We start from the raw sequence: 102,514 nt of genomic DNA, 5'->3' as shown, positions 1-102,514 counted from the left end.
ACAAAACTCAATTTCGACGAGTCGCTGCCTTGGTATTTCTTGCCGAAATACTCCAGCCAGCGCCCACACGAATTACTTGGTCAACTTGTTAAAGAGCGTTTGAGCTGTTGCTCAATCGAGGTGGCGTATTCTACATCGATTCGCCGCCTTGTCAACCGTTTATTTTAAAAGATTTAATAGAGACTTAAACCTGAAAACCTAAACGACTGCCTGTGATCAGAGCTTCTATTATAGAGCTTCAAATCACTTCGTCAACCAAAACTTCAAATTAAATTCTTAAAGCTTTCAACTGGTTGCGACCGGTTGCTGCTGATGCCCTGGGGCACCCCCTCAACCGAGATGCGCATTCTACAGCCTTTCCTGACTGTGTCAACTGCGTCACAAAATTAATTTCAATTTGTTCAGGAAGGACTAACTAACCTGACCTCAATTGAGCTGGCTGCAGCCACAGCTTTCTCTTTAGCATCCTCCACGGTCTCACCTCTGGCCAGAGCTACGCCCATCCTGCGGCGCCCCGAAAGCTCGGGCTTACCAAACAAGCGCAACTGAACATCCGGCAAGGCAAGCGCCTGATCCAGGCCACTAAAGGTAACATCTGAAGATTCACCTTCCGGTAGTATAACCGCAGAAGCTGAGGGCCCCTGTTGGCGAATTGCCGGTATTGGCAAACCCAGTATTGCGCGCGCATGCAAAGCAAACTCAGACATGTCCTGGGAGATCAGCGTCACAAGTCCGGTATCATGGGGCCTGGGCGACACCTCTGAAAAATAGACATTGTCACCATCGATAAACAGCTCAACACCATAGACACCGTAACCACCCAGGTTTTCCGTGATTTTCATGGCAACCTCTTTCGATCGCTCAAGCGCTCTGGCACCCATACTTTGTGGCTGCCAGGACTCCCGATAATCACCATCCTCCTGACGATGGCCGATGGGGGCACAAAAACTAACGCCACCCTTGTGCCTTACCGTGAGCAATGTAATTTCGTAATCGAATGGCACAAATCCTTCCACGATCACCCGCCCCTCGCCGGCCCGCCCGCCGGTCTGGGCATAGGCCCAGGCAGCCTCGATCTGACTTTCATCAGTAATGGTGCTCTGCCCTTTACCCGACGAGCTCATGACCGGTTTGACAACAACCGGTAGCCCAATCGCTGTTATAGCCTCGACAAACCGCTCTTTTGTGTCAACAAAACGGTAAGGTGAGGTGCTCAGCCCGAGCTCTTCCGCCGCCAGACGCCGGATCCCCTCCCGGTTCATTGTAAGGTGTACAGCCCTGGCAGAAGGTATAACCGTATACCCTTCTTCTTCTTCCAGCGCCACCAACTCTGCTGTAGCAATCGCCTCTATTTCGGGAACAACAAGATCCGGCTTTTCAAACTCCACAATACTCCTGAGTGCGCTTGCATCCAGCATGTCTATTACATGACTACGATGCGCCACCTGCATTGCCGGTGCATTCGCGTAACGATCAATTGCAATCACCTCAACACCGTAGCGCTGCAACTCAATCGCAACCTCTTTACCAAGCTCACCCGACCCACACAGCAGCACCTTATAGGCACTTTCCTTCAGGGGCGTTCCCAGCGTAACTTCACCAGCGCTAGTCAAATCCGATCCTCCAGCATTTCTGGCCACCATGCCAGACACCTCGGTGTTCCATTAAAGTGCAACTGCCTGCTCACGCTCAGCAACCTTTTCAAGCACCGCCTTGCGCTCACAGTTGCTCATTGAAGCCCAGCGTGTGATTTCATCACCCGTGCGCTGGCAACCAATACACACATCATCCTCATCCAGAGCACAAATACTGACACAAGGCGAGTGAACCCTATCCTCCGTAACCACGCTACAAACACCTCATGCTTTTATGGCTTTAAAGCTTTTCATATAACGACTGGCGTTGTGCACGTAATGTGCCGCACTGAGCTCTAACATTTTCTTTTGATCCTCCCCCAGCTCACGCTTCACCTTGCCGGGAGCACCAATAACCAAAGACCCATCAGGAACGACCATCCCTTCGGGTATAAGAGTGTTAGCCCCGATAAGGCAGTGGCTCCCGATTTTGGCGCCATTGAGCACCACCGCATTGATTCCAATCAGTGAATAATCCCCTACCTCACAACCATGAACCATGGCTTTATGACCCACCGTAACTCCCCTGCCCAGGGTCAGCGGCAGGCCGGGATCTGTATGAAGAACCGAACCATCCTGTATATTGGTTTCCGGACCAATTGTAATAAGCTCATTATCGCCACGGATCACAACGTTAAACCAGATGCTGCATTTCTCGTGCAGTGCAACATTGCCTATAACCGTTGCGTTGAAGGCAACAAACTGACCATCTCCGTGCAGCTCGGGCGCACGATCTTCCAGTTCATACAACATGAAGTTTTCCTTAATTAAGTACCGGGTTGACGCATATCTATACCGGCATCGTACACAGCGTTAAGAAAGTCGACCAGAACCACCGCGGACAATCCCCAGATCTGATAGCGTTCCCAGCGATAGCAAGGCACATGAATAGTATGATCCATAAAATGTAATACGTCGGTGCGCTCGCGGCGGTCCTCCAGAAAGAAAGAAAGTGGTACGCGGAATATGCTTTCAATCTCGTCCGGATTAGGGTCCAGTGGGTGATCTTCTGGCACCACCCCTACGTAGGGCGACACCAGAATTCCATAGCGTGACATGACCTGACCGAGTGGGCCTATGAGCTCCACCTGTTCTGGCGGCAGACCTATCTCTTCATGGGTCTCACGTAAAGCAGTGGCGGCCAGAGATGAATCTTCAGGGTCGCGCTTACCTCCAGGGTAGGCAACCTGGCCGCGATGGGTGCTCAGGTTTGCCGAGCGCAATGTGAATATCATTTCAGGATTACCCGGATCATCAGTAACCGGCACCAGAATGCCCGCTTCAGGATAATCCAGGTCGAGCGTCCGGGGTGCATAACCAGTCAAACGCTGTACAAGTAAGTCACGCACATCCGTGCTCCTGGGCAAATCCGGCTTTGAATGAGACAGTAGCTGCCAAGATCATTAAACTGTGCACTCCACTAATTCAAGCATACGGGGAAAAACATGAAGTACTGCAGCACCTGCGGCCACCTGGTTAAACAGCGCATCCCCGAAGGCGACAACCGCCACCGTTATGTGTGCGTTAACTGCAGCACGATACATTACCAGAACCCTCGCATTATTGCGGGTACAGTACCGGTTTGGGAAGGAAAAATCCTGCTCTGCCGGCGTGCAATCGAGCCGCGATACGGTTACTGGACCCTTCCGGCAGGCTATATGGAAAACTCGGAAACCACCGTTGAGGCTGCCGAGCGTGAAACGCTTGAAGAAGCTCTGGCCAGGGTCAATATTGAAGGGCTTTACTCCATTATTGATGTCCCACACATAAACCAGGTACACATGTTTTACCGGGCCACCCTGAAAGATGGCCTGTTTGGGGCCGGAGAGGAATCCCTCGAAAGCTGCCTGTTCGCCGTGGACGAGATCCCCTGGGACGACATATCCTTTCCCACAGTCCGAAAAACACTCGAGCTGTTTCTCGAAGACCTGAAAAGCAACTCCTTTGACGTTCATGTACGCAGTATCCGCCATCCTATGACCAAGCCACGTATTAAAGACGACCTATAACTCCTCCATCCGATAAACTTCGTAAGCAGGCTCCTCATATGGGTGAGCCTGCTTCAGCGCAGCAACTGCTTTGTGGATTAGCTCATCTCGGCATACAAGTTCCACTCTGAACTCATCCACGACCTCCAACGCATCATGAACACCCAAGTGCGGGTTGCTGCCCTCAAGGGGGCGAAACTGCCCCTGACCACGGCATTGCCATGCACAGGAATCATAATCTCCAATGCGCCCGGCCCCGGCCTCAAAGAGCGCGTGTTTGGTTTTCTCCAGATGTGTCTCTGGTACGAAATAACATAATTTATACATATTTCCTCCTGAAGACGCTTGTTTTCGGGGCCGCTCAACCCCTTAGAAACTTACTCACAGATTCTGTGGATAACTCTGGGGAAAGTTTCGGGGAACCTCTCGCTAAAGCCCGTATTTACTGCTCTCACCTTAAATTGGCGACAAATTCACCTGATAAATATAGTTCTTATGTTTCAAGGCATTACAGTGCCTGGCCAAGATCCACGCACTCATAAGCGACACTGTTCACAGAACACACAGCCCACCCGCTTCAATGTGCATAAATAAACTGAGTCAAGGGGTATTTTGCTAATAATGTGACATTTTTAGCTTGAAAAAACCTAAAACGCCAACCAGCGGACACAAAAAAGCCGACCCCGGCAAAGGACTTTTCTGAAGTCCCCGCCAAAGCCGGCTTTATATTACAACTGCTCTTAACCGAACCAACGCCTGGCATTACGGAACATACGCATCCAGGAGCCATCTTCCTGCCAACCGTCAGGTCGCCATGAGTGCTGAACGGCCCGGAATACTCGCTCTGGATGAGGCATCATGATTGTAATGCGACCATCCTGAGTGGTAGCGCCAGCGATGCCAGCCTGCGATCCGTTCGGGTTGTATGGGTAGCGCACAGTGGGCTGCCCCCTGTTATCCACGAACCGCAACGCTATTCGTTCACTCTCTGCCAACCTGTCAGCAGAGCCTGCCCCGGAGAACTCAACTTTACCTTCACCGTGGGCCACAGCAATTGGCATACGCGACCCCGCCATTCCATCAAGGAAGGCTGAAGGTGATGGCGTTACCTCAACCATTGCCAGCCTTGCTTCGAACTGTTCAGACTGATTGCGAACAAAGCGAGGCCACCCCTCGCTACCCGGGATTAACTCATGCAGATTGGACAGCATCTGACAGCCATTACACACACCCAGTGCGAGAGTATCCTGGCGATTGAAAAATGCTGCGAACTGATCCCGCACACGGTCATTGAACAGTATCGACTTGGCCCAGCCTTCACCTGCGCCCAGCACGTCACCGTATGAGAACCCGCCACAGGCCACAAGGCTGTTAAACGTATCCAGACTGACCCGCCCGGAAAGCAGATCACTCATGTGAACATCAACAGACTCAAAACCAGCACGATCAAACGCTGCTGCCATTTCAACCTGCCCGTTAACGCCCTGCTCACGCATAACCGCAACTCTGGGTCGTGCTCCTGTATTGATATACGGCGCAGCAACGTCTTCGTTCACATCGTATGTGAGGCTTACATGCAGCCCCGGATCCTCTGCATCCAGCAGATTATCAAACTCTTCAAGGGCACAGTCTGCATTGTCCCTGAGGGACTGGATGCGGTAGCTGGTTTCTGACCACAGACGCTGAAGCTCTGTCCGGGTGTTGTCTATAACTGCGGCACCCTCAAAAATCAGACGCAAGCGATCATTATCATTCAATGTGCCTATCACATTGACATGGTCATCCAGCCCGGCTGCCGAGAACTGCTGCAGAACAAAGTCTGTATCTTCCCTGCGCACCTGTATAACGGCGCCCAGCTCTTCATTAAACAGCTCCTGCGCAATCTGGCCGTGCTCATCTGCAAGGCCATCCAGGCGGATATCTGCGCCAGTACGCCCCGCAAAGCACATCTCTGCAACGGTTACAAACAGACCGCCGTCGGAACGATCGTGGTACGCCAGGAGCTTGTTATCGCTGTTCAGGCCCTGAATAACCGCAAAGAAAGCCTTGATGTCCTCCGGGTCATCAAGATCAGGTGCTACCGCACCGATCTGCCTGTACACCTGTGCCAATGCAGAACCACCCAGACGATTCTGACCTGCTGCCAGATCAATCATGATCAAGTCGGTTTCGCCGGCATCAGTGACAAGTTGCGGTGTCAGAGTACGTGACACATCCGTAACAGGTGCAAACCCACTGACGATCAGAGACAGAGGTGCCGTTACACTCTTCTCATCACCGTCTTCACCCTCCCATGCAGTTTTCATGGACATGGAGTCCTTACCCACAGGAATGGTAATACCCAGTTCAGGACACAGCTCCATGCCAACGGCGCGTACGGTTTCGTAGAGGTTTTCATCCTCACCCGGGTGACCAGCGGCCGCCATCCAGTTTGCTGACAGGCGGATATCAGACAGCTGATCAATCGCCGCTGCCGCAAGGTTGGTAATGACTTCCCCGACTGCCATCCGGCCAGATGCCGGAGAATCAATCGTAGCAACCGGTGTACGCTCCCCCATTGCCATGGCCTCACCGGCCAGGACATCAAAAGAGCTTGCGGTTACAGCCACATCACTGACCGGCACCTGCCAGGGGCCAACCATCTGATCCCGGGCAACAAGCCCGGTAATTGTGCGGTCACCAATAGTGATCAGAAAATTCTTGGAACCGACCGCTGGCAGCCGCAGTACCCGGCTCACGGCTTCATTCAGATCAATCCTGGCAGCATCAAATACCGGCTTGGTAAACGTAGTGCGACTGATGCTGCGATGCATGCGAGGCGGCTTGCCAAACAGCACATCCATCGGCAGGTCCACCGGCTTATTATTGAAATAAGAATCGCTCAGCTCAAGGTGGTGAGCCTCTGTTGCCTCACCAATGACTGCATAGGGGCAGCGTTCCCGGCGGCACAGAGCATCAAACTTATCCAGGTTCTCAGGAGCAACTGCCATAACATAGCGCTCCTGAGACTCATTGCACCAGATCTCCAGCGGCGACATCCCCGGCTCATCGCTGGGAATATCCCTGAGCTCGAACTTTCCGCCACGACCACCGTCCTTGACCAGTTCCGGCATAGCATTCGAAAGCCCACCGGCGCCCACATCATGGATGAAGCACAAGGGGTTGTCCTCGCCCATCTGCCAGCAGCGATCAATGACTTCCTGGCAACGACGCTCCATTTCCGGGTTGTCGCGTTGTACCGAGGCAAAATCAAGGTTCTCGTTACTGGTCCCAGAATCCATGGAAGACGCTGCGCCTCCTCCAAGACCGATAAGCATGGAGGGCCCACCCAGAACAATGAGCTTTGCGCCTGCGGGTATATTTCCTTTCTCCACATGCTCTTCGCGAATGTTCCCCAGGCCACCCGCAATCATGATGGGTTTGTGGTAACCGCGCACCTCATCACCAGCAGGTCCGGCCACTTTTTCTTCGAAGGTACGGAAATAACCAGTGAGATTGGGGCGACCAAACTCATTATTGAAGGCCGCACCGCCCACCGGCCCTTCAATCATGATATCCAGCGCAGAGGCGATTCTGTCCGGCTTGCCGTAGTTGATTTCCCAGGGCTGCGGGTCATCCGGCAGGTTGAGGTTGGAAACCGTGTAACCCGAGAGCCCGGCCTTGGGTTTGGAGCCCCGGCCAGTTGCGCCTTCATCACGGATCTCGCCACCGGACCCGGTCGCCGCACCTGCTGCTGGTGCAATCGCAGTCGGATGGTTGTGGGTTTCCACCTTCATGAGAATGTGGATGTCTTCCTGGTTGTATCCGTATACCCCGGTCACCGGGTCCGGGAAGAACCGGCCACCCCGACTGCCACGAATAACCGACGCATTATCCTTATACGCCGACAGCACGCCTTCGCTGTTCATCTCGAAGGTGTTACGGATCATGGCAAACAGTGATTTCTCCTGCCCTTCGCCATCAATATCCCAGGACGCATTAAATATTTTATGGCGGCAATGCTCCGAGTTCGCCTGCGCAAACATCATCAACTCGACGTCGGTCGGGTCTCGCTGCAGCCCGAGGAATGACTTCACCAGATAGTCAATTTCGTCATCTGCCAGTGCAAGCCCCAGCGTCTGGTTTGCTTCGACCAGCGCTTTGCGACCTTCAGCAAGAACCGGAACCCGCTCAAGAGGACGCGGTTCTTCGTCACTGAAGAGAAGCTGAGCGCCGCCCATCTCATGGAAAACCTTCTGAGTCATGCGATCGTGCAACAGTGCAGCGACCTTTTCGCGCTGGTCCAGTCCCAGTTTTTTCCGTGATTTGATATAAAATGCAGTGCCGCGCTCAATGCGATGGATCTGGCGTAAGCCACAGTTGCGGGCAATATCGGTTGCTTTACTTGACCAGGGAGACAGTGTTCCCGGGCGGGGCACGACAAGAAACAGCACGCCATCCGGCTCTTCAACCGGCACACTGGGGCCGTATGTCAACAACCGGTCCAGAACGGCCTGCTCAGAAACTGAAAGAGAACCTTCCAGATCCACAAAGTGCATAAACTCTGCATATACGTGTTCAATCTCGGGAACAATCGCCTGAATTCTGGCGTACAGTTTACGAGAGCGGAAGGGCGAAAGCGCGGGTGCGCCGCGAAGTTCAAGCATGTTATCAACCTGTAATCGCGCGAAGAAAAGGGGAAAGTCCGGATGCATTCTGAAAAGGCGCATATCATACTTGAAAGCCGTGCCGGGATACAGCGACCCGAGTGCTTATTCACAGAGAATACAATTAACAATGTCTTGGGTAACCATTAATCAACTTTATTGACCCGTCTTCAACCAGCAGGGATCATACGTGTGTGGGCATGGAGCCCGCACGCAAAAGCTACAGGGTGCAACCCGTCTTTACTCACCCTGACGACTCAGCGCTAACGGAGAACAGGGACTTGCTCAGAATCCTGCCTGCATACAACGCAGCAATGGCTTATACATTACCGCTCGCCTGTCTTCTGGCTGTGCTCACCCTTGCCGGATGCAGCCAGCCAAGTACGTTGCAGGAAATTCGCAATGAAGGGGTGCTGCACGTTATCACCCGGGTCGCGCCTTCTATCTACTACGAAGGACACGAAGGCCCTACCGGTTATGACTATGAGCTGGCGAAACTCTTTGCTGAAGAGCTTGGCGTTGAGCTTCGGTTGCGAATTGCAGATGACAACACCGAAGTACTCTCCGTTCTTTCCCGGAATTTTGCGCACATCGGACTTGCCGGACTGTCAGACCAGCCCCTGTTTGAAAACCAGTATAAAGCCCTGCCAACCGGCATTACGGCACAATCAATTTTAGTCTATAACCGGGACGCAGAGCGGCCTGAGTCTCTCTCCGACCTTACCGATAAGACTCTGCACCTGGTATCCGACAGTAACCATGAATACCGGTTACCTACCCTTACCGACCAGGTGCCGGGCATTTCCTGGCAAATGCACCCTGGTCTGGACGCTGCCGGCATTCTCGCCCGGGTTGAAAGCGGCGAGTTCTCCTATGCGGTTATCTCCTCTAATGAACTGGAACTCAGCCATGTATTTTATCCCCAGGTAAAAGAGGCTTTTGCACTGGGTGCGTCGAAAGAGCTCGCATGGTTATTGCCGGCAGCCCAGGACGACTCGTTGCTGAGCGCCGCCAGCGCGTTCATAAAAAAGATGCACAAAAATGGCACCATTGCACAGCTTGCAGAGCGTTTTTATGGCCACCTGGACCATCTGAACTATGTAGGTGCGCGCACCTTCATGCATCACGTGGACAACCGACTGCCCGATTACAAGACTCTGTTTCAGGAGTACGCATCCACTTTCAACATGGACTGGCGTCTGCTTGCCGCTATCGGTTACCAGGAATCCCACTGGCGGCCGAATGCAGTTTCTCCGACCGGTGTTCGCGGGCTAATGATGCTGACCCGCAATACGGCGGACTACATTGGAATCAATAACCGCCTGGATGCAGAAGAAAGCATTCAGGGGGGCGCGAAATACTTCCAGATGGTTCACCAGAAGATACCTGAACGCATTGATGAGCCCGACCGCACATGGTTTGCGCTGGCGTCTTATAATGTGGGATACGGGCACCTGGAAGACGCCCGCAGACTTACTGAAGGGGCCGGCAAAGACCCGGACCGCTGGATGGACGTTAAAGAGTTTCTGCCGTTGCTGGCGCAAAAAGAATGGTACAAGAAAACACGTTTTGGATATGCCCGCGGCCATGAGCCAGTTCTTTACGTTCAGAACATTCGCCGCTACTACGATGTTCTGGCGCGAGTGCTGGACCCGGTCGAAGATATCACGGCAGAAGGATCTCTGGCCGACAAGGCAAATCCCGGTCCTGACGAAGACTCTGCCGAGGGGGCTTCCGAAAAAGGAGCAGATATGAGAGCCAGCCTGCCCCCGGAGCTGGGCATCATACCGCCTACACTTTAGAATTCAGAATCCGGCGCAAACGGCTCACACACCTCAAGTGCCCGCTCTACCTGGCTGGCCGTAAACCCTCTGCGGTTGAAAAAGCGTGCCTGCCGGACCTTCTCATCCCAGTCGTTACTCACGTCCGCCAGACCAAAACGCTTCTCCCGCAACAGAACCGCGTTTCGGACCCAGTCTGCATCCGCAAGCTCTGTAACACAGGGAGGTGCAGTGTGAATTCCACGCTGCTGTAGCTCGGCCTGGATTTTTAGGGGGCCATAGCCCTGATCTATTCGCTGGCGTGAGTACACATCCGCAAAGCGTGCGTCATTCAGCCAGCCTTCAAGTTCATACTCATCCAGAACCGACGAAATAACCCGATCCTCCAGCTTGCGCTTCCGAAGCTTCATCACTAGTTCAAAACGACTGTGTTCTCGACGTGCCAGCAGCCTCAGGGCCACTGAGCGCGCTTTGTGTTCCTGATTATTGCTGTTTTCCTGTTTTATCATTTACCCCTTCCCGCAAATGCTTACAAAGCGCTAGACTGTGTCCGGTCACCAAGGCACGTAAGGCCTTACTGGCCTTGGCAATAACAGTATCCGGCTCTTTTCATATTGAAAAATGCCGATGTCCGGTGCTGGCATAACCTGCCTGACACCGCAGACTGGTTTCATTCCTGAGGATATCTACATGGCTGCATTCTTCCAGAAACTGTTCAAATCCCGCAAACCCGCCGCTCCGGATCGGAAAGCACACATACCCGAACAGCCGAAAGCGGACCCCGAAACAGACAAGCGGGCAGAGTTACGTGAAGAGCAGTTGCAGAAACTTGAAGCAAACCCCGACCAGAATGTTGCTGCCAGCCTCGCCGTCGAAGGCCTAACGGCAGACATTCGAATCAGAGCGGTCAATATTCTGCAGGACGAAAGCGTTCTGCAACGTGTACATAAACAGGCAAAAGGCCGTGACAAAGGTGTGTATCAGGTAGCTCGACAGAAGCTACAGGACATCCGGGAGGAGCAGGCACGTCAGCAGTCGATCGCAGACACGATTACGATGCTGACCCGTCACGCGAGGGAACAGGCAAAAAGCGATGACACAAAACTTTACGGTGCGCGCCTGGAGGCTCTACTCAAGCAATGGGCCGAGGTTGAGCCCCACGCGACACCTGACCAGTTGAGCGCTTTTCTTGAGTCGATCCACCATTGTCGGGAAAGACTCTCCGGGATGGAGGCAGCTCAGGCAGCCGAGGCACAGCTGCAAGAGCAAAAGCGCCAGCGGGAAGAAACCCTGGACGTTATCAGCAGGACACTGGAAGATCTCAGGCGCCAGCCTGTAGACAGTGTGGCGTCACTGGACGCCCTGCAGAAAACCCAGGAAAACCGCTGGCTGGAGGCCACCCGGGACACCCAGGTTGAGAAGACACACCAAAAAGCCTACGAAACATCGATGATGGCACTGCGTAATTACATTAACGCCGTGCGCCAACTCAACCAGTTACAGGAATCTCTTCAGTCTGTCAGTGCGGTGACGTATCAGGATGCAACGCCTGACGACCGTGCGCGCGCAGAGGCGTTAGTGAAAGAAATCAACTGGCCGGAAGGGTTTCCGGCGCCCGAGAGCCTGCAGTCTGTTCGCAAACTGGCCGGAAAGCCCAAAACTCCCCCTCGCAACAGTGAAGACCAGAAACAACAGCAGGCCACAGCAGACAACCTGAAGACCATACTGAGCCAGCTGGAAGAGGCGCTTGAAGCTAATCAGCTTCGGCAATCCCGCCAGTTACTGAAAACGGCGCAGCAACACTTCAGGGCACTTGACCAGCGCCACGGCAAAGCCTTTCAGTCGCGGATCCAGCTTCTTACAGGCCAGCTGAGGGAGCTGACAGACTGGCAGGGGTTTGCAACGGAACCCAAACAAATCGCTCTGTGCGAGCAAATGGAGTACCTGGCAGAGCAGCCCATGGAGCCGGAAGCCAAGTCTGAACGCATAAAAGAGCTGCAGAAAGAATGGCGTGATCTGGGCGGGTCTTCCAACCGGGCCCTGTGGACCCGGTTCAAACAGGCGTCCGATAAAGCCTACGAGCCGTGCAAAGCCTACTTTAAAGCCAAGTCCGGTCTGAAACAGGCCAACCTGGAAAAGCGGAAAGCGATTTGTGCGGAACTGGAGCATTTCCTGAACGCAGCTGACTGGACTGCAATCGAGTGGAAAGCGGTAGAGCGTATTTTGCAAACCGCCCGTCAGGAATGGAAAGAAGCCTGGCCAATCGAGTTCCGTGAGAACCGCCAGGTACAGAAACAATTTGACTCTCTCCTCAGACAACTGGAAGCACCTATTGATCAGGAGCGCCAGAGAAACGAGGCACTGAAACAGGAAATTGTTGAGCAGGCAGAAGCCCTGATTGAACACGAGCCACTGCAAGAGGCCATGGATAAGGCAAAAGCCCTGCAGGCAGACTGGGAATCAGTTGGCATCACCCGGCACAGGGAAGACCGTAAACTCTGGCAGGCTTTCCGCAAAGCGTGTGATGCTATTTTCGCCCGCCGGGATGCCCGACGGTCCGAGCAGCAACAAGCCACAAAAGAAGCCGACTCCGAGGCGACGGCCTTGCTTCAGGACGCGACAGCGGTCAGTTACGACCAGGACGAGCAGTCACTGACACAGGCCATTGCTTCGCTGAACAGTGTTAATACCTCGTTGCTATCAGCACCGATGAAAGAAAAAGTTCAGCAAGAAAAACAGCGGCTTGAACAGGCAGCGGCTGAGCAGCAACTGAAAGCCGGCATCCGGAAGTGGCAATCGCTTGTGCTCGCCCGCACAGAAGGCGACATTCAGCCAGATGCCCTGCCCGATAAATGGACACAGCTCTCGGCAGAGACCAGTGAGCTTGATGACCAGGAAATCGTGATCCGTGCTGAAATTCTTGCCGGAATAGCATCCCCGGATGCCGACAAGGAAAAGCGCATGGAGATACAGGTCCGCCGCCTGACTGAAGGAATGGGAACTGCGGATAAAGAAGAGGATGCCCTGCAAAGCGTTGAAGGCCTGGTCGCCGGCTGGTGCGTCAAGGCTGATGAGAGCGGTGCGGACCCTATGCTGGCAAGCCGCCTGAATACTGCCCTGGACAACCTGACTGCGGGCTGACCGCCTGGCTCAATATACGAATAACCCCCGGCTGCGACAAGCAGTAACCGGGGGTTTTCTTTTTGTGCTCTGAGCAGTTTTGCTAATCCGATTGGCAGGCAGCGTCATTACACACTCTGTAGCCAACAGGCTATGGTGTGATTTTCAGGCTCACACTCAGGCAATAACAACCAGAGGAATAACAATGACCACCGAGGCGTATATCTTCGATGCGGTCCGCACACCCAGAGGGCGTGGCAAAAAGGATGGCTTACTGTACAGCGTTAAACCCATTTCGCTGCTGACCACTGTACTGAACGCCCTGCAGCAGAGGAACAACCTGGACACGTCGCACGTCGATGACATTGTGCTGGGCTGTGTTACCGCCATAGGTGATCAGGGAGCCGACATTGCTAAAACAGCGGCACTTGCAGCGGACTGGGACGAAAAAGTATCAGGCGTTACCCTCAACCGTTTCTGCGCTTCCGGGCTGGAGGCCGTCAACCTCGCAGCCATGAAAATCCGCTCAGGCTGGGAAGACCTGGTTGTTGCCGGCGGCGTTGAGTCCATGTCCCGGGTACCCATGGGATCCGACGGTGGCGCCTGGGCCATGGACCCGCATACCAATATGCACACCGGCTTTATGCCTCAGGGTATTGGTGCCGACCTTATTGCAACACTGGAAGACTTCAGCCGTACAGACGTTGACGGCTTCGCAGTCAAGTCCCAGCAAAAAGCCGCAAATGCATGGCAGAACGGTCACTTTGCCAAATCGATCATACCTGTCACCGATCAGAACGGTGTCGTCATTCTGGATCGTGACGAGCACGTCCGAGGCGACACCACAATTGAGTCGCTTTCGGGCCTTAAGCCTTCTTTCCAGATGATGGGAGAAATGGGTTTTAACAGTGTGGCCCGTGAAAAATACCACTACGTGGAAAAGATCAACCATGTACACCACGCCGGCAACTCATCCGGAATGGTAGACGGTGCAACCGGTATCCTGATTGGCAGCGAGGCAAAAGGTAAGGAAATGGGGCTCAAACCCCGTGCTCGTATTGTTGCCACGGCGGTCACCAGTACCGACCCGACTATCATGCTCACCGGCCCTGCTCCGGCGTCTCTCAAGGCTCTGGAAAAAGCCGGCATGACCGTTGATCAGATTGACCTGTTTGAAGTAAACGAAGCCTTTGCCTCAGTGGTAATGCGCTTCCAGAAGGAGCTATCGGTTCCTGATGAAAAAGTGAACGTGAACGGCGGTGCAATCGCCATGGGGCACCCGCTCGGCGCCACTGGCGCAATGATCCTGGGTACCCTGCTGGACGAACTTGAACGCCGTGAATTGCGCTTTGGGCTGGCAACCCTCTGTGTCGGTGGCGGCATGGGCATTGCCACCATCATCGAACGGGTCTGACCCCACACTTTTTCTGTAAGGAGAACCGATTATGAGTGCTATCCGCTACGAATTGGGGTCTGATCAGATCCTGACCCTCACCATCGACATGCCAGGCCAGTCTGCGAACACCATGAATGCAGCCTTCCGCGAGGCCTTCGACGAAGCCGTTTCCAGGGTTGAGGACAACCTGGACAACATTCGCGGCATCATTGTTACTTCAGCCAAGAAAACCTTTTTCGCGGGTGGCGACCTGACTGAACTCCACAAAGTCACCCAAGACGATGCCCAGGCGTTTGAAGACCGGGTTAACAACCTGAAAGCCCGGATGCGCGCATTGGAAACTCTCGGCAAGCCCGTGGTCGCTGCAGTCAACGGCACAGCGCTTGGGGGTGGCCTCGAAATTGCCCTCGCCTGCCATCACCGCATCGTAATGAATGACAACCGCATTCAGCTGGGGCTTCCGGAAGTGACTCTGGGCCTGCTTCCGGGAGGCGGCGGCACCCAACGCCTGCCCCGCATGATTGGCCTGGAAGCCGCTTTCCCATTGTTGATGGAAGGCAAAAAACTCCGCCCCGATGCCGCTCTCAAGGCTGGCATTATAGACGAACTGGCTGACACTCGGGACGAGCTGATGGCCAAGGCCCGGGCCTTTATTGATGCCAATCCCAAGAGCCAGCAGCCCTGGGACAAAAAAGACTACAAAATGCCCGGCGGCGTCCCCCACCACCCGGCCATGGCACAAAAGCTGGCGATTGCACCGGCCATGCTCAGGCAGAAAACCAAGGGCTGTTATCCCGCCCCCGAACGCATCATGGCCGCAGCGGTGGAAGGCGCTCAGGTCGATTTTGACAACGGCAGCCTGATCGAAACCCGGTATTTTGCCGAGCTGGCCATTGGCCAGGTTGCCAAGAACATGACAGGCACCTTCTGGTTCCAGTTGAATGACATTAACGCCGGTGGCAGCCGCCCCAAGGGCACAGATACAGAAACCTTCAAAAAAGTCGGCGTACTGGGTGCCGGGATGATGGGGGCAGGCATTGCCTACTCAACCGCCAGCCGCGGCATTGAAGTGGTCCTTAAAGATGTTTCCAAGGAAAACGCTGAGAAAGGTAAGCGTTACTCTGAAGACCTGTTGGCGAAAAAAGTCAGCCGCGGGCGTATGACTGAAGAGAAAAAAGCGGACGTTCTCAATCGAATCACAGCCACAGACTCTGCCGCCGACCTGGACGGTTGCGATCTGGTCATCGAAGCTGTGTTTGAGGACAGTGACCTGAAGGCGAAAGTGACCGCCGAAGCCGAGCCCAGACTGGTTAGAAACGGGTTTTTCGCGTCAAACACTTCCACCATCCCCATTACTCAACTGGCTGAAGCCTCCGCCCGGCCGGAAAGCTTTATTGGACTGCACTTTTTCTCTCCGGTCGACAAAATGATGCTTGTAGAGATCATTGTAGGCGAGAAAACCTCGGACGAAACTCTGGCAAAAGCCTTTGATTACGTGCAGCAGATCGGCAAGATTCCGGTGGTTGTGAATGACAGCCGTGGTTTTTTCACATCCCGGGTTTTCGGCACTTTTGTAAACGAGGGGATCAGCATGCTTGGTGAAGGGATTCACCCGGCCAGCATTGAGAATGCCGGTTTGCTGGCAGGCATGCCGGTTGGCCCCCTGGCCATCTCTGATGAAGTCAGCATGACACTGATGCAGCATATCCGCGCCCAGAGCCGCAAAGACGTGGAAGCCGCTGGCGGTCAGTGGGACGCGCACCCGGCCGAGGCCATCATCGACCAGATGGTTGACGACCATGGGCGTAAGGGCAAAGCTGCCGGAGCCGGCTTTTATGAGTATCCGGAAAAAGGCAAGAAGTACCTGTGGCCCGAACTTGAGTCACTCTACGTGGACGTCACCAAAGCTCGCCAGACGAAACTGCAGGAGCTGCAAGACCGCATTCTGTTCATTCAGGCCATCGAAACCGTCCGGTGTCTGGAAGAAGGCGTTTTGCGAACCGTGGAAGATGCCAATATCGGCAGTATCTTTGGCATTGGCTACGCCCCCTGGACTGGCGGCGCCATACAGTTCATCAACCAGTACGGCGTGAGGGCCTTCACCAAGCGGGCCAGTGAGCTGGCAAACGCCTACGGCGAGCGCTTCACCCCACCCCAGCTGCTGCTCGACCACGCTGAACAGAATAAGCCCCTTACCTGAAACACGGCCGGTGGAGACGTATAATCGCTCCGCCGGCTTTTACTCGCCCCGTTGCTTTATACTCTCTGTTTTGCTGAATCTCTCTCCAAAGCTGTTGATTTTTTAGCACTTTCACGCTGATTGCCTGTAAGATTCATGGACAGATTGTCACGAACCAATACGTGATACCTATAGCAACGGATGTAGCCCTTGCCTACAATAAATCCATAAGCCCACGGGTTTCCCGGTTCCAGGCCTGCCTGGCCGGCGCCCAGCATTGTCAGGTATGTCTCTATGACCATCGCCGAAAAAACCTCCGCCCGCCGCGCCCCGATCGCTGCCGGCAGGATGGGTGTCTGTAAAGCGCTCGCTGTCGCCCTGCTTCTGTCAGCACCATTCGGGGTTCAGGCAAAGGCGGTCGAGCCCGAAACGTATTCGCCGGTCGCGCCAACGATTGACCAGGCCCGGGCCAATATCCTGATTGCCAGACAACTACAGTTCACTCACTTCCGCGACATGGGGATCAGTGACGAGCTTTCCGGGGATGTGTTTGATGCCTACCTGAGTTACCTGGATGGTCAGCGGATTTACCTGACGCAAAATGACATCCAGGCGCTGGACAAGGCCCGGAACCGGCTCGGCCCCGCTCTTAAAACCGGTCAGCTACAACCAGGCTTTGATATCTACAACCTGGTGCAGAAACGCATCATAGAACGCCTTGAGTTCGCTCTCGACACCCTTGATGCCGGCATCGGGGAACTGGATTTCTCATCGGACGAAACCATTCTGGTTGATCGCTCCGAAGCAGAATGGGCGCCGGATACGCAAGCGCTCGATACGTTATGGACAAAGCGTATCAAGAACGCCGTTCTGGCTCAGCGCCTCAGCGGGGCTGATGACGACGCGATTGCGGAAACGCTCCGTCGGCGTTATGAGGGGCAGCTTAAACGTGCCACCCAGGCTCGCAGCGAAGATGCATTTCAGGCTTACATGAACGCCTTCACTGGCATGTGGGATCCACACACATCCTACTTTTCGCCGCGAACATCCGAAAACTTCAACATCAACATGAGCTTGTCCCTTGAAGGGATTGGCGCGGTTTTGCAGGCAGACAACGAATACACCAAGGTCGTCCGGCTGGTACCGGGAGGCCCGGCTGCCAAACAGGGCCAGCTTAAACCCGCCGACCGGATTGTCTCGGTTGCCCAGGAAGGCGAAAAGCCGGTGAACGTGATTGGCTGGCGCCTGGACGAAGTGGTTGACCTGATTCGCGGCCCTCGCAATTCAGTGGTTACGCTGGAAGTTGTTCCAGCCAGCGCCGCTGATGAAACCCTTACCAGGTCGATTTCCATCAGCCGCGATGAAGTTAAGCTTGAAGAGCAAAGTGCCAGTAAAGACATCATCGAATTAGACCGCAATGGCGAAACCTATTCGGTCGGGGTCATCACCATCCCTACATTTTATGCGGATTTTCGTGCTATGCAGGCGGGCGACCCCAACTACAAAAGCACCACCCGTGATGTCCGAAAGCTGATTTCAGAGCTGAAACAGAGCGGTGTAGATGGCCTGGTCATGGACTTACGCAATAACGGTGGCGGTGCCCTGCACGAAGCCAACGATCTTGTTGGCCTGTTCATTGATACCGGTCCCACCGTACAGATCCGTAACTCCAACAACGAGGTTCAGGTTCTCAAAGATGAAGATGCCTCTGTTGCTTATGATGGCCCGCTGGTTGTTCTGACCAACCGCATGAGCGCCTCGGCTTCGGAGATATTTGCAGGTGCCATACAGGACTATGGCCGCGGGCTGGTCGTTGGCTCGCAAACCTTCGGCAAAGGCACCGTGCAGGCTGTACGCCCACTCAACCACGGGCAACTCAAAATCACACAGTCAAAATTCTACCGGGTATCCGGAGGCTCCACGCAGCACAAAGGTGTTATTCCTGACATCGAGATTCCTTCGCGCATCGATAAAACACGGATTGGGGAGGACGCCCTGGACAGAGCCCTTCCCTGGGACCAGATAGACGCTGTACCCCATACCCGCTACTTTGACTTCAGTGGCATTATCGACGAACTCCGCAGCCGTCATGAAGACCGCTTTGCAACAAGCCCGGAGTTCAGGCTCCTGCAACAGGAAATTGACTTCCTCAAGGAGCAGCGACAGAGAAAGACTGTCAGCCTTAACCTGGACAAACGCACCACCCGGCAGGAACAAATTGAAACCACTCGGCTGACCATTGCCAACGCGCGCCGGGAATTGCGGGGTGAAGAGCCTTTCGAGTCTCTGGAGGAGCTGGACGACTGGCAGGATCAACAGGCTGCGGACCTGGACTCAACGGATGACGAACTGGACTTTGTGATCCGGGAAGGCGGCGACATTATGGCGGATATGCTGGAGCTGGATAAACGTATGGCGTCTATACTCACCCCGCAACAGATTGCAGCACAAGCGGATACCCCCTGATGGACCCGGACAACGAGAAGCGGCCGGCCAGCGACCCGGAGCTGGGCAATAAAGCCCGGGCGCTACAGGACATGCTGCTCGATGCTCTTCATGCCATGCGTTCCCAGGAAGCGCTGGATGACCTGCGCGAGCCATCCGAGCCGGAAAAAGTGACTGAAAATATCTTTGACCGGCTCGCCAGCCTCACCGGATCAGCCCTGCGCTTCGGGGTCCGCGCTACAGACAGGTCTTTGCAGGTAGGCCGGGCGCTGGTCAACTCTCAGGATCAGCTCCGGGCCATGCTTTTAGCCGGCAACTCCATCCGGGATATCCGCGAGGTGGCGGGCCTGACCCTGGCGGAAATGAGCGAAGCCCTGAATTTACGCGACAAATCCGTTCTTGAAGCCATTGAAAATGGCACAAAGACTCTCTCCTTCGAACTGATTCTCCGTCTGGCGGCACTGATTGCCCGCAATGACCCCATCCCCTTTATCATGCGAACCACACGGAACTATAATCCCGAGGTCTGGCAGATTCTGAACGACTGGGGTGTCGCCAAAGTATCACTTCAGTTTGAAAGAGAACGGGAGTTCATCAACATTTTTCGTCGTCATGACTCAGCCCGCACCCTCTCCGATGAAGGGTTTCACAAGGTACTGGAATTCACCCGGCAGAGCTTTGAAATGTCACTGCACTTTGCGGAGGATCAGGAGAAGCAGGTGGCGGAGCTCCGCGACAGCCTCACCCGGGAGAACCAGGGAGGCATGTAAAGAACGTCGCACAGAGGTTATACTCACTGGCCTTGTTACATTGTCCGATGGCCCCTCGCTCACCCGCAGGCAAGCCATCACCAGCACCACAAGGCAGGGCTAATGACGGCAGATACCATTACCGCAGCTGATATCCGCATCAATGCGCGTTGGCTGATTCCCATTGAACCATCCGGAGCTGTACTGGAGCATCAGGCCGTTATTATCCAGGGCACCCGCATTGCCGCTATTTTGCCGATACCGGATGCAGACCGTGAAGTCCACGCCCGCGAAGTGATAGATCTTCCGGATCATGTTGTGATGCCCGGGCTGATCAACATGCATGGCCACGCAGCCATGTCCCTGTTCCGGGGCCTGGCGGACGACCTGCCCCTGATGTCATGGCTGAACGACCACATCTGGCCCGCAGAAGGTCGCTTTGTCAGTGAACAGTTTATTGCTGACGGCACTCAACTGGCGATGGCAGAAATGCTGCGAACCGGCACCACCACTTTCTCGGACATGTACTTTTTCCCGGAAATTGTGGCCCAGATAGCCCATGACAGTGGTATGCGCGCGCAGGTGTGCTTTCCACTTCTGGATTTTCCAACAGTATGGGGAGCCGGTCCGGAGGAGTACCTGAGTAAAGGCGAGGCGCTGATCAATACATGGAAAGACAGCAGCTACATTATGCCTGCCATCGGACCTCATGCGCCCTACACGGTCTCGGACGCTCCCCTGGTGGAGGCCAGGGAACTCTCCGAAAAAACCGGCGCCCGGTTACAGATTCACCTTCATGAAACGGCTTTTGAGGTTGCCGACGCCATAGAAACCCGGGGGCAGCGTCCTGCGGAGCGTCTTGCAGCGCTTGGCGTTCTGGGCACAAACACCCAGTGCGTCCATATGACTCAGGTCAGCGACCAGGATATCTCGCTGCTTGCAGACTCTGGTGCCCATGTCATTCACTGCCCCGAATCCAACCTCAAGCTTGCCAGTGGTCTTTGCCCTGCCCACCGTTTATGGCAGGAAGGCGTGAATCTTGCGCTGGGCACAGATGGCGCTGCCAGTAATAATGACCTGGACCTGTTTGGCGAAGCCCGCACCGCGGCAATGGTTGCAAAAGCCGTTGCTAACGATGCCTCTGCGCTCACAGCGCATCAGGCCTTACAGATGGCTACCCTGAACGGTGCCAAAGCACTGGGGCGGGACCACGAACTGGGCTCACTGGTTGCGGGCAAACTTGCTGACATTATTGCCATAGACCTGAGCGATCCGTTTATACAACCGGTTTATGACCCTGCGTCGCATCTTGTGTACAGCAACCATGGCCGGGCTGTAAGCCATAGCTGGATCAACGGGGTACCTCAGGTGCAGGATGGCAGGTTAACCCGGATCGATGTACCCGATCTTATGCTTCGAGTTGAGGACTGGGGTGGTAAAATCCGTGCACAACAGGCCAGCTAACCGAATTCCGACAGATTGACCAGGCAGAACATACCATGACAAACCAGAACGTCGACCGTAACGAAATCGCCAAGTTTGAAGCGCTGGCCAGCCGCTGGTGGGACCCCAGCAGTGAATTCAAACCACTGCATGATATCAACCCGTTGCGACTGAACTATATTGACGAACGCGCAGCACTCGCCGGCAAGCGAGTGGCCGATATCGGCTGTGGCGGCGGACTGCTCTCCGAAGGCATGGCACTGCGTGGCGCGCACGTCACGGGAATTGATATGGGCGAAGCGCCTTTGGCTGTTGCCCGCTTACACGGCCTGGAAAGCGGTATTGAAGTAGATTACCGGCAGACCACTGTTGAAGAACTGGCCCGGGATCCAGAGCATGCCGGCCAATATGACGTTGTCACCTGCCTGGAAATGCTGGAGCACGTACCCGACCCGGGATCAATTATCAAAGCCTGTGCAGCCTTGCTTAAACCAGGGGGGCACTTGTTTGTATCCACCATCAACCGGAACCCGAAGTCCTTTCTGTTTGCCATTGTTGGTGCGGAATACATGCTTAACATGCTCCCTAAAGGCACCCACGAATGGAAAAAATTTATCCGCCCGTCAGAAATGTCGGACTACCTTCGCCACGCGGGTCTGGATGTCCGTGAGCTCACCGGCATGACTTATAACCCCATTACCCGGTCTTACAAGCTTGGCCGGGATGTGGATGTAAACTACCTGATGCATGCCCGGGATGTCCGTGATCACTGAACAACCGTCAGCCGTACTGTTTGACCTGGATGGCACCCTCATAGACACAGCACCGGACTTCATCCGCTGCCTGAACCTGCTGCGCCAGCAACACGGACTGTCTGCGCTGCCGGCAGAGCAGATAAGACGCTCTGTATCCGATGGTGCCCGGGCGATGATACGGGTTGGCTTTGGCCTGGAACCGGAGCATCCGGACTTCTCAGGCAAGCACACCGCGTTTCTGGACTTGTACGAAGCGGGCGTTGCGGTTGAAACCCGGCTTTTTGAAGGTATGAACCCTCTGCTTCTGTCGCTGGAGCAAAGGGGTATCCCATGGGGCATTGTAACCAACAAACCCGAGCGTTTTGCCGCCCCGCTGATTCAGGCGCTCGGCCTGGCAGACCGCTGTGCTTCGCTGGTGTGCCCCGACCATGTGACAGACCGTAAGCCACATCCGGAATCGCTTTTTCTCGCCTGCACCCAAATCGGAGCTGCGCCGGAACAGACGGTGTATGTGGGGGATCATCAGAGAGACATCGAAGCCGGTCGCAATGCCCGTATGAAAACCATTGCAGTACGTTATGGTTATATTGAGGAGCCTGAGACCGTTGACCTATGGCAAGCAGACATTGTTGCCGACACCGTCAGTGATCTTGCAAAACTGTTACACTAACGGGCTTCTGAAACTGATCTATTCTGACCTTATTAAGTCTGACACGGAGACAGGTTATGCAAGACTATCAGGCACCCGCTGATCTTCTGAAGGACCGCATTATACTGGTAACAGGCGCGGGCAGCGGAATTGGCCGCACGGCTGCGAAAACCTACGCAGCACACGGTGCCACTGTCATTCTTGTAGGGCGCACAGTTAGCAAGCTGGAATCGGTCTACGATGAAATCGAAGCTGCAGGCCACCCAAAGCCGGCCATTGTGCCCATGAACTTTGAAGGTGCCGCGGTAAAAGACTATGAAGAACTGGCCATGACTCTGGAAGACAATTTCGGGAAGCTCGATGGCCTGCTGCACAACGCGGGCATCCTGGGCGATCGTAGTCCAGTGGAAACGTACGATCCGGAGCTCTGGACCAAGGTCATGCACGTAAACGCTACGGCGCCGTTTCTGCTAAGCCGGGCAATGATCCCGCTGCTGCGCAAATCAGACGCCGCATCGGTCATCTTTACCTCGTCTGGCGTTGGTCGCACAGCCAAAGCTTACTGGGGTGCTTATGCTGTTTCCAAGTTTGCGGTAGAAGGCCTGAGCCAGCTTCTGGCCGATGAGCTGGAAGACGATCAGCATAATGTACGGGTGAACAGCCTGAACCCGGGCGCCACCCGAACCAATATGCGGGCCCATGCCTATCCGGCAGAAAACCCGCAACACAATCCGGCTCCGGACGAGCTCATGCCGGTTTACCTGTACCTGATGGGTAATGACAGTGCGGATGTAAATGGCCAGCAAATCGACGCCCAGCCAAAGTAATGGAACTGATCTTCTACACCACGTCGCAATGCCACCTGTGTGAACTTGCCGAAGCCCTGCTGGTGAATACTCCCATGCCTGCGCCGATTCCGGTTGATGTGGTGGACATTGCGCAATCAGAAGAACTCACCGAACGGTACGGCACCCGGATTCCGGTACTCCGCCGGAACGATACCGGACACGAACTCGACTGGCCGTTCACCCGGGACCAGTTACTCACGTTTCTGCAATGAGGAACTATCTGCCATGTTAATGGTTATCTCTCCCGCTAAAACGCTCGACTATGAGAGCCCCTTAGCAACCGAAACCTTTACACAGCCAGATTTTCTCGACGACGCCTGCGAGTTGGTAGACCAGCTGAAAGAACTGGAGCCGCATCACATCAGCAACCTGATGAGCGTGAGCGACAAGCTGGGCCAGCTCAACGCAGAGCGCTTCCGGAACTGGCACACCCCTTTCACGCCCGAGAACGCGCGCCAGGCCATTCTGGCCTTCAAGGGAGATGTTTACACAGGCCTGGATGCTGAAAGCTTCAGTGAGCAGGACTTCAGCTTCGCGCAAAAACACCTGCGCATGCTGTCCGGACTTTACGGACTCCTTAAGCCACTGGATCTGATGCAGCCCTACCGGCTGGAAATGGGGACAAAGTTTGAGAACAAACGTGGCAAAGATCTGTATGCATTCTGGGGCGACCGCCTTACCCAGGAGACCAATCGTCTGCTGGCTCAGGATGACGGAGTGTTGATCAACCTCGCATCTAACGAATACTTCAGGAGTCTGAAGAAAAAGGAGCTTGAAGGACGGCTGATCACCCCCCAGTTTAAAGACTGGAAGAATGGCCAGTACAAAATCATCAGCTTCTACGCGAAAAAGGCCCGCGGCCTGATGTGCCGTTACGCCATCCAGAACCGTATAACGGATGCGAACAACCTCAAGGACTTCGACCTGGATGGCTATTACTTCAGCGAGGAACAGTCCGACGAAAACAACTGGGTGTTTCTCCGGGATGAACAGTAATCCAGGTTAATAACCGGAGCGAATCATGAGCGAAGCAGTTTTTTCACAGTTAGCCATGTTGGTACTTCTGACAGGGCTTATTGGCTGGATGGGATTCATTGTCTGGGATCTGGCCAAAAAATCAAAAGCCGGCAAGTTCGGCACCCTCGCCCTGTTCACTGTGCTGGGTGCCGGAGTGGTCGGCTTCATTGTAAAAACCGTACTCGTAGAGATCATGCAAATATGAAAGACAAGGACCGAACCTGATGTGGTTTCGTAACGCCCGCGTTTTCCGTTTTACCAAACCGTTCAACATCTCTGCAGAAGAGCTGGAAGAGAAGCTCAGCGGCGATGCATTCAAGCCCTGTGGCCCTCAGGAAATCACGCGTCAGGGGTGGGTGCCCCCTCTTGGCAAGCACGGCGAACAGCTGGTGCACAGTGCTAATGGTTATCACCTGATTGCCTTGCGCAAAGAAGAAAAAATTCTGCCCGGACCAGTGATCAAAGAAGCGGTTGAAGAAAAAGCCGAGATGATTGAGGTTGAGCAGGGCCGCAAGGTACGCCGCAAAGAAAAAGACGAAATCAAGGAGCAGGTCACGCTGGAAATGCTGCCCCAGGCATTTTCGCGCAACCGCCGGAGTTTTGCGTACCTGGCTCCCGAGGATGGTGTACTGGTTGTCGACGCCGGTTCCGCCAAGCAAGCGGAAGATCTGGCCTCAACCCTGCGCAAGAGCCTGGGTTCACTTCCCGTTCGTCCGCCTGCTGTGGAGCAGGCTCCCGCTTTTACCTTCACCGGATGGCTTAATGAGACCATCGACCTGCCAGGCATGATCGCGCTGGGTGATGAGTGTGAGCTGAAAGATCCATCTGAAGATGGTGGCGTGGTTCGCTGTAAAGGACTGGATCTGAAGGCAGACGAAATCCGTAATCACCTGGACGCGGGCATGCAGGTTACCAGACTGGCAGTAACCTGGGATGACAACGTGTCCTTTGTTCTGGATGAAGAACTGGGTATCCGCCGCCTGAAGTTCGGAGAAACACTCCAGGACCAGCTGGATGATGTAGATACAGATGACGCCGTCGCAAAGTTTGACGCCGCCTTCACTCTCATGACACTTGAGCTGTCGAAGCTGATCCCGGGGCTCCTGGAAGCCCTGGGGGGCGAAGATCGTTCCGCCATTGTTGAAGAGTAATTACAAGCGCCGCTGACGCCTTTAACAACAAAGGTTTCAGCGGCCGCCCTTGCCTCCCAGGCGCTCTTTCTGCCAGTCATTTGCAGGCTCATTCAGTACCAGCCGCAAATCCATCACTTCTTCCTCTATATTGTATTTGATCTCAAAACCAAGCTGCTCAGCCAACTGCAACATCGGACGGTTGTCGGGCAGGACATCGCCCACCATTTCGACCGTTCCGCGGGCGCGGCAGTAGTCGATCATTTTCTGCATCAGGGCAACACCCAGGCCTTCACCTTTCATTTTGTCGTGCACCATAACCGCAAACTCGCAACGCAGGTTGTCGGCGTCTGTCCAGGTTCTCACAGTTCCAAGCGTTTCTTCGCCATCACCGTCCTCTTTGGGCGCATTAGCAATGAATACCATCTCACGGTCGTAATCTATCTGCACCATCTGGGCAACGTCTTCCCGGGAGAAGTGCTTGCGGAACTGAAAGAACCGATACCGGATGGATTCCGGTGACTGAAGCTCATGAAATGCCCGGTGCGATGGCTCATCCTGCGCAAGCGCCGGGCGGATAATGACCCGGCGGCCTGATTTAGGTAATACCAGCCACTCTTCCAGCTCTCTGGGGTAAGGCTGAATGATGGGTTTTCCGGGAATATCAGAAAGATTGATTGCCACATTAACTGCCACGGCGCCCTGCTCGTTGAACAGCAGCGGCGAGATTTCCAGGCCGCGAATCTCCGGGATATCGATCACAATCTGGGACAGGGTTACAAGCGTTTCTGAAACCGCCCTGATATCCGTTTCCGGCTTCAGGCTGTGTTCTCTTAGCAGCTTATACATGTATGTGCGCCGCAACAGTTCGCGGGCGAGCACCATGTTCAGAGGTGGCAGAGCTATCTGGCGATCCGTGATCACGTTTATATGGGCACCGGAAGCGCCACAGACCACTAGAGGGCCGAACTGGGCGTCTCTGGTGATCCCGACACTGAACTCGATACCACCCACATGCTGATACGACCATTGCATCGCAAAACCCAGAAAGACGCTGTCGGGAAAGTGCTTCTGGAACTCAGCGTACAAATTGTTACAGGCTTCGATGATTGCCGCTTCTGTGTTCAGCTTTTGCGCTGTTCCCTTATAACGTCGCTGTGCCACAGTCAGATCGACAAAGGGATGACAGGCTTCCTCATGAATAAGGGTTACATCCACCGGGCGACGCTCTACAGAGAAGGCCTCAAGCACTTCATCAATGTCATCACAGTACACAGTTTCAATAGCATTAATGCCATAATCACGGATTACATCCCTGGCTTCGCGACTCGACAGATGTTTCCGTCCGGACTGGAGCGCTTCCAGAACCACGCGCCGGGTTTGCACACGATCTGAAAAATGGTCAGTAAAGGATTCAGGAGTTTCGGTCAGCAGCCGCTGAACCCGCTGGTGGCGCACATGCTGCATGAACGCCATCACAGCCTTTTCCGGGTTAAAGAACGACGGTAACCCGGCCCGATAAAACTCGTCACGCGCCTCCATCACGGTACTTTGCCCCAGCCAGCAGGTGAATATGTTCAGCCGGGTTCCTTTGGCAGCCTGCACAACCGCATCGGCAATCTGCAAGCTGTCTTCGGTCAGACTGGGTGCATATAGCACAAGCACGTTGGCTACTTCCGGATCTTTCGCCAGAATTTTTATGGCCTTGGCGTAGAGCTCAGGCGACGCATCATAGTTAAGATCGATAGGATTTTTGCGGGTCCAGTACGGAGGTAACAATTCTGCCAGAGCATTCATACTGGAATCCGACAAGCGGGCAAGCTCCCCGCCCAAGTCTGCCAGCCGATCCACGGCCAGCACGCCGGGGCCTACACCGTTAGCCATTATAGCCAGGGTCTCACGGCGCAGCGGACGCATACGGGTGAGCGTTTCAAGCGCATCAAACATCTGCCCAAGCCCGTCCACCCGCAACACACCGGCGCGTTGCAGCATTGCATCATATATGGGGTCTGTACGCCGGACACCCTCCGGTAACTCATGGGGCAGCCATTCAGACTCAGGCACCCTGCCGGACTTTACAGCAATGACCGGCTTTGTTTTTGATGCCACCCGTACAGCTGACATAAACCGCCCCGCATTTGGAATATGTTCAATATGCAGGAGAATAGCCCGGGTCTGCGTATCCTGAGCAAGGTAGTCAATCAGATCATCCTGATCAATGTCCATGCTATCGCCAAGTGTAAGAAAGTAAGAAAACCCAACCCCTCGGGCAAAGGCCCAGTCAATCACGGTACTTGCGATGGTTCCGGACTGGCCAACAAACGCCACACGGCCGGGAAGCACGCCCATGTGTGCGTATGTGGCGTTCAGGCTTCTGCCCGGTACCATCAGCCCGATGGTATTCGGACCCAACACTCTGATTCCGGTTTCCTTTGCGGCATCCCTCACGGAATACATCAGTGGTCGGCCGGTTTTACTGTGAGTCCGGGACATCCCGCCGGTCATTACAATCGCTGTGCGCACACCTGCTTCACCCAGTCGCCGGATAGTTCTGGTTACGGTTTCCGGTGGTGTACAGACAATGGCCAGGTTGGGTACAAAATCCATTTTGGATACCTTGCTGACACAGGGCACCCCGTGGACGTTGTCATAGTCATTCTGGTTAACCACCAGAAGCCGGCCCGGGTAACCACCGCTCATAAGGTTCCGCAAAACCATGCCGCCAAGGTTGTTTGCCCGCTCCGACGCCCCTATCACTGCGATGGAGGCTGGGTTGAACAAACTTTCCAGATATCGGGTGCTCAAGCTAACTCTCCTCGGATTGTTGTTTACCTTATCTTATGCATTGAGGAACAGATGTGAAATGCTTTCTGCTCTCATACGACCAAAGAAACTCGGCGATAGCGGATGATCCCTGATAAGATTACTGAAAATACAAGTATAGCCGGGGGCGTTCGGAGATTTATGACCACCGCATTTTTTTCCCACGATGATTACATGAAACATGATATGGGCCCCGAGCACCCTGAAAGCCCGGCGCGCCTGGCTGCGATTATCAGCTATATAGCCGACACCGGAATAGCGCAAAAGCTTGACTGGGTGCGCCCTGACGAGATCACTCACGACCAGCTGTTAAGCGTGCATCCGGAACGCTACCTGCAACAACTCAACATGATGCAGCCGACACGAGGGCGGGTATTCACTGACCCTGACACGGCAATGATGCCACATACCTTACACGCAGCAAGGCTGGCAGCAGGTGCCAATATTCAGGCGGTGGATATGGTCATGAGCAGTCAGGTAACCAACGCATTTGTGTGTGCCCGCCCTCCCGGCCATCACGCTGAGCGCAGCAAGTCCATGGGGTTCTGCTTTTATAACAATATTGCCCTGGCGGCGATGCGCGCACTCAATTTTCATCACCTTGAGCGGGTCGCCATTGTTGATTTTGACGTTCATCAGGGCAATGGTACGGTCGATATAGTCAGCGGAGACGAGCGCATACTGATGTGCTCCAGCTTCCAGCACCCGCTATTCCCCCATTCCCACGTACACCGGCAGGCCGATAATATCGTCAACATTCCATTGGAAGAGAACTGCTCCTCTGCAGACTATCGCAGGCAGGTAGAAGCCGGCTGGGTTAAGCGCCTGAACGCCTTCAAACCCCAGGTTATTCTGGTATCCGCAGGGTTTGATGGCCACCGCTGCGACCCAATGGCAGAGCTGAACCTGGAAACGGAAGATTACCGGTGGCTCACGGAAATGCTGGCAGAGATTGCAAGCGAGCACAGTAACGACAGAATTATCTCCACGCTGGAGGGTGGTTATCACCTGAAATCCCTGGCAGAAAGCGTAAATGCCCACCTGGAAGTGCTCACTTCCGTTTATTAAAACGACGGCATCTGAGGAAAGCTATCAACCTGCTGGCGCACCGCCATAGCTGCTGGCCTGCTGTAGCTGTGGGAGGTCCCCCTCGCGCTGTATACGGATTGTTGTTCGCCGGTTCTCAGCGGGTCGGCCAGACACGGGATACTGATCGCCATGCGCCCTCACAGTAATCAGGTCCGGATCAACGCCCCTGTTTTTCAGGTGCTGTGCAACCACATTAGCACGCTCTTCCGCGAGTGCGCGGTTATCAATACGGCTTCCGATACGGTCTGTGTGCCCGTCAACAAACACTCGCTCTACAGTTGGGTCAGCCATCAAGTAGGCAACAATATTATCCAGTTGAGCCCTGTCCGCATCAGACAGTCTCTTGCTGGCAGTGGCAAACCGTATTTGCGAGCGTTGGATCTGGTCAATATTGACGGGTAATAAGTTTGATGCACAGGACCGATAGCGTTGAAATTTCCCATCGAAATTAATACTGGACACCTGCACCCGAACCGGACTGTCATCATACCAGGCAGCCCGTGTGAGGGTTGGCCGCATACCCTTCAAAAGCCCCTGCGCAAGAATAACGGCTTGTCGGGTTTCAAGCGTTACCTGCCGACGGCCTTCGGTAACCGTTACCTTGCCCACCGGCTTGGGAGCAACACCCGGCCGCCATGCGGGTGCCTCTACAACCAAAGATCCGCGCCCGGGGCGCATTAAATAAGATTCGGATTCCAGGAAGAATGAAAGCTTTTCGCCCGCCCTGTGCCGGAAAACCGCCCGGCCGTATCCTGGAACCTCGTGTACCAGTGAACACTCAAACACAGACTCTGCAAGATACCACTGGCTGTTGGAGATTCCTGCCCCAAAACTTTCCGCCAAACCCGTGGCTGGTTGCAACAGAGACAACGCCAGTGTCCCCGACAATACCTGTAGCTTTTTAATTAAAGGAAGCGCCATAGCAGCCAGACCGTTATGTTACGGATATTTGGTGGTTTCTCCGGGTAACGGCAAATATCCGGCGTTCTTTAGGCAACACCTGCAAAAACAATCACCAGCGCCTTCTGCTATACTCTTCCGGATTTTTCAGGGTCCACAGGTCTTCCACCGTGAACGCGACTGCAGTGGCTCCATTTCAGTTCTTTGAAGACAGCGTGAAAATCAGCCCATGACTGAACAACTTACTATTGTGCGCCCCGATGACTGGCACCTGCACGTTCGTGATGGCGACGTGCTCAAGGACGTTGTACCTGCAACTGCAGCCTGCTTCGGACGAGCCATCATAATGCCGAACCTTGTCCCCCCGGTGACCACTTTGGCGAAGGCTGAAGACTACCGTGAACGCATCCAGGCCGCAGGTAACGGCACTGGTTTCCAGCCTTTGATGACTCTTTATCTGACCGAGACCACAACCCGCGAAGATATCCTTGAAGCACGTGCCGGGGGCATTGTTGCTGCCAAGCTGTATCCGGCAGGCGCCACCACTAACTCTGCCTCGGGCGTTCAGGACATCCGCAACATCTATCCGGTACTGGAAGCCATGGCTGAGTGCGGCATGCTGCTGCTTGTTCATGGCGAGGTTACGGATCCCGACATTGATATTTTTGACCGGGAGAAACGGTTTCTGGAGCGCGTACTGGCCCCTACCCTGGAGGCCTTTCCCAACCTGAAGGTTGTGCTTGAACACATCACCACTGCAGACTCTGCAGAGTTTGTCCGCGGCTACTCTGGCAATAACCTGGGAGCAACTCTCACCCCGCAGCATCTGATGTATAACCGTAATCACATGCTGGTGGGCGGAATGCGCCCTCACCTGTACTGCCTCCCTATTCTGAAGCGTAGCCGACACCAGCAGGCTCTGCGGGACGCCCTTGTCAGCGGCGACACGCGTTTTTTCCTGGGAACAGACTCTGCCCCCCATTCCAAAGATAAAAAAGAAGCTGCTTGCGGCTGTGCAGGCTGTTACTCAGCCTATGGCGCAATCGGACTCTATGCAGATATCTTTGAAGAGCTTGGCATTCTGGATAAACTGGAAGCCTTTGCCAGCCTGAACGGGGCAGATTTTTACGGACTGCCACGTAACACAGACACAATTACCCTGGTGAGAAACCCCTGGACAATGCCGGATGAATTACCGTTGGCAGGTGGTACCATTGTGCCCCTGAAAGCCGGGGAAACCATTAACTGGCGCCTGGCATAAAGCAACCTTCCATTACCTTACAATCGGCCAAGACCGGAGCTTTAGTGACTGAAGAAAACACTCAACCGCACCCTATGTCCCGCAGATTCCGCGGTTTTTTACCCGTTGTGGTCGATGTAGAAACAGGCGGATTCAATCCGGAGCGTGATGCTCTGCTGGAAATTGCAGCCGTAATGCTGACCATGGATGACGATGGCCGCCTGCGGCGTACTGAAACCCATGTGCAACAGATTGACCCGTTTGATGGTGCCAATCTGGAACAGTCCGCACTGGATTTTACCGGTATTGACCCCTGGGACCCCCAGCGTGAAGCTGTTCCGGAACGTGAAGGCCTGAGTGAAATCTTCAGGCCGATCCGTAAGTCCGTAAAGGCCCATAACTGCAAACGGGCAGTGCTGGTTGGCCACAATGCAACCTTTGACCATAACTTCGTGTTTTCCGCGGCCATGCGGGCAGAGATCGGCCGGAATCCTTTCCACCCGTTTTCTACGTTCGACACCGCAACACTGGCAGGTGTTGCCTATGGTCACACGGTTTTAGCGCAAGCCTGCAAACTGGCGGGCATTCCCTTCGATAGCAAGGAAGCCCATTCCGCTGCTTACGATGCGGAGAAAACAGCGGATCTGTTCTGCGGCATTGTTAACCGCTGGCAGGAGCTGGGCGGTTTTCCGCCTCCTGTTATACAGGAAACAGACAAGTAACCTGCCCTCCCCCCCCCAAACCGGCTACTGGCAGGCTTGGGGGAGCAGTCTTTTCAGCACCTCTCCACTTACCAGTGAATACCTCGCATAACGGCCGCAAAGGCCACCTGCTCACTGGATACCGCAGGCTTTTCCACGACAGTGCCACCAACCGCGGGGGACGTATCCGGGAACATGCGATACCCGGTGTTCATGACAATTTCACCCACCTTGGGTGCCAAAGCATGCAGAACCTGAGCGAATACCCCCAGACGCGTCGCAATGCGTTTCGGCCGGTCAATAATCGCGTTGGTTACCATCTCCGCTGCCTCTTCCGGCGTCAGTGTCGGTACAGAGTCGTAAATTTTTGTGGGGGCTATCATCGGCGTTTTCACCAGCGGCATGTTAATGGTGGTGAACGTGACATTGCGGTCTGACCACTCAGAGGCTGCACAGCGGCTGAAAGAATCGAGTGCAGATTTTGACGCCACATACGCGGAAAAACGCGGTGCGTTAGTGAGCACGCCAATAGACGAGAGGTTAACCACGTGCCCGCGTCTGCGCTCCAGCATCGACGGGGCAAACCCCATAATCAGCCGCACAGCGCCAAAATAGTTCAGCTGCATCGTACGCTCAAAATCGTGAAAACGATCAAATGATAACGACAGTGAACGACGGATGGAGCGTCCGGCATTGTTCACCAGCACATCCACATGATTGTGGTTATCCAGCACCGTTTGCACAAACCGGTCGCAATCCTCCATGTCGGAAAAATCGCACTGGTAAGCATGTACGCTGCCACCTCTGGCCTCCAGGGACGCTGCCACCTCAGCCAGCCTCTCCTTTTTACGGGCGCCAATCACCAGGACAGCCCCGGCTTCAGCGAGTTTTTCAGCCGTTGCCAGGCCAATACCGGACGTTGCTCCAGTGACCACACATACCTTGCCTTCTACTGTGCCTTTCAATGTCCGGTCCCTGAACAAATCCGGGTCCATATTGCGCTCCCAGTAGTCCCAGATAACCGGTGCGTAATCCACAAGGCGGGGAACCTCTATATCCGTTCCCTGCAGCGCTCTCTCTGCTTCACGGGCATCAAACCGGGTCGGGTAGTTGATAAAAGAGAGTACAGAAGGTGGAATCCCCATATCATCCAGAACTGCGGTGGTTAAGCGCTTAACCGGCGGCAGGTTTTTCAGGCTCTGGCGGATGAAGGGCGGAACAAAACCGAACATGCGGGAATCTATACGCATCGCCATTTTAGGGGCATGGCCTGCTTCGCAGAATATATTGAGAATCTCACCGACTTTATACGGGTCCGGGTCCACCAGGTGGAAGCATTTGCCATCCTCGCCTTCCAGGTGCGCAATATGGTCCATAGCACTGACCACAAAATCCACTGGCACAATATTAAGACGGCCACCCTCCACTCCGATTGTCGGCACCCACTGGGGCAGCGTGCGACGAATCTTCTGGATCATCTTGAAGAAATAATATGGCCCGTCAACCTTGTCCATTTCGCCTGTTTCGGAGTGGCCAATCACCATGCCCGGGCGGTAGATACGAAACGGCACTTTGCATTCTTCACGGACAACCTTTTCAGATTCATGCTTGGTCGCCAGATACGGATGATCAAGCTTTCCGGCCTCTTCAAACATGTCCTCGCGAAACGTACCCTTAAACAGTCCCGCAGCCGCAATGGATGAAACATGATGGAAGTGTCCGGCCTTCATCGCCCCGGCAGCATTGACGGCTGCCCGGGTGCCTTCAATATTTGTGCTCTGCTGGGCTTCTTCACTGGCACTCATATCGTAGACGGCCGCTAAATGGAAAAAGTGGTCGACTTTCCCACTCAGAGCCCCCAGGGTTCTTGCTTCAATCCCCAGGTTTTCACTGGTCAGATCACCAATCACTGCCTTTACCCGCGACTCATCGACTCCCCAGCGCTCGCGCAGCGCCTCAAGCTTATCCAGGGACTGTTCCCGTACAAGGATATGCACAGTGCCGCCGCGAGCCAGTAGCTTCTCTACCAGAAAGCGACCTATAAACCCGGTACCACCCGTCAGAAAGTAATTCATTGATAATCCATCCTGTCTGGTCTTCTATTTTTATTTGTCCTTGAAAATGATTGTAGTTCATTCTCTTTTTTAAGGCTGCCCTAACCCTCATTGTACTTAAGTGCAATACTCATGTATCGCCTCTTTAATGAAACAGTACGCCAGCAATGCGATAATCCGGAACTAACAGCCGTTTACGGCGTCTACTCCTTTCACAAACCGTTCAACATCCGGAAGCTGAACATGCAAAATGAAAACCCTAATGCAGAACGCTATATCGCCATTGCCCGCGCCTGTCTGAAAGCTATCAACGACACTGCCAGAGACAGCGGCGACAGAGAGCAAAAAATCCAGGCGGTGTATGAAGCCATCGACAACGCATTCCAGGCCGAATTTGCGGATTACCGTCAGTCAGTCGCCATTATGGCAACCGTGCTCGAGCGTATTGCCTCCGGCGAACTCGATGGCCAGAAAGCTGCAGAACTGGCTCGCAAAACTATTGACCAGCAACCACAAGCCAGCCGCAATTCTGCGGTGCACTGACGTACCGCAAGCCACTCAAAATCGGGTCACCGACAGCAACACGGTACCATTTCCAAACGGATAGCAGAGGCCCTATGCACACCAGTTCTCCTATGAATACTCCTGTACAGATGCTGGCAGCAACCACGCTTGCACTGTTTTTCCTTTTATTCAGTTCGCTCTCTACAGCCTCTCAAACACCAGACAAGAGCCCGAACGATAACAACGAATACCGTTTCATCGAGCTGGATAATGGTTTGCGTGCCATGCTGGTATCCGATAAACAGGCAGAAAAAGCGGCAGCGTCGATGAACGTTGCCGTTGGCAGCGGTGATGATCCGCAGGAGCGGGAAGGCCTTGCCCACTTTCTGGAGCACATGTTGTTTCTTGGCACTGAAAAGTACCCGGAATCCGGGGAGTATCAGCAGTTCATTAAAAGCCACGGAGGCAGCCACAACGCGTTTACCGCCTTTCGCAACACCAATTACTTCTTTGATATTCAGGCGGGTTACCTGGAGCCCGCTCTGGATCGTTTTGCCCAACAGTTTGCCGCCCCGTTATTTACCGCCGAACTGGTGGACCGCGAGCGTAACGCCGTTCACTCCGAGTTCAGTGCCAAGCAGAAAGAAGACGGGCGCCGCTTTTATTCCGTTAAAAAAGCCGCCAGCAATCCAGAGCACGCCTTTCATCAATTCGCTGTGGGCAACCTGACGACACTGGAAAACACGGACAGCAACCCTCTCCGGCCAGACCTGATCAAATTCTGGGAAAACCGCTACTCCGCCAACCTGATGACTCTGGCGGTGTATGGTCCGCAGTCGCTGGACACACTTGAATCCATGGTGCGATCACGTTTTGACGCCATCGACAACCGTAACCTGGAACCTCGGGAACACTCCGCCCCTTTGCTAAACACCAGTGACCTTCCAGCCAAAGTGACGGCAGAAGCACTCAAGGATGTGCGCCGGCTGACTCTGTCGTTCCCGATACCATCGCAGCATGCGAACTACCGCACCAAACCCGCCAGCTACGTTGCAAACCTGCTCGGCCATGAAGGGCCAGGCAGCCTGTTTAATGTACTCAAGAAAAATGGCCTGGCGGATAGCCTGTCCGCAGGCATTGGTATGGATACGGGTGAAAACGCGACACTGGATATCACCATCGCCCTCACCCCCGAAGGACTGGCCAGACACGAAGAAATTCTGCCGCTGATTTTCAACTACATCGACATTATTTCTGAACAGGGCATCAGCCGGGACCGTTTTGAAGAAATGCAGCAGCTGGCCCGGATTGATTTTCGCTTCCGGGAGCAGAGCGAGCCCATGCACGAGGTTATGCGCCTTTCCAGTCAGCTTCAGGATTACCCCGCAGATGACATCCTCAGCGCCCCCTGGCTGATGGAGCGTTACGCGCCGGAGCAGTACCGGGACATTCTTTCACGCTTAACCCCCGATAACATGATGGCCTATTTACTGGCCCCCCAGCCAGAGCTGGAAAACCCAGCACTGACCCAGTGGTACGAGACGCCCTGGCAAATTGAGCCGCTGAACGTAGAAAACCTCCGGACCAGTGCTCCGGAGCCGCTGGTCAGCTCACTCCGCCTGCCTGCACCCAACCCGTTTGTGCCCGAAAAGCTGGCCATGGTGCCGGGTGACACCATGAATAAGCCAGAACGTCTCAGCGATAATGACATGGCGGTATGGGTAGCACGCGACACCCGCTTTAATACACCCAGAGCCAACGTATTTTTAAGCCTGCGTACCCCGGCAGCCCGGGTATCTGCTCGCAGCCATGTGCTTACCCAATTGCTTGTAGACAGCATCAACAACAACCTCAATGCGTGGGCCTACTCGGCGCGCCTTGCGGGCCTGGATTATCGCATTTACCCGCACCTGCGCGGCATCACAGTGCGCGTGGGAGGCTACAACGATAAGCTTCATACGTTAATGAACCGCATCCTCATGCAGGTTGCAGCACCCGATATAACCCGGCAGAGGTTCGATATCGCAAGACAGAACATGATAGACAGCCTGCAAAACAAAGCGAAAGACCGCCCGGTCCAACAGACTTCAGAGCTCATCCAGACAGCCCTTCTTGAAGATACCTGGAGTACTGAAGACAAACTCAAAGCCGCAAAAGAGGTAACCCTGGAAGAGCTCAAATCGTTCTCAAAGGCACTGCTCTCGGAAGTGGACCCAGTGTTGCTGGCACATGGCAACATCACACAGGCCTATGCCCTCAACCTGGCCCGACAGATTGACGCCATTGTTCTGGGGCAGAGCGACTTTGTCACAGTTGAGCGTAGCCATGTACGTAAACTACCCGCTGGTGAGATGCAGGTATCGCTGAATGTAGACCACCCGGATACCGGATATACACTTTATGCCCAGGGTGAAAACACCCGTTTTGCAGAACGTGCCCGCTTCCGCTTGCTGGCACAGATTATAAGCAGCCCGTTTTATCAGAACATTCGAACCACACGACAGCTTGGCTATATTGTGTACGCCACACCGTTTGAAATGCTCGAAACACCGGCTCTGGGCTTTGTTGTGCAGTCGCCATCGGCCAGCGTAAGCGATATAGACCAGGCCATCCGGGAATTCGCAACCGGCTTTGAAACCACCCTCAACAACCTGAGCGAAGAACGCCTGGAGCGTGAAAAGCAGGCAGTAATCAGCAACATCATGGAGCAGGAACGCCAGCTGGGCGACATTTCCGGGCGTTACTGGCGGGAAATTGATCGGGGCGCGACGGACTTCGACTCCCGCGAAAAACTCGTCAAGGCGGTAGAAGCCACGACTCTGGAAGATCTTCAGGCTACCTATTCCTCGGCAGTATTGAACCGTGAGCACGCACTGCGTGCAGTCACGGGTGGCGAAGGTATGAGTGCAGACAAAGCCCGTGAGCGACTGCTTCAACAACCGCCGGTAACGGCAAAGTAACCTGCTGGTATAGCCCTCTTACGTCAGACAGGAGACTGGCGCTGAAAACGCGCCCAGTCCTCCGGTTCGTCCACATCCCATCGGGGCTCGAGCAGGCCAACGCAAAGCCCCAGCTCCTGTAGCCGGTTACGGGTCTGTTCCAGAGCGCTTGCTGTCCCCCACTCGATGCCATCGAGCATATGCGGGATCACCCGGCGCGCACCAATCAGCACATAACCACCATCATCCGAGGGCCCCAAAACCACATCGTGTGCCTGTAACATAGCGATGGCCTGGTGCACATAGTCCGGCTCGACCGAGGGGCAGTCACTACCCACAATCATTGCAAGAGAGTAGTGCTCCAGGCCTGTACCCAATGCATCCAGCATGCGCTGGCCCAGGTCGTCACCTCGCTGTACTTTTTGCACCACACCTCGCTGCTCAATATCGCGAACAAGCCCACTCGCAGCCGCCGGAACCGACGCTTGCTCTCTGTCCCACCAGAATTGCACCGTCGGGCCGGCATCACACAGGTTGCTGAGCACGGTCTGCGTGAGCGTGATATGGGCATCCAGCGCTCCGGACACGCCCAGCGCGGGAACCAGACGCGTTTTTACCCGGCCAGCTTCCGGCCATTTGGCAAACTGCATTAGTACGGCATCGCGAGAATCAGTCTGTTGCATTACGAACATCCGAGCGGTAAGAGTGAGCGAGAATTTCGGGCGCCTCTCCGCGCCAGTATCGCCAGCGCAAACGCCACATCAGAAAAATGGTGCGCCAGACACCACCCTGCTCCCAACGACGGCTGTCGGTAATGACGGGATAGCGGATGCAGTAAGGACGAGAGACCCGCCGAAGCCGCCTGGAGAACTCGATATCCTCCATAAGGGGCTGGTTGGCAAATCCGCCCAGCGCCTCAAAAACTTCTCGACGTATAAACAGCGCCTGATCGCCTGTACAGATTCCTGTTAACCGCGAACGCTGGTTCATAAACCAGGCAATCACCGGGAACAGGGCTCCGTTGCCATTCAGGCTCACATTAAAACGGCCCCAGGCACGGGAGCTTTGGAAAAACGCACCCAGACAATCCAACGCATTTGAAGGAAGGCGGGTATCGGCATGCAGGAAAAGCAAAAGACCACCACTGGCGACGGCGGCGCCGGCATTCATCTGAGCGGCCCTGCCCTTCTCTGCCTGAACTACATGATCTGCAAGCGGGCGCGCCAGCTCAGCCGTTCCGTCTGTGCTGCCGGCATCCACAACAATCACCTCGTGACCTGCGTGGCGCAACGGCTGCAAAGCCGCAAGCGTGTCCTCAACGCCCGCGGCCTCCATCCAGACTGGCACAACAACACTTAACGAAAAAAGGTCCGACAAAACCTGCTCCCTACACCAGCAAAAAACACCACGATACCTTGAGCCTGAAGCTTCAGATCGCTATCATACCGACCTTCTCAGAAATACGCCTCCGTAGCTCATCTGGATAGAGCGTCCCCCTCCTAAGGGGAAGGTAGCAGGTTCGAGTCCTGCCGGGGGTACCACTCAGTCATTCAATAAACTCCCTCTCCTTCACTTTACTCCGCACGCGTAAGTGCCTTTACCCATGCTCGCGCCAATGCCAGCGGGATAAAATACTAATAATAAAGCAGTAATGGCGACTGAAACCGGTTCAACATCAGACTGAGCTGTCGTGCTATATCCACTACAGGGAGCGTTAGGTAATGCCATCTTTCAGAGGCAGAGGGCTACTCCTCTTATCGACTGGGTTCATACTGGGTTTACTGGGGTTTGTGGTTTATCAGGGGGAATCCGCCACGGCGTTTTTTTCCGGATTACAACAAACTGTTGCCTATGGCACCGGCTGGCTGCTTATCTTCATTATGAACGCGGCTTTGCTGTTCGCACTTTACCTGCTGTTTACCCCACTGGCTAAGGTCCGCCTTGGTGGCCCGGATGCCCGGCCTGAGTTCAGCAATTTCGACTGGATCGGTATGTTGTTTGCTGCTGGTATGGGTATTGGATTGCTTTTTTACAGCGTATCCGAGCCTCTTCAGCACTACGCATCTTTTCGCCCATATAGCGGTAACAATGCCCAGGCCGCCCGCATTTCTATGGAAATGACTTTTCTGCACTGGGGCCTGCACCCTTGGAGCATTTACGCTCTGGTGGGCTTAACCCTGGGTTTTTTCCATTATAACACCGGGCATAAACTGAGTTTTGAGGCGCCGTTACAGGAATTGATGTCGCCAGCGCGGGCACGCAGATGGGGTTGGATTGCCAACTTTGCGGCTGTGGTAGGTACGTTGTTCGGCATCACGTCTTCATTGGGCCTTGGCGCCAGTCAGGCCAGTGCGGGAATCGCGCAGCTAAGCGGCATTCAAGCCAGCTCCAACCTGAACCTGGCGGTCATTACTGTCGTGTGCATTGTGGCAATGATCAGTGTGCTGAGTGGGTTAGGTAATGGCGTACGCATACTAAGTAAACTGAACCTGCTGGTTGCCGGTTGCCTGATACTGTTTGTACTTTTTGCCGGAGAAACATTATTCGTGGTCCGGGCACTTGGCGAACATATGGGTGCCTACATCAACGATCTACCCAGGCTATCTACCTGGAACGAAACCTACACAGGCACCAACTGGCAGTCAAAATGGACCGTATTCTACTGGAGTTGGTGGATATCCTGGTCACCCTTTGTGGGCATGTTCATCGCCAAAGTTTCCTGGGGCCGAACCGTTCGCCAATACCTTCTGGGTGTCCTGTTGGTGCCGGCCACGTTCAACTTTTTGTGGATGACCGTATTTGGCAGCAATGCGCTTTACCTGGAGTTGTTTGCAAACGCAAATTTTGCCGAGCTGGTCAGCAATGCCCCCAGCGAAAGCCTTTACCGTCTGCTTGATTATCTCCCACTAGCTACGCTGACCACAGCGATCGCAGTGATGGTTGTACTGGTGTTCTTTGTAACGTCGGCGGACTCGGGTGCGCTGGTAATCGCCACACTGACGTCTAATGGCAACGAACCAAGTTGGCGGCAGCGCTTTTTCTGGGTGGCCAGCGTCGGCCTGGTAACAGCTTTCCTGATGAACGCAGGGGGACTGGAGGCACTGCAATCTGCGGCCATTGCCAGTGGATTGCCCTTCAGCCTATTGTTGCTGGCGTTTATACCGGCACTGTTAATTGCACTGAAACGTCCCTTTGTACAGCCGCCCAGGCTACATAAACCATCGACTGCAACTGAAAAAAGTACGGATTAGGCTGCGGCTTTATCAGCTTCCGTGGCCGGCTATCTGCCAGAGATGCATGATGCCGGCCTGTTATTGTAGCGAGTACTCAGCTGATTACATCGGGGGTTTCGGGCAGTATCTGACCACCATCCACTACCAACGACTGGCCAGTAATGTACTTCGCTTCTTCTGAGGCAAAGAAGCAAACGGTTGCGCCGATATCCTCTGGTTCACCCAGCCTTTTCATCGGCACAGCTTTGGCACCCTGCTCACTTAAAACACCCAGCTCTTTTTTCAGGCTCTCTGTTGCAATCATCCCTGGCTGAACTGAGTTTACGGTAATGTTATGGGGAGCCCCCTCAAGTGCAGCGCTGCGCATAAACCCGAGAATGCCTGCTTTGGTTGCGCCATAAATCGAACCGCCAGGATATCCGGTAATGTCACCGGTAATGGAGGAGGTCAGAATAATGCGACCATAATTCTGGTTTTTCATGGCAGCCAAAACCGGTTTTACTGTGAAGAAGATTCCTTTGAGGTTAATATTTTGAATCTTTTCCCAGTCTGCCTCTGTCATGTCTGCGATCGACACTTCCGGGTAAATACCGGTATTTGCCGCCAGCACATCAATTCTGTTGTGTTTCTGAATAATTTTCTGAACAACATCATTGATATTATCGCTATCGGTCACGTCCATTTTATAGAACTCACCGCCTGCATCCCGGGCCGCTGTTTCTCCTGCTTGCTCATCGATATCGCACACCATAACTCTGGCTCCGGCGTTGGCCAGTGTTTTTACGATGCCATTACCTATACCGTTTGCCCCGCCGGTAACTAAAGCAATTTTATCTTTTAATTCAAACATATAGTTAATCCTCCTTTTGAACTGACTCATCTGGAGGATACTACAACTGCTGCTGATATACCTTCAAACCTGTGGCTTATGCTTATAACGCTCTCCCAGGCTATTTTGCTGTGACTGCTTCAACTAACCGGTTTCCCGTTCATAAGCCACTGGGTGTGTAGTACTACCCCGGCATCGCGCAGGAGGTTATAGACGGGGCAGCGTTCAGCCACAGCATTCTGCAATGCCTGAAGGCGCTCGGATGATTCTCTGGTTTTAATATCCACCTGAAATGTCAGGCTCTGAAAATGGGTGGATATGCCAGGCTCTCCCATCAGCCCCCTTAAATCTACGGTACCGCGGGTGTCGAACGACAAGTCACTGAACTCAAAGTTCAGTTCGTTGGCAATGAGCGGAATCATCACACCTTTACATCCGTTCAGTGACGCCACCAGATACTCCAGCGGATTAGGGCCCTGATTCTGCCCACCCAGCTCTGCTGGCTCGTCCATCACCACCGGATTAAAGTTACGTATGCGGTTATGAGTTTGCAGGCCAGACTGCCACTCACTGCGAGCTGCTACTTCCAGAATGTTCGTACTCACGGGCTCTCCTAGGGAATGAATAATCAAAGGACCATCGTAGGAATCATTCAAAAGCCCGTCAATACAATAGGTTATACATTATTCTTCTTAGCTTATCTGTAAAAACCTGGGGCTGGTCAGCTATCCTTTCGCTGGGAAAGGATCATCAATGGCAGGTTTCATACAGCCAGACTGCGGCGGGCCCAGAGGCGCTCTACAGCCTCAAACAGGCTGTCGGTGGCCAGTGCCAGCAGACCGATCAGGATGGCGCCCTGTAACACATAGGCTGTATTACCGTTCACCAGACCGGCAATGACCGGGTCTCCCAGGGTGCGGGCTCCAATAGTTGAGCCAATGGCTGCTGTGGCTATATTGATGGTGACCGACGTACGGATCCCCGCCAGAATCACGCGACCGGCCAGCGGGAACTCCACTTTAAACAGCACCCCGGCCGGTGACATGCCCATACCTCTGGCCGCTTCAAGAACGCCAGGGTTGATTCCGTCCATTCCGGCCAGGGTGTTGCGCAAAATAGGCAGCAGCCCATAAAGAGCCAGAGCCAACAGTGTTGGCTTTTCACCGAACCCGAGCGCCGGCACCGCCAATGCCAGTACAGCCACTGGCGGCACGGTCTGGCCGATGGATGCAATCTGGCTGACCAGTGGTAAAAAATCTCTCCCCCAGGGTCGCGTTACAAAGATGCCTGCGGATACAGCGACCAACGTACCAATTGTCGCTGATACCAGTACCAACCAGGCATGACTCTGTAGCAGCAGATAAAAGCTATCCCGGCTGTAAACAAGATCATCTGTGCCTGGCTGCACCCATGAGAATAAAGACCCCATTGCGGGAAGAAATGCTGCAAGGACACCCAACAGGGCAAACCAGATAACTGGCGTAAGCCAAACCCGCATCATGGGCGTACCTGCAGTAACTGCTCACGCTTTACGATACCGACTTCGCACCCCGCTTTACTGAGAACCGGCAGCTGAGTTGCGTTTTCCCAGACCATGGCCGACAGTGCAACCCGCAGGCTATCTGCCTCATTCAACCCTGTTGTGTCCGACGCTGGCCGGCGGGGTTCCGGGTGTCGCTCCATCACCTCACCCACGGTGCGCAAGGCCAGCAATTTGAGGCCCCGGTCGCCACTGCCGAGCAGGTTTTCAACAAAGGTAGATGCAGGCTGTCGAAGAATAGCCTCGGGAGTATCATGCTGAATGATCCGCCCCTGATCCATGACCGCGATGCGCGTTGCCAGCCTCAGAGCCTCATCTATATCGTGGGTCACGAAGACCGTGGTTTTGTTTAACTGCTTCTGGATTCGTAACATCTCCTGCTGCAGAAGTTCCCGGGTGATGGCGTCAAGGGCGCCAAAAGGCTCATCCATCAGCAGAATATTGGGGTCACCCGCCAGTGCCCGAGCTACCCCGACCCTCTGGGCCTGCCCTCCGGATAGCTGGTGCGGAAACCTGGCGGCATCGGTCTGCGGATCCAGCCCAAGCAATGTCAGCAGCTCATTCACTCGCTGCTCACGGCGGCGGGCCGGCCACTTGAGCAGATCTGGCACCAGCCCGATGTTGCGGGCCACAGTCCAGTGGGGGAACAACCCGGTGCTCTGAATGACGTAGCCCATATTCAGGCGCAATGCCTGTGGATCGATATCGTTGACATCCTCACCATCCACAAGAATGTCTCCGCTGCTGCGGGGCAAAAGCCGGTTAATCATGCGCAGCGTCGTGGATTTTCCACACCCAGAGCTGCCTACAAGAACGCACACCTCTCCGGTTTCGATGGTCAGATCAATACCGTCAACCGCAACCGTTTCACCAAATCGTCGTGTTACGCCCTTTAACTCAATCACCCGGCGCCCTCCGGACATTTAACGCAGACAGAACGGCGTCAGCGGCCAGTGCCAGAAATACCGTCGGCAATGCACCCAGCAGTACAAGGTCCATGGCAGCCTGCCCTAACCCCTGGAAAATAAATGTGCCAAAGCCGCCGGCTCCAATCAATGCAGCCACTGCGGTGAGGCCAATGGCCTGTATTGTGGTAATTCGCACACCTTCTATGATGACGGGCAGAGCCAGGGATAATTTGACCTGAAAAAATATCTGCCGCTCGCTCATGCCCATGCCACGCGCGGCATCAACAACCGCTTCCGGAACTTCCATCAACGCAATAAAGGTGTTGCGCACCATCGGCAACAGGCTGTACGCGATCAACGCCAGCAACGCGGGTGCCCAACCAATGCCTCGGATACCCAGAGCCTGAAGCACAGGAAGAGCTTCTGAGAGCGCCGCCAGTGGCGCAATCAACAGCCCGAACAATGCCAGACTGGGAATGGTTTGCATAAAACTGACCAGTCCCAACAATGGCCGGCGCCAGCTCTTTCGCCTGACCATGGCCAGCGCCAGAATGAAAGCCAGGACCGCACTGATTAAAACGGCACCGAGCGACAACAACAAATGCACCGAAAGTGCCTGAGTAAACTGATCCGCCTGATTGTTGTATTCACGAAGCAACGACAGACTCCCCAACCCCTCACGACGGGCGCACACCCACCACCCCAAAATAATCAGCAGCGCTGCCGTTAACTGCAGATGGCGGGAGGCTTTTAGCTGATGCATCGTTTCTGTCAGCATCAGAGCCAGGAAAAAAGCCAGACTCCAAAAGCCGGCACCAATACCAATGCGGGCGTAGGCTGAATCCGCAGGCAGCCTGCGTGTGGCGAGCGCCTCAAGCAACAAAGGCAGGAACATAAGTGCAGCCGTCAACAGCACGGCTAACACGGGAAAACGTTTCGGAACAGGCCTTGTAGCCAGCAACCCCGCTGCAAGCAACAACGCCGTAACAACGAAGGCGCCCGCCCAGCCTGTTGCTCCGTACAGCCCGTAACCGGTTCCCGCTACAATGCGGTTAGGCAGTACAACACCAAGGTCCAGAACCCATACCAGTCCCAACGCCGCCAGCGCCAGCACTGGTATTACCCGGTTAGGCATCGCTGTCGACACAGGCACGGGTTATTCCAGACTCAGGCTTTCCAGATAATCCCGGGCCACAGCCTTGTCAGGCGCCCCTTCTACGGCCACTTTGGCATTCAGCTCCTGCAGGGTTTCCAGGTCAAGAGACTCAAAAACCGGCTTCAGTAACGATCGTATTTCGGGATAGGCCTTCAATACGGCTTCCCGGACGATCGGGGTTGGCTGGTATACCGGCTGTACGCCTTTGGTATCTTCCATCACCTTCAGCCCCAGAGCATTCAGTCCGCCATCTGTGCCGTAGGCCATGGCACCGTTAACATCGTTGGAGTTGATTGCAGCGGCACGCAAAGTAGCAGCGGTGTTACCGCCGGAGAGGATCAGAAGCTGGTCAGACGTCAGCTCAAACCCATACGCTTGCTGAAACGCTGGCAGCGCGCTCGCTGACTCAACAAATTCGGCACTGGCCGCAAACTTAAAAGGCTTTCCTGACTTTATATAATCCGCCAGGTCCTCCAGGGTTTTCAGGTTGTGCTTTTCGGCCAGATCGCCACGCACACTCATTGCCCAGGTATTGTTCGCACTCGCCGGAGTAAGCCAGACAATACCTTCCGCTTCATAATCCAGCTCAGCAGCGGTTTTGTAGGCCTTTTCGGCATTTTTCCACACGGGGCTGTCTGCCTGGTCATAAAAGAACGCAGCGTTGCCGGTATACTCGGGATAAAGATCAATTTCGCCGGCCGTGATCGCACTGCGTACTATGTTGGTGCTACCTAACTGCAGCCGGCTTTCCACCGGGATCCCGCCGCTTTCCAGGCGCTGCACAATCATCTGCCCGAGCACACCTCCCTCTGTATCAATTTTTGAGGACACTACCACCGGCTCCTGGGCGGAAGCCGTGCCAGCTATACACATCAAGGCAAAGATCACGCCCCGTTTCAGAGAATTTGAGAGAGTCACAGGCACTCCTTCGAGTCAGAGGGGGTGCGTCATGCACCCCAAGAGTTCAACCGCGCATACAGTTATAAAACTAGCCGTGGATCGCTTCCAAAGCCACTTTCAGTTTGTCCACTGTCCGGTCTACATTATTCAGCTTTTCCAACCCAAACAACCCCATCCGGAACGTACGGAAACTCTCTGGTTCTCCACACATCAACGGCACGCCGGCAGCAACTTGCAACCCCTGCTCCCGGAACAGACTGGTATTGTGAATGTTCACATTGTCGGTATGTAAAACCACAACACTCGGGGATTCATAGCCAGTGGCGGCCACACTTTTGAATCCCGCACGATAGAACAGGTCACGGACCTTTTGACCAAGCTCTTCCTGACGCTGATAAAGCAACTCGGGACCGGTTTTTAAGGTTTCAAGCATGGCATCGCGGAGGATAACCAGGGTGTCGGTGGGCATGGTTGCGTGGTAGGCGTGGGTTCCCGACTCATAGGACTGCATAACCTGGGACCATTTGCGCAGATCTGCTGCAAAACTGCTGCTGGTCGTTTCCTCCATGCGGGCGAGCGCACGTTCGCTTAACGTGATCAGGGCTGCACACGGAGACGCACTCCAGCCTTTTTGGGGCGCACTGATCAAAACATCCACACCACAGGCTTCAGTATCCACCCACAGTGCACCCGAGGCTACGCAGTCCAGTACGAACAGGCCGCCTACCTCTGCTACGGCCTCTCCGATAATGCGCAGGTAGTCATCTGGCAATACAAGACCAGACGCGGTTTCTACGTGGGGGACAAACACAACCGCAGGCTTGTCAGCTCTGATACGGTCCGCCACTTCTTCTGCAGGAACCGGCCCGAAAGCCGCCTGAGGAGTGTTATCCAAAGCCTGCGCCTGAAGGACTGTGATATCATCCGTAATCCGGCCTGCTTCAAGAATCTGCGACCAGCGGTAACTGAACCAGCCATTGCGTAGCACCAGACAACGCTGGTCATTGGCAAACTGACGGGCTACAGCTTCCATCCCGAAACTACCACCTCCGGGCACAACAACCGCAGCTTTGGCGTTGTACACCTGGCGCAGTGTCGAGGAGATATCCCGCATTACCTGCTGGAATGGCATGGACATATGGTTAAGCGAACGATCATTGAAAACAACGGAGTATTCAAGTAATCCGTCGGGATCAACAGAGGGGTATAAGCTGGACATGACGATGAAATTCCTTACGTAGTGTAATCTGTGGATGAATGATCAGTGCGGCCATTCTATCAAGATTAGTATTGTGCGCTTTATTTATCAGGTTTCCGGCAAGTCCACTTGTAGAACCCGATGAAAGCTTATAAATTGACCAGAAGCGGCAACGTTGCCGCTTCTCTCTTTTGTAAATGACCCGAACCACACATCAGGTGAGCTTGTGAGACACTGTTTCTCAGAGACCATTACTTTTTACCGTTACAGCGCCCGCTACCAGGCAGGCCCTGCTGGTGTGTCGTTCGCCTTCCTCTTTTCTCGCTGAATCCGCTTTAAAACGCCGGGTTCGGCGTTCAGATCCCGATATTTCAATTAATTAATGACTTTTCTTGTGGAGATGACTATGTCTGACATGCCGGCCGTACTGGTAGCTGAAGAAGACTATAACCGTTTAACAACCCTTATCGAAAAACAGGGAGACTCAGATGTGGTGGATGGTCTGGATGACGAGCTGAGCCGCGCCACGCTTGTGCCCCTTGCGGAAATGCCGGCCCACGTGGTTACTATGAACTCCCGCGTGCGCTTCCAGAATGAGGACAGCGGCCTGGAGCAGGAGCTCACACTGGTGTACCCCCACGAAGTGGGCGACGGCGAAGGCAAGATATCGATTCTGGCACCCGCTGGCTCCGCCCTGCTTGGGCTTGCCGTGGGTGACTCCATTGAATGGCCGGTCCGTGGCCGCAACAATATCCATCTCAAGATTATTAACGTTACCCGGGGCGGTTAAGGGCAGCCATCATAAACGTTGACAGGTGGTACACTGCGACTGCCTGTCAATCCTTCCGTATCAGACGAAATTGCTCAATAGCCTTTCGCAAGGCCTCCGCCATAACCAGCAAGTCGCCCGCAATGCCTGCAGTTTCCTGGGCATCGTCTGCCGCCAGCTCCGCAGAGCGACTGATTTCGATCACATTCTGGTTAATGGCCTCCGACACATCACTCTGTTCGCCGGCTGCACTTTCCATTTCCTGATTAAGCGATGTAATTTCCCGTACGGCGGAAGCAATCCGCTGTAATTCCGACTCTACTTCCAGAATAGCCTCTACCTGGTGTTCTGCCGTATCCGAAGCGTGACGCATCGACGCAACACAATCAGTCACTTCATTCCGCAGCCCGTCAATAGTGCTTCGGATTTCCTCTGTAGATACCTGGGTGCGTGCGGCCAACGCCCGAACCTCATCGGCCACCACAGAAAACCCGCGCCCCTGCTCCCCGGCTCTTGCTGCCTCAATAGCCGCATTCAGAGCCAGCAAATTGGTTTGCTCAGCAATGTTTGAAATTTCTTCCAGCATGCCCGCCATCTCATTGGTACGCTGGTTGAGGTGCTCTATGCGTCTGGCACCGCCCTGCACCTCCTGGTTCAGGCCCTGAATACCTTCTACTGCGGTGCGCGCCAGTTGCTCGCCTGTGTTGGCAGACTCTGCCGTTTCTGCGGACTTGCGGGTTGTATGGTTGGCATTTTCGCGGACCTGAACAGCCGATGCTGCCATTTCGGTCGTGGCGCTGGCGACCTGATCCGTATTGTCTTTTTGCGTTATTACGCCCTGCTCTGTCGCCTCTGCCTTTGCTGCAATACTGCGTGCTGCCTGCTCTACCTGCGTGGCGTTATCCGTTACCGTACTCATGCTTTCACGGATTTTTACAATCATTCGGTTGAACGCAAGTGAAACAGATCCGATTTCATCTTTACGGGAAACCTCCAGTTCAATGGTGAGATCAGAGTTCCGGGAAATCTCATCCATGCTTCGCTGGAGCCGACGCAGCCTGGAGAAAACCAACCGATTCAAAACCAGACCGGTTAAAAGAAACACTGTAGCGAAAATAGCAACCTGAATCCCGCTGCTGGCAAACAGTTGACGGTTCAGGCGGGCATCGCTCTCTGCAAGCGAGTAGTCCACACGGATTGCACCCAGCACATCACCTTCCTGGGCCTGGTGACAACCCAGGCAATCAACGCCCTGATAATCAGCCTGAGCAATAACCGGGTCGATTAATGTGTACACTCGCCCGTCTTCATTTTCCGAATATCGTTCAATCCGCTCCCCCGCAAGAGCTCTTTCATCGTCTGAGTCGCGTTTCTGTTCTGCCCGCGTTCCTTTGCCGAATGTCTGGTTAAGCTGGTCACTGCGAACTACCCGGACCTCCAACACATCATCAGGTGCCATGACCTTGTCCCGGAGCACATCACGATTACCGATTGTGCCAGTTACCATCATGGTATTGAGGCCATCAAAATAGGACTTGGCAAGGCCATCCACATATTTATGGCTGAACCCCTCCATATGGTCACGTTGCGCATTAGCGCTATAAAGTACGGTGAAAACCAGAATGAGTGAAAACGCACATGCCAGAGCAGCGAGTAGTAAAAAGCGGATAGAGTATTGGTTTTTCATAACGGCCCGATTTGAAGAATGACGATGACCTGACTGGCCCGGTGTTTTAAGCACTCTCAGATATTGACGGCAAAGCGGCGGGTAACTTTATAGACATGCATCAAATATTTACTGATTCAGATCATAACCCGTGCATTCCATAGGCCTGGCACTAAAATTGCTCACCTATAACGAAAGAGATTTATTTTCGGCGCGAATCAGTGAGCCGGCAGAGGAAGTCATCCCATGTCATTACTGTCATCTATTATCCAGGCGGGTACACGATTCCAGCAAAATCTGGATAGGCGCACCACATCACCAGAGCTACAGCCCGCAGATACAGGTCGCACTCCCGAAAGTCAGCTCAAGGAAACGGGCACTGACGACCGTTTTACCCCCTCAGGTGACTCGCTCACTGATACGGGAAGACGGTCGTTACAAAAGCTACCATTGGCCGATTACAAGCAAACAGTAGGGCAGGATCTTGCCTACATACGGGAAACGTTGCGGCATAAGCTTGCCGAGTATAGCCAGAACCCGTCTACAGCAGTCAGCGTAAGCAAAAGCGACAATGGCCGGATTGAGGTAAATGGCAAGCTTGCGGATGATGTCAGGAGCCGCATCGAAAACGATCTGAATGTGAACAAAGACTTCACAGAATCTTTCCGCCGGCTGAGCGTAAATGAGCCTACGCTACACTTTATGGATAATGCACTGAAACTGAACCAGGCTTATGGCGTTACGAACTCATTGCTGGACACCCTGGTGAGCGACAATCAGCAATTTAATGGGCTGCAGGACCTGGTACACCGTTACGACAGCCTGCGCCGCTCGGCCCCAACAGCCACAGCTGGGGCCACGACGCATAGAAACGCCTACGCCTTTAATCTGAACACCCGGGCCTGAAGACTACACGTCGAATGGTGCCGGATCGCCCTTACCTACCCGGGTCACTTCCGGCACCTCGCCTGTAAAGTTCACAACTGTGGTCGGCTCCATGCCGCAGAAACCACCATCGATCACCAGGTCGAGCTGCCCACCAAGCTCGTCACGGATATCCTCAGCATCTGTCATGGGGTCTGACTCACCCGGCAATATCAGTGTACTGCTCATAATGGGTTCACCTAGCTCTCCCAGCAAAGCATGACAGATTGCATTATCCGGAACCCGGACACCAATGGTACGGCGTTTCGGGTGCAGTAATCGCCGGGGTACCTCGCTTGTCGCGTCCAGAATGAATGTGTAGGGGCCAGGTGTGAATGTTTTCAATAGCCGGTACTGGGTATTGTCCACTTTGGCATAAACGCCAATGTCTGAAAGATCCCGGCAAACCAGTGTGAAGTTATGTTTGTCATCCAGCTTACGGATCTGCTTGATCCTGCCTGCAGCCGGTTTCTCTCCAAGATGGCAACCAAGGGCATACCCGGAATCTGTGGGGTAGACCACCACTCCGCCATTGCGAAGAATCTCAACTGCCTGCTTAATCAGCCTTTTTTGCGGGTTCTCAGGGTGAATCTGAAAAAACTGACTCATGAACGCTCTCCGTTAGAGTTTTGAACGCCTGACGCAACTGACACGGAATCTGCCTTTGAGCCGCCCATACAATCAGGCGACGCAGGCGCAACCTGTCCCGATGCTTCCCATTCCTCAGGGGAGTATAGATGCAATGCCAGCGCGTGCACCCCACCGGCCATCTCCAGCTCTTCTGCAAGCACTTTATAAATAGCCTGATGGCGCTTAACTTTCATCTGTCCGGCAAAAGCCGATGACACCATCGTCACCTTGAAGTGCGTCTCTGAGTTAGGCGGCACGCTGTGTTTATGGCTTTCGTTCTCCACGTGAAGAATACTGGCATCAAATGCGTCTGCCAGTTTGGCTTCAATCGCACTCTGCATTTTCATAACCTGCTAACTCCTGCAATTCGGCGGTGTATGGTGTATATGGTAACGGTACCCGGAAACCGGGTACCCACGGTTGTCCCCCCCCCCAAAACAAACAGTCTACTACAGAAGAAGCCTCCTCCGAACCTTGACACCCTACAGCCAAAAAGCCACATTCCCCTACCAGCTCCAACCCGGATAACACGTCACTCATACCATGCTTTTATACATCGCTGAAAAACCCAGCCTCGGCCGAGCAATTGCAGCCTCTCTCCCGGGGCCCCACCAAAAAGGTCAGGGCTGGATCCGCTGCGGCAAAGGCAGTGAAGCCGTTACGGTAAGCTGGTGTATTGGCCACCTTCTGGAGCCAGCGGAGCCATCCAGTTATAACCCCGCCTGGAAAACATGGCGGCTACACCACCTGCCTATGTTCCCGGACACGTGGCAAGTAACCCCTAAAAGCAGCGTGCGCCAGCAACTCAAGGTGCTGGAACCCCTGATTCGAAAAGCAAGCACCATCGTCCATGCCGGAGACCCTGACAGAGAGGGACAGTTGCTTGTGGATGAGGTCATACAATACGTTGGAACCCGGGCCGAGGTTCAGCGAATACTCATAAACGACCTGAATCCGGCTGCTGTAACCCGGGCCATACAGCACCCCAGAGACAACCGTGAATTCCGCAAGCTTTCCCATTCGGCCCTGGCCCGACAGCGCGCTGACTGGCTTTACGGCATCAACCTGACCCGCTTCTATACACTGAATTACCAACATCAGGGACAGAAAGGTGTTTACTCTGTAGGTCGGGTTCAGACGCCGGTACTGGGCCTGGTCGCTGAGCGCGACAATACCATTGAAAACTTTGAGCCCCGGCCCTTTTTCCGGATTGAAGCACGCGTTCATGCTCAGGAAGAAGAGGCTGACCAGCAGCCTTTCACAGCCCGGTGGCTGCCGGATGATCAGTTCCAGGATCATCTGGATGAGGAAAACCGCTTATTGGACCGGGCAACAGCGGACCAGATTGCCGCCAGCATACACAACCGGCCGGGCACGGTCGTGGAGTCTCGTTTTCGTGACCGGCCCGAAGCGCCACCCTTGCCCTTATCGCTTTCAGCGTTGCAAATTGAAGCCGGCCGACTGTTCCGCATGGGCGCAAAAGAGGTGCTGGATACCGCTCAGAATCTCTACGAGCGTCATCAGTTAATCACTTATCCCCGCTCTGACTCCCGCTATCTTCCCGAAGAACATCTTGACCAGGCCCGGCAGGTTGCCTCTGCAATTGAGCGGATGGCTCCTGCGCTGACCGGCATATGCAGCAACGCTGACTTCAGCCGCCGGTCAGCTGCATGGAATGATAAAAAGGTGGACGCTCACCACGCTATTATTCCCACAAGCCGCTCTGTGCCCGGCGGCAAGCTCAGTGACGCCGAACATAAAATCTACGACCTCATTAGTCGTTTTTATCTGATGCAGTTTTTGCCGGATGCTACTCACCGCGAAGGCCGCCTCACTGTAAGAATTGCTGAACAGCGTTTCCGGGCAACCGAGACGGCGGTACTGGAACCCGGCTGGAAAGTCCTGGAGCTAAAACTCAGGGATGCGCGTAAAGAAGCAGAAAAGCCTCCTCTGCCACGTCTTGATAAAGGCGAGCCAGTATTCTGTGAAGACAGCTCCGTCAGGGAACGGCAAACCCAGCCACCGCAGCATTTCACCGACGCAACCCTGCTGTCTGCGATGACCAACATCGCACGCTTTGTCACTGACCCGGAGTTGCGAAAAACCCTGCGCGAGACAGATGGCCTGGGCACCGAAGCGACCCGGGCGAGCATCATCGACACACTGTTCCGGCGCGACTATCTGTATCGCGACAGTCGGCATATTCGCGCCACTGAAAAAGGCAAAGAACTGATCAATGCACTTCCGGAGGCTGTCAGCCGGCCCGACAGAACCGCTGTGTGGGAAGCAACCCTGGAAGCCGTTCGCCGCGGCGAGGAAGATCCCAGGGAGTTTCTTGAGACTCTGAAAACAGAGATCCGACAGCTTATCGGCGGAACTGCGGACAGTGTCCAGGCAAAGCCTGATACTGCAGCTCCAAACTGCCCGAAATGCCGCGCTCCTATGACCGAAAGAGACGGTAAATATGGCCGCTTCTTTGCGTGCACCCGTTATCCGAACTGTCGCGGCACCCGCCCCCTTGAAGACTCTGATCCGCAGGATGGCACCGGGCAGAAACCGGTTCCCTGCCCCCACTGTTTTTCCCCCCTGGTTCGAAGAAAAGGAAAAAAAGGCTGGTTCTGGGGCTGCAGTAATTTCCCTGCCTGCCGACAAACACTGAACGACGATAACGGAAAGCCGGCCACGATCTCACCGAAGGCTACATAACGAAACGGAATACCTCGCTGAAATTTGTGATAATGGGGTGAGGCGGCCTAAAAGTCCCGACCGGCTTAGCCATAAAGACGCGCTTTCGAGAAACATAACTGACTCAGGGAGGGATACAATGCGCATTGCTCTGCTAGAAGATGAACTGGAACAGGCGCAACTCATTCAGGCCATTCTCTCTGAACGCGGATACCAGTGTGATAGTTTTCCTACGGGCCAGAGTTTTCTCAGTGCTGCCTTACACGAAAGCTATGACCTGATGATTCTGGACTGGCAAATTCCTGATATGACCGGGATTGAAGTGCTGAAAAGTGTCAGAACTCATATAAACTGGCCGATCCCCGTTGTGTTCCTGACCCAGCGCGACAGTGAAGCCGATATTGTTCAGGCCCTTGATGCTGGAGCAGACGACTTTCTCGCAAAACCTGCCCGGGCTGCAGAGCTGACCGCTCGTATTAACGCTCTGGCACGGCGCGCTAACCCGGACAGCGAGAAAACAACCCTTGAGTATGGCCCGTTTAAAATTAATACCCAGCAGCGAACCGTTTGCCTTCACGGTGAAATGCTGACATTAACGGATAAAGACTTCGATCTCACCCTGTTTCTGTTTCAGAACCAGGGGCGCCTGCTTACCCGGGAAGTGCTTCTGGAGCGGGTTTGGGGGCTGATCAAAGACGTTAACACGCGAACGGTGGATACTCACATCAGCCGCCTGCGGCGCCGGCTGGGCCTGAATCCTGAGAACGGCTTTCGTATCAAGACGATTTATCAGAGAGGCTACCGTTTGGAAGCAATGAAAACTGAACCAACTGACACCTCAGTCAAAAGCCAGGCTAATGCCGGAGAAGTGCACACCTAAAATGTCTGATCGCGCAGTATCCTCTATTCTAAAGACTTTGTTTATACTGACATTGTCAGTGCTGACATTGCCTGCGCATGCGGAGCTTCCTGTCACCCGTGGCTCTGCAACTGATAAAGGTGCTTCCACAATCGAATCGGAGCCAGAGTGGTTATACACACTGAGACCTGGCGAAAGTTTTGTAAAAGCTGCAAATAAGCTCCTGAACAAACGCTACAGCCCGAAACAACTCTTACGATACAATGCCATAGACCGAGGACAGGCACTGACAGAAGGCGATCGCATCCGTATTCCTCTGGCCTGGCTTAAACAAGAGCCAGGCCCTGCCCGGGCGACCTCAGTTTCAGGCAATGTTCAGTTAATCTCCAGTAATGGTCGCCGGAAAAGGCCACTGAAAAATAACGCCGTGATACGCGTAGGTGATGAAGTGATTTCAGCGGCCGGAGCTGCACTTATCACTTTGGCTGATGGCTCGGAAGTCAGGCTTTCCCCCAATTCCCGACTTATATTCAACCGCCTGTCCCAGTTCGGAAAGACCGGTATGGCGGATACGAGGTTAAGACTGAACCGAGGGGGCGTGCGAACCCGGGTAAAGCCTGTGATTGACGGGGGCACCCGCTTTGAAATAGAAACACCTTCAGCGGTTGCTGCAGTGCGTGGCACAGCATTTTCTTTACAAACCGGGGGCGCGGCTACTCATTTGCAGGTAACCGAAGGGACTGTGGAGTTTGGAATTCCCGGCAAGTTGCACAGAGTGCCTGCCGGTTACAGCGCAAGCATTTCCGGCAACAAACCGAACATCCGACGAATGCCGGCAGCCCCTGTGATCACCCAGCTGCCGACACCACTCACACAACTCCCTGCTGAGGTGACCTGGGAGGCAGGGCCGCCCACACATTACCGCCTTGATATCTTCGAAGCGGAAAGCGGACGTTGGGTTGAAAACAGAAAAGTAGTGGGCAACCATTTTAATGTCAGCCGCCTGGATAACGGACGCTACGAAATGCAGCTCGCCGCACTTGACCCGCAAGGAGCTGCAGGGATGCCCGCTGTTCGCCTTTTTGAGGTCGACCTGCAGGCCTACGCGGCCAACCTTCTCTCTCCAGGTGAGGGAGACAGCACAAACGACGACATGCCTGAATTCCGCTGGAGCCTCAATGGTTCAAATGAGCTTGCCCGAATTGAAATTGCCGAAGACAAAGCTTTCAATAATCTGGTTGCAACCAGCGAATGGGCACCAGAAACAGCAGCCCTGCCCTCTCGCCCACTGAAGGCGGGAGAATATTACTGGCGTGTCGTTACAGAAGCTGGCGGTAACTCTGTTGCAGCATCACCCTCACGAAAGCTGACGGTAAACGGAACACTCCCGCCGGTGCGCATCATCAGTGTGAACTATATAGACAGCCAGGTGCGCGTATTCTGGGAAAGCCTGGCCGAGGCTTCAAAATACCGTGTGCAGCTGTCAGACTCTGCCGACTTCAACAGTATTATTAAAGAGGCAACCCTGAAAGAAACCACAGCGGCCTTGCGTCTTGTTCCCGGTAGGCGGTATTTTATCCGCCTCAAAGCTCTTACTGACGGACCGTTGCAAAGCCAATGGGGCCCCGGGAGGGAACTCTACCTGGAATGATATTGATAACCGAGACGTATAGCGGGGCTCATGAACTGGGATTGGTTACCAACAAAGACGACTCCAAAAACGCTCGGACTGGCTCTTCTGCTGCTATTCATACTTGCCGAACTAACAGCCCTGCCCCGGCGCCTTGATTACTGGCTTCTGGACTCAGCTATGTTAGCTGTTCCTGCCAGTGTTTCACCAGATACCGTCATTGTGGCCATTGATGACGCAAGCCTTTCCAGACTAGGGCGCTGGCCCTGGCCACGGCAGGTCCATGCTGACATCATCAGCAAACTGCACAAGGCTGGCGCTGAAACCATCGTATTCGACATTTTGTTCACAGAGCCAACGGCAGACGATGCAGCTCTGAAGAAAGCGATGCAAGCCCATGGGAATGTGATTTTACCGCTACACTTGTCACGAACAGACACTTACTTTCCTCTTAGTGAAAAACTTCCGGCGAGCGATCTGGTTTCAGCTGCATCCGGCCTTGGCCATGCACACATAGAGCTCGATCATGATGGCCTGGCCAGAGGCCTATACCTTTTCAACGGAATGGGAGATGCGCTGTGGCCCAGCCTGGCACTTGCAGCCACCGGCACCACCGCAAAACCAACAGACTCTCAGTCACTCCCGGCTTTTTTAAATACGCGCGAAGGCTACCGGGTCATTCCTCTGGCTGGTACAACGGGGACACTGCCAGCCTACTCTTACGAAAGCGTCCTTAACGCGCCCCCGGCACCAGGGCGGTTCAGTGGCAAAACCGTTTTTATCGGAGCGACAGCTGTCGGGTTGGGTGATATTCTCCCCACCCCTTTCTCTGGCCTCAACCAACCGATGCCTGGCGTGGAGTTTCACGCAAATGCCTATTCTGCACTCAAACAGCAGCTACAGATTCGCCGGGCGCCCGACTGGTCAGGTATTGGCCTCGCCGTTATAACACTGGCACTTCTGGCCTGTCTGTTACCACGTATGCGCATGACCTATACATTTTTTACATGCGTGTCTGTCGGGGTTGCCCTACTGTTACTTTATATGGTGATGCTGGGTGTGTTCAGGGTCTGGCTTCCAATTGCTCACGCACTGGTCATTCCTCTCTTTGCCTTCCCCACAGCCAATGGTCTGCGCCTGACAGTGGCCAACCGGTTCCTGAGCCGACAGCTGGATGAACTTGCGCGTACACCGGGGATAACCCTCCCTGAGCTGTCTATGCGCTCACCCACTCAGCTTCTTGAGCATTTTCAGGCGTTATTTCAACCTCGGGGCTGGTTGCTTCAAGAGGATGGCCGGATTCTGTCCAGTCGAACTCTGAAGCCCACCGATATTCCGGATATGCAAAAAAATGGCGTATGGCAACATGCAGACAACCACAGCTGGATTCAACTAAAGCGGGGAGATTGTCGTTATACCCTTGGCCTCATTTTGCCAAACGACCTCAGCCGTGAGGCTATACAACGTTACCTGCAAAACCTGAACTTTTCCGGCGCGGTAACCGCAAAGAAAAAGTCCGTAGGCGGTGAAAACATTTCAGCCCGTATTGAGCGTGTAAAAACGGCGACAGAGCGGCTGAACCATATGCAGGAGTTCATTCGCCGGAGCTTCGAGCGTATGCCGGATGGCATCATTGTGACGGATGAGCTGGGCATTATCCGCTTTGCCAACGGCCATATTGAAAACTGGTTTGGCGAACCTATGCCCAGCGTGGCTGGCCTGCCCCTGACCCGGCTTCTGGAAGGCCACGATCCCCGGGAAACGCCTCCCTGGCATGAAACCGTCTCCGAGACCCTTACACTGCTGCAAAGCCGGACGGTCGACCTGAGAATCCATCACAAAGACTTTCTTATCCACTTTGCTCCCTTTGCTCTGCCGGACAGTGCGCAATACGGCATTGTTGCCAATATTTCTGATATATCGGAATTACGGGAGCAACAGCGTCAGCACAGAGAGGCGATTGATTTTATTTCCCACGATGTGCGATCGCCGCTTGTTTCCCAGCTTGCACTGATCGAACAACTGAAGCGCGACCCCAGCCATATTGAACAGAGCCATCTGGAACAGCTTGGCCGGCTGGCAAAACGAAGCTACCACCTGGCAGAGGAATTTGTGCAACTGGCCCGGGCCGAACAGCTCACCAAAACACGTTTTTATGAGTGTGAGTTTCTGGCAGTTGTGGAAAACGCCCGCGACAGCGTTAGCGAGCAGGCGCTGGAGAAGCACATCTCCTTACACTTGCAGGGCACAGAAGACCTTTGGCTGAAAGGCAACGCAGAATTGCTTGAGCGGGCAGTGATCAACCTGCTGACTAACGCCGTGCAGTACAGCCCGGAATATACGCCGGTAAACCTGCAGGTATTTCGTGCGGGGCACCAGGCATGCCTAACAGTGACCGACGAAGGCATGGGCATAGAACCGGGTGAGTTGCCTCACCTGTTTGACCGTTATCGTCGCCAAAGAAACAGCGAGCTTGCCGGTGCACGTGGGGCCGGTCTGGGGCTATCGTTTGTTAAGACAGTCGTTGAAAAGCACCAGGGTGAGATTTACGTAACCTCTCGCCCGGGGGAGGGCTCCTGCTTCACTCTCAAGTTACCCATTACGGACCCCATTGGTTGAACAGGGCCTGAGTTTAATGTTTATAAAATAACAGGAAGCGCTTTAAGGCGCACTTGTCGTAACACCAGATGCTCCTGCATCAGCGCCAGCTCTTCTGTTCCCAGGTGTTCAGCTACCTTTAACAACTCACCCGACGCCCGGGCTTTGAGCCTTTTCAGTGCCGCTGTCTGGTTGCGGTAGGTTCCGGGTTGGTTGTAGGCAGTTCCCTTGTCAAACGTGCTCCATGCTTCAGGCACCAGCGTGCTGCCTCTACCCTGATCCAGCGCCATCGCCTGCCCGGCAGGGTCAAAATCGAAAAACCACGCCAGGTTTTGCGCTGGCTGCTCACGTGCAATGTCTGCAACGAAGCGCATATTTTCGCGATGGCCACGGTACAGGATGATTGCATCTTGCCATGAACCGGTCAGTTGGAGGTCTGCCCAGAAAGGCATTAAGGCGCCGTTCTCGATAATCACCAGCTTTCGCGACTGGAGGTGCGCGATGTCCAGATGTTCCGGCAACACGCTCAATACGCTGCCCGGGGGCGTGGTAACCTCCTCACCACTGGATCTTATGGTTGTGCGGCCGGCAGTGGCCATCACAAGCAAGTGTCCGAACACTGAGTCTCGACTCAGTTTTTCACTGGCATCCTTGCGGGCCATGACCATGCGGCCGCCGGTGCGGGAGTCGTATTGCGGATCCAGGTTATGTTCTGCTTTCACATAGTCCCGCAGGCGTTGCCTGTCTTCGGGGGTAAAGTGAATTTCCCGGCCGATGACCTGCCCTACCCCATTTTCATCACAGATCCGCTCCCAAAGCGGGCTGCGCCGGACCTTGAGCTTGCCGCCTTTCAGCAGGCGTTCTATTGCAGTGATTTCAGCCGGCATGGTGATGCTTCAGGGTCAGATCGGACACCAGCACGTTATCCGGATAAACTCCGTGGTGGCTCTGGTGATAAAGCACTTCAATGTGCTGTTGATCGCCATCTGGCAGGGATTCGATTTCAGACACAATGGCCTGTAGCCAATCGGCCTTATCGATCTCCAGGCCGGTGCTGGCCAAGGCTTCGGAGGCCAGTATGGTGCGCTCTCCCAGATGGCCGTCTACCAGCATCTGAATCAGCCCTTCAATAGCTTCCTCTACAGGGTCGTCTTCTTCGGGCTCTGTTTCACCGGCAATGTCGAAATTCACGCTGGCCACATCGTCCGGAACCTGCAGATCTTCAGCTGTCAGAGGTACTGTGCGTGCTTTGGCTGCCAGTTCTATCAGTTCAAGATCGTCCGCAGAATCATAAATATCGCCGAAGCCGCGAATCCGGAAAGGCGCAACCGTGTTGAGAAATTCCGGCACCTGTCGCAGATCCAGATGATCAATGGAGGGCTCAAACCCCGGGTGGTTAACAAAGTGGGCTTCAAAGGCACCCACCATGCGGCTCAAACGCTGATCCTCCCGCATACGAACCAGCATCTTGCGCAGCTGGTTCAGGGCGTAGGACAGGTTTTTCTGCGACGATTCCAGGGTTGCCGGCAAATGTCGCAGCAACAGACGCTTCAGAAATGCGTCAGAACCGGCCTGCTCTGCCAGCTCCCGAATGCGGAAGCTCTCAAACAGGGTGATCAGCCGCCCTGCCCGTTCAATCACTTTTTCATTTTCGCGAATGCGCAGGTTCAGATCGGTGATGTACGCAAACCCTGTGTTGATGTAGGTAGCAAAAGCTTCCGTCGCGTTGCGGATATCCTCGATAACATCCGCCAGGCACTCCTTGATTTCCCCTTCCAGCCGGTCAATGTCACTCAGGGCGGATCGTTTCTTGGCCTCTTTGTATTCTTCGAACAGCTCACTCAGCTGCTGCCACAGAATATGGACCTGGGCGCTGGCGTAACGGCGCCGTTCCGATTCGGTGATGTGGTCAAGAAACTGAACCAGCACCTTTTTCAGCTGAAGATCCTCGGATTCACCAATGCGCCATACCAGGCGATGGTGTTCGAGGGTTTCAATCAGGCCCAGGTTCTCGTCTGAATCCGGAATGCGGTTGCCGTTGCGCAGGTGCGCCTCGAGAATGGCCTCGCCATATTTGGCCAGGGCCCGGAGTGTGCTTTGGGCATCTTGAGCGCGGGCCATCAGTGCAACCTCATTTGCTCGGAATCGGTGTCTTCAGCCCCCTGAATGCCTTCGTGGGTCTGAATGAAGGTCATGGCATCGTACAGCCAGCTCCAGCGGCCAGTGGCCCGGTACAGGCTGCCACTGGTGCCTATAGGCTTCAGGTAGCCCATTTTTTCCAGGCTGGAAAGCACCGAACGGATCTGACCGGCGGAATCCGAGCGCTTGGTGTGGAAGACTCTCTTCTCGGCCAGTGATCTGAGCCTGGCTTCCAGCGCCGGCGCGGCAGCAATGCGATCCAGTATGTGCCCTTCCGACAGCTTGTCGCCGGGCAGCACCGGGCGTTCATTGGCTTCCAGCATCATCACCAGCCGTAGAAACTGCACAAAGGCTTCAAGGTTGTTGGCCACTTCCCGGAACTGCTGCCGGATCGCCTCTTTGGTATCGGCATCGGAAACATCCTGATAAGCACACACAAAGGCATCGTGGGCGCTGGTTTGCCGCAGTGTGCGGTTAATCTGTCCCAGAAAACGGTTTACGGCGTCCTGGTTTCCAGGCATCAGCAGGTAGTTGTACAACTCATCATCACTGACTTCGCAGATCACCCGTTCCTGCAGCAGCGCGGTTACCGTGCGCTCAAATAAAGGGTTACTCATGACTTGGCTCCTCCTGACAGGCTGTCTGCAAAAAGTCCGGCCTGGGAAGGCTGCGCATCCTGGCTCACCCGTGCGAACATCTCGCTGTGTTTTCCGGTGCTTTGCGACGATTCGTAGGTGTGAACCCGGCCCTGCTTGAGTGAGATCTTGTTTTCAAAGAACTTGCGCAGGCTTCTGTCCAGTTTCGGGCAGGCCGAGATCATGGTGAGGTTGTTGGCCTCCAGCATATCCGACAGGTGAGAAATATTGTTGGGGCTGAGAGTGGCCAGTTCGTCAATGGGCCAGGTGATGCGGGTGTTGAAATCCGGGCACAGGTAACGGGTCAGCCCCATAAACACGGTCATGATGGCCAGATACGTCAGGCCGGTGGAACTGGCCGACAGGAAGTCCGCATCGGTACGAATCACCACCTGCCGGTCGTTTTCTTTCATTTCCAGGCGCATATCAATCATGGATTCGACGCTCTCTTTTACCTTGGCGTCGCTGAGGGTGTCGGTGACCAGTTTAAAGCGCCGGACAATCGCATCGCTCGGCAAGGAACGACGGTTCGTATGGATCCAGTTTTGCCATTGCTCCACAAATTCTTTCAACGGCTGCCAGGTCTCGTCCTCATAGATTCTGGGCTCAAGCACCACCTGAATATCGCTCAGGCTGTCGATCTGCTGATCGGTGTTGATTTTTCGCTTCAGTAAACTGGACACTGCTTTCACTTCCCGCGCCATGACTTCCAGGCTGTCAAAATACTTCACCAGACTGCCGGCTTCAGAGACAAACTGATCAATCAACGCGCTCCGTAACTGCGGGATATCGGTATCCAGCAGTTCGCGCAGGTCCGGCACCCGGGCCAGTTTGAAGCTTTCTTCGTAATCCGGCACCGCATCACCACCCATCTGGCCGCGTCGGTGAGCAGACAGTTTCTGCCAGGCTTGCTGGATCTGGGTGTTGTCATACCGGTTCAGGATTGCGGTCGCCTGATCAAAGGTGCCAATCACCGTTTTGCGCAACTGTTCCAGCTTCTGGAACGTCCCCTGAAGCTCCTGGGTCAGGTCGGCCATGTTGCCCGGAAAGCCCTCGGCCAGAGTTTCGCCCGGGAAGTGTTTAAGTACGGTTGCTGCGGCTTCAATTTGCTCCCGAAGCCGTTTGACCGATTGCTGATGCTCGGTAATGGTCGCCTTCAGCTTACTATCCTGCTCCTTCCACGAACGCTCACGTTCCTCTCGCTTGCGGGTTGCTGCCTCGCACCTGGCTTTTGCCTGGTTTGCCTGCTCGGTCAGCGTCTCAACCTGGCTCCACTCCTGTTCACGCCACTTGCGATAATCACGCACCTGATCTTCTGAGGCCACGATGTTTTCAACGGTTTCGCTGAGTTTCGCCAGCGTTTCCCGGGCTTCGCGCACCACTTTCGGATCAATGCCCTCTTCCGAGAGCCGCTGATCGTATATTTGCCGCTTCTTTTTAAGGCGCGCTTTGTAATCCGTCTCCGCCGTAGCGATCAGCTCGGCTTGCTGGTCGATGGTCGATTGCAACTGCGCTTGCTGCTCCGCCCAGTGCCCCAGCATATCCTGACGCTGCTGCTCAAAACCGGCTTTCACCTCGCGGATGCCCTCGCCGGTTTGCTCATCAAAGGCTTTGAGCTTATGCTCAACCGTCTCCAGTTCCCGGGTGATCTGTGCAGCCCGCTCGGCCTGAGCGTCCTTCACCCGTAGCCGCACATTCGCCAATTTATTGACGGCGTTCGTACGGGTGCGCTCAACCAGTAAAAACTCGGTTTCCAGTCGATCGGCAGCCTCGGCACGCTCTTTGAAGGTTTCATGCCGACGGCGGACCTCGCGTTCAACCTCTGTTCGCTGTTTGATGGCGGCCTGGCGTTCCTCGTCGAGACTGCGACTGCGGGCCTGCAGGGCGTCTTCGGAGGCCGCAAAATCCGGAACCGGCAGGTTGTCTAAGGCCAACTGCCAACCCATAACAGATGTTTTTACCGCCTCCGCATCCTGTGTCGGCGCCAGATCCTTGCGGTGCAGCAAAGCCGGGTTGACCACCTTCGCCAGATGCTGGCTCCAGTCCGGGTCTTCGGCTCTCAACAGCGACAACCAGGTGCCATCTTCCGGCATAATCTGCTTCTGCAACTCGTTAAACCGGTCCTCCAGCTCCTGGACCTTTATGTCCATCTGCAGAACCTGCTCCTGAGCGGCTTTCCAGTCGCGATCGGCCTGATCCCGTTTGCGACCGGCTTCCAGGCGATGTTCATGCGCCAGCGCAACCTGCTCGGCGGCTTCTTCAGACGCCTGCTCCGCCAACGCCATTTCTTTCTGCTCGGCTTCAGTCTGGCCGGGGCTGTCCCGCAATGCCGACAAACGGGCTTGCTCGCTGGTCAGTTCGGTTCGCTCGGCGGCGCGAGTATCTTTATATTCAGAGACTGCGGCCACCTTGTCTGTCGCCACCGAGTTCAGTTTCAGATCGTAAGCGTGTTTCGCCGAGGTGAGTGCATTCTCGGCTTCTCTCAGGCGCTGCTGACGTTGCGCCTGATGCTTCTCATGCTCGTGCTGAATAGCCTGCTTTTCGCGATCAAACTCACCTTCAATGGCTGAGGCCTTGCCCGTCAGGTCATCATAATCCGCTTGTGCAGTGGCCAGACGCTGACGATAATCCGCCAGATTGTCGAAGCTCTGGGCCAACTCGGGCAATCCGTCACGTTCATACTTGTCGTTTTGCCGGTACAGAACCGCCACCTGCCCATCCAGGTTGCCGTAGTTGGCGTTGTAATCGGCAATTTTACGGGCCAGTTGCTGATCCGACGCTTCGAACGCCGCCTGTTTGTCGGCCCTTTCTGTTTCCAGCCACTCTTTCTGATCGCTGAGTTCGCTGGCTTTTTCCCGGGCCTCTTCAACGCTGGCGAGAAGATTGGCAACGGTTTTATCGGTTTGCTCCAGTATCGCCCTGCGCTCTGCGTCTTTTCGCAGGCATTCGCGAATCTTGTCTTCCTCACCCGCAAACGCCGACAGACTCTGGATATCGGCAATCAGATCCTTGCGGTCAATGGCTCTGGGTCTGGCGTGCTGGTGGATGTTTTCAAACTGGGTCTCGCAGATCATGGTTTTAAAACTGCTGAGAAGCCGGTGTTTGTTCAGCACAACATGAGTCAGCCGCTCGATATTGGTCATCTGGGTATCGCTGTCACCCAACCCGAACTCTGCCGCCAGTGCGCGCAGCGACCTGGCATCCGCCGGGAGCCGCTTCAGCAACTTCTGATTGCGCTGAATAATGGCGCGGTAATTGATAATGGTATCAATCATTTTGGAGGGCTTGATGCCCCGCTGCCGCAACGCTGCAAACACGTCATCTGCACTGGCACCATTTTGCAGCAGCTCTTTGATCTCCGGCGAGAAAAAGGTCTCCTCTGCAGAGCCGGCGACAAAACGGTAACAGGGTTTGCCCTGGGAGTGACGGTACATCACCGCACAATGCAGCCCGTTATGCCGGCGGTATTCGAAGATGATCAGACTTTGAAAGGTGGGCAAATAATAGTCCAGGAAGGACAGCTTGCCAGAGGCCTTGGTAACAATCCGCTCCGGCTCTTCCCCGTAAAATGCCGGAATCAACGCCAACACTGAGGTTTTGCCGGCGCCGTTCACGCCCCCCAGGTGGGTGCGCTCGCGGCAGTCGATTTTGATGGTGCGCCCTTTCACTTGCTTGAAGGAATGGTGCAGGACGATGCTTTCCAATCCGTAGCTTACAGTCTCGCCAGACAAACTGATTTCCCCACAACAACAGGTTGTATCCAAAACGCAGAGTATACCGTGAACACCCGGATGAAGGACCAATTCGGGCTGCAAGGCACACGGCTCTCGCGTATGATGCGCAGGGTACCGGCAACCACCCTTCCATATCCACCCAATTGTGCCTACTCGAGGCAGCCTTTGTATGCACTCATTATCTCGGAACCTTATATAATGGAAGAACCTGACACCAAAAACACTGCATTACTTCTAATCGATCTGCAGAATGAACCAGGCACATCAGATGTGCCTAACATGGAGACCATTCTAAAAAACGCTACCCTGTTGGTTAATACCTGCCGTGAGGCCGGAATACCCGTAATCTATACCCGTCATATAAACAGAGCCGATGCAGTAGGCGTTTCTGACGGTGAACCATTAAACGATTCAGGCAGCCCCGTTTATTACAACTCCCACTCCGATAACATTAAAATCTCTGATGAACTGCCTGTGTCAGAGAGTGACATTATTGTAGACAAACATCGTTATAGTGGTTTCTTTGAATCCAGTCTGGAGATGGTATTAAAAGGCTTGGGCGTAAAACACTTATTATTAGGTGGTGTTCTTACCGATGTCTGCGTACTTACCACGGCGTTTGACGCCTATGCAAGAAACTATCAGGTAAACCTTATAAAGGATATTTGTGGAAGCACCAGCGAGGGCAGCCATATGTCTTCGGTCGTGACCATGGCTAACTGGATTTACGATATCAATATATATGACACCAACAATATTATAAAGAAAATTCAGAACAAGGATCATTACACCTGGAAACCAAAACACCCCGACAGCTTGGGGTATCCTGCCAGCCAATTAAAAGAAACCTACGAAAAACTCTGAACACCCACATTGTAGTTTATTCCTTAAACCTAAAAGAACTGGAGAAGACAGTTTGCTGAGTGATGAAAAAGAAAGCAGTCCACATGTAAGCAATGAAACGATTGAATACTATGCGACGGAACAGGTTCCCATGGCACAGCGCGACATGGGGTTCTGGGACATGGTCTTTCTCTGGTTCGGAGCCAACACCAATAACGCCTCCTGGTATCTGGGGGGCTCGGTTGCAAGTGCGACGTTTGGCGGTGCAATCATGGTGGCTTTAATTGCCAACCCCATAGCTTATGCCATCCTTGCCCTGGTGGGCATTATGGGCTTCAAAGTGGGCGTATCAACCATGGCGCTCACGCGGCCTGCGTTCGGCATCAAAGGCAGTGCCCTGCCAACCATCCTGAACACGATTGTGTTCACAGGCTGGACGGTTGTGAATACCTTTATCGCTGTCATTTCAATGAGCTATATATTCCACTCTCTGTTCGGCTGGCCTCCTTTTGGCGAGCCAGGCAGTACCGGCCCTGTCGTGCTCGGCGTTATTATCATGAGCATTCTTAATCTCATTGCAATCTCCCTGGGCCGGAAATCCATAAAGCTGGTAGAGAGAATCGGGGTTATTATTATATTGTCACTGGGCGGTCTGGTGACCTTTATTGTGTTCGAGGAAAACTCTCTGGCTGACATTATTGCATGGAGACCCTCTCCGGAAAACGCCATGCCTATCGGCGAGGCCGTTGATATTATGGCAGCATTCAGCCTTGCCTGGGTGCTGGGTATCGCGGAGTTCACCCGTTACACAAGAACACCCAGATCCGCAACATTAGCGCCTCTTATCGGTGCTACCGTGTCTCTGGTGTGGTTCATCTTTGTGGGTGTTGTTGCGACGATTGGCGTTGCCCTGGCCACCGGAAATTTCAACCCCGACAACTCGGATCCAAGCTCTCTGGTGAGTGGAATGGGGCTGGGCTGGGTAGCTCTTCTGCTTATCATTGTGGCCAGCGTAACAACAAACGTTGTTAACCTGATGGCCGCAGGCATATCCGTTACCAACATAACCAAGAAGATTAAGCCTCTGCATTCTATCTGGATGGTTACCATTCTCTCATCATTACTTATGGCAATACCTATCTACATGGATAGCTTCCTGGCTGCGTTTATGTGGTTTCTTGGTAATGTAGGAATGGCATTGAGCGCTTTACTCGGTGTTCTTCTGGCAGACTACTTTATCATCAGAAGAAGAACCTACGATGTCTCAGCTATGGAGACAGTTGGTGGGAAATACTGGTACTTCAAAGGTGTAAACTTGAAGGCAATCGGCGTCTGGGCTATTGGCGTTGCGGCTTTTCTGTTTATGTCCGAGATAAAGGTTCTGACAGACAATGTCGGGGCCGTGTACCCGACAATTGCACTAACCGCACTTCTGTATACCCTTATCTCTCTGCCTGAGAGGACAGCCAGCACTTAAAGCAGTCGGTGTCCCGTCAGGCCAGGCCCTGACGGGAGGCTTTCGTATACGCCTACCGGCGCCGCTTTACATGGTGGCGTGCCAGGTATCGCCGGTCGTCCATGGTGGAGAATGCGACCGCAAATATCATCCCGGTAGCCGCTCCTGTCACCGTATCAAGCACCCTCTCTTGCGCCATGGCCACCCCGGCAAACTCCGGCATGGCCAGATAGCTCATAAACAGTGCCATAGGGGTAACCAGAATTTGCCCGAGGCCGTAATTGGAGCCAATAATGACCTCGGTGGCAAAACATAAAAATGAGACCAGAAAAATCACTGTCCATATAGAAGGCTCCATCAGCAAAATCGCCCCGGCCAGAGTTGCTCCCACTATATTTCCAACCGATCGTTGCAGGGCACGGTTCATGGTGATGTGCAAATGCGCCCCCTGTAAAACGGCAACGGCACCCATGGCAGCCCAACCGGGATACTGGCCGCCATAGCCGTAGGCAATAAATCCTGCCACCCCTGAACCTATGATAATTCGTGTAACCGCAACCGCTTGTTTGCGCAGCGACTGTGCCCCGCCAGCGGGCACTTCAGCGCTGAACGAGCGCTCTCGTAATATCTCCGTGACCATGCATACACACCAGGCAAGCATTGCCGCCACGGCGGTCGCAGCTGTTCGCTGTAAAACCAGCGTAAAGGAGTCTACCTCGGCCATAGACACACTGGCGGCGAACACAAAGATCAACGCCCCGGGTGGCCCGAAATCTCCCGCCGTAACCAGATAAAACAGTATTCCGCACATCAGCGCCAACAACAGAAGCTGCCCTTCCACCGGCACTCCGGCCCATACCGCGGTGGACATAGAAAACACCGTGAGGCTCTGACACAGCAGGCACAGGAAAACAATCCAGCCACGCTTCGCCCTGGGCGCAAACCGGCCGAAAAGTGCAACCAGGGTACCAAGAGATGCAAAACCAATCAGATGCGAGTACGGCGATAACTGTATCAGTGGCAACGCGATCAATGCAGTTATGGCCACCTGCAACCCCGCCAGCATGGAATTACGCCGTCCCGGTTGAGGCGACAACGCCACGCTTTCGCTGATCTGATGTCGATTGAGAAGCAGGCGGAGTGTAAACCTGCGCTTGGAAACCTTTTTCATTCGCAAAAACCTTAAAAGCAGATAACAGACACACGTCGCCGGAGCCGCACATATTATTAGCTAGCCAGCTAAATTGACACCCGAAACAGAATTGCAAGCCGTCTTGACTTTGGCACGCCAATCACTAAGATGTGCTCGTCGTTTGATACAGATCAATATCTGGTCAACTTGAACAACTTGTCTGCCGCACGCACAAACCCAGCCCTGCTCTCGTGATTTTCGCACAACACAAGCAAGGGTATTTGCATGACTGATAGTAAGCATTTGGATCAACATGCCCGTAACGGCATGCTGTCGCGGCGTGGTTTTATGAAAAGTGCTGCGGCACTGGGTATTGTTTCAGCAACAGCAGGCGCATTTGCACTGCCTGCTTTTGGTAGCACCCCTTCCCCATCGCCCAAGCGAGGCGGTCATTTCCGCCTGGGCCTTTCCCGTGGTTCCACAACAGACAGTCTTGACCCGGCCAGATTCTCTGACGTGTTCATGCAAAGCGTAGGCTTTGCGATCTACAACTACCTGACCGAAGTCACGCCTGAGGGTGAGCTGATTGGTGAACTGGCGGAAAGCTGGGAGCCGGCCCCCGACGCAGCGCGATGGGCATTCAAGCTGCGTAAAGGCATCACGTTCCATAATGGCAAGCCGCTGGAAGCAGCCGACGTAGTCGCTACTTTCAACCATCACCGGGGCGAAAAGTCCCAGTCTGCTGCCAAAGGTATTGTCGATCCGATTGAAAGCATCGAAACTGACGGTACGCACACAGTCATATTTAATCTGAAAGCCGCAAACGCTGACTTCCCTGCCATTACGTCGGACTACCATATGGCGATTATGCCGGCGACCGATGGCAAGGTTGATCCCAATGCCGGCATTGGTACAGGTGGCTACATTCTGGAGAAGCTGGAGCCAGGTGTGGAAGCCGTGGTTACCCGTAACCCGGATTACTGGAAGTCTGGCCGGGCGTGGTTCGATAAGGTCTCATTCCTTGCTATTACCGACGCTGCAGCACGCACCAACGCTCTGCGGACCGGGCAGATTGATGCGATGGACAGGGTGGACCTGAAAACCGTCAACCTGTTGAAAATGGACCCGAACCTCAGCATCAACAACGTCGACAGCGACCAGATCTATTACTTTGCCATGGATACCCAGGCCAAACCGTTTAACGATAACAACGTACGGCTGGCCCTCAAGCACGCGATTGACCGCCAGGACATTGTAGATCGTGTTCTGAAAGGCTATGGCCGCCTGGCGAATGATCAGCCAATCGGCGCTTCATACCTCAATTACGCCGACCTTCCTCAGCGCCAATACGACCCTGACAAGGCTCGTCACTACCTCAAAAAAGCAGGCTATAACTCACTTTCTGTAGACCTGAGCACCTCCGACGCAGTGTTTACCGGTGCTGTTGATGCGGCCGTTATCTATCGGGAACACGCAGCCAAAGCTGGCATCGATATTAACGTTAAGCGTGAACCAGCTGATGGTTACTGGGAAAACGTGTGGATGAAGCGCCCCTGGAGTATGTCGTATTCCAGCCCACGCGGGACAGCTGACTGGTTCTTCTCGCAGTTCTTCGCGGAGGACGCCAACTGGAACGACACCAACTGGCAGAATGAACGCTTCAATACCTTGCTTAAAGCCGCCCGCGCTGAACTGGATGCTGGCAAACGCCAGGAAATGTACGCGGAAATGCAGGCTCTGGTACATAACCAGGGTGGCTGGGTTGCACCGGCGTTTTCCGCTTACGTCAGTGCGGCTACCAAAGCCGTCGGACACGGAAAGATTGCAACGAACCGGGACATGGATGGCAACCGAATCGCCGAGCGCTGGTGGTTCGAGGGCTAATTTATGAACCAGTTACTGATGACTGTGGCCAAGCGTCTGGGGCTTGGCCTGTTTACGTTACTCATTATCTCCATGGTCATATTTCTGGCCGTGGAAATGCTGCCAGGTGACATTGCCACAGAAATACTGGGACAGATGGCCACTCCGGAAGCTGTCGCTGCCATTCGGCAGGAGCTCGGGCTGGATCAACCCATTGTGTCACGGTACTTCGACTGGCTGTCAGGGCTGCTGACGGGCGATCTCGGACAATCTCTGGCAACCGGCCAACCGGTGCTGGAGTTGCTGGATGACCGCCTGATAAACACCCTTTACCTGGCCGGAACCGCGGCTTTGATTTCCGTTCCGCTTGCTCTGGGCCTCGGCGTTATTGCGGCACTTTACCGCAACACGCTCGTCGACCGGGCTGTGTCCATGTTCACGCTCTCAGCTATTTCCATGCCGGAGTTTTTCATTGCCTATGTGCTGATACTGTTTATATCAGTTCAGCTTGGGTGGATACCGAGCATGTCTAAAGTCGACGCAGATCAGTCGTTACTCGAACGGCTGCAGCTCACTATTCTGCCGGCAATTACGCTCACGTTTGTGACCTGCGCGCACATGATGCGTATGACACGGGCTGCCATCATCAACCTGCTTTCCAGCCCTTACATTGAAATGGCGTACCTTAAGGGCCTCGGCCCCTGGCGCATCATTGTTCACCATACACTGCCCAACGCCTGGGCGCCCATTGTGAACGTTATTGTCATGAACCTGGCATACCTGATTACAGGTGTAGTAGTGGTTGAGGTGGTGTTCGTTTATCCGGGTCTGGGCCAGCTTATGGTGGACTCCGTCGCCAAGCGCGACCTGCCCGTGGTACAGGCAGCCAGCATGATCTTTGCTGCAACCTACATTCTTCTGAACCTGATTGCTGATGTGGTTTCCATTGTCAGTAATCCCCGACTGTTGCACCCGAAATGATGATGACTAAAACGCATTCTTCTGAAAAAGTTCCTCTCTGGCGCAAAGTTCTCAGTGGTCTGGCCGAAGCTCCACCCACAGGACTCCTGGGCCTGGTGGTTCTGTTCACTTACCTTTTTGTGATTGTTTTTGCACCCTGGCTGGCTCCTTTCGGCGAAGCCACTATCGTGGCCGATGCCTTTGCACCCTGGAGTGCGGAACACTTACTGGGTACAGACAGCCTCGGCCGTGATATTTACAGCCGTCTTATCTACGCCGCCCGAAATACCGTGGGTATCACCCTTATGGCTACCCTCCTGGCGTTTGTCATCGGTGGCGCGCTGGGAATGGTGGCCGCAGTGGTTGGCGGCTGGGTAGACCAGGTTTTGTCACGCCTGGTTGACATGCTGATGGCCATTCCACTGCTTATCTTCGCCCTGTTACTGCTGATGATTTTTGGCAGTTCGGTCACTGCTTTGATACTGATTCTGGGTTGCCTGGAAGCTACTCGTGTATTCCGCCTGACTCGCGCCGTTGCTATGAACGTAGCCGTCATGGATTACGTTGAAGCAGCGCGGTTAAGAGGTGAGAAAATGCTCTGGATTATTCGCCGCGAAATCCTGCCAAATATTCTCTCCCCCCTCTTTGCAGAGTTTGGTCTTCGTTTCTGTTTTATCTTTTTGCTGGTCAGTTCCCTCAGCTTTCTTGGCCTGGGGCTGCAGCCACCAACGGCCGACTGGGGCGCCATGGTGCGGGAAAATGCCATGCTGATAACGTTCGGGCGTGTGACACCCCTGTTACCGGCAGCGGCTATTGCCATACTAACCATTGCGGTAAACCTGGTCGTTGACTGGTTTACACACAAGGCAAGCGGGTTATCCAAATGATTGATGAGAAAGACGAAACCACCAACCGCCCTATCCTGGAAATTCGCGATCTGATTATTTCCACCGAGGGCCGCAAAGCCACTCGCCAGCTGGTGAAATCTGTCAGCCTCTCTCTCGCCGCCGGTGAAGTTCTGGGGTTGATTGGCGAATCCGGCGCGGGTAAATCCACGATTGGTCTGGCCGCTATGGGTTACGCCCGTGACGGTATGCGCATCAGCAGCGGTGAAGTACTGTTTAAAGGCACGGACCTGCTGAAGCTGTCTGAGCGTAAACGGCGACAGTTCCGGGGAAAGCGCATTGCCTATGTGGCGCAAAGCGCCGCGGCGGCGTTCAACCCCGCGCACAAGCTGATTGACCAGTACACTGAAGCCGCGGTAGCTCATGGTGTTTCCGATGCGGCAACCGCTGAAAACGAGGCGATAGAGCTGTATCGCGAACTGGGCCTTCCCGAACCGGAAACCTTTGGTCAGCGATACCCCCATCAGGTCTCTGGTGGACAACTCCAGAGGGCCATGGTTGCAGCCTCCATGGCGTGTCACCCTGACATTCTTGTGTTTGACGAACCCACAACAGCGCTGGACGTCACCACCCAGATTGAGGTGCTTACCGCCATTCGCCGGACAATCCGCAACCACCACACCGCTGCCATCTATATAACCCACGATCTGGCCGTAGTCGCCCAAATCGCGGACCGCATCATGGTACTGCGCAGTGGTGAACTGGTTGAAGAAGGCAAAACAGAGCAGTTGCTGGAACAACCAAAACAGGAGTACACCCGCAAGCTGCTCAGCGTCCGTAATCTGCACAAAGACGACACGGGCTCCGGTGAGGTTGTGCTGTCGGTGGATTCCGTCAGTGCCGAATACAAGCCTGGTGTACCTGTGCTTCAGGATATTTCGGTACAGGTTGAACGGGGCCGCACCGTTGCCCTGGTAGGTGAATCCGGCTCTGGCAAGAGTACCCTCGCACGGGTTGTTACCGGTCTGCTACCGCCTGTAAAAGGCGGCATCAAGCTTCACAACGCTCCGCTTACGCCCACCCTGAAGTCCAGAGAAAAGGATACTCTGCGGCGCTTACAGATGATCTACCAGCTGCCCGACACCTCGCTGAACCCCAGACAACGGGTTCGCGAAATTATCGGTCGGCCACTGCAGTTTTACCTTGGCCTGAAAGGGCAGGAAATGGAGCAGCGCCTGAAAGAACTGATGGCCATGACCGAGCTTGAGGAGTACTTTCTTGATCGCTTTCCCCATGAATTGTCAGGGGGCCAGAAGCAGCGCGTTGGCATCGCCCGTGCGTTGGCCGCAGAGCCTGATCTGATTATTTGTGACGAGGTTACATCTGCGCTTGACCAGCTGGTGGGCGAGCAGATTCTGAACCTGCTGCTCAAACTGCAAAAAGAAATAGGTATGTCGTACCTGTTCATTACTCACGATCTGGGCACCGTAGACGCTATAGCGGACGAGGTGGTCGTTATGCGCAAAGGCAAGGTCGTGGAGCAGGGGCGGAAAACCGATGTGTTTTCACCCCCTCATAAGGACTATACCCAAAAACTCCTGAACTCCGTTCCTGAAATGGACCCGCAATGGCTGAACAAGCTGCTTGCGGAGGCGTAACGCCGTCGCCGTGAACTCAGTTCTGACCCGACATCCAGGACCAGACGGCATCAATTGCAGGTGATGCCGGTTTGGTCTGGTCGCGGGTAAGCCAGTGTCCTGACCGGGTAGTCAGCTCCACATACGACAACCGCACCAACTCCCCCCGTTTTAAGGCCGTATCCACTAAAGGCAGAGACGCCAGCATAACGCCAGCACCCGACTTGGCCGCTTCCAGCGCCAGGATAAAACTGTCAAACCGGTACATGGGCATCGCCAGTGGCGGCACTCCCGCTCGTGCACACCAGTCAGACCAACCTGCCCTGGCACCTGCCAGAGCAATAACCGGAAGCTGCGTCCAGTCATCCTGACCTCTGAGCAGGTGCGGCGCACATACGGGTGATAAACGTTCCTCAACCAGTAAAGCCCGGTCAAGCCCGGCCCAGTTTCCGTCGCCGTAATGAATTTCCAGATCCGCATTTTCCATTTCGTAATCCACGGGCCGGTTGATTGTGGCAATGTTCACATTCAAACGATGGCTCAGGGTCTGCAGTTCGGGCAGACGGGGCGCCAGCCAGGTGGCCACCAGGGAGACCGGCGTTGCAATGGTTACAGTGCTGCGACGCTGGGTGGCAAATAAATCACGGGTCGCGGCAGCGATAATGCGAAAGGCCGATAAAATATGCGGTCGATATGCTGCACCATCCAGAGTCAGCTCTACGCCCCTGGGCAGCCGGTGAAACAGCTCTGAGCCCAGTTTATCCTCGAGATTGCGAATCTGTTGACTGACTGTCGCCTGTGAACGCCCAAGCTCCTCCGCGGCCAGAGTAAAGCTTTCCAGCCGGGCGGCTGCCTCAAAAGCCTGCAGCCATCCAAGTGGTGGCAAATGATTGCCAAACTCTGCTCCATCCATCAATTCACCCTTTTTTGACTTGAGTCATTGTTTTTTTGACCCCAAAGACCCAAAAACCATTGTTTTTATAATGCCAGAAAACTCTCTACCATTCGAATCGTGCGCTAGACAAGACAAGTAAAGAGAGTAAAACATGCTGGGTTTAAGTAATATCGAGATACTCATGCAGGGCCAGGCCTTGCAAGTGGAATGGAGCAACGGGAGTTCCTCCCGTTTCCACTCGATCTGGCTTCGGGACCATTCGCCAGACGCGGATACCCTGTCGCCAGGAAACGGACAGAGGCTTGTCCGTATTCAGGACTTACCAAGCGATGTACGTATCGAACGTGCAAACGCTCTGGACCAGAATCAGCTTGAGCTGACCTTTGGCCCGGAAAACAAAACCGTTATATTCGACAGCAACTGGCTTTACCAGAACCGGTACGACAAGGCTCGTGACGAGGCCAGCGTACCGGCCTGGACTGGCCCCTCCATTACCCGGTGGGGACAGGAGCTACAAGAAGAGCTCCCGGTAGCCAGCTTTGAAGAAGCCAGCGATAACCCTGAAGTTCTGCGCGGCTGGCTTGCAGACATAGCACGCTACGGCGTGGCTAAAATGACCGACATGCCTATTGAAAGCGAGGCTATCTGTCGTGTTGTGGAACTGTTCGGGTATGTACGCGACACCAACTACGGTCGCTTCTTTGAAGTACGCACGGAAGTAAACCCCGTGAACCTGGCCTATACCGGCCTGGGGCTTCAGGTACACACCGACAACCCCTACCGCGATCCGGTTCCGACCCTGCAGCTGCTGTCCTGCCTGGAAAACTCTGTAGATGGCGGCGACTCGGTTATAGTAGACAGCTTCCGCGCCGTTGAAATTCTACGGGAAGAAGCCCCCGAGTTATTTCAGGTACTGGCCAGCCAGCCCGCCAACTTTACCTATACCGGTACTGGCGATGTATACCTGCGCTCCAAGCGTCCGATCATTGAACTGGGGCCGGACTCGGAGTTGCTGGCGGTAAGGTTCAACAACCGCTCACTGGGAACGCTGACCGACATTCCCTTTGATCACATGGCGGACTTCTACGCCGCCTACCGCAAGCTTGCGGAGATCATGGAGCGTCCGGAACTGGAAGTGACCTTCAAGCTGCGGCCAGGCGAGTTGTTTATCGTTGACAACACGCGGGTAACCCACGGACGTATCGGGTATGAGAGCAGTGGTTCCCGCTGGCTTCAGGGTGCATACGCAGATAAAGACAGCCTGCTGTCAACACTGGCCGTGCTGGAGAACCGTAAAAATGCACAAGAAGGAGTTGCCTGATGTCGTTTGATAAGCTTGACCAGGATAACATCGTCGCGTTTATCGGAGACATTTTTGCCCGCAGAGGCAGCGAATCCTACATGGGCGAGGCAGTCACCATGTCACAGCACATGCTCCAGAGTGCGGTGCTGGCGCAAAAAGCCAATGCGCCGGACACACTGGTTGCGGCTGCCCTACTGCATGACATTGGCCATTACACCAGTGAATTTCCCGAGGATTCACTGGCCTCGGGGCAGGACAACTACCACGAGAGCGCGGGGGCTGACGTACTCAAAGCGTTCTTCCCCAAGGCGGTTACCGAGCCCATTGAGTTACACGTTGCAGCCAAACGCTACCTTTGTGCCGTAAACGACAACTACTTCTCGCGCCTTTCGCCAGCCTCTGTGCAATCGCTGAATGTGCAGGGAGGCCCGATGAGCCAGGACGAGGTAGACGCGTTTCGCCAGCACGAGTTCTACGAAGATGCTCTTCGCCTACGCGTCTGGGACGACGAAGGCAAGGTTGCCGATATGCAGACACCTGCGTTTGAAGACTTTGCTCCCCTGCTCGAGCGTCTGGCGCAGCAGCACGCTGCAACAGCAAGCTGACAGCCGTCAGCCACTTCTTACGCTTCAGCTGACACCCTCTGACCGGGCTGCACTCTGCCCCGGTCAGCCTGTCTCTGCCCATCATTCATACTTTCTCCCGGAGTAATTACGACTCCGCTGTATAGATTTCAGGAGTTTTCCCATGGATCCATTGGTGTTTGGGTTAGTGCTGGCCTCAGCCTTCATGCATGCCGGCTGGAACACCTTGATCAAAAGCGGCGGCGCCCCCCTGATCCGCCTTGCAATCACCAATGGCGTTGCAGCGCTGGTCATGCTTCCTGTGGGACTTTATCTTGGCTTCCCTGATCCGGCGAGCTGGCCCTTTCTGATCGCCTCCATGTTTGTGCATCTTTTCTATTACCTTCTACTGGCAAGTGGGTACCGGGTTGCCGACCTGTCTCTGCTTTATCCCATCGCCCGTGGTTCTGCTCCTCCCCTGGTTGCACTGGGCGCTTTCCTCCTTGCCGGCGAAAGACTGTCGGTTATGGGTGTAACCAGTATCGCTGTTATTTCATTCGCCATAGGCTTGATGGCTTATCGCATTCCCCATGGCAACGGTGGTGTCAAATCCATCCTGATGGCACTGGTGATTGGTGCTCTGGTTGCGACCTACTCTATTATGGATGGCATGGGTTCCCGGCTGACCGGTAACGCCATGGCCTACATAGCCTGGATGTTTTTCCTGGACGGACTGCTCCTGGCCCTGTGGGTGCTTGCACGCCACGGCCGCGAAGTGCCGGAATTCATCAGGCATCACTGGTTCCAGGGTATTGCAAGCGGCGTGATGTATACGGCTTCTTATGGCATTGTGGTCTGGGCCATGTCGAGCACACCCATGACCTATGTTTCGGCACTGCGCGAAACCAGCGTGATTGTGGCCGCCATTTTGGGTACCCGCCTGCTCAAGGAGCCCCTGGGTGGTCGCCGTATTTTTGCTGCCTGTCTGGTCGCGTTCGGGGTGGCGATGTTACAATTCAGCAATCTGTAAGGTTACTGCGTGGACAGCCCTTTCATGTTTGCGCTAAAAACAGACTCGGGCACTCCCGCAGAAAACGTCTGATACCAACACGTATCTATTTATGTGCGGGGGGAGCGCACAACGTGTATTAAAGGAAATGGCTTGCCCATGTCAGACGCTCAGCAAGAGATTCATGAGCTGATTATTCAACACCACCCGCTGGAAGAGATTCTGGAATCGATTGCTGCCTGGGTGGGCCATATGATGCCGGGTGCGCTGGTTTCAATCATGCGATTTGATGCAGCTACTAACTCCTTGAGCCTCATCCCCAGCAAGCAGTTTTCCGAGCGTTATGTCCAGGCCATGCAGGCTATTCCAGTGTCTGCTCATATCGGCACTTGCGGGTGTGCCGCACACAAAACACAACCGGTAATCACTGAAAGTATTGCAACCGACCCTAAATGGGAAGGTTATAGGCAACTGGCCGCAGACGAAGGCCTCCAGGCCTGTTGGTCAGTTCCCATTCTGACAGCCAAAGGAAACCTGCTGGGCACCTTCGCAACCTATTACCGCAAGCAGGCGGTTCCTACTACAGCCGACAGGCGCAATCTGTCGCGGGGCGCAGCTCTGGCAGCCCTGGCAATTCTTCGGCACATAGACATTGCAGCTCGCCAGGAGCATGAGGCGCTGCTTGCCTACCAGGCTAACCACGATCGCCTGACCGGGCTTCCCAACCAGTCCCGGTTAGAGCAAGAACTGGCCCGCGCGCTGAATGTCCACCGGACTCCGGGTACGTTGGCCGTGCTCTATCTCAATATGGATGGTTTCAAGCCCATTAACGATGAACTGGGGCATCTGGCCGGTAATCACGTGATCACCACTATTGCAGAACGCTTGCAAAACCTCGTACGGCCTGGAGTAACGCTGGCAAGGCTGGTCGGCGATGAGTTCTGTCTGCTGGTCCCGTATCACCAAAACCGGTCCGACGTAACCCGCCTGGCAGATCGAATACTGACAGAGGTGTCCCAGCCGATCGAGATAGACAAACAAATGGTTCACATCAGCGCCAGTATCGGTATTGCATGCAACGATATGCGACTGACACCTCATGAAATACTCCAGTTTGCACACGCAGCCCTCGAACGCGCCAAGCGGCAAGGCCGAAATGCCTGGCAATGGCATTCAAGCCCCAGAGTCTGCCGAAGCAAAAACAACGTCAATCTGAGACACGATTTACACACTGCACTGCAGCAAGACCAGTTTGAGATTTACTATCAACCAATGGTAGATGCGCTAACTGGCCGCATGCACGGCGTCGAAGCATTGGTACGATGGCACCACCCGGAACAGGGCATCATTTCCCCCGGAAACTTTATCCCGCTGGCTGAAAAAACGGGCCAGATTGTGCCTTTAGGACTCTGGATACTTGAACAGGCATGTACCGAGATGGCCTTTTACAACCAGAACCGGGCGCATGTTCTGCGTGTAGCAGTTAACATCTCGTCTTTACAGTTTATTCGGGACGGCTTCTTCCAGGAGGTCCAGCGAGTACTTCAGAAAACCGGACTGCCACCACGGCTGCTGGAACTGGAAATAACTGAGAGTGTGCTTCTGGATGGCACAGCCCCTGTTATCAAGCTCATGCAAAGTCTGAAAAGCCTTGGGGTACGTGTCGCCCTGGATGATTTCGGCACCGGTTTTTCAAGCCTTAGCTATCTGCGCGACCTGCCAACCCACAAGGTTAAACTGGACCGGAACTTTATAGCAGAAACGGCGACAGACCACCGGATCGCCGCGATTGTTGAGGGCATTATTACCATGTCCCACCACATGGATATGGCTGTCGTGGCAGAGGGTATAGAGACCCGACAACAACGGGAAGATCTCACACGCCGGAACTGTGATTTGTTACAAGGCTACCTGTTTGCCAGGCCCATGCCACTGGCTCAGCTCTGCAAGTTACCGGAGCATTTACCGGGGCACCCGTAGTTTCAAACCTGCAACTCAGGCTACATCCACCATGATGATTTCACTGTCCTCCCGGGCACTGACGTTCAGCAGAGATTCATCGCTGACCGCAACACCGTCGCCGGCTGAGGCTATCACGCCGTTAACGTCAATCTTGCCCGTTGCCGGTACCAGATAAACCTTGCGCCCGGCGGCAATACGGTACTCAGTGCTATCGCCTGCTTCCAGTGTCGCTGCTACCATGCGAGCATCTGTACGTATCGGCAAGGCGTCTTCGTCGCCGGGTATACCACTGGCAAGGGTGACAAATGAGCCACTGCGCTCACCTTTAGGAAAGGGTCTGGTGCCCCAAGCGGGAGGCAGACCGGCTTCATTGGGCATGATCCAGATCTGGAAGATCTTTGTGGTTTCATCCTCTTCATTCATCTCACTGTGAGCAATGCCTGTGCCGGCGCTCATCACCTGCACATCGCCGGCCTCCGTGCGCCCCTTGTTGCCCAGGCTGTCCTCATGGGTAATGGCGCCTTTGCGAACATAGGTGATGATCTCCATATCCCGGTGCGGATGGCGCGGAAAGCCCGTGTGAGGTGCGATTGTGTCATCATTCCACACCCTGAGGTTACCCCAGTGCATACGATTCGGGTCGTAATATTCCGCGAACGAAAAGTGATGACGTGTATCCAGCCAACCGTGGTGGGCGCCGCCAAGTTCACTGTGAGGTCTGAGTTCGATCATTGTAAAATCTCCTGCTTTGAATAATTCGTGACGATAAAACCTGTTGCCTTAAGGAATCAGAACGATTTTTTCAGCTCCCCCTTCATTTACCTTGTGGTAGGCCGCAACAGCATCCGAAAGTGACCATTCGCTAAAGTTCTCGGGTACCGGGAGTGCGCCGTCAAATGCCGCGTTTATTTGTTCAAGCATCCTGGCGCAGTCCTCCAGACTGTAAAGCAACGAGTTAACGCCAATCACCGAGCCGCCGCGACGGTACAAGTTAAGAATGGGCATACTGATCATTCCATCCACCGGTGCTGCGATAACTGCAATGCGCCCGAGCGTTCCAACCGTGTTAACTGCCGCTGGCAGCCAGAACCCCGTCGTATCGAAAATCACCTCGGGTGATTGCTGCGCAAAGTGCGCCTGCGTCTGCTCGGGCAATTCCTCCGCATCCCGTAACTGAAACGCTCTCACGCCTTGCGCTTGCAACTCTTCCACAACAACCCCGGAGAAATCCCTGCCGGGAATGCGCGGTGCTGTGGTATAAGGAAAGCGCCCGAGAACATTCTTCAGGTCGCTGGGGTTCAGGCCTGCAGCCCGAACCTCAATCAGAACCTCACCAGCGCCAGGCACTGGTTTAGGAAGCTCGTTTAACTGCAACGATTCAAGTGAACCGGCTTCTGAAAACTGTAAAGCTTGCATAATCACCCCCGATAACTGAGCCCAACTGAGAACCTACTTTACTATCACCTAATCAACTGAATCAGCCAGCAAATATCGCATAACTATCAACACACGGTTGATAATGAAACGAAAGCCTCAGAATCAGGGTAGACCTATGGATCGCCTCGACGCCATGCGCGCGTTCATTACCGTGGTGAGTGAAGGTGCCTTCACCCGCGCCGCTGAAAAGCTGGACATGTCTCCACAACTGGTCAGCAAGTATGTCTCTCAGCTTGAAGACCACCTGGGTGTACGTCTGCTCAACCGCACCACCCGCCGCCTGCATTTAACAGAGGCGGGGGCCAGCTATCATCAGCGGGCACAACAGGTGTTGCATGATATTGAGGATATGGAATGCCAGGTTGGTGATCTGCAAACCGAGGCTCGCGGCCTGTTAAGGATCAGTGCGCCTGTTTCCTTCGCGATTCGCCACATGGCGCCGTTACTCAGTGAGTTCCAGAAAGCTCACCCTGGCGTAGGCATCGATTTGCAACTGAATGATCGTAAGGTGGACGTGGTGGAAGAAGGGTTCGACGTGGTGCTGCGCATCGGCCACCTGAAAAGCTCTTCACTGATCGCCAGGCGAATTGCGCCGATCCGGATGGCGGTGTGTGCGTCACCGGAATATCTTCAAAAAAATGGCACCCCAAAGCACCTGGAAGACCTTCAGGGCCACTGTTACCTGCGCTACAGCTACATTGAACTGGACTCCAGCCAGCCTCTGCACCGGTGGTTGCAAAACAATGGCCAGAATGACAGCAACGGTTTCACCAGCAACAACGGCGACGTACTGGTGGAAGCTGCTATAGCGGGAGCGGGAATTGCCTTGCAGCCTACGTTTATTTCAGGACCGGCCATCAAGGAGGGTAAGCTGCAGGCTATTCTTCAGGAGTACGAGCCCGAACCCATGGGGCTTTACGCAGTGTATGCCCACCGGCAACTACTGGCCAGCAAGGTTCGGAGCTTCATCGACTTTATTGACGGATATTTTGGTGAGCCGCCGTACTGGGACTAAGTCTGGTATAACAGCGTATGGGCCGCATTTACACACATCAGTCTAGATGTCAGGGCGTAACCGTTACCGGCAGGTTCAGCCCTGCAAGCAAGGTGTCCGCTTCCTGATCGGCAAATACACTGCAGGTACGGCTGACGATCAGGTGACTGGCACCCTCTTCCTGCATGGCCCTCAGCGCGGCGCCGGCACTGGCAACCGGTATCCACCTTACCCGGGCACTGATGCCCTCACGCTCCATGTACCTCAGTATGTCCTGCGCGACCTCCTGCTCGCCCTCAGAACTGGCACGGATCAATACACTCAACGGCTGATTGCTGCGATGAGCCAACTCTGCACCTGCACGAACGGCACGGTGATTGGCCCCCTGATCATGATTGAGCAAAACCACAACACGATTCTGGCGTCTGTGTCCTGGCGCGGTCCAAAGCAACACATCGCCCGGGGCCTGCCGTAGCAGAACACGAGCGGTAGAGCCCAGCCTGCCACCAGGAATTCCTGACCAACCCACGCGACCCAGCACCACCAGGTCGTCCGGCTGCACCAGGTTCAGCACTTCTTCCGCTACACGCCCCCGGCAGAGTTTCAGGGTCTGGGACAGCCCACGGCGGGCCATGGTTTGTTTCAGTGAACGACGCGCCTGCTCAGCCAGAGCCTGCAGACGCACCTCGAGCGCTGCAGCCTCCAGCGGACGAGCCAGCCCGGAACTGCCGCCCACTTCCCGGGCAAATCCGTAACCGGCCGCGCGCAGCAGATTCGTCTCTTCCACAAAAACACCCAGAACCTCGGTGTTACGAGCCAAGGCAATCTCGGCCGCGGCTTCCAGTGCGGCAAGGCTCAGAGGGGAACCATCCAGCAAAATCAATACACGGCCGGCCTTTACGGTAGACCCTGGCTGATCATTCGTCGCCGTTACTGTTGCCACCATTGCCTCCGTTCCGATTTGCCTTGTCGTCGTCTTTTTTCTTACCTGCTTGCGCATACTCAGCCAGCCGGTCAGCCACTAAACGGTTAAACGTGTTCTCCGGATACTTGCCTTCTGCATCCGGGATTCCCGCCTCCATGCCGGTCAGAAGCTCAATAGCCTGATCGATATGACTGAGTGGGTATACGCTGAAACGCCCTTCACCCACAGCGTCCTGAAGCTGCTTATTAAGCATCAGATGCTCTACGTTACTGGCTGGCAGCAATGCGCCATGGCCATTCACCTCACCTGCCTGAGCGCACACATTGAAAAAGCCTTCTATTTTCTCGTTCACGCCGCCAACAGCCTGAACCTCACCATGCTGGTTCATTGACCCGGTTACTGCCAGTGACTGCTTCAATGGCACGCCGGTGATGGCAGATAACAGTACGCAGGTCTCGGCCACCGAGGCGGAATCGCCTTCCACCCCACCGTAAGACTGCTCGAATGCCAGGCTGGCCGACAGTGAAAGCTCTCCCATCGGAGCATAACGGTGGGCCATAAAGCGGGACAGAATCATCACGGCCTTGCTATGAATGGGGCCGCCAAGCTTGGCCTCCCGCTCGATATCCACAACCTGTCCCTTACCCGGGCGTGCGGTAGCGGTTATCCGGGTTGGCTGCCCGAACCGGTTGGCGCCAACCTGTAGCACAGAAAGTCCATTCACCTGCCCCACCTGCCGGCCTTCAGTGGCGATCATCATTATGCCCCGGCGAACCTGCTCGAGACTGCGCTCACGAATACGGCTGGCGCGGTACTCCCGCTCATCTATAGCCTGTTGAACATGCGCAATACCAATGCTGTCATCTTCAGACTGGCTCGCCCAATGATCCGCCTCGGCAAGCAGGTCTTTCAGAACCCGATCATGAGCTGTAAGCTTTTTCTGGTCACTGGCCAACCGGCTTGCATGCTCGATCACTCTGGCCACTGCTGCCCGGTCGAGCACTTTCAACCCGGAAGCCCGGGCCATGGTGGCAATCATCCGGGCATAAAGTGCATAACTGCCTTCATCACGATCCAGCTCATCTTCAAAGTCTGCCTCCACCTTGAACAGATCCAGAAAGTCCGGATCGTAATGGGACAGCAGGTAATACAGCATACGATCACCCAGCAGAACCACCTTCACGTTCATTGGAATCGGCTCCGGCTGCTGACTCACGGTGGTTGCCAGCCCGTATAAACGCTCCAGCGACTCGATCCGGATTTCACCGGAGAACAGGATCCGCTTCAGGCCTTCCCAGGCCAGAGGCTGGGTAAGGAGCCGGCGGGCATCCACAACCAGGTAACCCCCGTTCGCCTGGTGGAGAGAGCCGGCACGAATCAGGGTGAAGTCGGTATACAGATTACCCTGGTGGGCCCTGTGCTCAATCTGCCCGGTCAGATGCTGGTGGTTGGGCAAATCCTCATAAACCACCGGCGCCCCCTGAGTGTCCGCATTATCAACCAGAAGGTTGACCCGATACCGGTTAAGCAGTCCACCGGGAACGCCGTTTTCACTGTCCTGAAAAGCTTCCGCGTGTTCCACCACATCATTACGAACACCATCAAGATGGGCCACCACCGCAGGCCTGTGGCTCCACTTTTCCCGCAACTCTCCGATCGGGCCGCCCAGCGAGAGCTGCACCATTTCTTCATTCAGTTCGTGAATCCGCTCCCGCACTTCTTTCCGCAAGCGGGGAACCTGCTGAATAGCCTGTTGCAGTTTTTTCTGCAGGTCTTCCACCTTGGCTTCAATCAGCTCTTTTTCTTCATCGGAAAATGTCTCGTACTCTTTAGGTTCAATCACCTCGCCATTGCGCATGGGAGCAAACGAAAAACCGGCAGGGGTGCTGACCATGGCAATATTGTTATTGCTCGCTTCTTCCTGAATGGCAAACAACGCCTTCTGCTGGCGCTGGGTGACCTCCTCCTGCAATTCCTGAATACGAGACTGATACTCTTCACTTTCAAACGTCGCCGGAATAGCCGTTTTAAGCTCGCTGATCAGGCCGTCCATGTCCTCCCTGAACGTCCTGCCTTCACCTGGCTGAAGCTCAATGGCAGCCGGCTTATCTGAGTGCTGAAAATTGAACACATGGCACCAGTCGGACGGCACCGGTTTATCGGCCGCATGGTTAGTCAGGAACTGTTTTACCAGCTCATGCTTACCCACACCTGTGGGCCCAAGCACAAACAGATTAAACCCTTTAGCGGTCATGCTGGCCCCGAACTCCAGCGCCCGCAGCACGCGATCCTGACCAAACGGCAGCTCAAGATCTTCCAGCGTTTCGGTGGTGTCAAAGCCCAGCTTCTCAGACGGGCAGCGATGATAAATCTGGTCTTCGGTTAACGCCGCAGGTACAGCCATTCTTGCTCCTTACGATTCCATGTTTCCGGGATGGGCCTATGTAAATACCATATCAGAGCAGGGTGAGCATATCAGCAGCGATGGCTTATGGTTTGAATATAAAGAGGGGGGGGGCACGGTTTAGGTACGCTGGAAACTCTGGCCCCCAAACGCAAAAAAGGCAAATCAGTAACTTACTGATTTGCCTTTTAAATTGGTAGCGGGGGCTGGATTCGAACCAACGACCTTCGGGTTATGAGCCCGACGAGCTACCAGACTGCTCCACCCCGCATCAAACTGGTTGTTGCCGGGTTGCCCCGATCAACGTGCGCATATACTAAGGATTACGACGCGCCTTGTCAATTACTATTTTCAAAAAGGTCTGAAGGATAATAAAGGTTTTCAGACGCTTGCAGAGCCGGGCCCTGGAACATACCCACCTGCTCCACCGCCTCCTGCACCGGCCGGAACGAGCGGCGGTGCTCGGGTGTCGCGCCTAACCGACGCAGTGCTTCCAGATGTACGGGTGTTGGGTAGCCTTTGTGCCGGGAAAGGCCGTAGCCGGGATACATTTCTTCCAGAGCTTCCATTTCCCGGTCCCGGGTTACCTTGGCCAATATAGATGCGGCACTGATGGCTTCAGCCCGCTGATCGCCTTTTACCACAGGTTCTGAAGGCCAGTGCCAATCCGGGCATTTGTTTCCGTCAACCAGTACGTATTCGGGCGCTACTTCAAGGCCTGCAACCGCGCGCTCCATGGCGATCATGGTTGCCTGATAGATGTTGAGCTGATCAATTTCCCGGGCCTCGCAGCGGCCTATACACCAGGCCGTTGCATGCTCAAGAATCTCGTTATACAGCGCATTGCGCTTTTTTTCTGTGAGTTTCTTTGAATCTGCCAACCCTGCGATGGGCCGGTCCGGGTTCAGAATCACCGCAGCGGTGACCACAGCGCCAATGAGGGGGCCTCGCCCCACTTCGTCAACGCCGGCTAACAGCCTGCCCTGATACGCGCATTCAAACGGAGGTAATTCGGGTTTACGTGTCATTACTCAACTCTTGTTTCCAGAAGTGCGGAGACGGCTTCAGCGGCTTTCTCGTCAGCATCCTGCTTTAACGTGTGATGCAGTTCTGTGAAAGCTTCGGTCAGACGGTCGCGTTCCTGCTGATTCTCCAGGCGCTCCAGTACAGCCGATCCAAGCGATTCAGGTGTTGCATCGTGCTGAAGAAGTTCGGGAACCAATGGTTGTTTCGCCAATAAATTGGGCAAAGACACATACGGAACTTTCACCAGCCGGGAAAGCAGAGCGTAACTGGCATTGCTTAAACGGTAACCCACCACCATGGGCTTTTTGAGCAGCATAGCCTCCAGTGTCGCCGTGCCGGATGCCAGCAGGACAACGTCGGAGGCTGCCATTACCTCGCGGGATCTGCCTCTTACAATGGTTACTCCCAGCTTTACATCCAGTGCCTCAATAAGATTACGAACCTGCTGCTCCCGTTCGCGATTCACACACGGGATAACCAGCTGGATATCCGGCCGTCTGGTTTGTATCCAGCGGGCCGCCTCCAGAAACAGTGTGCCCAGGCGCTCAACTTCGCCCGCCCGGCTGCCCGGTAATATAGCCAGTAAAGGGACGTTCTCATCAAGGCCCAGCTCCTCCCGGGCTTTGCCGGTTTTGGGGCGAAGAGGGATACGGTCGGCCAGAGGGTGGCCGACAAATGCCACAGGTACCTGGTGCTCTTCGTAAAAGCTAGCCTCAAACGGCAACAGTGTCAGCATCAGGTCTACAGATTTGGCGATTTTGAAAATCCGCTTCTGACGCCAGGCCCAGACCGAAGGGCTTACGTAGTGTACCGACGGAATACCCGCTTCGCGGCATCTGCGTTCGATGGTGAGGGTGAAATCCGGGGAGTCGATTCCTATAACCACATCCGGAGGCGTGGTAAAGAAGTACGTCAGAAGGCGGGAGCGGATACGGAAAAGTTCGCGGATGCGGCCAAGAACTTCTACCAGCCCCATCACAGACAGCCGCTCCATGGGAACCAGGGAGTGGAAGCCCTCGGTGATCATCTCATCACCACCAATGCCTACAAACCGTGCGTTCGGGTAACGAATGCGGAGGGCGCGCATAAGCCCGGCACCGAGAATATCCCCCGACGCCTCTCCGGCGATGATGGCGATGGTGATTCTGCGACCGCTGACAACCGAACCCAGGGGAAGGCCCATAAAAGGAATTCCAGTCTGTTCAGCGGATGATGCCGCGGTGAGCACCGCGCAGGGACTCTATCAGTACGCGCACTTCCGGCGTATCAACGTAGGTCTCTTCCAGCACTTCTACGGCCTGCTCTGTGGTCAGGCCCTGCCGGTAGATAACCTTGTAAGCGCGGCGCAAAGTCATCAGCACGTCTTTTTCAAAGCCCCGGCGTTTAAGACCTTCCACGTTCATGCCGTGAGGTTCGGCAGACTGACCCGAGGCCATCACATACGCGGGAATGTCCTTGAGCACGATACTGCCGCCGGCGGCCATGCTGTGTGGTCCAATATGGCAAAACTGGTGCACCATGGTGCCGCCACCCAGAATGGCGAAATCACCAACCGTTACGTGGCCGGCAAGCGTTGCACAGTTGGCGAGAATGGTGTGATCACCAACAACACAGTCATGGGCTACATGCACATACGCCATCAGCAGGTTATTACTGCCAATCCGGGTTTCCCCTTTATCCTGAACAGTCCCACGATGAATGGTGCAGTTTTCACGGATAACGTTGTTGTCACCAATCGTCAGCTTTGTAGGCTCTCCGGCGTATTTTTTATCCTGACACTCTTCTCCAATGCTGCAGAACTGGAATACGCGATTGTTACGGCCAATAACCGTTGGCCCTTTCACCACCACATGAGAGAGGATTTCTGTACCTTCACCAACTTCCACATCCGGGCCTATATAACTCCATGGCCCTACCGTTACGCCTTCTGCAAGCCTGGCTGACGGGTCTACTATTGCTTGTGGGTGAATTCCCGACCAGTCATTTGTCGCCATTAAACTTCTCTCTCCGCGGTCAGAATCTCAGCCACACATACCACTTCTTCATCCACAAGCGCACGGCAATTAAACTTCCAGATTCCCCGCTTATCCGAAACCACCTCCGATTCCATACACAGGCGGTCCCCGGGCACGACCGGGCGCTTGAAGCGGACTTTACTGGTACCTGCCAGGTACTGTATCAGCCCGTCTGCAGGCTTTCGCCCTACGGTGACAAAGCCAAGAATACCTGAAAGCTGGGCCATGGCCTCAATAATCAGAACCCCGGGCATGATCGGGTTTTCCGGGAAATGGCCGGTAAAAAAGGGCTCATTGAATGAAATGTTCTTGTAGCCTTTGATAGAGGAGGCTTTTTCAATCTCGGTTACCCGGTCCACCAGCAAGAACGGGTAGCGGTGTGGCAGGTATTCCAGTATTTCGTCCATATACATCATTGTGCTCGGCCTCAGACCTCTGATTTCTTTTCCAGTTCTTTGATGCGCCGTGCCAGAGAATCCAGCTGGCGAAAGCGTACGGCGTTCTTACGCCATTGCCGGTTCGTTTCTGCACTGGTTCCGGAGGAGTATACGCCCGGCTCCCGGATGTCTCCGGTTACCAGGGTCATACCGGTCAGGTGCACCTGGTCTGCAATGTCCAGGTGTCCGGCCACTCCGGAGGCGCCGCCGAATACACAGTGGCTGCCAATTTTTGTGCTGCCCGCAATACCAACCATGGCGGCCATGGCACTATGGTCTCCAATACGGACGTTATGGGCGATCTGAATCAGGTTATCCAGCTTAACGCCGTTCCCAATAACCGTGTCATCCAGGGCGCCGCGATCGATTGTCGTATTCGCGCCAACCTCAACATCATTGCCAAGAATAACGCGGCCAATCTGGGCGATCCTGTGCCACTGCCCTTTTTCATTGGCAAAGCCAAAACCGTCAGAACCAACCACGGCTCCGCTCAGCAGATGGCAGCGCTCGCCAACAACCACATCATGAGCAAGCGTGACTCTGGAGCGTATAACCGTGCCAGCACCCACACTGGCCCGGGCGCCGACTATACTGCCCGCGCCGATACTTACCTGATCTCCGATAGCGGCATTCGCTTCCACCACCACGTTCGGACCAATACTGGCGCTGGCGGCTATGGTTGCGCTGGAATCCACTACGGCTGAGGAATGAATGCCGGGTGGTGCTGCAGGCGTCGGGTCAAACCAGTGGCTGATGCGAGCATAGCCCAGATAGGGGTTATCAAGTAACAGGACATTGGTCGGACAATCACCCGCTGCATCTGGCGATACAATAACCGCTGCGGCACGGGTGTCTGCCAGATACTTTGCATAAGCCGGATTTGCCAGAAAGCTCAACTGCTCCGGGTCAGCTGCCTGCAGCGTGGCAAGGCCGGTAACATGAATGTCCGGATCGCCACGAAGCTCCGCTCCCAAGGCTTTTGCAATGTCGCCCAGCCGGTAAGACTTCTCTGTCATCACGCGCTCCAAAACACGCTCGTGAGCCCGGAGGCCCTCCGGCAATAATTAACGGTTAAGCTTTTCCAGAAGCTGTGAGGTCAGGTTCATTTCCGGCTTTACGTACACAACTGCTTCGCTGGGCAAAATAAGGTCAAGGTTGTTCTCGTCCAGCAGTTCTTTCACCGCTTCGTCCACTTCCGGACGGGCCTTTTCCAGGAATGCCTGTTTGCGCTGGTTAACGGTTGAGTCCAGGCGCTGCTTAAGAAAGTTGAACTCTTTAACCTTCTCCTGAAATTCACCGGCAAGCTTATTGCGCTCGCTTTCATTCATCATGGCACCATCTTTTTCCAGACGCTCTTTCAGCTTTTGCGCCTCTTCCTGTGCCTGACGGACTTCTTCTTCATCGCCGGCAAAGTCTCTTTTCATGGTTTCGCTGAACGCCTGGGCGTCATTGGACGAAAACAATGCCTGGCGAAGATCAACAACACCTATCCGGGTTTCAGCGGCAGCTGGCAGAGCCAGCGCCATAGCGGCAGCAAATATCAACAGAGTTCTGAACATCTTGGGTCTCCTGAATCTCGTTCGTTTATTATTTCTCATCTGTCTTTATCAGAATGTCTGGCCAAGTGAGAACTGGAATACCTGAGTATCGTCACCAGACTCATCATTCAGCGGCTTGGCAAGGCTGAACGCCAGTGGGCCAACGGCCGTAATCCACTGAAACCCTATACCCGCCGACAAACGCAACTCACCCAGCTCCGGGTCATAATCACGGTCGGGGTCAAACACCTGACCGGCATCCACAAAGAACGCTGTGCGCATGGAGCGGGTATCGCCGGCAAACGGCGTTGGGAAAATCAGCTCCAGCGAACCTTCGGTGAGGAGGTTACCACCGAAGGGATCGGGATCCGAATAGTCATTTTCTGCCCGGGTTGCACGCGGACCCAGTGAGTTGGCCTGATAGCCCCGAACCGAGCCGTAGCCGCCGGCATAGAAGTGTTCGTAAAACGGCATTACCGTGCGGTCGCCGTAGCCATCCCCATAGCCAATCTCGGTTCTGGTACGTACTACCCAACGGTTATTATCCGTGATCGGAAAGTAAAAATCTGTCTTATGAGTCGCTTTGTAGAAGGTCAGATCACTGCCAGGCACGGCAACGTCCAGCGACAGCGAGTGGCTGTAACCGTCTGTAGGTAAAACCCCACGGTTCAGCGTGCTGCGACGCCAGCTACCGAACAGGAAGTAGTTATTAAAGGAATCGCCTTCTTCTTCAATAAAGTCTGTTACTTCCCTTGCGGTATACACGCCGCCTTTTAGCTTGGAGAGCGTATACCCTGCCCCAAAATTCAGCCGGGTAATGTTATCGGTCGGGTAGCCAAACGTCAGTCGCCCGCCGTATTCATCCAGCAGATAGGAGGTAATATCTTCTTTCTCGAAGTCTGTCTCTCTGGCAAACAGGCTGTAGCCCCGGCTTACACCGTCCACGGTGTAATAAGGGTCCATATAGGACACATTGGCACTTTTAACGGAGTCACTGACGTTTACGCCAAATGAAACCCGTTTACCCGTACCAAAGAAGTTGTTTTCAGACACGTTGGCGCCAAGGATAACGCCGGAATCCTGAGAGAACCCGACAGACGCAGAGAGGCTGCCGGTGGGTTGCTCTTCCACCGAGTAGTTAACGTCTACAAGATCGTCCGTTCCCGGCACAGGCACGGTATCTACATTAACGCCTTTGAAAAAGCCCAGACGCTCGAGACGGGTTTTGGAAAACTCGATCCGGTCCGAAGAGGCCACGCCTCCTTCCATCTGGGTCATTTCCTGACGCAGTACATCGTCCCGGGTAGAGACGTTGCCATCAAAGTTAACACGACGTACATAAGCCCGCTTGCCCGGCTCAACAAAGAACGTAACCGCGGCTGTGTTATCGTCGCCCGGCTCCGGTACCGCGTTCACGCTGGCAAAGGCATAGCCCTCTTTACCCAGACGAAACGAAAGATTTTCCGAAATCGACGTCATGCGGGCACGGGAGAATACATCGCCCACCTCTACCGGAATCAGTTTTCTCAGCTCTTCTTCCTCAACAATGAGGTCACCCCGAAGCTTGATGTCCGAGATTGTATATTGCGGCCCTTCGTCCATGGCGATAGCAATAAAGACCTGCCGCTTATCCGGCGAAATAGATACCTGACTGGACTCAACACTGAAATCCAGATACCCACGATCAAGGTAGAATGAGCGCAGGGTTTCCAGGTCACCACTCAAACGTTCACGGGCGTACTTATCGGAATTGGTCAGCGAGTTCCACCAACTGCTGGTACGCAACTCGAACAAGTCACGAAGTTCCTCGTCACTGAACTCCTGGTTACCCACCAGGTTGATGCTCTTGATCGCTGCGACCGTTCCCTCGTTGATGTCCAGACGAATGGCAACACGGTTACGCGGCAACTCTTCAGCCGTGGCTTTTACCCGAGCGTTGTAACGACCCTGGCTAATGTAGGAACGCAGAATCTCGAGTTCCAGCCGCTCCAGCGTTGCCCGCCGGAAAACCTGGCCTTCCTGCAATCCTGCCCCTGCCAGTGCGTCCATCAGCATGTCGGTTTCGATGTTCTTGTTACCTTCGATTTCTATCGAGGTAATCGAAGGCCGCTCCTGCACACTGAGGATGAGAATGCCGCCATCCCGGCTGGCTTCAATGTCGGTAAAAAGGCCGGTGCGAAACAGAGACTTTATCGTATCGGCCAGTTCGGCTTCGTCTATCTGTTCACCTATATTGACTGGAAGTGCAGCAAACACGGTACCTGCAGAAACACGCTGCAAGCCTTCCACTTCAATATCTGCAACCGTAAATTCATCTGCAAATGCTGGCGTCATGCCGGTTGCGGCAACAGCGAGGCCAACGGCTAAACCTAGAAGAGAACGTCTCATTCAATTATTTCGCCTGGTTAATGCGCGTAAGGAGTCCGCAATTCTCACAACCGCATCAGGTCGTTGTAAAGAGCAAACACCATTAATGTGAGGATCATTGCCATACCAATTCGTAATCCAAGGGCCTGGGCTGCCTCTGAAAGCGGTTTTCTCCGCACAGCCTCAATGGTGTAATACACAATGTGACCACCATCCAGAACCGGAACGGGCAATAAATTCAGGATACCCAGGCTAACGCTGAGGTACGCAAGAAAGCGGACAAAATCCTCAAACCCGGAACTCACACTGGCCTCAGCCACCCTGGCAATGGTGATCGGTCCGCTCAGATTACTGGGCGACAACAGCCCTGTGACCATCTTTTTAATGGCAACCAGTGTCAGGCGGGTGTCGGCCCAGGTTTCATTCAATGCGACCGGAATAGCTGCCAGCGGGCCGTAACGAACGTCCCGCATGACGCTGTCGGGCCATGTCACCGGTTTGACTCCGGCGCCGACAAATCCGATTACCTGTCCATTGTCCTGCTTTTCTGCCGGTGTAAGCTGCACGGTTTGCTCTGAGCCTGAGCGCTCAAAGGTCACGGACAGCGTTTGTCCGGGCGCCTGGCGAATACGGTCAACCAGCTCAAACCAACCTGAGACTGGCTGGTCATTCACAGCCACAATACGGTCTCCGACTTCCAGGCCGGCTGCCTGGGCACGGCCCCCCTCTGCGATCTGACCCAGTACAGCCGGAACGTCCGGCCGCCAGGGCGTGATCCCGAACTCTCCGAGCGGGTCGGGGGTGTCGTCGCTCAGGTTCCAGCCTCCCAGTTCACCACTGAGAGAACCGCGTGCCCCTGCATTGGAGACATCCAGAGTAATCCGACCCTGCTCTCCAGCACGCTCAAGAATACGCATGTTAACGTCGCGCCAGGAGCTCACCCGGTGCCCGTCTACTGCATGGATTTCCATCCCCTGCTGCAGCCCGGTCTTCTGGGCGATACTGTCGCTGGCCACATCGCCTACAATCGGCGCAATATGGGTAACACCCACCACACTGAGTACCCAGTAGGCAAAAATAGCGAAGAGAAAATTGGCTAGCGGACCTGCAGCGGCAATTGCAATACGCCGGGAGGGTGGCTTTGATGTGAACGCCTGATCTCTGAGCGCTTCGGGAACCGGCCCCTCGCGCTCATCCAGCATTTTTACGTAGCCACCCAGCGGGATGGCAGCAATGGCAAATTCGGTGCCGTGACGATCGTGCCATGAAAACAGTGGTTTTCCGAAGCCCACGGAAAAACGCAGTACTTTCACCCCGCACCGACGCGCAACCCAAAAATGGCCGTACTCATGCAGGGTTACAAGTATCCCCAGTGTGAGCGCAAGCGCGAGTACCGTCTGAATTATCTGCATAGCATTCCTGGTTAAACGCCGGCCCGGCGAAAATCTTTACTCTGTATCAGACTGCTAAAAGCCCGATCTGTTCCTGCGCCCGCTGACGCGCCTCGGCGTTCTTGGAAAAGATGATATCAAAACTGTCCGCAGGCACCACCGGTGTTACGGATAAGGTCCTTTCAATAACCACCGGAATATCTGTAAATGCCAGATGGCCTCTCAGAAACGCATCTACAGCAACTTCATTCGCTGCGTTCAGCACGGTTGGCGCCGTGCCGCCTTCTTTAAAGGCTTCCGCCGCCAGACGCAGACACGGAAAACGCAGCAGGTCCGGCCGCTCGAAGTTAAAACGCCCAATGGTAAACAGATCCAGCGGTGCGACCCCGGCATCAATTCTCTCCGGCCATGCCAGGCCATTGGCTATGGGTGTGCGCATATCAGGACTGCCCAGCTGTGCCAGCACAGAGCCATCAGCGTACTCTACCATGGAGTGGATGATGCTTTCCGGATGCACATGCACCTCGATGCGCTCGGGCGTAGTGTTAAATAACCAGCAGGCCTCGATCAGCTCCAGGCCTTTATTCATCAATGTTGCAGAATCCACTGAGATTTTCTGCCCCATCGACCAGTTGGGATGGGCGCAGGCCTGTGACGGAGTCACTGAATGCAGGTCCTCAGCGTTGCACTGGCGAAATGGCCCCCCGGAAGCGGTCAATAGTATGCGGGTAATGCCTGCCCCTTCCGGATCGCGAATCTTATCGGCCGGCAGGCACTGAAAGATGGCATTGTGCTCGGAATCAACCGGCAAAAGTTCGGCACCCGATGCCGAGACAGCGTCCATAAACAGTTGCCCGGACATTACCAGGGCTTCTTTGTTCGCCAGCAGCACGCGTTTGCCCGCGCGCACGGCCGCCAGGGTTGGCGCCAGGCCCGCTGCACCCACAATTGCCGCCATAACCGTGCAGGATGTCGCGGCGGACGCCACCTCACAGAGCCCCTCTTCTCCGCTGAGAACAGACACTTCAGGAAGATCTGATAACAACTCTGTCAGCTTTCGTGCAGCGGCTGCATCGGCCATAACAGCGACTTGTGGTTTAAACTCGCGGCAAAGCGTAGCCAGCTCTTCCGCGCGGGTACCCGCTGTCAGTGCATATACCGAAAACCGTTCAGGGTGCCGGCGAACAACATCCAGGGTAGAGAGCCCGATCGAGCCGGTGGCACCGAGCACGGTGAGAGAACGATGGACCATAGTCAAAACTGCCCGACCGTGAGCCAGCCCAGTTGCGTAATGATCAGCGCGAATACCGGTATGGCCGCGGTAAGGCTGTCGATGCGATCCATGATTCCGCCATGCCCGGGCAGCAGCTGGCTGCTGTCTTTTATACCGCGAAAGCGCTTGAGCATACTTTCCAGTAAGTCCCCTAGCACGGAGATCAGCCCGGTTACCAGGCTTGCCACAATCAACATCACGGTTTCTGCCGCACTTGCGGACACCAGAAAACTGGCTACAATTGCCAGCGCACCGACCGCAACCAGTCCTCCGTAAACACCTGCCCAGGACTTGCCGGGGCTGACATTCGGGGCCAGCTTGGCTTTTCCAAAGGCACGTCCGGCAAAATAAGCCCCTATATCGGCGACCCAGACGATTAAAAACACATACAGAATGGCTAGCAGGCTATTTTCGACAGCACCGAAATGAAAATCGCTGACCCGCATATGGTTCAGGCCAATCCAGGCAGGCACCAGCACCAGAACGCCCATCAATGCCCGCACCGGCTTACTGCCCCAGCGCTGTGAACTTTCCGGATAGCTACGAACCAGCAAAAAGCAGACAACCCACCAGAGCGCCGCCAGCCAGAGCACAGCGACAGCCGGAACACCTGCAAGGCTATAAAGCACCGCCGCAAACAGCACAGCATAACCAATCCGCCCTGGTTGCCGCTCAAACCCGGCCATGTTGGCCCACTCCCATGCGCCCAGAGTGATAATTGCAGCGGTAAATAAGGCAAACCCAGCCGGCGGTAAAAAGAAAATACCGCCAACAGCAATGGGCGCAAGAATAAGGGCAGTGATGATTCGGGTTTTTAACACAATACGGGCCGCTGTACCTGGTTATTACTGTGAAAGTTTCACCGCTATCTGGTCATCTGTCTGACCAAAGCGGCGCTGACGTCCGGCGTAGGCCTGTAATGCTTTACGCGTTTCATCTTCTTTGAAGTCGGGCCAGTAAACGGGGGAGAAGTACAGCTCTGTATATGCTAGATGCCAGAGCATGAAGTTACTGATGCGCTGCTCACCTGCGGTTCGTATCATAAGGTCGGGCATCGGCAGATCGCCAATGCTCAGATGTTGCTGGATCAGATCATCAGTAATGTCGGAAGGTACCAGCTCACCATTCCTGACTCGTTGGGCAACCTGCTGCGTAGCCTGGGTAACATCCCAGTGACCACCGTAATTTGCGGCGATAACCAGCGTCATGCCCTTATTGCTTCGGGTAAGCTCCTCGGCTTTTGCCATATGCTCTTGCAAAGTGGCATTAAACGCAGAGCGGTCTCCGATAATACGCAGACAGATATCATTCCGGTGTAATTTCCGGACTTCTCTTTCCAGAGCAAAAAGGAAGAGCCTCATCAAAGCCGACACTTCCTCTTTGGGGCGGCGCCAGTTTTCACTGGAGAAGGCAAAAAGCGTCAGTACCTCTACCCCTTCCCGGGCACAGGTTTCAACCACGGACTTCACCGCTTCTACCCCGGCCTTGTGGCCTGCCACCCCTTTCAGCCGCCGTTCTTTAGCCCAGCGGTTATTGCCGTCCATGATAATGGCCACATGCCGGGGCCGGCTATCTGCCGACACCGGAATTTCTGCGGATACAGTTCCCGTCATGAAATCCCCTGTACGGCCAGCCGAACCTTCCTGCTGGCCGTGTTTTTTTCGCTTGCAAGCGGACCGAGGTAATTAAACCTCCATCAGGTCCTCTTCTTTTGTCTTCAGCACTTTCTCGATTTCAGCGATGTAGCGGTCTGTCAGCTTCTGGATTTCATCTTCGCCTCTGCGCTCATCGTCTTCAGAGATATCTTTCTCTTTGAGCAAGTCCTTGATCATGCTGTTTGCATCACGACGCGCATTACGCACAGAAACGCGGGCGTTTTCGGCATCAGCCTTTGCCTGCTTAACCATCTCTTTACGGGTTTCCTGGGTCAGCATGGGCATTGGCAGACGAATCAGGTCACCGCTTGTTGTGGGGTTCAGCCCAAGGTCTGACGCCATGATGGCCTTCTCGATCACAGGAACCATGCTCTTGTCCCAGGGCGAAATCGCCAGGGTACGGTTATCTTCAACGTTTACACTGGCAACCTGCTTAACCGGTGTTTCCTGACCGTAGTAGTTAACCATAACACTGTCCAGAATGGACGGATGTGCACGCCCGGTCCGGATTTTGTTAAACGCCGAGCCCAGAGCCTCAATGCTCCGTTTCATTTTCTGTTCGGCTTCAGATTTTATGTCCTCAATCACGTAATCACCCTCAATTTATTTATCAGGCTGTACTAAAACCCATTATTCAATCAGTGTGCCTTCTTTCTCGCCTGTCACAATGCGGGTCAGCGCACCTGTACGATTCATATCAAAAACCCGGAGTGGCATTCCGTGGTCTTGTGCCAGCACGATGGCTGTAAGATCCATTACACCCAGCTTTTTGTCCAGCACTTCATCGTACGTCAGATAGTCATATTTGCTGGCTGCCGGGTTTAGCTGTGGATCTTCCGAGTACACGCCATCAACCTTTGTTGCTTTAAGCACTGCATCCGCTTCAATTTCGATACCGCGCAGACAGGCTGCTGAGTCGGTTGTAAAGAAGGGGTTTCCTGTGCCCGCACAGAATATCACCACATCACCGTCTTTCAGATCGCGCACTGCCCGGCGACGATCGTAGTGCTCCACAATACCACTCATAGGAATGGCCGACATTACACGGGTCCGGATATTCGAGCGCTCGAGCGCGTCGCGCATCGCAAGGCCGTTCATAACAGTCGCCAGCATGCCCATATGGTCACCGGTCACCCGATCCATGCCAGCTTCACTGAGCGCCGCGCCCCGGAACAGATTTCCACCACCAATAACCAGCCCCACCTGAACACCTATGCCGATCAGCGCCCCTATTTCAAGCGCCATACGGTCAAGAACCTTGGGATCAATACCGAACTCGTGCTCCCCCATCAGTGCTTCGCCACTGAGTTTGAGCAGAACGCGGTTATACCTTGGCTGGTTTTTTGGTGGTGTCGACATGCTGATCCCCTTTTCGTCTGTTGGCTGCTACCCGGCGTGATGCGCATTGCAGGCTTGTATCTGACATGCTCCTCAAAAAAGGGGCATCTCAGATACAAGCCCGCCACGAGAGCCGGCAAAGGGCCGGCTAACGTGGCAGACTCAGATGGTGCTGCAACCTGCTGTTACAGCACCTGAAGAGGTCAGGCCTTGCCTGTATCGGCTGCCGCAGCAACCTCAGCAGCAAAGTCTACTTCCTCAACTTCAATGCCTTCGCCTACTTCCAGGCGAACAAAACCAACCAGATCCGCGTCAACAGATTTGATCAGCTCGCCCACAGTCTGGTCCGGGTTTTTAACGAAAGGCTGCTCAACAAGGCTGTTTTCCTTGAGGAACTTTTTAATACGGCCGCCCATCATTTTCTCAACGATTTCGGCAGGCTTGCCTTCCATATCCGGCTGGGACTTGATGACTTCCTTCTCTTCTTCCAACTCGGCAGCCGGCATATCTTCCGGCTTGCCCACGCGCGGGTTAACTGCAGCGGCGTGCATCGCAATGTCACGTGCAGTTTCGGGGTCGCCTGCGGTCAGGGCTACGGCCGATGCAATTTTGTTGTTGCTGTGAACGTAACCGCCCACAACTTCGCCGCGAACTTCAACCAACCGGCGAACGGTGATGTTTTCACCAATCATCTGGACCAGTTCTTCACGCTTGGTTTCAAGCTCACCGTCCATCAGTTTGGCTACATCGGTTTCACCTTTCTCAAAGGCTACATCCAGCACTTCACGCGCAAACGCCAGGAAGTTATCATCGCGAGCCACAAAGTCTGTCTCGGAGTTTACTTCCAGGATGTAAGCCACCTTGTGGTCATCAGAAACCTTAATCAGCGAGACGCCTTCAGCGGCGGTACGGCCAGCCTTTTTGGCGGCTTTCAGGCCGGAAGACTTACGCAACTCTTCGATTGCAGCATCAACACTACCGTCTGCTTCGACCAGCGCCTTTTTGCACTCCATCATGCCAAGGCCGGTACGGTCGCGCAGCTCTTTGACCATTGCAGCAGTAATTGCAGCCATGTTCAGTCCTCTCAACTTATCCGAATTCGGTGGGAAGCCATGCCCGGAAACTGGCCGGGCATGGTTTATATATTAAAGTGATACAGTCGGGATCACTCAGCAGCCGGAGTAGTCCCTGCAGATTCTTCGGCAACTTCAACAAACTCGTCAGCGCCGGCACTGCCCGCCTGACTTGCTTCAACGCAGGTGTCTGCAACTGCTTTTACATAGATCTGAATTGCGCGGATAGCGTCATCGTTACCCGGGATTACGTAATCAACGCCGTCCGGGTTACTGTTGGTATCAACAACACCAATCACAGGAATGCCCAGCTTGTTGGCTTCCTTGATAGCAATGCGCTCGTGATCTACGTCGACAACAAACATGGCGTCGGGCAGTCCGCCCATGTCCTTGATACCACCGATGGAGCGCTCAAGCTTGTCCATTTCACGGGTGCGCTCAAGTGCTTCTTTCTTGGTCAGCTTGTCGAATGTTCCGTCTTTGCTCTGCGCGTCCAGGTCGCGATAGCGGCGGATCGACTGACGAATGGTTTTGTAGTTCGTCAGCATACCGCCAAGCCAGCGCTGGTTAACAAATGGCTGGCCGGAACGCTCAGCTTCTTCCTTGATGATCTTGGCTGCGGCGCGCTTGGTGCCAACAAACAGGATCTTGTTCTTGTTCTCTACCAGCTGCTGAACAAAGTCCAGTGCTTCGTTCATGGCAGGAACAGTCTGCTCAAGGTTGATGATGTGAATCTTGTTACGGGCGCCGAAGATATACTTCGACATTTTCGGGTTCCAGTAACGGGTCTGGTGACCGAAGTGAGCACCTGCCTTCAGCAGGTCACGCATATTTACCTGAGCCATGATATTACCTTAGTTTTAGCTTCGGGTTAGTCCTCCACGCGTCCGATTACCCCAACCCGGCTCCCTGTACTACTTTAAGGCGGGACCAGGCACCCTGGGGCAACGTGCCGACACGTGTGCGAATTTGCCGGATTTGATTCCAGCGGGCGCGTTTATACCATAAACAACCACCCGAACGCCATTATTTTTGCACTCGCGCTTCCTTGTACCCTGAGCACTCGCCCACTAAAATGAATCTTTGACATCTAGCAACAGGAAACCCAATGCAGGTATTGATCAAGACTCCGGAAGAAATTGAAAAGATGCGTGTAGCCGGCCGTCTGGCTGCCGATGTTCTCGAAATGATCGATGAGCACGTAAAACCCGGCGTCTCAACCGAAGAGCTCAACCAGATTTGCCACGACTACATTGTTAACGAGCGGGACGCGATTCCGGCCCCCCTGAACTATAAGGGGTTCCCGAAGTCCGTGTGCATTTCTGTAAACCATGTTATCTGCCACGGCATCCCTTCAGAGAAGAAAATTCTGAAGGATGGCGACATTGTTAACATTGATGTAACCGTCATTAAAGACGAGTACCACGGCGACACCAGTAAGATGTGGATTGTCGGCAAGCCCAAGCCAGGCACTGAACGCCTGATCCGAATCACTCAGGAATGCCTGTATAAAGGCATTGAACTGGTCAAACCGGGTGCACGGCTTGGAGACATCGGCCATGTGATTCAGCAACATGCCGAAAAGCACCGTTATTCAGTGGTGCGGGACTATTGCGGTCACGGTATCGGTAAAGGCTTCCATGAAGAGCCTCAGGTTATGCACTACGGCAAGCCGGGCACGGGCATGGAGCTTCAGGAAGGCATGACCTTTACAATTGAGCCCATGATTAACCAGGGCAAATACCACACCCGGCTGCTGCCGGATCAGTGGACCGTGGTTACCAAAGACCATAAGCTCTCGGCCCAGTGGGAACACACCATTCTGGTGACTGCGGATGGGTATGAAGTACTGACCAAGCGGTCGGAAGAGTCCTTTTAAATGACCCGCCAGGAGCTGGAAGCCAGAATCAGTGGAGACCCCTCCCCTGTTATGGCTGCCAGAGAGTTGCTGCAAACGCGCTACGACGCCGATGCAGAAGCCTTCAGGCAAGGCGCCGATGTCCGGGCTCTGGTCCACTCCAGAGCCGACACGGTTGATACGGTACTCAGACTCATCTGGAACCGCTATCCCTTCTCCAGCTCACCCGATATCGCGATGATTGCGGTTGGC

Annotated in this window: 87 protein-coding genes and 2 tRNA genes (1 of these 89 only partly in view); 41 read left to right on the top strand and 48 right to left on the bottom strand. The window is 54.5% G+C overall.

Translation table 11 applies throughout. From position 1 onward, the window contains the following. Window positions 1-401 precede the first annotated feature (401 nt). Genes purT through FFI95_RS13145 form a run of 4 tightly spaced genes read right to left on the bottom strand, consistent with a single transcriptional unit; the run spans window position 402 to window position 2,983 of the window. Window positions 402-1,613, bottom strand: coding sequence for a formate-dependent phosphoribosylglycinamide formyltransferase (gene purT, locus FFI95_RS13160; RefSeq protein ID WP_246069513.1), 1,212 nt, complete (start codon window positions 1,611-1,613; stop codon window positions 402-404). Window positions 1,614-1,664: 51 nt separating this feature from the next. Continuing rightward, on the bottom strand, window positions 1,665-1,847 hold the full coding sequence (locus tag FFI95_RS13155) for a DUF1289 domain-containing protein (RefSeq protein WP_144823228.1): 183 nt from the start codon (window positions 1,845-1,847) through the stop codon (window positions 1,665-1,667). Between the two features lie 12 nt (window positions 1,848-1,859). After that, entirely contained in the window at window positions 1,860-2,387 is a 528-nt protein-coding gene (locus tag FFI95_RS13150; protein WP_144823226.1) for a gamma carbonic anhydrase family protein, read from the bottom strand. Between the two features lie 14 nt (window positions 2,388-2,401). After that, window positions 2,402-2,983, bottom strand: a complete 582-nt coding sequence (locus tag FFI95_RS13145) for an NUDIX hydrolase (RefSeq protein WP_144823224.1) — start codon at window positions 2,981-2,983, stop codon at window positions 2,402-2,404. Between the two features lie 96 nt (window positions 2,984-3,079). Here FFI95_RS13145 and FFI95_RS13140 point away from each other — a divergent pair, with 96 nt between their 5' ends. Further along, window positions 3,080-3,643, top strand: coding sequence for an NUDIX hydrolase (locus FFI95_RS13140; protein WP_144823223.1), 564 nt, complete (start codon window positions 3,080-3,082; stop codon window positions 3,641-3,643). On the opposite strand, the gene FFI95_RS13135 is transcribed toward FFI95_RS13140, so the two are convergent. Then, window positions 3,638-3,949 carry a YqfO family protein gene (locus tag FFI95_RS13135; protein ID WP_144823221.1) on the bottom strand — a complete coding sequence of 104 codons (312 nt, stop codon included), beginning with the start codon at window positions 3,947-3,949 and terminating at the stop codon, window positions 3,638-3,640. The genes FFI95_RS13140 and FFI95_RS13135 overlap by 6 nt on opposite strands. Window positions 3,950-4,362: 413 nt before the next feature. Beyond that, window positions 4,363-8,268, bottom strand: a complete 3,906-nt coding sequence (gene purL, locus FFI95_RS13130; protein WP_144823219.1) for a phosphoribosylformylglycinamidine synthase — start codon at window positions 8,266-8,268, stop codon at window positions 4,363-4,365. A gap of 314 nt (window positions 8,269-8,582) precedes the next feature. Here purL and mltF point away from each other — a divergent pair, with 314 nt between their 5' ends. Then, a complete protein-coding gene (mltF, locus tag FFI95_RS13125) occupies window positions 8,583-10,070 on the top strand; it encodes a membrane-bound lytic murein transglycosylase MltF (protein ID WP_186312021.1) in 1,488 nt (495 codons plus the stop codon). On the opposite strand, the gene FFI95_RS13120 is transcribed toward mltF, so the two are convergent. Then, a complete protein-coding gene (locus tag FFI95_RS13120; RefSeq protein WP_144823218.1) occupies window positions 10,067-10,558 on the bottom strand; it encodes a regulatory protein RecX in 492 nt (163 codons plus the stop codon). The genes mltF and FFI95_RS13120 overlap by 4 nt on opposite strands. A gap of 181 nt (window positions 10,559-10,739) precedes the next feature. On the opposite strand from FFI95_RS13120, the gene FFI95_RS13115 reads away from it, so the two are divergent. The 13 genes from FFI95_RS13115 to rdgC all read left to right on the top strand — a co-directional run bounded on the left by FFI95_RS13115 (window position 10,740) and on the right by rdgC (window position 25,801). Beyond that, a complete protein-coding gene (locus tag FFI95_RS13115) occupies window positions 10,740-13,190 on the top strand; it encodes a DUF349 domain-containing protein (protein ID WP_144823216.1) in 2,451 nt (816 codons plus the stop codon). A gap of 184 nt (window positions 13,191-13,374) precedes the next feature. Further along, window positions 13,375-14,583 (top strand): acetyl-CoA C-acetyltransferase, encoded by a 1,209-nt coding sequence (locus FFI95_RS13110; RefSeq protein ID WP_144823214.1) that lies wholly within the window; start codon window positions 13,375-13,377, stop codon window positions 14,581-14,583. Between the two features lie 31 nt (window positions 14,584-14,614). Further along, window positions 14,615-16,765, top strand: coding sequence for a 3-hydroxyacyl-CoA dehydrogenase NAD-binding domain-containing protein (locus FFI95_RS13105; protein ID WP_144823213.1), 2,151 nt, complete (start codon window positions 14,615-14,617; stop codon window positions 16,763-16,765). A gap of 273 nt (window positions 16,766-17,038) precedes the next feature. Next, on the top strand, window positions 17,039-19,210 hold the full coding sequence (locus tag FFI95_RS13100) for a carboxy terminal-processing peptidase (RefSeq protein ID WP_144823211.1): 2,172 nt from the start codon (window positions 17,039-17,041) through the stop codon (window positions 19,208-19,210). Continuing rightward, on the top strand, window positions 19,210-19,959 hold the full coding sequence (locus FFI95_RS13095; RefSeq protein ID WP_144823209.1) for a helix-turn-helix domain-containing protein: 750 nt from the start codon (window positions 19,210-19,212) through the stop codon (window positions 19,957-19,959). The genes FFI95_RS13100 and FFI95_RS13095 overlap by 1 nt, the downstream gene beginning before the upstream one ends. 102 nt (window positions 19,960-20,061) lie before the next feature. Then, window positions 20,062-21,402 carry a TRZ/ATZ family hydrolase gene (locus FFI95_RS13090; RefSeq protein WP_144823208.1) on the top strand — a complete coding sequence of 447 codons (1,341 nt, stop codon included), beginning with the start codon at window positions 20,062-20,064 and terminating at the stop codon, window positions 21,400-21,402. Between the two features lie 35 nt (window positions 21,403-21,437). Further along, the gene (gene ubiG, locus FFI95_RS13085; RefSeq protein ID WP_144823206.1) at window positions 21,438-22,154 is read left to right on the top strand and encodes a bifunctional 2-polyprenyl-6-hydroxyphenol methylase/3-demethylubiquinol 3-O-methyltransferase UbiG; all 717 of its coding nucleotides are present in this window, start codon (window positions 21,438-21,440) and stop codon (window positions 22,152-22,154) included. Next, window positions 22,144-22,806, top strand: coding sequence for an HAD family hydrolase (locus FFI95_RS13080; protein ID WP_246069512.1), 663 nt, complete (start codon window positions 22,144-22,146; stop codon window positions 22,804-22,806). Before ubiG ends, FFI95_RS13080 begins: the two co-directional genes overlap by 11 nt. Window positions 22,807-22,862: 56 nt before the next feature. Next, complete coding sequence (locus tag FFI95_RS13075) at window positions 22,863-23,612, top strand: YciK family oxidoreductase (RefSeq protein WP_144823203.1); 750 nt, start codon at window positions 22,863-22,865, stop codon at window positions 23,610-23,612. Further along, window positions 23,612-23,845, top strand: coding sequence for a glutaredoxin family protein (locus FFI95_RS13070; RefSeq protein WP_144823201.1), 234 nt, complete (start codon window positions 23,612-23,614; stop codon window positions 23,843-23,845). The genes FFI95_RS13075 and FFI95_RS13070 overlap by 1 nt, the downstream gene beginning before the upstream one ends. Before the next feature lie 13 nt (window positions 23,846-23,858). Beyond that, a complete protein-coding gene (gene yaaA, locus FFI95_RS13065; RefSeq protein ID WP_144823199.1) occupies window positions 23,859-24,629 on the top strand; it encodes a peroxide stress protein YaaA in 771 nt (256 codons plus the stop codon). Window positions 24,630-24,654: 25 nt separating this feature from the next. Further along, entirely contained in the window at window positions 24,655-24,855 is a 201-nt protein-coding gene (locus tag FFI95_RS13060) for a DUF2788 domain-containing protein (protein WP_144823197.1), read from the top strand. Window positions 24,856-24,874: 19 nt separating this feature from the next. Next, window positions 24,875-25,801, top strand: coding sequence for a recombination-associated protein RdgC (gene rdgC, locus FFI95_RS13055; RefSeq protein ID WP_144823195.1), 927 nt, complete (start codon window positions 24,875-24,877; stop codon window positions 25,799-25,801). 36 nt (window positions 25,802-25,837) lie between these two features. Here the strand turns inward: rdgC and FFI95_RS13050 are convergent, their stop codons facing one another. Next, a complete protein-coding gene (locus FFI95_RS13050; protein ID WP_144823193.1) occupies window positions 25,838-28,585 on the bottom strand; it encodes a bifunctional acetate--CoA ligase family protein/GNAT family N-acetyltransferase in 2,748 nt (915 codons plus the stop codon). Window positions 28,586-28,744: 159 nt separating this feature from the next. On the opposite strand from FFI95_RS13050, the gene FFI95_RS13045 reads away from it, so the two are divergent. Further along, window positions 28,745-29,671, top strand: coding sequence for a histone deacetylase family protein (locus FFI95_RS13045; RefSeq protein WP_144823192.1), 927 nt, complete (start codon window positions 28,745-28,747; stop codon window positions 29,669-29,671). A 24-nt stretch (window positions 29,672-29,695) separates the two neighbouring features. Here the strand turns inward: FFI95_RS13045 and FFI95_RS13040 are convergent, their stop codons facing one another. Further along, window positions 29,696-30,613, bottom strand: a complete 918-nt coding sequence (locus FFI95_RS13040) for a flagellar protein MotY (RefSeq protein WP_144823190.1) — start codon at window positions 30,611-30,613, stop codon at window positions 29,696-29,698. Between the two features lie 208 nt (window positions 30,614-30,821). On the opposite strand from FFI95_RS13040, the gene pyrC reads away from it, so the two are divergent. After that, complete coding sequence (gene pyrC / locus FFI95_RS13035) at window positions 30,822-31,853, top strand: dihydroorotase (RefSeq protein WP_144823188.1); 1,032 nt, start codon at window positions 30,822-30,824, stop codon at window positions 31,851-31,853. Between the two features lie 44 nt (window positions 31,854-31,897). Next, window positions 31,898-32,554: a ribonuclease T gene (gene rnt / locus FFI95_RS13030; protein ID WP_144823187.1), complete on the top strand. Its 657-nt coding sequence runs from the start codon at window positions 31,898-31,900 to the stop codon at window positions 32,552-32,554. 68 nt (window positions 32,555-32,622) lie between these two features. Here the strand turns inward: rnt and FFI95_RS13025 are convergent, their stop codons facing one another. After that, window positions 32,623-34,608, bottom strand: a complete 1,986-nt coding sequence (locus FFI95_RS13025; RefSeq protein ID WP_144823185.1) for an SDR family oxidoreductase — start codon at window positions 34,606-34,608, stop codon at window positions 32,623-32,625. A 222-nt stretch (window positions 34,609-34,830) separates the two neighbouring features. Here FFI95_RS13025 and FFI95_RS13020 point away from each other — a divergent pair, with 222 nt between their 5' ends. Together FFI95_RS13020 and FFI95_RS13015 are read left to right on the top strand one after the other, a co-directional pair. Further along, a complete protein-coding gene (locus FFI95_RS13020; RefSeq protein WP_144823183.1) occupies window positions 34,831-35,130 on the top strand; it encodes a hypothetical protein in 300 nt (99 codons plus the stop codon). Between the two features lie 92 nt (window positions 35,131-35,222). Continuing rightward, on the top strand, window positions 35,223-38,051 hold the full coding sequence (locus FFI95_RS13015; RefSeq protein WP_246069511.1) for an insulinase family protein: 2,829 nt from the start codon (window positions 35,223-35,225) through the stop codon (window positions 38,049-38,051). Window positions 38,052-38,074: 23 nt separating this feature from the next. Here FFI95_RS13015 and FFI95_RS13010 read toward each other — a convergent pair whose 3' ends face one another. Further along, window positions 38,075-38,713 carry a TIGR04282 family arsenosugar biosynthesis glycosyltransferase gene (locus FFI95_RS13010; RefSeq protein WP_144823180.1) on the bottom strand — a complete coding sequence of 213 codons (639 nt, stop codon included), beginning with the start codon at window positions 38,711-38,713 and terminating at the stop codon, window positions 38,075-38,077. Then, window positions 38,700-39,407, bottom strand: a complete 708-nt coding sequence (locus FFI95_RS13005) for a TIGR04283 family arsenosugar biosynthesis glycosyltransferase (protein WP_144823178.1) — start codon at window positions 39,405-39,407, stop codon at window positions 38,700-38,702. The genes FFI95_RS13010 and FFI95_RS13005 overlap by 14 nt, the downstream gene beginning before the upstream one ends. An 87-nt stretch (window positions 39,408-39,494) precedes the next feature. On the opposite strand from FFI95_RS13005, the gene FFI95_RS13000 reads away from it, so the two are divergent. After that, a tRNA-Arg gene (locus tag FFI95_RS13000) sits at window positions 39,495-39,571 on the top strand. Between the two features lie 180 nt (window positions 39,572-39,751). Next, window positions 39,752-41,281, top strand: a complete 1,530-nt coding sequence (locus tag FFI95_RS12995) for a BCCT family transporter (protein WP_144823177.1) — start codon at window positions 39,752-39,754, stop codon at window positions 41,279-41,281. A gap of 76 nt (window positions 41,282-41,357) precedes the next feature. On the opposite strand, the gene FFI95_RS12990 is transcribed toward FFI95_RS12995, so the two are convergent. The 7 genes from FFI95_RS12990 to FFI95_RS12960 form a co-directional block, all read right to left on the bottom strand. After that, a complete protein-coding gene (locus FFI95_RS12990; protein WP_144823175.1) occupies window positions 41,358-42,113 on the bottom strand; it encodes an SDR family oxidoreductase in 756 nt (251 codons plus the stop codon). Between the two features lie 119 nt (window positions 42,114-42,232). Next, window positions 42,233-42,697: an OsmC family protein gene (locus FFI95_RS12985; RefSeq protein ID WP_222120403.1), complete on the bottom strand. Its 465-nt coding sequence runs from the start codon at window positions 42,695-42,697 to the stop codon at window positions 42,233-42,235. A 158-nt stretch (window positions 42,698-42,855) separates the two neighbouring features. Further along, the gene (locus FFI95_RS12980) at window positions 42,856-43,590 is read right to left on the bottom strand and encodes an ABC transporter permease (protein WP_144823273.1); all 735 of its coding nucleotides are present in this window, start codon (window positions 43,588-43,590) and stop codon (window positions 42,856-42,858) included. After that, window positions 43,590-44,537: an ABC transporter ATP-binding protein gene (locus FFI95_RS12975; RefSeq protein WP_144823173.1), complete on the bottom strand. Its 948-nt coding sequence runs from the start codon at window positions 44,535-44,537 to the stop codon at window positions 43,590-43,592. Before FFI95_RS12975 ends, FFI95_RS12980 begins: the two co-directional genes overlap by 1 nt. Continuing rightward, window positions 44,530-45,675 carry an ABC transporter permease gene (locus tag FFI95_RS12970; protein ID WP_144823271.1) on the bottom strand — a complete coding sequence of 382 codons (1,146 nt, stop codon included), beginning with the start codon at window positions 45,673-45,675 and terminating at the stop codon, window positions 44,530-44,532. The genes FFI95_RS12975 and FFI95_RS12970 overlap by 8 nt, the downstream gene beginning before the upstream one ends. A 21-nt stretch (window positions 45,676-45,696) precedes the next feature. Next, window positions 45,697-46,569, bottom strand: a complete 873-nt coding sequence (osmF, locus tag FFI95_RS12965; RefSeq protein WP_144823269.1) for a glycine betaine ABC transporter substrate-binding protein OsmF — start codon at window positions 46,567-46,569, stop codon at window positions 45,697-45,699. 115 nt (window positions 46,570-46,684) lie between these two features. After that, window positions 46,685-47,815, bottom strand: coding sequence for an aminotransferase class V-fold PLP-dependent enzyme (locus FFI95_RS12960; RefSeq protein WP_144823171.1), 1,131 nt, complete (start codon window positions 47,813-47,815; stop codon window positions 46,685-46,687). Window positions 47,816-48,200: 385 nt separating this feature from the next. On the opposite strand from FFI95_RS12960, the gene rnk reads away from it, so the two are divergent. Beyond that, window positions 48,201-48,584, top strand: a complete 384-nt coding sequence (rnk, locus tag FFI95_RS12955) for a nucleoside diphosphate kinase regulator (protein ID WP_144823170.1) — start codon at window positions 48,201-48,203, stop codon at window positions 48,582-48,584. Between the two features lie 46 nt (window positions 48,585-48,630). Here the strand turns inward: rnk and FFI95_RS12950 are convergent, their stop codons facing one another. Then, window positions 48,631-50,250, bottom strand: coding sequence for a methyl-accepting chemotaxis protein (locus FFI95_RS12950; RefSeq protein WP_144823168.1), 1,620 nt, complete (start codon window positions 50,248-50,250; stop codon window positions 48,631-48,633). A gap of 225 nt (window positions 50,251-50,475) precedes the next feature. Here FFI95_RS12950 and FFI95_RS12945 point away from each other — a divergent pair, with 225 nt between their 5' ends. After that, on the top strand, window positions 50,476-51,135 hold the full coding sequence (locus FFI95_RS12945; protein WP_144823166.1) for a hypothetical protein: 660 nt from the start codon (window positions 50,476-50,478) through the stop codon (window positions 51,133-51,135). Between the two features lie 3 nt (window positions 51,136-51,138). Here FFI95_RS12945 and FFI95_RS12940 read toward each other — a convergent pair whose 3' ends face one another. Both FFI95_RS12940 and FFI95_RS12935 read right to left on the bottom strand, forming a co-directional pair. Beyond that, complete coding sequence (locus FFI95_RS12940) at window positions 51,139-51,762, bottom strand: L-threonylcarbamoyladenylate synthase (RefSeq protein ID WP_144823165.1); 624 nt, start codon at window positions 51,760-51,762, stop codon at window positions 51,139-51,141. Next, window positions 51,759-52,130, bottom strand: a complete 372-nt coding sequence (locus tag FFI95_RS12935) for a BolA family protein (protein WP_144823163.1) — start codon at window positions 52,128-52,130, stop codon at window positions 51,759-51,761. The genes FFI95_RS12940 and FFI95_RS12935 overlap by 4 nt, the downstream gene beginning before the upstream one ends. A 196-nt stretch (window positions 52,131-52,326) precedes the next feature. On the opposite strand from FFI95_RS12935, the gene FFI95_RS12930 reads away from it, so the two are divergent. The 4 genes from FFI95_RS12930 to FFI95_RS12915 all read left to right on the top strand — a co-directional run bounded on the left by FFI95_RS12930 (window position 52,327) and on the right by FFI95_RS12915 (window position 59,576). Next, complete coding sequence (locus FFI95_RS12930; RefSeq protein ID WP_144823161.1) at window positions 52,327-54,489, top strand: DNA topoisomerase III; 2,163 nt, start codon at window positions 52,327-52,329, stop codon at window positions 54,487-54,489. Between the two features lie 118 nt (window positions 54,490-54,607). Further along, window positions 54,608-55,348 (top strand): response regulator transcription factor, encoded by a 741-nt coding sequence (locus tag FFI95_RS12925; RefSeq protein WP_144823160.1) that lies wholly within the window; start codon window positions 54,608-54,610, stop codon window positions 55,346-55,348. A gap of 1 nt (window position 55,349) precedes the next feature. After that, a complete protein-coding gene (locus FFI95_RS12920) occupies window positions 55,350-56,978 on the top strand; it encodes a FecR family protein (protein ID WP_144823158.1) in 1,629 nt (542 codons plus the stop codon). A 30-nt stretch (window positions 56,979-57,008) separates the two neighbouring features. Beyond that, window positions 57,009-59,576 (top strand): CHASE2 domain-containing protein, encoded by a 2,568-nt coding sequence (locus FFI95_RS12915; RefSeq protein WP_144823156.1) that lies wholly within the window; start codon window positions 57,009-57,011, stop codon window positions 59,574-59,576. Between the two features lie 20 nt (window positions 59,577-59,596). Here FFI95_RS12915 and FFI95_RS12910 read toward each other — a convergent pair whose 3' ends face one another. The 4 genes from FFI95_RS12910 to FFI95_RS12895 are packed head-to-tail and all read right to left on the bottom strand — an operon-like array spanning window position 59,597 to window position 66,060. After that, the gene (locus FFI95_RS12910) at window positions 59,597-60,442 is read right to left on the bottom strand and encodes a DUF7281 domain-containing protein (RefSeq protein ID WP_144823155.1); all 846 of its coding nucleotides are present in this window, start codon (window positions 60,440-60,442) and stop codon (window positions 59,597-59,599) included. Continuing rightward, complete coding sequence (locus FFI95_RS12905; protein ID WP_144823153.1) at window positions 60,432-61,676, bottom strand: hypothetical protein; 1,245 nt, start codon at window positions 61,674-61,676, stop codon at window positions 60,432-60,434. Before FFI95_RS12905 ends, FFI95_RS12910 begins: the two co-directional genes overlap by 11 nt. Next, on the bottom strand, window positions 61,676-62,311 hold the full coding sequence (locus FFI95_RS12900) for a condensin complex protein MksE (protein ID WP_144823152.1): 636 nt from the start codon (window positions 62,309-62,311) through the stop codon (window positions 61,676-61,678). The genes FFI95_RS12905 and FFI95_RS12900 overlap by 1 nt, the downstream gene beginning before the upstream one ends. Then, the gene (locus FFI95_RS12895) at window positions 62,308-66,060 is read right to left on the bottom strand and encodes an ATP-binding protein (protein WP_186312019.1); all 3,753 of its coding nucleotides are present in this window, start codon (window positions 66,058-66,060) and stop codon (window positions 62,308-62,310) included. The genes FFI95_RS12900 and FFI95_RS12895 overlap by 4 nt, the downstream gene beginning before the upstream one ends. A 201-nt stretch (window positions 66,061-66,261) precedes the next feature. Here FFI95_RS12895 and FFI95_RS12890 point away from each other — a divergent pair, with 201 nt between their 5' ends. Beyond that, on the top strand, window positions 66,262-66,927 hold the full coding sequence (locus FFI95_RS12890; RefSeq protein ID WP_144823149.1) for a cysteine hydrolase family protein: 666 nt from the start codon (window positions 66,262-66,264) through the stop codon (window positions 66,925-66,927). Window positions 66,928-66,979: 52 nt separating this feature from the next. After that, window positions 66,980-68,383, top strand: a complete 1,404-nt coding sequence (locus tag FFI95_RS12885) for a cytosine permease (RefSeq protein ID WP_222120402.1) — start codon at window positions 66,980-66,982, stop codon at window positions 68,381-68,383. 52 nt (window positions 68,384-68,435) lie between these two features. Here the strand turns inward: FFI95_RS12885 and FFI95_RS12880 are convergent, their stop codons facing one another. Next, on the bottom strand, window positions 68,436-69,533 hold the full coding sequence (locus FFI95_RS12880; protein ID WP_144823146.1) for an FUSC family protein: 1,098 nt from the start codon (window positions 69,531-69,533) through the stop codon (window positions 68,436-68,438). Window positions 69,534-69,779: 246 nt separating this feature from the next. Here FFI95_RS12880 and FFI95_RS12875 point away from each other — a divergent pair, with 246 nt between their 5' ends. The 4 genes from FFI95_RS12875 to FFI95_RS12860 are packed head-to-tail and all read left to right on the top strand — an operon-like array spanning window position 69,780 to window position 74,820. Continuing rightward, window positions 69,780-71,378, top strand: a complete 1,599-nt coding sequence (locus FFI95_RS12875) for an ABC transporter substrate-binding protein (protein ID WP_144823144.1) — start codon at window positions 69,780-69,782, stop codon at window positions 71,376-71,378. 3 nt (window positions 71,379-71,381) lie between these two features. After that, window positions 71,382-72,338 carry an ABC transporter permease gene (locus FFI95_RS12870; protein ID WP_144823142.1) on the top strand — a complete coding sequence of 319 codons (957 nt, stop codon included), beginning with the start codon at window positions 71,382-71,384 and terminating at the stop codon, window positions 72,336-72,338. A 2-nt stretch (window positions 72,339-72,340) separates the two neighbouring features. Next, complete coding sequence (locus FFI95_RS12865; RefSeq protein ID WP_144823140.1) at window positions 72,341-73,204, top strand: ABC transporter permease; 864 nt, start codon at window positions 72,341-72,343, stop codon at window positions 73,202-73,204. Further along, window positions 73,201-74,820, top strand: coding sequence for an ABC transporter ATP-binding protein (locus tag FFI95_RS12860; protein ID WP_144823138.1), 1,620 nt, complete (start codon window positions 73,201-73,203; stop codon window positions 74,818-74,820). Before FFI95_RS12865 ends, FFI95_RS12860 begins: the two co-directional genes overlap by 4 nt. 16 nt (window positions 74,821-74,836) lie before the next feature. On the opposite strand, the gene FFI95_RS12855 is transcribed toward FFI95_RS12860, so the two are convergent. Next, complete coding sequence (locus tag FFI95_RS12855) at window positions 74,837-75,712, bottom strand: LysR substrate-binding domain-containing protein (RefSeq protein ID WP_144823137.1); 876 nt, start codon at window positions 75,710-75,712, stop codon at window positions 74,837-74,839. 133 nt (window positions 75,713-75,845) lie between these two features. On the opposite strand from FFI95_RS12855, the gene tmpA reads away from it, so the two are divergent. From tmpA to FFI95_RS12835, 4 genes are all read left to right on the top strand, one after another. After that, a complete protein-coding gene (gene tmpA, locus FFI95_RS12850; RefSeq protein WP_144823135.1) occupies window positions 75,846-77,015 on the top strand; it encodes a 2-trimethylaminoethylphosphonate dioxygenase in 1,170 nt (389 codons plus the stop codon). Beyond that, window positions 77,015-77,602 carry an HD domain-containing protein gene (locus FFI95_RS12845; RefSeq protein ID WP_144823133.1) on the top strand — a complete coding sequence of 196 codons (588 nt, stop codon included), beginning with the start codon at window positions 77,015-77,017 and terminating at the stop codon, window positions 77,600-77,602. The genes tmpA and FFI95_RS12845 overlap by 1 nt, the downstream gene beginning before the upstream one ends. Window positions 77,603-77,744: 142 nt before the next feature. Beyond that, the gene (locus tag FFI95_RS12840; RefSeq protein ID WP_144823132.1) at window positions 77,745-78,590 is read left to right on the top strand and encodes an EamA family transporter; all 846 of its coding nucleotides are present in this window, start codon (window positions 77,745-77,747) and stop codon (window positions 78,588-78,590) included. 138 nt (window positions 78,591-78,728) lie between these two features. After that, window positions 78,729-80,549 carry a bifunctional diguanylate cyclase/phosphodiesterase gene (locus tag FFI95_RS12835; RefSeq protein ID WP_144823130.1) on the top strand — a complete coding sequence of 607 codons (1,821 nt, stop codon included), beginning with the start codon at window positions 78,729-78,731 and terminating at the stop codon, window positions 80,547-80,549. 15 nt (window positions 80,550-80,564) lie between these two features. Here FFI95_RS12835 and FFI95_RS12830 read toward each other — a convergent pair whose 3' ends face one another. Both FFI95_RS12830 and FFI95_RS12825 read right to left on the bottom strand, forming a co-directional pair. Continuing rightward, window positions 80,565-81,263: a pirin family protein gene (locus FFI95_RS12830; RefSeq protein WP_144823128.1), complete on the bottom strand. Its 699-nt coding sequence runs from the start codon at window positions 81,261-81,263 to the stop codon at window positions 80,565-80,567. Between the two features lie 48 nt (window positions 81,264-81,311). Then, window positions 81,312-81,947 (bottom strand): quinone oxidoreductase family protein, encoded by a 636-nt coding sequence (locus FFI95_RS12825; RefSeq protein ID WP_144823127.1) that lies wholly within the window; start codon window positions 81,945-81,947, stop codon window positions 81,312-81,314. Window positions 81,948-82,083: 136 nt separating this feature from the next. Between FFI95_RS12825 and FFI95_RS12820 the strand changes: the two genes are divergently transcribed. Continuing rightward, complete coding sequence (locus FFI95_RS12820) at window positions 82,084-82,983, top strand: LysR family transcriptional regulator (protein WP_144823125.1); 900 nt, start codon at window positions 82,084-82,086, stop codon at window positions 82,981-82,983. 49 nt (window positions 82,984-83,032) lie between these two features. Here FFI95_RS12820 and FFI95_RS12815 read toward each other — a convergent pair whose 3' ends face one another. The 18 genes from FFI95_RS12815 to rpsB all read right to left on the bottom strand — a co-directional run bounded on the left by FFI95_RS12815 (window position 83,033) and on the right by rpsB (window position 101,249). Further along, window positions 83,033-83,908 carry a universal stress protein gene (locus FFI95_RS12815; RefSeq protein WP_144823123.1) on the bottom strand — a complete coding sequence of 292 codons (876 nt, stop codon included), beginning with the start codon at window positions 83,906-83,908 and terminating at the stop codon, window positions 83,033-83,035. After that, complete coding sequence (locus FFI95_RS12810) at window positions 83,880-86,291, bottom strand: Lon protease family protein (protein ID WP_144823122.1); 2,412 nt, start codon at window positions 86,289-86,291, stop codon at window positions 83,880-83,882. Before FFI95_RS12810 ends, FFI95_RS12815 begins: the two co-directional genes overlap by 29 nt. A gap of 194 nt (window positions 86,292-86,485) precedes the next feature. Next, window positions 86,486-86,562, bottom strand: a tRNA-Met gene (locus FFI95_RS12805). 67 nt (window positions 86,563-86,629) lie between these two features. Beyond that, complete coding sequence (rnhB, locus tag FFI95_RS12800; protein ID WP_144823120.1) at window positions 86,630-87,319, bottom strand: ribonuclease HII; 690 nt, start codon at window positions 87,317-87,319, stop codon at window positions 86,630-86,632. Continuing rightward, window positions 87,319-88,500, bottom strand: a complete 1,182-nt coding sequence (lpxB, locus tag FFI95_RS12795; RefSeq protein ID WP_144823118.1) for a lipid-A-disaccharide synthase — start codon at window positions 88,498-88,500, stop codon at window positions 87,319-87,321. The genes rnhB and lpxB overlap by 1 nt, the downstream gene beginning before the upstream one ends. 19 nt (window positions 88,501-88,519) lie before the next feature. Next, window positions 88,520-89,311 carry an acyl-ACP--UDP-N-acetylglucosamine O-acyltransferase gene (gene lpxA, locus FFI95_RS12790; protein ID WP_144823117.1) on the bottom strand — a complete coding sequence of 264 codons (792 nt, stop codon included), beginning with the start codon at window positions 89,309-89,311 and terminating at the stop codon, window positions 88,520-88,522. Then, complete coding sequence (gene fabZ, locus FFI95_RS12785; RefSeq protein ID WP_144823115.1) at window positions 89,311-89,748, bottom strand: 3-hydroxyacyl-ACP dehydratase FabZ; 438 nt, start codon at window positions 89,746-89,748, stop codon at window positions 89,311-89,313. Before fabZ ends, lpxA begins: the two co-directional genes overlap by 1 nt. An 11-nt stretch (window positions 89,749-89,759) precedes the next feature. Beyond that, window positions 89,760-90,785 (bottom strand): UDP-3-O-(3-hydroxymyristoyl)glucosamine N-acyltransferase, encoded by a 1,026-nt coding sequence (lpxD, locus tag FFI95_RS12780; protein ID WP_144823114.1) that lies wholly within the window; start codon window positions 90,783-90,785, stop codon window positions 89,760-89,762. Between the two features lie 48 nt (window positions 90,786-90,833). Beyond that, window positions 90,834-91,328, bottom strand: a complete 495-nt coding sequence (locus FFI95_RS12775) for an OmpH/Skp family outer membrane protein (protein WP_144823112.1) — start codon at window positions 91,326-91,328, stop codon at window positions 90,834-90,836. A 48-nt stretch (window positions 91,329-91,376) separates the two neighbouring features. Next, entirely contained in the window at window positions 91,377-93,695 is a 2,319-nt protein-coding gene (bamA, locus tag FFI95_RS12770; protein WP_144823110.1) for an outer membrane protein assembly factor BamA, read from the bottom strand. 44 nt (window positions 93,696-93,739) lie between these two features. Next, entirely contained in the window at window positions 93,740-95,086 is a 1,347-nt protein-coding gene (rseP, locus tag FFI95_RS12765) for an RIP metalloprotease RseP (protein WP_144823109.1), read from the bottom strand. Between the two features lie 46 nt (window positions 95,087-95,132). After that, window positions 95,133-96,317: a 1-deoxy-D-xylulose-5-phosphate reductoisomerase gene (gene ispC, locus FFI95_RS12760; protein ID WP_144823107.1), complete on the bottom strand. Its 1,185-nt coding sequence runs from the start codon at window positions 96,315-96,317 to the stop codon at window positions 95,133-95,135. Between the two features lie 2 nt (window positions 96,318-96,319). Then, window positions 96,320-97,159 carry a phosphatidate cytidylyltransferase gene (locus FFI95_RS12755; protein ID WP_144823105.1) on the bottom strand — a complete coding sequence of 280 codons (840 nt, stop codon included), beginning with the start codon at window positions 97,157-97,159 and terminating at the stop codon, window positions 96,320-96,322. A 24-nt stretch (window positions 97,160-97,183) separates the two neighbouring features. Continuing rightward, window positions 97,184-97,951, bottom strand: a complete 768-nt coding sequence (gene uppS, locus FFI95_RS12750; RefSeq protein WP_144823104.1) for a polyprenyl diphosphate synthase — start codon at window positions 97,949-97,951, stop codon at window positions 97,184-97,186. Window positions 97,952-98,023: 72 nt separating this feature from the next. Then, window positions 98,024-98,581 (bottom strand): ribosome recycling factor, encoded by a 558-nt coding sequence (gene frr / locus FFI95_RS12745; protein WP_144823102.1) that lies wholly within the window; start codon window positions 98,579-98,581, stop codon window positions 98,024-98,026. 42 nt (window positions 98,582-98,623) lie between these two features. Beyond that, window positions 98,624-99,352: a UMP kinase gene (gene pyrH / locus FFI95_RS12740; RefSeq protein ID WP_144823100.1), complete on the bottom strand. Its 729-nt coding sequence runs from the start codon at window positions 99,350-99,352 to the stop codon at window positions 98,624-98,626. A gap of 182 nt (window positions 99,353-99,534) precedes the next feature. Further along, the gene (tsf, locus tag FFI95_RS12735; protein ID WP_144823099.1) at window positions 99,535-100,404 is read right to left on the bottom strand and encodes a translation elongation factor Ts; all 870 of its coding nucleotides are present in this window, start codon (window positions 100,402-100,404) and stop codon (window positions 99,535-99,537) included. Window positions 100,405-100,496: 92 nt separating this feature from the next. Next, window positions 100,497-101,249 (bottom strand): 30S ribosomal protein S2, encoded by a 753-nt coding sequence (gene rpsB / locus FFI95_RS12730; protein ID WP_144823097.1) that lies wholly within the window; start codon window positions 101,247-101,249, stop codon window positions 100,497-100,499. A 263-nt stretch (window positions 101,250-101,512) separates the two neighbouring features. On the opposite strand from rpsB, the gene map reads away from it, so the two are divergent. Further along, a complete protein-coding gene (gene map, locus FFI95_RS12725) occupies window positions 101,513-102,283 on the top strand; it encodes a type I methionyl aminopeptidase (protein ID WP_144823096.1) in 771 nt (256 codons plus the stop codon). Then, window positions 102,284-102,514, top strand: the start of a protein-coding gene (locus tag FFI95_RS12720; protein WP_144823094.1) for a [protein-PII] uridylyltransferase. The gene runs 2,415 nt beyond the window's last position; 231 of the gene's 2,646 nt are visible here — the first part of the coding sequence; its start codon is at window positions 102,284-102,286; the stop codon falls past the right edge of the window.

This window comes from Marinobacter piscis (genome assembly GCF_007671655.1).
GTDB classification, from domain to species: domain Bacteria; phylum Pseudomonadota; class Gammaproteobacteria; order Pseudomonadales; family Oleiphilaceae; genus Marinobacter; species Marinobacter piscensis.
This window is presented reverse-complemented; position numbering and strand designations above follow the sequence as displayed.

Bases quoted from the DNA above. Each gene is read 5' to 3' on its own strand.
- FFI95_RS12840 (WP_144823132.1), top strand. From the start codon at position 77,745: ATGGATCCATTGGTGTTTGGGTTAGTGCTGGCCTCAGCCTTCATGCAT.
- uppS (WP_144823104.1), bottom strand. From the start codon at position 97,951: ATGACGGGAACTGTATCCGCAGAAATTCCGGTGTCGGCAGATAGCCGG.
- rdgC (WP_144823195.1), top strand. From the start codon at position 24,875: ATGTGGTTTCGTAACGCCCGCGTTTTCCGTTTTACCAAACCGTTCAAC.
- FFI95_RS12900 (WP_144823152.1), bottom strand. From the start codon at position 62,311: ATGAGTAACCCTTTATTTGAGCGCACGGTAACCGCGCTGCTGCAGGAA.
- FFI95_RS12950 (WP_144823168.1), bottom strand. From the start codon at position 50,250: ATGAAAAACCAATACTCTATCCGCTTTTTACTACTCGCTGCTCTGGCA.
- pyrH (WP_144823100.1), bottom strand. From the start codon at position 99,352: ATGTCGACACCACCAAAAAACCAGCCAAGGTATAACCGCGTTCTGCTC.
- FFI95_RS12905 (WP_144823153.1), bottom strand. From the start codon at position 61,676: ATGGCCCGCGCTCAAGATGCCCAAAGCACACTCCGGGCCCTGGCCAAA.
- rpsB (WP_144823097.1), bottom strand. From the start codon at position 101,249: ATGGCTCAGGTAAATATGCGTGACCTGCTGAAGGCAGGTGCTCACTTC.
- FFI95_RS12825 (WP_144823127.1), bottom strand. From the start codon at position 81,947: ATGCAAGCTTTACAGTTTTCAGAAGCCGGTTCACTTGAATCGTTGCAG.
- FFI95_RS12945 (WP_144823166.1), top strand. From the start codon at position 50,476: ATGTCATTACTGTCATCTATTATCCAGGCGGGTACACGATTCCAGCAA.
- FFI95_RS13140 (WP_144823223.1), top strand. From the start codon at position 3,080: ATGAAGTACTGCAGCACCTGCGGCCACCTGGTTAAACAGCGCATCCCC.
- FFI95_RS13020 (WP_144823183.1), top strand. From the start codon at position 34,831: ATGCAAAATGAAAACCCTAATGCAGAACGCTATATCGCCATTGCCCGC.
- FFI95_RS12940 (WP_144823165.1), bottom strand. From the start codon at position 51,762: ATGAGTCAGTTTTTTCAGATTCACCCTGAGAACCCGCAAAAAAGGCTG.
- tmpA (WP_144823135.1), top strand. From the start codon at position 75,846: ATGCTGGGTTTAAGTAATATCGAGATACTCATGCAGGGCCAGGCCTTG.
- FFI95_RS13040 (WP_144823190.1), bottom strand. From the start codon at position 30,613: ATGGCGCTTCCTTTAATTAAAAAGCTACAGGTATTGTCGGGGACACTG.
- FFI95_RS13010 (WP_144823180.1), bottom strand. From the start codon at position 38,713: ATGCAACAGACTGATTCTCGCGATGCCGTACTAATGCAGTTTGCCAAA.
- FFI95_RS12845 (WP_144823133.1), top strand. From the start codon at position 77,015: ATGTCGTTTGATAAGCTTGACCAGGATAACATCGTCGCGTTTATCGGA.
- lpxD (WP_144823114.1), bottom strand. From the start codon at position 90,785: ATGACAGAGAAGTCTTACCGGCTGGGCGACATTGCAAAAGCCTTGGGA.
- FFI95_RS12915 (WP_144823156.1), top strand. From the start codon at position 57,009: ATGAACTGGGATTGGTTACCAACAAAGACGACTCCAAAAACGCTCGGA.
- lpxB (WP_144823118.1), bottom strand. From the start codon at position 88,500: ATGGGCCTTCCCCTGGGTTCGGTTGTCAGCGGTCGCAGAATCACCATC.
- lpxA (WP_144823117.1), bottom strand. From the start codon at position 89,311: ATGGCGACAAATGACTGGTCGGGAATTCACCCACAAGCAATAGTAGAC.
- FFI95_RS12920 (WP_144823158.1), top strand. From the start codon at position 55,350: ATGTCTGATCGCGCAGTATCCTCTATTCTAAAGACTTTGTTTATACTG.
- FFI95_RS12875 (WP_144823144.1), top strand. From the start codon at position 69,780: ATGACTGATAGTAAGCATTTGGATCAACATGCCCGTAACGGCATGCTG.
- tsf (WP_144823099.1), bottom strand. From the start codon at position 100,404: ATGGCTGCAATTACTGCTGCAATGGTCAAAGAGCTGCGCGACCGTACC.
- FFI95_RS12865 (WP_144823140.1), top strand. From the start codon at position 72,341: ATGACTAAAACGCATTCTTCTGAAAAAGTTCCTCTCTGGCGCAAAGTT.
- FFI95_RS13120 (WP_144823218.1), bottom strand. From the start codon at position 10,558: ATGATAAAACAGGAAAACAGCAATAATCAGGAACACAAAGCGCGCTCA.
- FFI95_RS12935 (WP_144823163.1), bottom strand. From the start codon at position 52,130: ATGAAAATGCAGAGTGCGATTGAAGCCAAACTGGCAGACGCATTTGAT.
- FFI95_RS12960 (WP_144823171.1), bottom strand. From the start codon at position 47,815: ATGTCCAGCTTATACCCCTCTGTTGATCCCGACGGATTACTTGAATAC.
- FFI95_RS13075 (WP_144823203.1), top strand. From the start codon at position 22,863: ATGCAAGACTATCAGGCACCCGCTGATCTTCTGAAGGACCGCATTATA.
- FFI95_RS12980 (WP_144823273.1), bottom strand. From the start codon at position 43,590: ATGCGGGTTTGGCTTACGCCAGTTATCTGGTTTGCCCTGTTGGGTGTC.
- FFI95_RS12925 (WP_144823160.1), top strand. From the start codon at position 54,608: ATGCGCATTGCTCTGCTAGAAGATGAACTGGAACAGGCGCAACTCATT.
- FFI95_RS13045 (WP_144823192.1), top strand. From the start codon at position 28,745: ATGACCACCGCATTTTTTTCCCACGATGATTACATGAAACATGATATG.
- FFI95_RS13025 (WP_144823185.1), bottom strand. From the start codon at position 34,608: ATGAATTACTTTCTGACGGGTGGTACCGGGTTTATAGGTCGCTTTCTG.
- FFI95_RS13105 (WP_144823213.1), top strand. From the start codon at position 14,615: ATGAGTGCTATCCGCTACGAATTGGGGTCTGATCAGATCCTGACCCTC.
- FFI95_RS12775 (WP_144823112.1), bottom strand. From the start codon at position 91,328: ATGTTCAGAACTCTGTTGATATTTGCTGCCGCTATGGCGCTGGCTCTG.
- FFI95_RS13090 (WP_144823208.1), top strand. From the start codon at position 20,062: ATGACGGCAGATACCATTACCGCAGCTGATATCCGCATCAATGCGCGT.
- osmF (WP_144823269.1), bottom strand. From the start codon at position 46,569: ATGTGTATAGCTGGCACGGCTTCCGCCCAGGAGCCGGTGGTAGTGTCC.
- ispC (WP_144823107.1), bottom strand. From the start codon at position 96,317: ATGGTCCATCGTTCTCTCACCGTGCTCGGTGCCACCGGCTCGATCGGG.
- FFI95_RS12890 (WP_144823149.1), top strand. From the start codon at position 66,262: ATGGAAGAACCTGACACCAAAAACACTGCATTACTTCTAATCGATCTG.
- FFI95_RS12835 (WP_144823130.1), top strand. From the start codon at position 78,729: ATGTCAGACGCTCAGCAAGAGATTCATGAGCTGATTATTCAACACCAC.
- FFI95_RS13070 (WP_144823201.1), top strand. From the start codon at position 23,612: ATGGAACTGATCTTCTACACCACGTCGCAATGCCACCTGTGTGAACTT.
- FFI95_RS13115 (WP_144823216.1), top strand. From the start codon at position 10,740: ATGGCTGCATTCTTCCAGAAACTGTTCAAATCCCGCAAACCCGCCGCT.
- FFI95_RS12995 (WP_144823177.1), top strand. From the start codon at position 39,752: ATGCCATCTTTCAGAGGCAGAGGGCTACTCCTCTTATCGACTGGGTTC.
- FFI95_RS12990 (WP_144823175.1), bottom strand. From the start codon at position 42,113: ATGTTTGAATTAAAAGATAAAATTGCTTTAGTTACCGGCGGGGCAAAC.
- FFI95_RS12815 (WP_144823123.1), bottom strand. From the start codon at position 83,908: ATGGTGGCAACAGTAACGGCGACGAATGATCAGCCAGGGTCTACCGTA.
- FFI95_RS12930 (WP_144823161.1), top strand. From the start codon at position 52,327: ATGCTTTTATACATCGCTGAAAAACCCAGCCTCGGCCGAGCAATTGCA.
- FFI95_RS13135 (WP_144823221.1), bottom strand. From the start codon at position 3,949: ATGTATAAATTATGTTATTTCGTACCAGAGACACATCTGGAGAAAACC.
- bamA (WP_144823110.1), bottom strand. From the start codon at position 93,695: ATGAGACGTTCTCTTCTAGGTTTAGCCGTTGGCCTCGCTGTTGCCGCA.
- FFI95_RS12970 (WP_144823271.1), bottom strand. From the start codon at position 45,675: ATGCCTAACCGGGTAATACCAGTGCTGGCGCTGGCGGCGTTGGGACTG.
- FFI95_RS13150 (WP_144823226.1), bottom strand. From the start codon at position 2,387: ATGTTGTATGAACTGGAAGATCGTGCGCCCGAGCTGCACGGAGATGGT.
- FFI95_RS12860 (WP_144823138.1), top strand. From the start codon at position 73,201: ATGATTGATGAGAAAGACGAAACCACCAACCGCCCTATCCTGGAAATT.
- FFI95_RS12820 (WP_144823125.1), top strand. From the start codon at position 82,084: ATGGATCGCCTCGACGCCATGCGCGCGTTCATTACCGTGGTGAGTGAA.
- FFI95_RS12910 (WP_144823155.1), bottom strand. From the start codon at position 60,442: ATGCCGGCTGAAATCACTGCAATAGAACGCCTGCTGAAAGGCGGCAAG.
- ubiG (WP_144823206.1), top strand. From the start codon at position 21,438: ATGACAAACCAGAACGTCGACCGTAACGAAATCGCCAAGTTTGAAGCG.
- FFI95_RS12810 (WP_144823122.1), bottom strand. From the start codon at position 86,291: ATGGCTGTACCTGCGGCGTTAACCGAAGACCAGATTTATCATCGCTGC.
- FFI95_RS13015 (WP_246069511.1), top strand. From the start codon at position 35,223: ATGAATACTCCTGTACAGATGCTGGCAGCAACCACGCTTGCACTGTTT.
- FFI95_RS13060 (WP_144823197.1), top strand. From the start codon at position 24,655: ATGAGCGAAGCAGTTTTTTCACAGTTAGCCATGTTGGTACTTCTGACA.
- rseP (WP_144823109.1), bottom strand. From the start codon at position 95,086: ATGCAGATAATTCAGACGGTACTCGCGCTTGCGCTCACACTGGGGATA.
- FFI95_RS13100 (WP_144823211.1), top strand. From the start codon at position 17,039: ATGACCATCGCCGAAAAAACCTCCGCCCGCCGCGCCCCGATCGCTGCC.
- FFI95_RS13095 (WP_144823209.1), top strand. From the start codon at position 19,210: ATGGACCCGGACAACGAGAAGCGGCCGGCCAGCGACCCGGAGCTGGGC.
- yaaA (WP_144823199.1), top strand. From the start codon at position 23,859: ATGTTAATGGTTATCTCTCCCGCTAAAACGCTCGACTATGAGAGCCCC.
- fabZ (WP_144823115.1), bottom strand. From the start codon at position 89,748: ATGATGTATATGGACGAAATACTGGAATACCTGCCACACCGCTACCCG.
- map (WP_144823096.1), top strand. From the start codon at position 101,513: ATGCAGGTATTGATCAAGACTCCGGAAGAAATTGAAAAGATGCGTGTA.
- purL (WP_144823219.1), bottom strand. From the start codon at position 8,268: ATGCTTGAACTTCGCGGCGCACCCGCGCTTTCGCCCTTCCGCTCTCGT.
- mltF (WP_186312021.1), top strand. From the start codon at position 8,583: ATGGCTTATACATTACCGCTCGCCTGTCTTCTGGCTGTGCTCACCCTT.
- rnk (WP_144823170.1), top strand. From the start codon at position 48,201: ATGTCTGACATGCCGGCCGTACTGGTAGCTGAAGAAGACTATAACCGT.
- FFI95_RS12830 (WP_144823128.1), bottom strand. From the start codon at position 81,263: ATGATCGAACTCAGACCTCACAGTGAACTTGGCGGCGCCCACCACGGT.
- FFI95_RS12855 (WP_144823137.1), bottom strand. From the start codon at position 75,712: ATGGATGGAGCAGAGTTTGGCAATCATTTGCCACCACTTGGATGGCTG.
- rnhB (WP_144823120.1), bottom strand. From the start codon at position 87,319: ATGACACGTAAACCCGAATTACCTCCGTTTGAATGCGCGTATCAGGGC.
- pyrC (WP_144823188.1), top strand. From the start codon at position 30,822: ATGACTGAACAACTTACTATTGTGCGCCCCGATGACTGGCACCTGCAC.
- FFI95_RS12880 (WP_144823146.1), bottom strand. From the start codon at position 69,533: ATGAAAAAGGTTTCCAAGCGCAGGTTTACACTCCGCCTGCTTCTCAAT.
- FFI95_RS12870 (WP_144823142.1), top strand. From the start codon at position 71,382: ATGAACCAGTTACTGATGACTGTGGCCAAGCGTCTGGGGCTTGGCCTG.
- FFI95_RS13110 (WP_144823214.1), top strand. From the start codon at position 13,375: ATGACCACCGAGGCGTATATCTTCGATGCGGTCCGCACACCCAGAGGG.